Source organism: Campylobacter ureolyticus ACS-301-V-Sch3b (genome assembly GCF_000413435.1).
In the GTDB taxonomy this organism is placed as follows: domain Bacteria; phylum Campylobacterota; class Campylobacteria; order Campylobacterales; family Campylobacteraceae; genus Campylobacter_B; species Campylobacter_B ureolyticus_A.
In genome coordinates this window covers 173,015-288,357 of record NZ_KE340326.1, presented here as the reverse complement: position 1 = coordinate 288,357, position 115,343 = coordinate 173,015, and the positions used below count along the sequence as shown (strand labels likewise).

Sequence of the window (115,343 nt, the reverse complement as noted above, 5' to 3'; positions counted from 1 at the left end):
AAGGTATTTATCATTGATGAGGTTCATATGCTTACAAAAGAGGCGTTTAATGCGTTTTTAAAGACTTTAGAAGAGCCACTTGAACATATTAAATTTATTCTTGCTACAACTGATCCATTAAAACTTCCAGCTACGATTTTATCAAGGACTCAGCATTTTAGGTTTAAGCCAATTTCTCAAAATTTAGTGATAAACCATCTAGCAAATATTTTAAATAAAGAAAATACCCCTTTTGAGGATGAGGCTTTGAAAATAATTGCAAGAAGTGGGGAAGGCTCACTAAGAGATAGTATAACCTTGCTTGATCAAAGTATAAGCTTTACAAATGGTAGTGTTAATGCAAAAGAAGTTGCTTCCATGCTTGGACTTGTAGATCCTGTAAAAATAGATGAAATTCTAAACATTGTTTTAAAAAGAGATAGAAAAGGCGTTATAAGCATACTTGATGAATTAAGTAGTTATGAGGCAGATTCGATAATTGATCAGCTTACCTTGAACTTAAAAGATAAATTTTTAAGCAAAAATCCAAAATTTAATGTTTTTATGTACGAGAGGTTTTTTAGAGTTTTAAGTGAAGCTAAAACTATGCTAAATATGGGAAGCGATAATGGATTTACCATGGCCATGACTTTGTTTTTAATGATAGAATCAATGAACTTAAAAAGCATAGATGATGTTATGAGTGAAGTTTCAAACAAAGAACAAGACAATATTTTAAAAGACTCAAAAAATTTAGAAAAAGATAAAAAAGACTTAATATCAGAAATAAAAACAACAAAAACCTCATATGATGAGTATTTGGCAAATATCTATGATAGAAACTATGAGCTTGGTGAATGCTTTAAAAGAAGCGTTAAATTTAATGATTTTAAAGATAATACTTTATTTATAACATCATTTGGTGATGAGTCTGATAGTGAGTTTTTAAGAAAATCATCAAAAGTTATAATGGAAATTTTAAGAAAAACTTTTAATAAAGATAGTAAAATAAAAATTTCTAAGTTAGAAAATGAGCAAAACTTACAAAATAAAAAATCTGAAACTATAAATAAAAATTCTAATACAGCCACGGAAGGTTTTAATAAAGATTTGTCTATAAAAAAAGAGGATAATTTAAATAAGGACCTGCAAGAAAATGATGATAGTTTAAATAACTCAGATTTTGATGATGAATTTAACAAAGATCTTGCAAATTTAAAAAAATTTAATAAATTAAAAAATAGTTTGAACTCGCAAAATTTAGAAGAAAAAAATAAATTTTTATTGAATGAACTAAAAAATTCAAACAATTTTAAAGAAAGTGAAGAGACTAAGAATCTAAAAGAGTTAACTAGACTTTTTGGAGATCCTAAGGTTGAGGAAAATTAAAATATTTTCCATAAATAGCTAAATAATTAAATAGAAGCTACCATTAAACAATTCGAAAATTAATAAATTTTCAGATAGCAAAAAATAATAATGTAAGTAAAATAAAATATAAAAGCTTAAATTTAAGCTTTTATAATAAACTTATTTAAGATAGGTACCTTGATTTGTTGGATTTCTTGAGATATTTGTGTTTTCCATAGCTTTATCTTTAAATATATAATCATCTTCACCTTTTAGATAAGCTATTATATAGCCTAACTCCTCGCTTGATGTTGAGGCTGCGATTGGCTGCATTATGATTCTTCCAGCTTTTCCATAAGTTGAATCATTATAATATGCTTGAAATGAGTAATAAATCTCTTTTCCGCTCATTTTAGATAGTTTTCTAACTCCAGCGTAAGATCTTCTATCGCCTTTTTCGCCATGGCATTCAAGACATTTTTTATCATAGATTTTTTTACCTTGCTCAGTGGAATAATCAATGTTTTTATTAATACCAATACCTAAAAATCTACTATCTCCAACATTTGGAGTGGCACTATAGACATTAACTTCAACGCCTTCATCTTTAGAATGTTTTTCAACTAAAGCTTTTAGTTCTTTTGCAAATTCGCCTTTTGCTTCAAATATATAAGTTTCATCGTTTGCATCGCAAAAAGAGATAAAAAGACATGCTAAAAATGAAAATTTAAGTAGTTTTTTCATAGGTTTTCCTAGATGTAAGTTAATAATTAATAAAGTGAGAGCCTAAAGCTCTCACTTGAGTAAGAAAGATTAGAATGAATATTTAGCTTCAAATCTAACTCTATCGTTTTTCTCATCACCCTCTTTTACATGTGAATACCATGTTTTGAATTTAAGTTTATCTGAGTGAGCATACTCTAATCTACCAACTATTTCTTTCATTTTTGTTTTTTCGTCAACAACTTTATTTTTACCATCAAGATAGTCAGCACCGATTCTTACACTAGTATCTGGGATAGTATATCCAGCTGTTATAAACCAGTAGTTGTTTTCACCATTAAATAGAGTATAGTCAACTAACTCTTCACCTGGTTTTATAAAGCTACCGCTATCTTCGAAAGATACTAAAGATACTTTATCTTTTTTAGTTGAGAAATCAACATATCCAGCTGTTAAATCTACACCATATAGTTCTGTTCCAAGCTCAATACCATAAAAATCTGCATCATCTACAATATTGTTCAAATCTTTTTTGAAAGAGCCATCAATATCAGAAAAAGCATATTGGAATTTTGCATTAAGATTTACATCCTCATTAACATCAAATGATGTAGCAAGTTCAACTGCGAAAAGATCAGTTACATCCTGAAGTATAGCATACCATACTTGGAAACTTACTGGGTCATAACTACCAAGAGCTGCTACACCATAAAGGTTGTGATCTGTAACTTCTTTCTTTTTACCATCTCTTATTCCTAATGTTCCGATATCACTATCTCTCTCTAAGGCATCCATCCATAAAGCAGCAAGAGTTAAGCCCTCAATATCGCTATTTAGAACTTTTATACCATCGCCAAACATATCATCTGTAAAGAATGCTCCAACATCTTGACGACCAACTTGAACAACAGTATTTCCTACTGCATAGCCAAAGTACGCTCTATTTAAATCAAATCCATCACCTCTTGTATTTTTTCCACTTAATGATGTTGATCTATCAGTATCTAGATATCTTATACCTGCAACTGCAAAGAAGTTATCGTCAATTTTTGTTTTTAGGTTAAGCTCGCCTTTGAAATTCCAGTTGCTATCTCCTGTTCTGTTTTCATTAACATTTTTGCTACTGTCGTTAGTATATCTTACTCTTAGCATTCCACCTACATCTACATCTTTGATAGCTTCTTCTAGTGGGGTAGCTGAAGCAGTAGTAGCCATAATACCTGTTGCCATTGCGGCGATTAAACTTAGTTTAACTAATTTCATTTAGAACTCCTTTTTTCAATTAAAATAAATTGTTAGATGTAATAGTAGCATAAAAATTTGAAATATTTGCTTAAAGTTATCTTAAATTTGCCATTTTGCGGCTATTTTGTTGCTAAGTGTTAACCAAAGAGCCTAAAAAACAAGGTTTTTGTAAACAAAAACTTCTAAGAAAAATTTTCTTAGAAGTCAAAGGAAGTTCAAATATGATCTTATTACTTAAGCAAAATTATATTTAAAATAGGTAAACACTTGGCAATAATAAATTTTATTAACTTTAAATTTTTAAAATAATAAAACATGTAGTAAAATTTATAAGCTTAAAACAAACACTAAGTATTTAAAATAATTTTGAATGTTTTGTTATATCGATAGCTTCTAAAATTAAAATATCATCATCTTTTTTATATATTAAAACTAAATCTGGCATTATATGGCAACCTCTAAAACTTTTTAGTTTTCCTTTTATTGGTGGTCTTTATATTTTTTATCTAAAGTTTCATCTTTTGCCAGTTTTTCTAATAAATTTATTGTTAAATCTTTTTGTTGTGTAGTTAATTTTTTAAAAGATGTTTTAAAATTTTTAGAGTATATGATTTTATATTTCATCAAGTGAGGCTCTTAATTCTTTCATATTATCGTAAGCTTTTATATTTCCAGCTTTATAGTCTTTAATGGTTTTTTGTGGATAGAGAGAATTTTATCTTCATAAGAGATTTGTTTTATTTCAACTTTTAGGTAAAGTTTTGCAACAGCTTTTAAAGCATATAAAAAAATTTTTTACTTTCCAGCCAGTTTAAAAAGCTCATTTTTAATCTTTTCTTTTGCCGCGTCAAGCTCTAAATTTTCTACGCTAAAAGGCTTGCTTAGGCTATAATACATAGTTGAAAACGGTTTTGGAAGTATCATCTCATCCCAGCTTTTAAACTGCCAAAATTTACTAGCCTCATAATTAAGTGCATAAATTTCAAGGTGCTGTTTTTGAGCTATGATGACCGCGCCATCGGCAACACTGTGTTTTGGACCTCTTGGACCATCTGGAGTTATGATAACATCAACTCCATTTCTTATCTCTTTAAAAGCATTTATTAAAGCTCTTGCCCCACCTTTTGAACTACTTCCTCTAATAGCACCAATTCCAAATTTTGATATGATTTGAGTGATGATCTCACCATCTTTATGATCTGAAATGATAACTTTGCCTTGCTTTTGTTTATTAAAGGCTTTACTCCACCAATGTCTGTAAGCAAAGCTCATCATAGCAAGTCTTCCATGCCAAAAAACAACCACACAAGGTTTTGAGGGCAAATTTGTAGGAGTAAATTTCTTTTTGCAAGTTAGATAAATCAACCAAATAACAAGATAAGCTATCCATTTAATAAAAAAAAGCTTAAGAGATGATTTCGCCATCCAAAACCATTCTTTTAGCAGATTTGATCAAAACTTTTTTTGTCCTACCTAAAAGCTCTTCCGTGCCATTAGCTAAAACATTAAAATTTGAAAAACTTCTACCACTTACTTGCATATTTGGGCGAAGCTCTTCAAAATATACATCAAATATTTTTCCAACTTGATTTTGCATGATTTTATCTAAAATTTCATTTTGTCTATTTTGTAAAAAAGTTAGTCTTTTGCTAGCTATTTCATCATCAATTAGAGGTAAATTAGCGGCTGGAGTTAAGGGGCGAGGACTAAATTTAAATGAAAAAATTTGCTCAAATTCTACTTCATTTACAACTTTTATTGTATCTTTAAAGTCCGCATCACTTTCACCAGGATATGCTACGATTATATCGGTGCTAATATTAACTTCAGGGCATATTTTTCTTAATTTTAAAGCCCTATTTAAAAACCACTCTTTTGTATATCCTCTTTTCATCGCCTTTAAAATCGCACTTGATCCACTTTGTAAAGGCATGTGCATTGATTTGCATATTTTATCATTATTTGTAAAAACATCTAAAAATTTATCATCCATGTGAAGCGGATGTGGGCTTGTAAAGCGAATTCTTTCAATTCCTTTAACTTCGCTAATTTTTACTAACAAATCACTAAAATCAATCTTTTCATGAAAACTTGAAAATCTTTTTCCATAGTTATTTACATTTTGTCCAAGTAAAAATACCTCTTTTGCGCCATTATCTGCAACTTTTTGGACTTCTTTTAAAATTAAATTTAAAGGTATTGATATCTCATCGCCTCTAGTTTGTGGGACGATGCAATAGGTGCATTTTTTATCACATCCTATCATTATATTAATGTAAGCTTTATAAGGACTACTTCTAAACTCGCCAAAGGCATACTCACTATCATCATAATTAATATCTGTGCTTATAAATTTTGGAGAATTTATAGCTTTTGTAATCTTAGATGTGTTTCTAGCTCCTAAAACAAAATCAACATACGGAGCCCTTTTAAAAATTTCTTTTCCCAAGTGACTTGCAGTGCAACCTAAAACTCCAATTTTAGCTCCATCTTTTTTTACTTTTTCATATCCTCCAACTTCGCTAAAAAGCTTATGAACAGGCTTTTCTCTAACTGAGCAAGTATTTATAAGTATTAAGTCCGCTTTTGAAATATCATCTGTTAAAATATAATCATCTTCTTTTTTAAGTTCTGCGATGATATGTTCAGAGTCTCTGACATTCATCGCACAACCTAGAGTTTGAATAAAGAGTAATTTACTCAAAGTATATGAACCTCATACATAAATTCATTCTCATCAAGACCATACTTTACAGTTCTTAGATATGCGCTCATATTTTTTTTCTTAAAATGCTCTATTAAAGCGATTAAGTCTTTGTGTTGATTTTCTCTATCAAAATAAAATATCCTTTGACCTGTTTTGGCGACTTCTTTTTCAATATCACTTAAAGATATATTATTAGGAGCTTTGCTTAGCTCGCTTCTTGCTATTTTTAACTCCATTTTAACTCCTTTTACTTTTTGCCTTTACTATTTTGAATTTGTGAGTATATCAAATTTTATGTAAAATTTCGTTTAAACAAAACAAAAGAGTAAAAATAGTATAATTACAATCCTTTCAAATTTAAATCAAAAAAATATCAGTGTTAAAAAAGGAAAAATATGGAAAAAATAGGCGATATAATCGAATCAATCGCAAATGAAAAAAATTTAGAGATAAAAGATGTAAAAGAAACAGTTCAAACTGCATTTATAAATACAGCTAAAAGAATGTTTGGAGAAAATTATGAATATGACGCTGTTTTTAACGAAACTTCTAAAAAAATAGATCTTTTTCAAAAAATTTTAATAGTAGCAGATAGTGAGTATAAAGGCGACTCGCACACTGTTTCATTAAGTGAAGCTAAAAAGATAGATAATAGTGCTGAAGTAGGCGATGAGCTAAGCTCACAAATAGATATAGAAAATTATGGCCGCACCGCATCTGCAAATTTAGCAAAAGAGCTAAATTATCATATAGAAAAGCTTTTAGAAGAAAAAGCTTATGAAAAATATAGTCAAAAAGTAGATAGTTTAATTTTTGGGAATGTTGTTTTTATAGATGATGAGGAAACTACTTATATAGAATTTGATGATTTAAGAGCTTTTATGCCTAGAAAAAACAGAATAAAAGATGAAAAATTTAAAGTAGGTGATGTTGTAAGAGCAGTTATAAGAAAAGTTTTTATAGATAAAAAAAGAGGCGTTAGAATTGAAATTTCAAGAACAAGTCCGAAATTTTTAGAAGCACTTCTAAAATCACAAGTTCCAGAAATTCAAGATGGAAGCGTTATAGTAAAAGCAAGTGCAAGAATTCCAGGACGAAGAGCAAAAGTAGCGCTATCTTCTATATCTCCAAATATTGATCCAATAGGCGCAACAGTTGGCGTAAAAGGTGTAAGAATAGATGCAGTAAGCAAAGAGATAAAAAATGAAAATATCGATGTTATAGAGTATTCATCTCAGCCTGAAATAATGCTCTCTCGCGCCATGGCACCTGCGATAATTAGCTCAGTTAGAATAGATGGCAATAAAGCAATGGTTCATTTAAACAGCGATCAAAAAAGTAAAGCTATAGGAAAAGATGGTATTAATATCCGCTTAGCTTCAATGATAACAGGACTTGAAATACAACTTGTTGAAAATGGCAAACAAACAGCTGATGATAATAAAGACTTGGTAAAAGATCTAAAATCACTTTTTGGATAAATAATAAATTTATAAAATTTAAAAGCTGAAATTTAAAAATTTTGGCTTTTATTGTGTGGATTTTAGCTTATTTGCAAATTTATTGGTATATATTATTACCACCAAACATATTCGCACTATTTTTGATAAAAAAGAGATTTTAGTGCTTGAAAAATTTATGAATTTTTAGAAATTTTTGCAAATTTAAAATAAATGAAAAATTTTAAACCGCCATATTTAGGGACTTTTGTATTAAAATTTGCATTTAAGATAAAAACTTGTTATAATTCTCTCAACATTTTACATAAGGGTATGTAAAGTGAAATACAATTTAAGGAGAAAGCCATGAAAAAAGGTTTTACAATGATTGAGTTGATCTTCGTGATCGTAATTTTAGGTATTTTAGCAGCAGTTGCTATCCCAAGACTAGCAGCTACAAGAGATGATGCAGAAGTTGCAAAAGCAGCTACAAATCTTACAACATTTATAAGTGACTTGGGTTCATACTATACTTCACAAGCTAAATTTGCTAAGAATTTTGCTGATATGAGTAATGTTCAGTTTCTAGCAGCAAAAGCAGGAACTGCGGATGCAACAACTGGTAGATTAACAGCTAGTCCAGAAGGACAAATAGCTGCAGCAGGTAAAAAGTGCTTAAAGCTTACTCTTACAGACTATGCTGCTACTACAAACAAACCAGCATTTTTAAAAGTTGAAGAGGGCGATGATAAGGGTGCAGCAGTTTGCCAAAAAGTTTTAAACAACGGTTCAGTTCAAAAACTAATAAAAGGAAAATTTGGTTATAGCAAGCTTGTGTCAGCTGCAACAGCAACAAAAGATGCTGTGTATCAAGATGACGATTCAGACGAGGGTGAAGTAGCTATAAGCGGTGTTGGAGTTAAATGGTAATATTTTATTAATTACCAATCTAACAAAAGCCCTAAGTTTTTAGGGCTTTTTTTATTTATATGTATTCTATACTATTTTTTACACTGTTTTTATTTCTTTTATTTTTTACAAAATCTAGAATTTTTATAATTTTTGGTATATTTTTTTCATTTATATTTTTATTAATAACCTTATTTAATTATCTTTTATATCACTATACTGGAAATTTTTTAAATATTTCTATTGTGAACATAATATTAATTAGTCTAGCTGGTACTCCAATAGCAACTTTTTGGAAGAGTATAGCGTTAGTTTTATTGTTTATATTGGCTATTGTTTTATTTTGTATTATTTTATATAAAAAAATATCTTTTTATGGCAAACATTTGAGATTTGCAGAAGTGTATTGCCTTTTTTTCATCTGTTTAGCTATATATTTTAATCCTCTTACAAAGTCCATTATAGAAATTTATCAATTTTTAAATCCACAATTTCATCCAAAAGTTAGTGAAAATTTAGAAAAATCACTCTCAAAACCAAAAATATTTAATGCTAATTTTAATAAAAATATAGTTTATATTTACTTAGAAAGTTTTAGTAGAAGCTTTACCACAAATTACAAAGAACTTACTCCAAATTTAAACTCTTTTGATAATAGGCTAGATTTTATAAATATAAATCAAATTCCTCAAGGTGCTGGCATAACAATTGAGGGATTATTTGCTAGCCAATGTGGATTGCCTTATTTTTTAACAAAATATGGAAAGAAAAAAGATGACGGTAATTTTAATCTAGAAAACGCTAAACCAAAATTCCCAAAATCAAATATAATTTGCGCTCCTGATTTTTTGCAAAAGTTAGGATATCATACATATTTTATAAAAGGAGCGGATTTAGGCTTTCAAAATACAGATATGTTTTTAAAAAGTAGAAACTATGATGAAATGTATGGTAAAAATGAGCTTATAAAAAGAGGCGCTAAAAATATTAACTCTTGGGGTGTTGATGATGATGAGCTTTTTAATTTTGCATTTAAAGACTTTATCAAAATGTCTGAAAGAAAAGATAAATTTTTGCAAGTTATTTTAAATGTAAGTATGCATGTACCAGATGGATTTGTATCAAAGAAGTGCAATGAGCTATTAGGTTTATCTTCAAATGAAATGTTAAATGCAGTTAAATGCACAGATTTTTTACTAGGTGAGTTTATAAATAAAATAAGATCGTCAAAATACTCTAAAAATACTATTATCGTAATACAAAATGATCATTTAATGCCTTATATGGTTGCCAATGGAGTTGATAGCAAGAAAATAGAAAATTCAAAAATGCTTTTTATGATATTAGATGATAGTATAAATGGAGTTAAAGTTATTGATAAATATGGTTCGTCTTTAGATACATTCACAACATTTTTAGGATATATTGGAGTGACTGATGAGATGAATTTAGGAAGAAATATTTTAATTAAAGACTCTCTTGATAATACAAAAGAAAATATTGATATGCTGTATAAAGCTGCAATGGGCGGACTTCTAAGTATAAAATATAAAAAATAATTTTAAAACCTCCTTGTTTTATTTTTTATAATTTAACTAAAATTTCATCTAAAAAGTTTAAATTTACTTAAATATAATCAATTTTTAATTTAAAGTTAAGATGATTTTGGCTAAACTAACTTAAATAAATTTTAAGTTTAAAAAGGAATTTAAGATGAAAATTAGTGCTAGAAATATACTTAAATGCAAAGTTGAAAGTTTAACTCCTGGAGCTGTTAATGAAGAAGTTGTTTTAAAGCTATCAAATGGCACAAAGATAACATCTATCATCACAAAAAATTCAGTTTCAAATCTAAATCTAAAATTAGGCGATGAAGTTTTTGCCATCATTAAATCAAGTTCGATAATGTTTGGTTTGGGTGAGCTTAAAATCAGTGCTAGAAATGTATTAAAAGGAAAAATTGTTTCAATTAAAAAAGGTGAAGTTAATGCAGAGGTTTGCCTTGATTTGGGCGATGGTGAGATAATAACAGGAATTATTACTTTAAACTCAGTTAAAAAACTTGATTTAAAAGTAGGTGATGAGGCAAGTGCTATCATAAAATCAAGCGAAGTTATGGTTGGCGTGGAGTAAAATATAACTAGTTTGTTTGTAAATTTTACAAAAATTTTAATATCTAATAAAAAAGGATAGAGGTGAAAAAATTTTTAGCGTTAGCTTTTAGTGTTTGTATTTTAAGTGCAGCTGAGATTAAAATAGCTGCTGCGGCAAATATCGGCTATGTTTTTGAGGAACTAAAAATAGAGTTTTTAAAAGATAGAAAAAGCGATAATGTTGTAGCAGATCTTGGAAGTAGCGGCCAGCTTAGTGCAAAAATTCAAGCAGGTGCAGACTATGCTATTTTTATGGCGGCAAATATGAAATTTGCAAATGACTTAAACGAAAAAGGTTTTAGTGCAAGTGGCCAAGTGGTTCCTTACACAAGAGGTGTTTTAGTTGCATTTAGTGATAAAAAAAGAGATTTAAGCGACGTTATGAATCTTTTAAAAGATAAAAGTATAGAAAAAATCTCAGTTGGCAATACAAAAACCGCACCTTATGGAATTGCAGCAAAAGAAGCATTTGAAAATGCTGGAATTTACAATGATATAGAGAAAAAACTTGTCTATGCACAAAGCATATCAGGTGTTATGCCACATGTTATTTCAGGTGCAGCTGATATAGGTTTTATCCCAAAATCAGGCTTGGTTGGAAAAGATAAGTATAAAAAAGATGAAAATTTTGTAGAAGTTGATAGAGCACTTTATGCACCACTTGATCAAGGTATGATTTTATTAAAAGGACATGAAAACGATAAGTTGGCAAAAGAGTTTTTTGAGTTTATTCAAAGCGATAGAGCAAAAGCTATATTTGCCGAGTTTGGCTATGAATAAAAATGAATAAAATAAAAGCAAAAGTTACTAATATAAAAGAGTGTGGGGACTTATCCCATCTCTTTTTAGATTCTTGTATAGGAAATCTTAGTCTTGTAATGTTAAGCGCTGATTTTGATATAGGTGATGAGATTGAGATAGGCTTTAAAGAAAGCGTTGTTGCAGTTTTGGTTGGCAAATGTGATACTTTAAGCTATTCAAATCAAATAAAAGTAATTATAAATTTGGTTGAAATGGGTGAAATTTTAACTAAAATTTGTGGCATTTATAAAAGTAGCAATGTTGAGATAATAAGTTTAATAACTACAAACTCAGCCAAAAGACTGAATTTAAAAAGTGGCGATGAGGCTACTTTTTTAATAAAAGCAACAGATATGTTTGTGGTGTGAGCTAATGAAATTTAAAAGTTTAAATTTAAGGATAAAATTATGCAAGGGTTAGATTTTACTCCTTTTATAGTTTCTTTAAAATTAGCTTTCATCACAACCATAGTGCTTTTTTTCGTGGTTCTTCCTTTTGCTTGGAATTTAAGTCAAAGTAAAAGTAAATTTAAACCACTTATTCAAAGTATTTGTGCGTTGCCACTAGTTTTGCCACCTACGGTTATGGGTTTTTACATCCTCTTTGCATTTTCAAAAAATTCCTTCATAGGTGGCTTTTTATATGAACATTTTGGAATTCAGTTAGTTTTTACTTTTTGGGGACTTGTTTTTGCAAGTTGTATTTATTCACTTCCTTTTATGTTTCAACCACTTCTAAGTGGCTTTGAAAGTTTAAATAAGAATGTTATTGAAGCTTCATATTTGAGTGGAAAAAGTAAATTTACAACACTTTTTAAAGTAGCTTTGCCAAACATAAAACCATCTCTTTTAACAGCGTTAGTTGTTACTTTTGCTCACACAATTGGAGAGTTTGGTATAGTTTTGATGGTTGGGGGCGGAGTAAGTGGAGAGACTAAAGTAGCTAGTATAGCCATATATGAGTTTAGTGAAATTTTAGATTTTAAATCGGCTCATATTTATAGTTTTATAATGTTAGTTATGAGTTTTGTGGTGCTTTTAAGTGTATATTTGTTTAATCAAAAGGCTAAAAAATGATAGAGTTTAGTTTAAAAAAAGAGCTTTTTGGTGTTAATGAAAATATGGAGCTTAATGTAAAAATTAGCTTTAAAAGTGGAAGTTTTATATCTTTAAGCGGAGAAAGTGGGAGTGGCAAAACAACTATTTTAAGATGTCTTGCTGGACTTGAAAAAGCAAATGGTTTTATAAAAGTTGATGATGAAATTTGGCAAGATGAAAAGATATTTTTAAGTCCACAAAAAAGAAGAATCGGTTTTGTTTTTCAAGATTATGCCTTATTTGAAAATTTAAGTGTAAAAGATAATTTTTTGTTTGTAGAAAAAGATATAAATCATTGCAATAAGCTTTTAGATATGCTAGGTCTTATGAGTTTAAAAGATAGATATCCTACAAATTTAAGTGGGGGACAAAAGCAACGCGTTGCGCTTGGTAGGGCAATGATGAGAAAGCCTAAGCTTTTGCTTCTTGATGAGCCACTTTCAGCACTTGATCCACATCTTAGAGCTAGACTTCAAGATGAAATTTCAAAAATTCAAGATTTGTTTAAAACAACTACGATTTTAGTAAGCCATGATCCAAATGAAATTTATAAACTTGCAAATTATATGTTTGTTTTAAAAAATGGAAAAATTGTTAAAAAGGGCACTCCAAAAGAAATTTTACTAAAAACAAGTGGAAGTCAAAAATTTGCATTTTCAGGCACTTTGTTAAATCTAGAAAAAATTGATACGATTTTTATAGCCACTGTTTCAGTTGGTCAGCAAATTACAGAAGTTGCATTGGCAAGTGATCTTGGGCTTAAAATAGGCGATGAAGTAACGATAAGCTCAAAAGCATTTAATTTAAATATAAGTAAGACTTTTGAAAAACAAGATGTTTTGTAAGAAGTGTTTATAAAATTTTGGTAAATTTATATAAATTTTTGAAAAAAGGAATAAAAATGAAAAGACTTTTGGTTGTTGTTGATTTTCAAAATGATTTTGTTTGTGGAAGTTTGGGTTTTGAAAAAGCTAAAGAACTAGAAAAAGTTATATTGGAAAAAATAAATGAGTATAAAAATGATGATATTATTTTTACTTTAGATACTCATGAGGATGATTATTTAAATACAATTGAAGGCGAGCATCTTCCTATAAAACACTGTGTAAAAGGCACTTCTGGGCATGAAATTTATGGAGAAATAAAAGAAATTTCTAAAAACTACCCCTGTATTGAGAAAGAAACTTTTGCCTCAAAAGAACTTTTGCATTTTATAGAAAATAAACCTTTTATTTATGAGAGTATTGAAATTTGTGGTCTTGTAAGTGATATTTGCGTGATATCAAATGCAATTATTGCAAAAGCTGCAAGTCCAAAAAGTAAAATTTTAGTTGATAAAAAAGCTACCTCATCGCCAAATTTAAAAATGCAAGAGATGGTTTTTAAGGTTATGCAAAATTTACATATAGAAGTAATATAAATTTATTAAATTTAGTAGTAAGACTTTAAAATTTTAAGACATAAATCCATTTAGATTATGTCTTATTGGACCTTTTCCATTTCCTAATTTTGGAGCAAATTTTATAGCATTATAAATGTAGTTTTTAGCCAATAAAATTGCCTCTTCTATATTTTTTCCAAGAGCTAAATTTGCAGCAATTGCAGTTGAGAACGAACACCCTGTTCCATGTAAGTTTGTACTATCTATAAATTTAGTTTTAAACTCTTTAATTAAACCATTTTTATAATAAAGCTTATCAATGCTTAAATTACCATTTTTTATATTTGTGATAACGGTGTCGCAAGGTGCGATAACTTCAAAATCACCATTTGGTTTTGTTTTAAAAAGCTTTTTTGCTTCATATAAATTTGGTGTTATTATCGTAGCAAATTCAAAAATATTTTTTAAATAGCTTATATTTTCATCACTCATTAACGTTGAACCGGCTTTTGAGATAAAAACAGGATCTAAAATAATAGGAATTTTAAGATCTTTTATAAACTCATAGGTTAGATCAATTACATCTTTATTTGAGAGCATTCCTATTTTAACGGCATTTATTTTAAAATCTTTTGTAATAGCATCAAGTTGTTTTTGTATAAAATCAGTAGGTAGATCAAAAACAGCTTCTACGCCAAGGCTATTTTGAGCAGTAACTGCTGTGATGGCTGTTGTGCTAAAAACTTTAAAATATTCAGCCGTTTTAATGTCTGCTTGAATGCCCGCTCCACCACCACTATCACTTCCTGCTATTATTAAAATAGTTTTCATAAAACCCCTATAAATTATAATCAGGGCTTAAAGAAGCCCTTTCTAAATAGATTTTTTGAAGTTTTGCGTTTTCTTCTTCAAGTCTTATAATGTCTTTATAAAGAAAAGCTTTTTGGCTTTGGAGATTTTTTAAAACTATATAAGAACGGTTACCAAATAGTCCATCTCCTATAAAAATACCAAGCCCTATCACTAAAATAACGGCTACAAATATCTTGCCAATAAGTTTAATTTTATAAAATTTCATAAAATTTTAAATTTTATCTCCTAGATATTCATCTGTTATCTCTTCGATATCAAGCAAGCGGTTATATTTAGCATTTCTTTCGCTTCTTGCTGTTGCACCTGTTTTTATCTGACCTGCATTTACAGCTACTGCAAGATCGGCTATAAAGCTATCCTCGCTTTCACCACTTCTATGGCTTATAATGGTCTTATAACCATTTCTATGGGCTAATCTTATAGCTTTTAGGGTTTGGGTTAAAGTGCCAATTTGATTTGGTTTTATTAATATTGCATTTGCAACACCATCTTCTATACCTTTTCTTAAGATTTCTTCATTTGTTACAAATAGATCATCTCCAACAAGTTGAACTTTATCTCCAAGTTTTTTAGTAAGTTTTTTCCAACCTTCCCAGTCATCTTCATCAAGAGCATCTTCTATAGAGTAAATCGGATATTTTTGGCATAAATCTTCATATTTGCTTATTAGTTCATCTGAGGTAAATTTTTTATTTTCTAAGTGGTAAAAACCATCTTTAAAAAGTTCGCTTGAAGCAACATCAAGAGCTATTTTTATCTCTTTTCCAGGCTCATAACCTGATTTTTTGATAGCTTTTAGTATTAATTTAATAGGCTCTTCATTGTCTTTTAAATTTGGAGCAAATCCTCCCTCATCACCAACTGCTGTACTATGACCAAGCTCGTTAAGTAAGTTTTTTAAATTTTGATAAATTTCAGCAGCAGCTCTTAGAGCATCATTAAAAGTTTCAAATCCAAAAGGCATTATCATAAACTCTTGAAAATCAACGCTATTATTTGCATGAGCTCCACCATTTATGATATTAAACATTGGAGTTGGCAAAACACTAGCATTTACACCGCCTAAGTATCTATAAAGTGGTAAATCCAGGCTTTTTGCCGCTGCTTTTGCTACAGCCATAGATACACCTAAAGTTGCATTTGCTCCTAGTTTTGAGTAATTTTTTGTAGCATCTAGTTCAAGTAAAACTGAGTCTAAAAACCCTTGATCAAAAGGATCAAGTCCTATAATGCCATCAGCAATTGTAGTTATAACATTTTCACACGCTTTTAAAACACCTTTGCCGCCAAATCTTTTTTTATCGCCATCTCTTAGTTCAAGTGCTTCTTTTTTTCCAGTACTTGCACCACTTGGCACGATTGCATCGGCTTTTGTTCCATCACTTAGGTAAACAGTTACTTTAACAGTTGGATTTCCCCTGCTATCTAAAACTTCGTTTGCGTAAACATCACTTATACTAATCATCATTTTGCTCCTGTATTTCGTCATCATCGCCACTTGATAGAATTCCTTGTTCTCCCAAATGTTCTAAAATTTGATTTTCTATCTCTTTTGAAATTTCTGGATTTTGTAGTAAGAAATTTCTTGCGTTTTCTCTTCCTTGACCGAGTTTATCGGCTTTATAGCTAAACCAAGCACCACTTTTATCAATGATATCAAGCTTTACACCATAATCAATTATTTCACCAGTTTTGCTAATTCCCTCGCCAAACATTATGTCAAACTCAGCTTGTTTAAATGGTGGAGCTACTTTATTTTTTGCAACTTTTACTTTTACTCTGTTTCCTATGCTTTGATCATTTTGTTTTAAAGTTGCTATTCTTCTTACATCAAGTCTTACAGATGAGTAGAATTTAAGTGCGTTTCCACCGGTTGTAGTTTCTGGTGAGCCATAGCCTATCATTCCTATTTTCATTCTGATTTGATTTATAAATACAACAGTTGTGCCCATTTTATGCACAATTCCGGCAAGTTTTCTAAGAGCTTGAGACATAAGTCTTGCTTGAAGTCCAACATGAGTATCACCCATATCTCCTTCAATTTCAGTCTTTGGAGTAAGTGCTGCAACACTATCGACAATTATCAAATCAACAGCACCACTTCTTGCTAGTGTTTCAACTATATCTAGGGCTTGCTCGCCAAAATCAGGCTGTGAAACATATAAATTTTCAGTATCTACGCCTAAATTTGCAGCATATTTTACATCAAGAGCGTGTTCTGCATCGACAAATGCACAAACTCCACCTTGTTTTTGGCACTCAGCTACAATGTGGAGCGTAAGGGTTGTTTTACCGCTACTTTCTGGTCCATAAATTTCGATAATTCTACCTTTTGGAACACCACCAATTCCAAGAGCTATATCAAGCCCAAGAGATCCTGTTGAGATACTATCAATTGGCTCAACTTCTTTATCTCCAAGCCTTAGAAGTGTGCCTTTGCCAAATGATTTATCGATTTGCTTCAGGGCTAAATCAAGTGCTTTTTTCTTTTTTTCATCCATTTATTTGCCTTTTTATTAAATTTACGTATTATAATGAAATTTTACTTTAAGGTAAGTAAAAATATATTATACTAGTTTAAAACTAATAAAGGATTTTTTATGTTAAAAAACATATCTGTGGCACACTCTCCAGATGCAGATGATATTTTTATGTATATGGCTATTAAATTTGGTTGGGTTGATAGTGAAATTTTAAGTTTTAAAAACAAGGCCGATGATATAGAAACTTTAAATAAAGCCTCATTAAATGGCGAATATGATGTTTGTGCGATAAGTTTTAGTGTTTATCCATTGATTGCAAATGACTATGCACTTTTAAAAACAGCAGTTAGTTTTGGTGAGGGATATGGTCCAAAACTCATAAAGAAAAAAGGGTCAAAACTTAAAAAGAATTTTAAAGTTGCACTAAGTGGTGAGCATACTACAAATGCTTTGCTTTTTAGGATAGCTTATCCAGATGCCAGACCTGTTTATAAAAACTTTTTAGAGATTGAAAATGCGGTTTTAAATGGTGAAGTTGATGCTGGAGTTTTGATACATGAAAGTATTTTAGAATTTAATGAAAATTTAGAAGTTGAAAGAGAGGTTTGGGATATTTGGCAAGAGCTAAGAGGTGATGAAAATTTACCTTTGCCACTTGGTGGAATGGCACTTAGAAGAAGTTTGCCTTTAACAGATGCCATAGAGTGTCAAAGAGTTTTAACAAAAGCAGTTGAAATTGCCACAAAGCATAAAACTCTTTTAAGCAAAATGCTAATTGAGAGAAATTTAGTTAGAGTTGATGATAAAAAACTAGATAAATACTTAAATTTATATGCAAACGATACTTCAGTTTCAATGAGTGAAATTCAGTTAAAAGCTGTAAATAAACTATTTGAGATAGGCTATAAGTACGGATTTTATAAAGAAAAAATTGATGCATTTGCTTCGCTAATACCAACTGAATATAAAGATTTTAGATTTTGTTAGTTAAAGAAATTAACTTTAGTAAATTTAGTTCTATTAAAATAGGTGGAGTTTTTAAAGTAGAAGTTTTAAGTGGGGATTTTGGTGAGTTTAACGGAGTTATAATTGGTGGTGCAAATAACATTTTAATCTCGCCAAATCCACCAAAACTAGGTATTTTAAGTAGCGAATTTGATTATATAAAATTTGATGGTGAAATTTTAGAAATTGGCGGCTTGACAAAAAGTGCTAAAATTTATAATTTTGCAAAAAAAAATAATTTAGCAAATTTTGAGTTTTTAAAAGGAATTCCTGGAACATTAGGTGGATTAATAACCATGAATGCGGGGCTTTTAGGGTATGAAATTTCTAATAATTTAATAAGTGTCTTAACAAATTTTGGCGAGTTTAAAAAAGATGAATTAGAATTTTCTTACCGAAAAAGCAAGATAAAAGGCGTGATAAAAAGTGCTAAATTTAGAATTTTAAAAGGCTTTGATGAGAGCTTAAGCATTAAAATTTCAAAAAAAAGAGCAAATCAACCGCGTGGAAATAGTTTTGGAAGTTGTTTTAAAAACCCCGTTGGATTAAGCGCTGGTAAATTAATTGATGAATGTGGTTTAAAAGGTTATAAAATCAGAAACTGCGGGTTTAGCCAAGAGCATGCAAATTTTCTCATTAATTATGGTGGCGGGACTTTTGATGAGGCTTTGTCTTTGATAAATTTAGCTAAAAAACGAGTTTTTGAAAAATTTGGCATAAATTTAGAAACTGAGGTTGTGATACTTTGAAAAAGATAGTGTTTTTAATTTTTTTGGCTCTAAATTTAAACGCTTTTACTTACGATGAAATTAAAAGTTTGTATTTTAAAGATGTTAATTGTTCCAAATTTGAGTTTAAACAAAGTCAGCAAAAATTTAGCGTAGATGATTTAAATAACGCCATTGAAAATGTTGATGAAAACAAAGTTTTAGAGATTTTAGGAAGTGATAAAACACTAAGTTTTCAAAACGATAGCAAAGGCATTAGCCCTTTTATAAAAAACCACAAAACCACAAATAGTATCTTGATGGAAGATATGCTTTTTTGCGCTGATGAAAGGGCTTTTAAATTTAATGTTTATGTGCCGGCTGTTTTGACAGATAAAAATATAGGCGAAGATGAAACTATCGCTATTTTAAATGAGTTTTTTGATGAGGGGTTGGATAAAAATACAGTTTTTTTATATGAGGATACTGGGCTTTTAAATTTGGCTTTAGGAGAGGAGAAATTTAAAGTTTTTGACTATTTGCTTGATAAAAATTGTCTTATAAATGATCGCCTTGGAATGGATATTTGGTTTTGTTTTACGAAGATTTTTCGAGATAAAAATATAGCCTTAAATATCAAAACTACACACCAAAAGGAGCTTTTAAATTTATTAAACTTACAAAAATATAAAACGCACCGCACTTTTTGGTTAAATTTAACTAAAAAAGTAGTCAAAAAAGGGCTTAATCCCAAAAACTTAAACTACCTATATATGACATTTGAGTATCTGGGCGATGAAAACTCTATGAAAAAACTTACAGATTTAGGATATAAAAACGATGTCAAATAAAAGTAAGAAGTTTTGTAGTCGCAATAGTTTTTAAATTTCACTAGCTGTTAAAAGCTCGCATTAAATTTTTAAAATCTCATCAATTTTATTTAAAGTTTGCTCTTTTAAATGAATGCTATTTTTATCAATGGCAACAAATGGCGAGTTTAGAAGCTTTTTGCCATTGTAAAGGGGTCTTTTTTTAGTTTTTAGGTCAATTATCTCTCCACCACTTTGCACAACCAAAAAATCCCCCGCCGCAACATCCCAAAGATAGCTATCGCCAAAGCGTGGATAAAGCATGGCCTGGCTTTTTGCAATTTGGCAAAACTTAATTGCTGAGCCAACTCTTTTAAAGCTAAGATTAAAGCTTTTTGCCAAAGCTATGCGTCTTTTTCCCATTCCGCTTCTTCCAAGTAGGAGTAAATTTGGAGTTTTGCAGTCTAAATTTGGTTTTATAAGTTCATCATTTATAAAGACTTTATTTTCTCCAGCGCTATAAAATAGCTCATTTTTGGTTGGTATAAAAATTACAGACAAAATTGGACGAGAGTTTTTAATAAGTGCGATACAGACACAAAACTCACCATTTTTTGCGATAAAATCGCGTGTTCCATCTAGTGGATCAACTAGCCAAAAAGTGTCATTTTCGCCCATTTTATCAGCCTCTAAAATGTTCTCTTCAGAACAAATTTCAATACCAGTTTTTCCTAAAATTTTAAAAATAGCTTCATTTGCAGCAAGATCAGCCGAAGTTAGCGGAGAGTTGTCGGGTTTTTTAACAACTTTGTAGTCGTTATAGTGCTTTAATATCTCTTCTCCAGCATTTAATGCAGCAATTTTAGCTAGGTTTAAAAGCTCATTCATACTTTTTCCTAGCTTTTAATTGCGTTAAATTTATAAATTTATTCAAAATTATTGCTTTCCAGAATACTCAATCTTTGTTTTTTGTAAATTTTCATGATGAGTTTTTAAGGCATCTGTTTCACCTAAATATAGCTGTCTTGGACGAACAATTTTACTTGTTTGTTCTTTTAATTCCATCCATTGAGCCATCCAGCCAGGTGCTCTACCGATGACAAACATAACTGCAAACATATCGGTTGGAATTTTTAATGCTCTTAAGATAAGGCCTGAGTTAAAATCAACATTTGGATATAAATTTCTACTTACAAAATACTCATCTTCAAGTGCAATTTTTTCTATTCTATTGGCAATTTTAATTAAATTTGAGTCGATGTCAAGCTCATCCATGAGTTTATCTCTTAAACCTTTTAAAACCTTGGCCCTTGGATCATAGCTTTTATAAACTCTATGACCAAAGCCCATCAATCTAAATGGATCATTTTTATCTTTAGCTCTTTTTATATATTTATCTGCATTATCAACACTTCCAATGGCTTCAAGCTGTCTTATAACACTTTCATTTGCTCCTCCATGAGCATGTCCCCACAAAGCCCCAATGCCCGCACTTATACAAGAATATGGATGAGAGTGAGTTGAAGCAACTGTTCTAACTGTCGTAGTTGAGGCATTTTGCTCATGATCTGCATGAAGCATTAAAACTGTATCTAAAGCTTTTACTTCGATTGGTTTTATATCAACGTGAGAGTGCGGAAAAGCTCTCATCATATAAAGGAAATTTTCTGTAAAACCACGATCTAGATCTGGATAGATAAGTGGATATCCCATTGCGTGACGGTGATAAAATGCTGCTAATGTTGGCATTTTAGCTACAAGTCTTTCAGCTAATTCCATATATTCATCTGGATCATCATAGTTCATATCTCTTTTATAATATGTGCTAAGTGTTGCTATACAGGCTTGTAAAACTGCCATAGGATGGGCTTTGTCAGGAAATGCATCAAATAAAGCTATCATTCTTTCATTTATAAAAGATTTTGTTTTTAGTTTTTTTCTAAAAGCATTAAGTTCATCTTCATTAGGAAGTTTTTTATGCAAAAGAAGATGAATTACATCTAAAAAAAGTTTGTTTTCAGCAAGCCATGCAATATCGTATCCACGGTGTTTTAAAATGCCTTTTTCTCCATCTATAAATGTTATTTCTGAGCTGCACATTGCAGTTGAAGTATAGCCTTTATCAAATGTAAAAAACCCTGTTTTTTTATACAAATCTGAAATGTCTATAACAGATGGACCAAGTGTGCCATCAAGGACATTAAATTCATAGCTTTTGCCATTTCTATTGTCAGTTAGTGTTACGGTATTTGACATCCTTACTCCTTAAATTTAATCTTCGTAAATGATACCTAAATTCTCATTAAAAAATCATTTTTTATTTAAATAAATATTTTTTATAATTTTTATTACAGTTATTCCAACTATTGCTTCAAATATGCTTGTTAAAACTAAAGCGTAGTAAATTTCATCGCTTATATAGTTTGTTTCATGTCCGATTGTTGCAGTTGCAATGAGTAAGGTTAGAGGAATTGATAAAGAAATTCCAAATAAAATGCTTTGTTTTAGTCCTAGATTTTTTACCATTACAACAGAGCTTAAAAGCCTAACTACAATCATTAAAATAGTTAAAAATACTACATTTTTTACAACTCCTGGAATTAAAAGTGCGTTTAAATTTACAGTTGAGCCAATATAGGCAAAAAATATTGGGACTAAAAAGCCATATCCAAAAGATGAGAGTTTTTCAGGAAGATCTTTTTTGTGGCTAAAAAATGTCGGTATAAAAGTTCCTGCTATAAAAGCTCCAATTATGATTTTTATATCCAAAATAACTACAACTGCGATAACTAAACAAAGCATAGCAATAGAAAATCTTATATCTTTTTCATTCTTATCAAATTGTGGCATTATAATTTTTTTAAGATTTGGATACCACCAAAAAAGAACATCTAGCCATCTAAAAATAAGTGTGGTTACTATTAAAAATCCAGCCAAAGCACCTAAATTTACAAATAATTTTATATCAAGGCCATATTTTGTATAAGCGTTTAAAAGTGTTAAAAGTGCTATACTTAAAACCTCTCCTATAACTCCAACAAGCATTGCTAAATTTAGCCAATTTTCATTTTTACCATACTCTTTATATAGTGTTGAGAGAATTCCCACACTCATTACTGGAATTATTACTATAAATAGCTCACTTAATCCAAAAGTATAAACTGCAATTATAGAAAAAATATACAAAAGTCCTAAAAATAGGCTGGAATTTTTAAGAACACCTTTTTTTGCATTTATAAAAATTTTAAGATCAACTTCTGTTCCAGCTAAAAACATAAGGTAGTAAAATCCTATATCAGCCACATCTTTAAATAATTCATTTTGTGGTAAAAATCCCAAAGTTCCAAGCAAAATCCCTAAAATTATCTCAGTTGCTGAAATTGGAACTTTGATTAAAGCCGATATATAAGGTGAGGCAAATATCACAAAAGAAAGTGCTAAAAGTATTAAAACTACTTGCATATTTATCCTAAAATTTAAAAATTTTTTAGTTTAAGCATCAATTTTTCTTTTATATTTGCACTCAGTACATTCTAAAAATGTTCCACTTTTAAGCTCTTTTTTAATTAAATGTTTATTGTCACAATTTGGGCATGCTTCATTTGTAAGCTCGTAGTTGCTTATAAATCTGCATTTTGGGTAGTTAAGACATCCATAAAATTTACCTCTTTTTGAAAATCTTTCTACGATTTCTCCACCACATTTTGGACATTTTACACCTATTTTAACGGGCTCTTTTTTCTCTTTTTTATCAGTGCTTAAATTTCTACTATATTTACATTTTGGAAAATTTGAACACGCTATAAACTCACCAAATCTTCCACTTCTTTTTACAAGCTCACCACCACAATCAGGGCATTTTTCATCTATTGGAATAGCTATTTTTTGACTTTTTATATTTTTTTTACCATCTTCTATTTTTTGCATAAATGGGTAGTAAAAATCTGCTAAAATTTCTTGCCAATCACTTTTTTCATCTGCTACATTGTCAAGTTTTTCCTCCATTTGTGAGGTAAATTTGCTATCAACAATACTTTCAAAATTCTCTTCTAAAACTTCTATTACTTTAAATGCTATTTCAGTTGGAATTAGTTGCCTTTTTTGAACTTCTACATACTTTCTAGATGTTAAAAGTGAAATAGTTGGGGCGTAAGTTGAAGGTCTGCCAATACCTAGGCTTTCAAGTTTTTTAATTAAACTTGCTTCACTATATCTTGCAGGAGGTTCGGTAAAGTTTTGTTTTGATGAAATTTTTTGTAAAAACATCTCATCACCAACTTTTAAATTTGGTAAAATTTTATCTTTATCGCTTGCTCCATAAACTTTATAAAATCCATCAAATAACACTTTTCTACCACTTATTTTAAACTCAGTTTTTTTACCAGCTACAAAAACATTTTGTATCTCGCTAAGACTTGGTGTCATTTGAGAGGCTAAAAAACGGTTATAAATAAGTTCATAAAGCTTTGCTTCATCTTTTGGAAGAGTTTGATTTGCCATTTGTGGTGTAAAACTTAAATCAGTTGGGCGAATAGCCTCATGAGCTTCTTGAGCTCCTTTTGTTTTAGTGGTGTAAATGTTTGCCTTTTTTGGTAAGTATTTATCCCCAAAATCTTTTTTTATTAAATCTCTTGCTTTTAAAACAGCTTCTTTTGATAAATTTAAACTATCAGTTCTCATATATGTTATTGCTCCGCCATTTGGAGTATTAACTCCTTCATAAAGACTTTGAGCTATCATCATAGTTTTTCTTGGACTAAAGCTTAAATTTGAACTTGCGGTTTGTTGCAAAGTTGAGGTCATAAATGGAGGCTGTGGATTTGTTTTTCGCTGACGACTTTCAATTTTTCTTATTTTATACGTTTCGTTTTTACAAATTTCAACTATATTTTTAGCCTCTTTTTCATTTTTAACGCTTAATTTATCCATTTTTTTGCCGTTAAACTCAACAAACTCACTTTCTAAATCATCTTTAAAAATAGCATCGATACTGTGATATTCAACTGGTTTAAAGGCTTTTATCTCCCTTTCTTTATCAACAACTAATTTTAAAGAAGCACTTTGAACTCTACCAGCACTTAGTCCTTTTTGAATTTTTTGATTTAAAAGTGGGCTTAGTCTATATCCTACGATTCTATCTAAAAGCCTTCTAGCTTGTTGAGCATTTACACTATCCATATCAACAGTTCTTGGATTTTTAACAGCGTTTAAAATAGCATCTTTTGTAATTTCATGAAAAACAATTCTTGGAAGTGATAATGGATCTTTTCCAATTGCCATTGCTATATGATATGCAATAGCTTCACCTTCTCTATCCTCATCAGTTGCAAGGTAAATTTTTTCTGCTTTTTTTGCTTTTTCTTTTATCTCTTTAACGACTTTTGAGTGATCACTACTTATTCTATACTCGGGTTCAAATTTATTTCCATCTATTTTTATCCCAAAAGTTGTTTTTGGAAGATCTCGTATATGCCCAACTGATGCGATAACATCATAGTCTTTTCCTAAAAATTTTTTTATAGTCTTTGCTTTTGCAGGAGACTCAACGATAACTAAATTTTTCATATTCAAACCCTAAATTTTTAATTTTTCCATTAGTATATGCAAAAAAGATTAATTTTATTTTAAAAAAGTCAGATTTTACAAACCATCTCACTAGTTTTTAAATTTAAAATATTTTCAAAATTTTTTAATCTATTTTAAAATTCTTGGAAGAGTTATTCCTTTTTGGTTTTGATATTTTCCTTTTTTATCAGCATAACTTACAGCGCATGGCTCATCGCCTTCTAAAAATAATACCTGAGCAATTCCCTCATTTGCATAAATTTTAGCAGGAAGTGGAGTTGTGTTTGATATTTCAATTGTTATATATCCTTCAAATCCAGGCTCAAATGGAGTAACATTTACTATTATTCCACACCTTGCGTAAGTGCTTTTTCCAAGACATATTGCTAAAACATTTTCAGGCATTTTAAAATACTCAACTGTTCTAGCTAACGCAAATGAATTTGGCGGAACTATGCAGATATCGCCTACGAAATCAACCACATTTTTTTCATCAAAATTTTTTGGATCAACAACTGTTCCACCGATATTTGTAAAAATCTTAAACTCATTTGCAACTCTTATGTCATATCCATAGCTAGAAAGTCCATAGCTTATTACACCAAGTCCAACATTTTCTTCACAAAATGGATTTATCATCTCATCTTTTAAGCTTTTTTCTTTTATCCATTTATCGCTTTTAAGTCCCATTTCTACCCTTAAATATCAAATTTAAAAACTAATTATAGCAAAATTTAATTTTTATAAAAATACTAAATTTAAATCTTAAAAATATTGTTTATCTAAATTTAATATTAAATTTCACTAAAATTAGATAAAATAGAAATTACCATTAAATTTAAATTTGGAGTAAAATTATGAAAACAGAAGAAATTAAAGAACTTATGAAGTACTTTGAAAGTACAGGAATTGGTCGTATGAGATTAAAAGAGGGCGATTTTGAAATAGAGCTTAGAAAAACTTGTGAGTCAAATGATGCTACACCTGAAGTATGCCCAACACCAGCACCGCAACCACCAATAAATGTTGTTGTAAATAGTGAACAAAATAAACAACAATCCTCAAAAGATACTATAAACTCGCCAATGGTAGGAACTTTTTATATTGCGCCAAGTCCTGGTGAAGCACCTTTTGTAAAAGTTGGACAAACTGTTAGAAAAGGTGATGTTGTTGGCATAATCGAAGCCATGAAAATAATGAATGAAATAGAGGCTGAGTTTGACTGTAGAATTTCAAACATATTAGTTGCCGATGGCCAGCCAGTTGAGTTTGGTATGGCAATTATTGAGGTGGAGAAATTATAATGGAGATTAAAAGAATTCTTATTGCAAATCGCGGTGAGATAGCATTAAGAGCTTTAAGAACCATACAAGAAATGGGAAAAGAAGCTGTTGTTGTTTATTCAACCGCGGATAAAGATGCGCTTTATGTAAAATATGCTGATGCAAGTATTTGTATTGGGCCTGCTAGAAGTAGTGATAGCTATTTAAATATACCTGCGATTATGACAGCAGCTCAAATTAGCGAATCAGATGCTATTTTCCCAGGGTATGGTTTTTTGAGTGAAAATCAAACCTTTGTTGAAATTTGCGAGAAAGAAGGCATTAAATTTATAGGACCAAATTTATCAGCCATGGCACTCATGAGTGATAAATCAAAGGCAAAAAGCTTTATGAAAAGAGCAGGAGTTCCTGTAATTCCTGGAAGTGATGGCGTTTTAAAAGACGTTGAAGAGGCTAGAAAATTAGCAAATGAAATGGGTTATCCAGTTATCTTAAAAGCAGCAGCTGGTGGTGGCGGAAGAGGAATGAGACTTGTTACAAAAGGTGAAGATTTAGAAAAAAACTTTTGGGCAGCTGAAAGTGAGGCATTAAGTGCTTTTGGAAATGGTTCAATGTATATTGAAAAGTATATTACAAATCCTCGCCATGTTGAAGTTCAAATTTTAGGTGATGAGCACGGAAATGTAATTCATGTCGGCGAAAGAGATTGTTCTATGCAACGCCGCCATCAAAAATTAATCGAAGAAACTCCTGCTACAATTTTAGATGAAAAAACAAGAGAAAAACTCCATGAAACTGCAATCGCAGCAACTAAAGCCATAGGTTATTATGGTGCTGGAACTTTTGAGTTTTTATACGATCAAGATTCAAAAGAGTTTTATTTTATAGAGATGAATACAAGACTTCAGGTTGAACACTGCGTAAGTGAAATGGTAAGTGGTCTTGATATGGTTGAGTGGATGATAAGAATAGCTCAAGGTGAAAAACTTCCTAGTCAAGATGAGATAGAATTTAGAGGACATTCAATAGAGTGCAGAATAGCAGCTGAAGATCCAAAAAGTTTTGCGCCAAATCCTGGAAAAATAACTAAATTTATAGCTCCAAATGGTAGAAATGTTAGGTTTGATAGTCATATTTATGAAGGATATAGTGTTCCCCCATTTTATGATAGTATGATAGGAAAACTTATAGTTCATGCAGACACTAGGCAAAAAGCAATTGCTAAGATGAGAGTTGCTTTGGATGAACTTATTATTCAAGGTATTAAAACAACTAGAAATTTCCATTTGAATATGATGGAAAGTGCTGATTTTGCAAATAATAAATTTGATACAAATTATCTAACAAAGTACTATTAAGATTAAGCCGATGTTAATATCGGCTTAATCTAGCTTAAAATCTATAGTTAAGACCTAGTCCAATAATTTGATTGTTGTAGTCATCGCCAAATTTTCCATTATATTTAAATTCTAACTTTAAAGAATCTGTAGGCATATAATCAAAACCAACCCCAACTACGCCGAGCAAATCATTTTTTGCATCAGATTTGATTTGAGCTTTTTTACTAGGATTTGATATGAGTGAGAAGTCTATTTTTGTTTCATCATCCATAGTTTCTACGATTAGTCCAGCTTTTCCAAATAAAGAAAACTTATCGTTTATGAGGTATTTTGACTCAAGTCCAGCTTGAAGTTCTAAACTATCAAAGTCTTGTTTGTCTACGCTTAAAGCTAAGAATTCGTCACCATTTTCTGTGTATGCATCATTTTTTACATGTATATAGTCAGCTCTGAAGTATGGTGTTAAAGAAAAAGAATTACTTAAACTTACATCTTTATAGATTCCAAATCCAGCTTGATAGAATTTGCTATCGTATTTTGATTTTATGGTTTTATCTATAATAGAGACTGTTTTATCGCCTTCATTTTCTGAAAAACCAACACCTGCTAAAAGATTAATTCTTAAATCATTTATTGCATAAATATCACTATAAATTAAAGCTTGATATGTATCACTTTTTATATTTTGATTTATATCACCATCAATATCGCTTTTTGTATAAGAAACAGCAAAACCTAATCGAGCATTATCTGCTATTTCACCATCAAAACCTATAATGGTTCCATAGTGATCCGCATCATATCCTAAAGTTCCATCATTAGTTGAGCTTTTGTGACTAAAACTTCCTATTGTTTTAGCCCAGAAATTTTTATCACTTTTATATGTACTGCTAGATAAAATTGCATCTCTTGAAATTTTTCCTGCATCAGAAATTACTTGTATGCCAGCACCTGATATAAGCGGTTGAATAGTTTTTAAGTCATTTGCAGTAATATTATCTTTAAGCATAATATCACCAAGTGTATTATCTATCAATCCAGCATCAATAATATCACCAAGTCCCCCAAGTCTATGCATTCCTGCATTTAAAAGCATGTCTTTTGCTCTTGGAACCACGCCTATTAAAATATCTTTCTCTTTAGTAAAGCTCAAATCATAAAAAGCAAGATCTTCTAAAATAGTAGGATTAAACCAACCAATTAATTTTTGATATTCTAAAAATTTATTTTGTTTTATAATATCGCCATTTTTTAAATTTTTTACTGCTTCATCTTTTACACTAAGAGTTGCACCATCTATTTTTAATGTATTGGCGATTAATTTTCCAGTTTGGATATTTTTTATACCATCGCCTTTTGCTCCTATTTCCAGTGTTGATGATTTGTCAAAAGTTACGTCTTTATCGCCTTTAACTATTGCACCATTTGAAATAGCCAATTTTTCATCTTTAAAAACTACACTATCAGTGAAGTTTAGCACTCCTTCTTTTACTTTTGTATTTTTCCAGTTTTTAAAAGGAGTTTTTATAGTGCCTTTACCAATTTTTGTGAAATTTTCACCACTTATAGAGTGGTTTATTGTTTTTTCACCATCTGTTTTAAAAATAGCATTTTTAATTTTAAAATTTAAATCATTGTCCTTAAAGTCACTAAACAATTTTCCACCATCAAGAAGTTCAACTGTGGAATTTGTTACATTTATATTGTGAGACCCACTTGTATCTTTTGCTATTTTTGATACTTTTAAAACGGCATCATTGTTTAAGTTTAAAGTTGCATCATTAGGTCCAAAAGTTAGAGTATTTTTAACAGTTAAAGTTGTTTTGTTATCTATAGCGGCTGTTGTTTTTTTATCTTTGCCTAATGTCATATTAATGTGGCTAGTTTGTGAGTTATCTATATTTGTATCGCCTGATACTATAAAAGAACTATCTCCTGTTGTATTAAACACCGAGTTTTTTATAAGAAGGCTGTCACCTTTAAACTCAAAATGTTTAGTTGTGTATTTTACATTATCAAATGTGCTATTTCCTGCAAGACTTAATTTTTCAGTTTTCATAGCTGAATTTTTAACATCTACTTTGCTATTTATAGTTGCGTCTTTTAAGTCAATATTTGCATCATTAATGTTGAGGTTTCCATTTTTAGCTTTAAAAATATTAGCTTTTAAATTTGTATTTTTATCTATTGTTATCTCTCTATTAAATTCTGCATTTTCTATATTAAGATTACCACCGCTCATAGTTGCTTTTTTATCTATTTTTAAATTTGAAGCTTCGATGTTTGAACCAGTCAATTTTAAGCTTTTAGTTTCAAGTGTACCTTTACTGTCTATTTTGGAATTTTGGCCGAGATTTAAATTTTCGGCTTTAAAAGTTGAATCTTTGCCTATATTTGCTATACCATCTAGCTTCGCATTTTTTACTATTATATTAACTTTGTCAGCTTCATCTGCGGAGTCTCTTTTTTCCATACTCATTTTTGAGGTTTTATCTACATATAAATTTGTAGCTGTGATATCGCTTTTTTCTTGAAGTTTTAAAGTGGAGTTTTCTAAGATATTAAGCCCATCAACTTCACTTTTAGAATTATTTATAAGAAGATATGAGTCTTTTGTTATATCAAAAGATTCATTATCTTTATTTTCACCTTCACCTTTTGATTTTACATTTACATCTGCTATTACAAGTTTTGCACCTTCTGTTTTTACCTTAACTATTTGACCTTTTTCGTTTTTGTCATTTCGACTATTCTTATGTGCATCATCTATATAATCAGGATCACTACTATCAACATATACTTTTGAATCCTTTTTTATGACATGGTCAAGCTTGCTTAATATTAGCCTACCATCAAGATCTTTTTTTGTTAGGATAAGATTATTGTCTTTTTGAGTTAGGGAGTAAGCACTATTTAGGCTATTATCCTCTAATTTCGCCTTGCTTTTGTCAAAAGATAAACCATCTTTGGTTTTTGCTATTGTGGTTTCAACGCCACTTGCGTCTTTTTGTAAATTCACAAAAAGATTTCCATTTTTTAAGTCCATTTTATTAGCTTTTAAAATACCACCATTTTGACCTTGATATTTCATTGATAAAGTTTTATCCTTTGCTAATGTAAAATCACCATCTAAAGTCAAACTACCATCTTCTATATTTAAATTTCCTTTAAAATTATCCTTGTAGTCTTTAAATATAAGATTACTTTTACCTTTTTTAATGATATCGGTTGCATTTTCTACATTTGCATAAATGTCTATAGAATGATCTGCCCCGTTAGATCTATATGTGTATTTATCTTTTTCTATATCGAGAGTAACTTTATTTTTTAAATCTATATGTCCGCCTAAGGAACTAGCTTTTAAGCTGGAGTTATCAAGAATGGCTTTTCCTTTGTCATCTCTTATTACAAAGTGATTTTTTAAATTTATAACAGAATCTATAGCATTAAATTTTCCGTCATGTACGAAGATTCCGCTAATATTATTTATTTTTGCATTAACTAAATTTATAGCTCCGTCATTTTCTGCACCTAGGCTACTGATGTTGTTTATATTTGAATTTATAAAACTAATATCCCCACCATCGGCACTCCAAAAATAATTCCCTTTTTTGTGTTTTTCTATGGTGCTGTTTAAAAACTCAGCTTTACCTCCTTTTTGGGCGGTTACTTGCTTTATCTTAGCAGTTGAATCTTTAACTATAAACTCTCCACCATCTTTTATAAAAATAGTATCTGAATTAATAGTAGAATCATCAAATATTGCCTTTCCATTTATATGGCTAGACTGATTTGTAAAATTTATATTTGATTTATTCTTTGCTTTAAATTCACCACCTTTTTCTACATTAATTCCTTCTTGTCCCGTATATTTTGTATTATCTAGGGTAGCTTTTCCGCCTTCTTTTACATAGAAATTTTGAGATGTTGATATTTTTGAATCTTTTATATCAAGTTCTCCATTTTTTATTATTATGCTGCCTTTGTTGTATAAAGGTAGGTTTTTTGCTATAAATTTACCGCTATCTACATTTATACCACCTCCATATTCTATAAATACTGCTTCATCTTTTGCTTTGTCCTCATTTAAGAGTTTTTCATCAGCAGGTTTTTCACTAGTTAAGTTTACAATACCATTGTTTGTTATTATAAAATTTTTAGCTTGTATTTTAGGGTCTGTTACATTTAGTTTTCCGCCATCTATAGTTATGGTATTATTTACTCCTGTATTTGTACCTTTTATTCGGACATTGTTTATATTAACCTCTCCGTCTTTGCCTACATTAAATTTTTGTGTTTGTAAAAGCCCTCCATTTTCAGCATTTAGCTTTCCGTTTTTTACTAAAATTTCAGGCGAATAGACATAAGTATCAGCAAAATTTGCTTTTCCACCTTCATCTATCAAAAAAGACATAGCTGGTCTAACACTAGTTTTGCTAGCATTTAATATAGAATTTTTACCTATTACATTTATTTTTTCAGCTGTTGTATTATCTTTACTACGGGATTTATTGCCAATATTGAGATTTAAAGTTCCATTTAATATATCTATATTAAAAACACCTGCTTTTTGATTTTTATAATAATCAGTCCATGAAGGACTAGCTGGATTATGTTTAGCTTCTAAAAATGAAACATTTACTACGGCGTTTTTATCTGAAGCCATAAAATCAAGAAATTTATCACCTTTATCATCTTTTTTGATAATACCTTTTCCGCCTATAAGAAAATGTTGTCCCTTTAAACCATATAAATTTACTTCTGTATTTTCATTAGCACCTATCGTTGTAGAATATAAATAAACTGGAGATTTTTCTGTTTCTTCTTTGCCTTTTATGGTTAATGTTTTACTTTTATCTTCAAGTTTTCCATCTATAGTGCTTGTGACTTTATCATTTTTAATTAGTCCTTGCACTCTATTAGATTTATCATTAAAAATTTTAACTTTGTCATAATCGTCAATTTTATAGACTACAGTTGGTTCTGGGTCTTTTAATAACTCATTTGTAATAGGTGAAGCATTTAAACTAGAACAAATAAATACTGCACAAACTAAAGAGAAAATTTTATTCTCTTGCCAAGAAAAACGAATATGATTTCGCATGTTCATTTACACTCCTTTTTAAATTGAAAATAATAATGATAAATTGTATCATTTCTTTATTAAAACAAAATTAACTGTTTTTTGATGTGTTTCGTTAGCAAGATATTGTGAAAAATAAAAGCCAAGAACAACTCGGCTTTTTAGAATTTATATTATTTGAAATTTTAATATTTAGTAAATTTTTAGATTTATTTTCTAGGAGGTAAAACTTCTATGATGGCATTTGCTCTTAGTTTTTCAAAATAATCATCAACTGTTTTTCGTCTTTCATTTTTAGCAAACATTTCAAAAACTTGATCTTTTGCAGTTTCAAAATCCACTTTTTTAACTCCATTTTTAGAATCGATTCTTAAAACCTCATAAAATCCTTGTGGATGGTCCATAATAGGAGTAAATTCCCCATCTTTCATATTTAAAAAAGCAAATGCAGTTTGTTCATTAAGAGATGATTTTGGGATTGTAATTTTATGAGAATAAACAGATGCTCCTACTTTTCCACGTATAACATTTTCAATCTCTTTTTTTGTTTTAGCGGCAAATCTAGTTGCGTTTACTGATTCAAAACTCATAAAAAGCATAGGATTGCTCTCATAGAACTGTTTTACACTTTCAGGAGTTATTTTTTTATCAGCTTTTGCAAAAATTCCACCTAAAAGTTTTTGAGTTTGTATGTCTTTTGCCAAATTTGATCTAAACTCATCGAAATTTACTCCTTGTTTTATAAGAGTATTTTTAAACTCTTCAGGTGTTTTTCCCTCTTTTTTAGCAATTTCTTCAATTGCATTTGTAACCTCATAAGGTGCAACTCTTATACCTCTTTTTTTAATTTCTGAGGCTTGTAGTTTTTCATTTATTAGAAATTGTAGTGCTGTGTCTTGATTGGAAGTTTTTATTTTTTTCATTGTATCAAAAACTTCAAAATTCGTAATTGGTTCATTATTTACCTTCGCAACAACCCAATTTACCATACCTGCATTGGCCACACTAAAGCCAAGCATAAGTAAAAAAATTAACTTTTTTTTCATAAAAAAACCTTTATTTTAAGCTTATAAGACTATAATTGACAAATTATAGCGAAATATTTTACAAATTTGGAAATAAAAGGAAAAATTATGATTGTAACTCGTTTTGCTCCTTCTCCGACTGGATATCTTCATATCGGCGGGCTTAGGACGGCACTTTATAACTACTTATATGCAAGAGCAAATAATGGAAAATTTCTACTTCGAATTGAGGATACTGATTTAAAAAGAAATAAGATAGAAGCTACAAATGCGATTATAGAAGCATTTAAATGGTGCAAACTTGACTATGATGGCGAGCTTGTTTATCAAAGTGATAGATTTGACATATATAAAAAATATATACAAAAACTTTTAGATGAAGGTAAAGCTTATAAATGTTATATGACTAAAGACGAGCTTGATGAACTTAGAAAAAGTCAAGAAGCGATGAAAATTCGTCCAAAATATGACGGGAGATATAGGGATTTTAAAGGAACACCTCCAGCAGGAATTGATCCAGTAATTCGTATAAAAGCTCCAATTAGTGGAACTATAGAATTTAAAGATGGTGTAAAAGGTGAAGTTAAATTTAATGTTGATGATATGTTGGATGATTTTATAATCGCAAGAAGCGATGGAAGTCCTACATATAATTTTACAGTTGTAATTGATGATGCATTAATGGGCGTAACTGATGTAATTAGAGGTGATGACCACCTTTCAAATACGCCAAAACAAATTATTTTATATGAGGCACTTGGTTTTAAAACTCCAAATTTTTATCATGTTGCCATGATTAACGGACCTGATGGACAAAAGCTTTCCAAAAGACACGGTGCAACCGATGTTATGGAATATAAAAAAATGGGTTATTTAAGTGAGGCTTTATTAAATTTCTTAGTAAGGCTTGGCTGGAGTCATGGTGATGATGAAATTTTTTCAATGAAAGAGTTAAAAGAGCTTTTTGATCCACATAATCTTTCAAAATCTTCAAGTAGCTTTAACCAAAGTAAACTAGAATGGTTAAATCAACACTACATAAAAAATGCAAGCTTTGAAAGACTATCTCATGAGCTAAAAGAATTTGACCTTAACCTAGATGAGGTAAAACATGCAAAACTTTTAATAGATAGTATAAAAGAACGCTCAGTCACACTTTTACAAATGAAAGAGATGGCAAATTCTATCCTTAACAAACCACAAAGTTATAATGAAAAAGCTTATAAAAAATTTATTAATGAAAATAGTTTAAAATTACTTGCAAGTTTTGCTGAAATTTTAGATAAAGATATGAGTGCTTTAGAATATGAGGAACTAACAAATAAATTTTTAGAAAAAAATGAAGCAAAACTAAAAGACTTAGCTCAACCTTTAAGGATAGCAATAACTGGCAATAGCGTAAGTCCGTCTATTTTTGAAGTGCTTGAAATTTTAGGAAGCGATGAAGTAAAACAAAGAATTAAAAATTTAATAAACAAATCTAAGGAGATATAATAATGGCAAAATATACAAAAAAAGATGCCTTAAACTATCACATTGGTGGAAAAATTGAAATAAATGTAAAAACCCCTTTTGAAAGTGCAGGCGATTTAACTTTAGCCTATAGTCCAGGAGTTGCAGAGCCTTGCAAAGAAATAGAGGCTGATGAAAGTCTAGCTTACAAATATACAAACAAAAAGAATTTAGTAGCAGTAATTAGCAATGGAACTGCAGTTTTGGGTCTTGGAAATATTGGAGCAAGTGCCAGTAAGCCAGTAATGGAAGGAAAAGCTGTTTTATTTAAGAAATTTGCTGGAATTGATGCTTTTGATATTGAGATTAATGAAACAGATCCTAAAAAATTAGTTGAAATTTGTAGGGCGATTTCTCCAACATTTGGTGGAATAAATTTAGAAGATATTAAAGCGCCTGAGTGTTTTTATGTAGAAAAAGAGTTAAAAGCAAGCACAAATATCCCTGTAATGCACGATGATCAGCACGGAACTGCCATTATTACAACAGCTGGGCTAATAAATGCTTTAAAAATTAATGGTAAAAAACCAGAAGATATAAAAATAGTAGTAAGTGGAAGTGGAGCAGCTGGAATTGCGTGCGCTAAGATGTATAAAAATGTAGGCGTAAAGCATATTTTAATGCTTGATTCAAAAGGTGTTATTCATAGCAAAAGAGATAATTTATCACCTGAGAAAAAAGAATTTGCCATTGAAACAGAAGCTAGAACTTTAGATGATGCTATAAATGGCGCAGATATGTTTTTAGGACTTAGTAAAGGTGGAATTTTAACAAAAGATATGGTTAAATCAATGGCAAAAGATCCAATAATCTTTGCTCTTGCAAATCCTGTGCCTGAAATTTATCCAGAAGAGGTAAAAGAAGTAAGAGATGATGCGATGGTTGGAACTGGAAGAAGTGACTATCCAAATCAAGTAAATAATGTTTTAGGTTTTCCATATATTTTTAGAGGCGCATTGGATGTTGAGGCAAGATATATAACTGAAGATATGAAAATGGCAGCTGCAAAAGCATTAGCAAAACTTGCAAGAGAAGAGGTTACAAGCGAAGTTTGCAAGATGATGGGCGTAGATAAAATTTCTTTTGGAAGAGATTATATAATTCCAAATCCTTTTGATAAAAGAGTTTTATTTGCTGTTGCTCCAGCAGTTGCAAAAGCTGCATTTGATGGTGGTGTAGCAGGCATTAAAGAATTTGATGAAAAAGCCTATAAAGAAGAGCTTAAAAAAATAAAACTATGAAAAATTTAGCTCTTTTTACCGATTTTTACCAACTTAGTATGATGCAAGGGTATTTTGAAGAAAAAAAAGATACCGTAGCCATTTTTGATGTTTACTTTAGAAAACATCCTAGCAATGGTGGATATGCCATACTTTGTGGTATAAATGAAGTGGTTGATTATATTAAAAATTTGAAATTTAGCGATGATGATATAAGGTATTTGAAGGGCTTAAATTCTTTTAGCAAAGATTTTTTAAACTATTTAAAAGAGTTTAAATTTAGCAGTGAAATTTATGCTATGGAAGAGGGAAGTGTTGTATTTACACATGAGCCACTCATTAGAGTAAAAGCAAATATTTTAGAAGCTCAGCTAATTGAAACTGCTATTTTAAATATTGTAAATTTTCAAACATTGATTGCTACAAAAAGCTCACGAATTGTAAGAAGTGCAGCAGGTGATGGTGTTATGGAATTTGGACTAAGAAGAGCTCAAAGCAGAAGCGCTGGATTTTATGGTGCAAAAGCTTCAATAGTAGGTGGTTGCGTGGCAACTTCAAATGTTGAAGCTGCAAAAGAATTTGATATAAAAGTAGCTGGAACACACTCTCATTCTTGGGTTCAAAGTTTTGATAATGAACTTGAAAGTTTTAGAGCTTATGCAAAAATTTATCCAAACAATGCCCTTTTGCTTGTTGATACTTATGATGCTTTAAGTAGCGGTGTTCCAAATGCAATTACAGTTTTTAAAGAGTTAAAAGAAAAAGGTTTTAAGCCTCTTGGCATTAGGATAGATTCTGGAGATTTAGAGTATTTGAGCAAAGAAGCTAGAATTATGCTTGATAATGCCGGCTTTAAAGAAGCTATTATTGTTGGTTCAAACGACCTTGATGAGTATAGCATACAGCATTTAAAAGATGGTGGAGCAAAGATTGATAGTTGGGGTGTTGGAACAAGGATGATAACTTCAAGCGATGATGCATCACTTGGTGGGGTTTATAAATTAAGCGGGGTTGTAAAAAATGGTGAAATTATACCTAAAATGAAAATTTCAAATGACCCAAGAAAGATAAATAACCCAGGATATAAACAAGTATATAGATTTTATGATAAAGACACAAACAAAGCTTTAGCAGATCTTATAACCTTAGATGATGAAAAATTAGAAGATATTAATGAAGTAGAAATTTTTCACCCACTTTATACATATAAGAGAAAAAAACTTTCAAATTTTTATGCTAAAAAACTTTTAAAACCACTTTTTATAGATGGCAAATTTGTAGGCAAGAAAAAAAGTGTAAATGAGATAGCTAAATTTACACAATCTGAGCTTAAAACTATGTGGGAAGAGTATTTAAGAAACATAAAACCACAAAGTTACAAAGTAGATTTATCTCAAAAGCTATGGGATATAAGAGAAAAAATTATAAACAATCATAAAGCTTAAGGAAAAATATGAAAAATATAAAGCACATAACTCATCCTTTAATAGAACATAAACTTACCTTTTTAAGAGATGTTAAAACTGATCCTTTTCAGTTTAGAATGCTTATTGATGAGATAACATATCTTTTAATTTTTGAAGCTTGCAGGGATTTAGAATTAAAAGATGTAAAAGTTCAAACACCAGTTTCAACTGCAAATTGCAAAAAACTAAAAACAAAAGTTATGATTTGCCCGATTTTACGAGCTGCTCTTGGTATGCTTGATGCAGTGTTTAAGATTATTCCTGATGCAAGTGTTGGATTTTTGGGATTTCAAAGAGATGAAAAAAGCCTAGAAGCAAATTTCTTTTATGCAAAACTTCCAGATGATTATAAAAACAGAACCGCAATTGTAATTGATCCAATGTTTGCAACCGGTGGGACAGCTATTGAAGCAGTTAAGTTTTTAAAACAAAAAGGCGTTAAGAATATTAAATTTATCTCTATTATAGCAGCACCAGAAGGACTTAAGAAATTTAGTGAGAAATTTCCAGATGTTAATGTATATGTCTCAGCCATAGATGAGGGCTTAAATGAAAAAGGCTATATCGTTCCAGGGCTTGGAGATGCTGGAGATAGGGTTTTTAATACCTTAAGTTAGTATGAGATTTTTTATAGCTTTTTTTATTTTTGTATTTATTGGTTGTGCTTCTAAAGACTCATTAAATTTACAAAATCAAAAGGCTATTTATTTTATAGGTTTAAATGGCGTTGTGGTAGAGCTTAGAAGTAGTGATGGATTTCAAAGTGCGGTTTTAAAAGATGCAAATTTTAATGAATTTAAACTTTTAAGAAAAAACCCAAAAAGCCAAATTTTATCAAGCGATGAAGTTTCTATCTCAATAAATGGTGATAGAGCTATTTTATATTACGGAAATTTTGCCATAAACCTTGTTTTAGCGTATAAGGAGTAAGATGTTATTTGGAAAGATTGATTATTTAAATTTACTTCCTTTTCATGTGTTTTTAAAAAAATATCCGCTTCCAAGTTATGTAAAAAAGGGTATTGAGTTTAAAAAAGATGTACCAAGTGTGCTTTGTAAAAAACTTTACAATAGGCGTGTTGATGCTGCTGTTATATCAAGTGTTGAAAGTAGGCGAAAAAAATATAAAAAATTAAATATGGGAATTGTTGCAAAAAAAGATGTTAAAAGTGTTTTAGTTAGAAAAAACTCAGCTAAAAGTTTAGATCCAGCTTCTATGACATCAAATATGTTAAGCAAAGTTTTAGGCTTAAATGGAAGTGTTGTGATAGGCGATAAGGCATTAAAATGTTATCTTGATGAGGGTTTTGATAAATTTTATGATATGGGAAAAATTTGGCATGAAAGAACAAATTTACCATTTGTTTTTGCTGTTTTTTGTCTTATAGACTCAAAAAAAGCCTATGAGAATTTAACAAATTCATTTTTAAGAAGTAAAGTGAAAATTCCTCAATATATTTTAAGCCAATACGCCAAATCAAGAAGTGTTAAGAAATCTGAAATTTTATGGTATTTAAACTATATAAGTTATAAAATTTGCATAAAAGAAAAGAAAGCTTTAAATATGTTTTTAAAAAAAGCAAGACTTTTAAATTTTAACCCAAATTAGGAAAAAAACATGAAAAAAATTATCTTATTTTCATTATTTTTTAATTTTATTTTCGCAGCAAGTGATTTAAATACGAGCAATAAAAATAAAATTGAAAGCAATAAAACAAAATTTAGTGAGTTTTTAAAAGATCAAAACAGCACTCAAGCAGTTAAAATTCCAACTCATTAGTTGTTTTAAAGTCCTAAAATTTAGGACTTTAATATTTTATTATTTTACAAGTTCTTTTTTATTTACAATATATGGAACGCCTTGAACGCCAGCTTTGAAGTATTTCTCAGCTAAAGAGTTAAGTCTATCGATTTCTTTTTGATCTACTCCCTCAACTGCTGGGATATTATCAGCATAGTATTTTTTAAGAACTTTTATTTTCTCAGCATCATTTTTTGCTTTAGCTACTTCTTCGTAAATTTTAGCACTTTTTGCATGAGAAGCTGGTCCGTGGATAGAAGTCATAATTATTTCATAATTATTTTCTTTTAAATTATCCTCTATGCTTGCTATTTCTCTTTTACAGAATGGGCAATCTGCATCACTTAGCATAATTAAAGTTTCTTTTTTAGGATCATTTCCAAGTTTGATTATATTTTTTGTCTCTTCTTTTTTATAGATTTCAGCAATACTTTCATTTATCATACCGTTTATAAACTCTTCTTTATAGCTTTTTTTTGTTTTAATGTTAAAAAGATCTTGAGCTATAAAATCACCTTTTGTATAAATTGCATCTTTTTGGCTAAAATCACCTTGGCTTACTTTATAAATAACCTCTTCAAATCCATCTAATCCTGGGATTGGGGTTCTTTTTTCTACTTCTACGCTCATAGCATGACCTGGTACCATTTGCTCAAAGAAATTTTTGATTTCCGCATCAGTTGCTGCAAACATTGAGCTTGCTGCGATAATTGAAGTTAAAACTATTTTTTTCATTTTTCACCTTTTTTTAAAAATTTTGTTAGATTATATAATTAAATATTAAACAATTTAATTAAAATTTATAAACATTCTATCATTATCTAGATTTTTGATATCATCAAATTTATCTAAATATTCTAGATATGCTATTGCAAATTTACGACTAAGACCAAGTTTTTCTTTTAAAATTTGAACATTTGCTAAGCCGTTTTTTTTGATAATTTCTCTAATTTCTTTCATAGCAAGATTTAAATTTGATGAAGTTACAAAAAGATTATGAGCTAGGCGAACTATTTTTTTGGATTTTGTTAAGCTTTTAAAAATATTATCACCTACAATTTTATCAATATCTAAGTCATCATATATATTATAAGGAGCTTTTGGAGTGAGTTTTGAGCTTTCTAAAATATTAAAAATTTTATCGGTTAAATTTTCTTCAATGCTGTTTAATTCAACACCTTTTTTAACATATAAAAGATTGTTTTTTTCTAAAATTTTTTCTTTTACTAACTCATCAAGAGCAAAATTTGCAAACTCATTTGTTGTCCAGGTTATTTTAATGGCAATACTTTGAGCCGAAATAACAGCAAATTTATTTTTTTCTATTATAAACTTAATTATTTTTTTTAAATCGCTTAAAGCTTCAAGGCCGTAAATACAAAGCCCCTCTTTATCAACAAATACTTGATTTAGCGAGCTTGCGACTTCTAAAGCTTCTTCATGGGTTAGATCAAATCTTTGAAATGATGAGATAAGTCCAAAGCCGTGTTTGTGAGTGGCGGTTAAAATCTCAAAAACTTTTTTAAAATCTTTTTCTAAAAGGCGCATTAAAAACTCTATTTTTTGAGCTTTTTTAAGTGGTTCGCTAATTGGGTTTAAAACTCTTCCACCACCAATCACACGTGAGTTTTCAAGCACTACAAAAGCTTCGTTAAATTTCAAAAATAGCTCTTTTTCAAACTTAAAAGTTACAAAACTTTGCTCTTCTTTTGTACTTAAAACCAAAGCTTTTGCCTCGATTTGCCTACTTCCAACACAAAAAATAACCTCACTTGTATGAGAAATCTCTCCATAAAATACAGTATCAATCTCTTTAAAGCCTCTAAAAAAGCCCTTTTTACTTAAAATATAGCCTTTTTTAAGCTCACTTGTTTTTGCATTTGCCAAATTTAACGCAACTCTGTTTGGATGAGTGGCAAATTTGGTAAACTCATCATGGACTTGAATGCTTTTTACTAAAAACTCTTTATTTATATCTAGGCAAAAAAGCCTTTCGTTTTCTTTTATAGTGCCCTCTATCAAGCTTCCAGTGACAATTGTGCCAACTCCTTTAAAGCTAAAAACTCTATCGATATAGTATCTTGTTAAGGCACTTTCTTCACGTTTTTTAGGTTTTAATGTAAATAAAAAGTTTTTAAGCTCAGCTATGGAAAGTTCATCTTTTATGCTTACAAAAAAGGTTTTTAAAACTTCTAAGTTTTTAAAATTTTCTATATATTTAAGGGTTTGGTTTTGGGCGCTAAGTTGCTCATCTTTGCTTGTTAGATCGCACTTTGTGATACATAAAATCAAACTTTTTACATTAAGGAGCGATAAAATTTGAATATGCTCTTTGGTTTGAGGCATGAGCGAGTCATTGCTAGCTACAACTAGCATCGCCGCATCAAATGCATAGGCTCCTGAAATCATAGTTTTAACTAAGTTTTCATGTCCAGGAACATCTACAAAAGCGATATTTTCATCACCTTTTTTCAAATTTGAAAAGCTTAAATCAATTGTTATGCCTTTTTCGATCTCACTTTTCATCTCATCACCCTCAAAGCCATTTAGCGCTTTTATGAGTGAAGTCTTGCCGTGATCTATGTGTCCTGCGGTGCCAATTATCATACTTTGCATTAAATATCCTTAAGGCTGTTCTCTAAAAATTTCGTTGCAAATTTTGATTAGATTTTGCAAGTCTTTATCCATTATGCTTCTAAAATCAAGCATAAATTTATCATTTTCAATTCTTCCAATAACTCTTTTTTCTCTAAATTTTTGCTCTAACTCTATCGGGTTTCCCAAAAAAGCCAATGCAATGCTAGGATATTCTTTGCAAGGAAGCGTTCCACCACCTATAAAAGTTTTTGTTTTTACTACTTTTGATGGCGTGGCTACATTTGCTTTTACTAAATTTGCCATATCAGTTAGCTCATCAATGTCTTTGTAAATTTGATGAGTTGTTTGGATGAGGTTAAATTCTTTGTTGATGTAGGCTTTTAGGGTTTCATTTAAGATACTTAGAGTTATCTTATCAACTCGTAGCATTCTTAAAAGTTGGTTTTTTTTAAGCTCATCTATCAGCTCTTTTTTACCTAAAATCAGCCCACATTGTACACTTCCAAAAAGCTTATCGCCGCTAAAGCTAACTAAATTTACAGCGCTTTGAAGAACCTTTTTAAGTGGTGGTTCATGAGTACTTAAAGAGTATGGAAGCTCATTTACATAAGCACTTCCTAGGTCATAATAGCTTATTAAACCGCACTTTTTAGCCAAATTTGAAATTTCACTTGCACTTACATTTTGGCTAAAACCTTGAATGTTGAAGTTTGATTGATGAACCTTCATAAGCATTTTTGTGTTTTCATTGATAGCTTTTTCATAGTCGTTTAAATTTGTCTTGTTTGTTGTGCCAACTTCATGCAAAATCGCGCCTGAGCTTGCCATAACTTCTGGAATTCTAAAGCTTCCACCAATCTCAACTAACTCGCCTCTACTAACGATAACTTCACTATTTTTGGCAAATGTATTTAAGACTAAAAAAACAGCACTTGCATTGTTATTTACGATCAAAGCATCCTCACAGTCAAAAAGCATGGAGCAAAGCTTTGCTGTGTAGTTGTATCTTAGCCCTCTTTTTCCAGTTTTTAAGTCATATTCTAAATTTGAGTAAGAAGTTATTGTTTTTTGGGCTCTTTGAAGCAACTCTTCATTTATAACACTTCTTCCTAAATTTGTATGAATCACAACGCCAGTTGCATTTATCAAGGGCTTTAACTCTAAATTTTTATAAATTTCATACTCACTTTTTATCGCCTCAATAATACCTTGTTCATCTTTATACTCTAAATTTAAAAGAGCTTTTTTTCTCTCTTTTTCGATAATTTGTTTGGCTAAATTTAAAACAAGTGGATAAAAATAGTCTTTAAATTCAGCCAAATTTGCGATTTTATCCACTTTTGGTAAGTCTATTTTCATTAAATCTCCACATTGTTTAATTTTGATGGGTTAAACTGATATTTTGCATTTTGTAATTTTACTAAAACTTCTAAATCGCCAAGCTGTTTAAAAAGTTTTATAATGGTTGGTTTGCTAACATCTATATTGTCCATAATGTCGTTGTATGTGTGGTTAAATACTAAGTTTTCATCTAGATTATTAATAATAAACTTTATTACTTCAACTGCTTTTGTATCAGTTACCAAAGCCACCATTCTTATAATATTTTTATTTTTATCAATTTCTTTATCTTTTATTTTTGGCAAAAGTACATCATAAAGTGAATTTAAGAGTTCTTTTATATTTATTGGCTTTACAAGGTAGTTATTTGCACCAAATTTTATAGCCTCAAGAAGATATTTTGTATCTGTATAAGCTGTGGTGAAAATCATAGGAGTGTCATTATCTTCTTTTCTTAAATTTCTTAAAAGCTCGATTCCTGTTGCCTCTTCAAGTAAAATATCACTAATTATTGCATCAATATTTTTATTTTCAAGTACTTCATAAGCTTTTTTTAGGCTTGGGCAAGGATATAAATTTCTTACAAAATCTTCTAAAACAGTTGTTGTTTGATGAAGCAGATGTGTTTCATCCTCAATGTATAAAATATCAAAATTTGACAATATATCTAAATTTCTTTTTTTCATGACTCATCCTTTAGTGGCAAATCTATTATAAAATTTGCACATTTATACTCTTTTTTGCTTCTTCCAAGTATAACATTTTTTACATATAAGTTTCCTTTTAGGTGCTTTTCAACGATGTTTTTACTCATATAAAGCCCAATACCAGTTCCTAAGCTTTTATGTTTTGTAGTAAAATATGGTTCAAAAATTTTATCTATTATGATGGCATCAATTCCACCACCATTATCTATAATTTCAACTCTAGCAAAACCATCAAGCTTTGTAAGTTTTATCCAAATAAATTTAATATCTTCTTTTTCATCTATTGCATCTTTTGCATTGTTTATGATGTTTATCAAAACTTGCAAAAGCTCATTCTTAAAAGAGTATATTGTTATTTCTTGGCTCTTATCAAAAATCAATTCAATCTCTTTTTTTTGAAGCAAATACTTAGTAAGTCTTATTGCATCGTTTATAACTTCATTTAATGTAAATGTTTTTTTAGCTTTTGTTGGGCTATAAAAACTTCTAAAATCTTCTAAAGTTTGTGACATTCCATTTGCCAAAATCATAGCCTCATTTACTTGGCTTTTTACAAACTCAGGAGTTAGTTTATTTTTTTCAAGTTTAGTTTCAAAGCTTTGTATTATCATAGAAATTGCTCCTAAAGGTTGGCGCCATTGATGAGATACATTTTCAAGCATTTCACCTAAGCTTGCATTTTTGGATTGTAAAAAAATGGTTTGATCTTTTTTTCTAGAAATTATTAGCTCTTTTTCAAGTCTTTTTTCCAAATTTTCATTTAGCTCTTTTAGGGCTTTTGTTTTTCTTTTAACGCTTCTTTCAAGTTTTTCATTTATTTTTTTAGAATTTATTGTGAGTGCAAAAACTAACATAAAAAAGAAAATTATTGTAATAATTAGTGAAAAAGACAGAAATTTAAGACTTTGGATATAGCGGTAATCAGTTCTTGTTTTTTTATTGTTTATCTCTTTTAGGTGATGGATTAAAAGTAAATGCGCGTTTGTGTTTATGCTAATTAACTCTTTTTTTAGATGCATCATTTCAGCTACTGGTATATCGACTTCACAAGCTATTAAAATAGTTTTTTCAACCTCTTTTAAGGTTTTTGTGATTTTATTCTCAAGGTCGGCTTTATAGTAGTTATATGGAAAATTTTCACTTGTTTTAAAAAAAATTCTTTTTAGTTTTTCTTTGAAAGTTAGTGTGTTTTCATTAAATTCTGGTATTTTTTTATATTCGTTCCATTCAAAAATTATTTGGTTTATGCTTTCCTTGGTAAGTTCGATATATGTTTTATTGTAAGTTGTATCAAATTTAGTTATAAGAAAATCAATATTTGAACTATAGATATCTCTTATATTTTCAAGTCTTGTGATTGGTGAAATATTGTAATGGTATATATCATTGATTACATTTTTCAAATTTGATATAAATAATATAAATACTAAAAGCATAGAAAAAATTGCAACAAATATTGTAATAACAAGCAAATTTATATTTCTTCTAAAATCTAATTTTTTTATAAGTTCTACTAAAAAATTCATTATTTAATTCTCATATAAAATTTCTATTTTGCCACCATTAAATTTAATTATTCTTTGCTTTTCATAAAATTTATATCTATTTATAATTAGATTTGCTCTATTTATTACTAAATTTTTAGGGCTATCTTTGAAATTTAGGCTTTCAAATATTTTTGAGACTAAAAATGCATTTAAAAACGCATTATAAGAGCAATTTTTTTCATCTAAATTATTTTTAACAAGTAAGTTTTTATATAGTTTTAAAAGCTCATCATCTTCTTTTAAGACTGGAGAAAATGAAGAAACATAAGCATTTTTGAGCTCTTTAAAATAAATTGGATTAACAGAACTTAGAAATAAAAATTTTATATTTTCATTTTTTTTACTTAATTTTTTTGCAATTTCTAATGAAATCCTATCTAAAAGTGCAAAAACTACAAGCTCACTATTTAAATCAATATTTTCTAAAATCGGTTCAATTATATTTGAGTTTCTTTTATAGCTTGAGCTTGAAAATATGCTTAAATTTCTATTTATTAGGGCTTTTGCAAGGCTATTATAAGCCTCTTCCCCATGCTCTCCGCTTTGATAGATTATAGAAATTTTACTTAGATTTTTTGTATCTATAAAAAATTTCATCGCATTTTCTATCTCATAATCAAACGAAGGAAATGTTTTTATAACGCCCTTAAATACGCTAAAATTTAAAAAATTTGGTGCATAAACAGGTGAAAAAACAATTATATTTTTATTTATAATTTTAGGAGCAATACTTCTTAAATTTGCCGTGTCAAAAGGCATAAAAACAAAGGTATTTTTACCTAAATTTGATAAAATATTTTCTCTAAAAATATCTGAGTTAAACCCATCATCAAAAACACTAAATTTAATTTTATTTTTGTTTTTTGAATTATAATCATCAAAATACATCTTTGCGCAATTTCTAATGCTTTCGCCCATTTGGGCATTTGCTCCACTTAGGCAAAAAGAGGATAATACTCCTTGCTCTTTTGAAAAAGATAAAGAAAAAATAAATAAAATTAAGACTATTTTTTTCATAAGTATGATTATATCATTTTATTTTTATTTTAAAAAAGATAAAAAAATTAGCTATAATTACTAATCGCAAAAAATGTATCGGCGAAAATTTTAAAAAGGATAATAAATGATATTTCAAACACTTCAAACAAATCTTACAAATTTAGATGAGCGCTTAAATTTAGCTAAAAAATTAGGTTATTATAATTTAGATAAACTCAATCAAGCTCTTTTAAAAATCACACAAGCAAAAAGCCTAGATGAGTTTTTGCAAAATGGGTATTATGACTATTTTTACACTTCTGAAAATTTGGTTCTAAAACTAGCCAAAATTTATGGCTTAGATATTTTAGATGAGCTAAATCAGGCAAAAAAGCTAAACGATGAGTTAAGCAGATATAGAAATAGTTATATTTATATAGATACAAATTTCAAAAGAAATACCGAGCCTATTTTTATGCTAGCGATGATTCAAGGCGTTCGATATCTTTATTTTGATAAAAAAGAGTTGGTTTTTAAAAGCTTAGATAAACAGCTTCAATTTATCTTAAAAGTTGTAAAAAATCACCATAAAAAGATAAAAAAACTGCCTTTGTTTGGCGAGATAACTGGGTATAAATTTAACCATTTAGGTAAAAGCTACAGTTTTGATGTAGATGGAACGCTGCAAGATAGGGAAATTTATGAAAGTGTTGTGTGGATAGAGATTTAAATTATTAGTAGTTACTAAGTAGTGGTTTAATTCAAATTAAAACAATCATTATAAAATAGTATAATTTGCAATTAAGGAAGATAGATGAAAGAATTTGCATATTTAAATAGCGGGCTAGAAGTTGTAATTCCTGATGAGATAGAGGAGCTAAAAGCGCCAAATGATGAGCACTATCTAGTTAGTAACTCGCCAAATTTAAAGGCTGAAATTTACGCACCTGAGATTGATTTTTATCTAAAAAATAGTAAAGATAACGTTTTACAAAAAGCTAAAAATTTAAACATTTTATACGAAGCAAGAGCCAGTGTTTTTGACTTGGCAAAAGATATGGATTATGAAAAAAATGTTGGCAAAAATGTTATTTTGATAAGCGATAAAGAGCGCACAAATTTGAGTGAAATTTTAAAGCAAAATGGCTATAAGGTTATAAATTTAACTCACGCTGAAGTTAAGTTTTTATATGGAGAAATTGGCGATTTATACACAACAGTTTTGAGCGCAAATGACGAATTTGAGGTAAAAAGCGACTTTGTTTTGGTTGATGGGATAAAAGAGTATATGCTAAGACAAAGTGGGACTTTGGATATTGGCATTTTAACAGATGAAGAAATTTTAAAATATTTAGATGAAAAAACGCCAATTTATCACTATAAAAGCGCCATAACTTATGATGATAAAATTTGTCAATATCATAAAAGAAGAAGTGAACATTGTGCAAAATGTGTTGATATCTGCCCAACGGTTGCGATTTTAAAAGATGATGAAAAAAAAGAGCTAGTTTTTTCACATATTGATTGCATTGGATGTGGCGGATGCGTGAGTGTTTGTCCAAGTGGGGCGATTGATTATGCAAAGATGCCAAGCGAGGCGTTTTATGATGTGGCTTTGAAATTTAAAGATAAAAAAATAGTTATAACACCAAGGATTATGGATCTAGAAACCTGTGATGTTGCCCTTGATGAGGGAGTTTTGCCCTTTGCTATAGAGGGAGAGAAGTTTTTAAGCCAGACACATTTTATGACGCTTTTACAAGAAAGTGGAGCAAATTTGATCTTTTTTAGCGATGTTATCGCACCAGGAGTTAAAGAGTCTATAGATTTAGTAAATCAAATAATAAAAGCAAAATTTAACGAAGTTGGGATTTTGGTTGCAAAAGATGAAATTGAGCTTAGAAAAGAGCTAAAAGAGCTTAAATTTATAGATGGGCTTAAATTTCACATGAATGAGCGAACTCTATCAAAAAGAGAGATTTTCTCAAAAAGAGTTTTACATATTGTAGGCGATGATGACCTTGGCGTTGCAAAAAGTGGCGAGTGGGTAAGATATGGAAAAGTAAGCATTGATGAGAATACCTGTACGCTTTGTTTGAGCTGTGTTGGGGCCTGTAATGTTGCAGCGCTAATTGCCGATGAGAGTGATAACTCTATCAAATTTAACGCCTCACTTTGCACAACTTGTGGATATTGCGTGCAAAGTTGCGCGGAAAAAGAGACGATCTTTTTAGAGCGTGGTGAAATAGAGCTTAAAAAAGAGTATTTTAGTTATCAAACTTTGGCAAAAGATGAGCTTTTTAAATGCATCGAGTGCGGAAAAGAGTTTGCTACTACAAAAGCTGTTTTAAAAATAGCAAATACGATGATACCACTTTTTGGTAATGATACAGATAGAATAAAAACACTTTATTGCTGTGCTGATTGTAAGGCAAAGATAATGATTCAAAAGCAGATTAAAGAAGCTAAAGAAATGCAAGATAAAATTTTAAAGGAGTCAAAATGAAAGATAAAAATATGACTTTAGGCAGAAGCTATTATTATGAATTTTTTGCAATACCATTTTTTTTCAGTGAAAAAGATGAAAAATTTAACCTTTGGAAAAAACAGCTTGATTATTTAAAAAATTCCCCAATTGCTAATGAAAATTTAGATGATTTTAAAGCTCTTAGCAAGTTTAGTTTTGATGAGTTTAGAGCTGAACAAAATAGGCTTTTATATGATTATTCTTACTCAAATATCCCACTAACTGCGTCATTTTACAAAGAAGGGCGAGACGAGGGGCTTGCTAAAAAGCTAGTTTTAGATACTTTGCGAAAGAGTAAATTTAGAAAAAATAGTGAGCTTTGCAAAGATAGTGAGGATTTTATCGGATTTATTTTTTATCTAATGTCATCACTTTTAAAAGATGAAATAAATTCAAACGCATTTTTAAGTACAGAGCTTTTTGTAAATGTGATAAATGAGTTTATAGATGAGTTTATAGATTTTATAAAAGGTAGTAAAGAGGCTGATTTTTACTTACATTTGGCGAATTTAATGCAGAGTTTTTTTGAGCTTGAAAGATCTATTTTAGCTGTTGAAAAGCCAAAAATAAAACCAAGTGTAGCAAAAGAAATGATAGAAAAACAGCCATATTTATCAAATTTAAAAACTACAAAAGAAAAATTTGACTGGGATGAATAATAAAATTAAACTTAATAAATTTATTTAATGCATAATTGAAATATATTTTTAATTATAAATCTGCTAAAATATCATATAGTTGATAGTGCTATATAGTGTAGTTATAAGGTATTTTGCCTAAAATTATGCAAATTTAGCATATATCTTTATTTGGTTAAATCAAAATTTCATGCAAGGAGGATGATTATGACTGAAAATCGTAGGGATTTTTTAAGAAAATCTCTAAAAATCGGTGCAGTTGCAGGCGCTACAGCAGCGATTGCAAATGAGGGATTAAAAAATTGTGCGACGACTTTATCAGATGATTGTGCCACAAATGCAAGTAGTGGCGTGGTTTGTGGTAAAGCTGTCAAAAAAGAGGTTCTTTATAAGAAAAATAACTTATGGGAACAATACTATAGAATTGCTCATTAAAGGATAAAACATGAGTCAGACAAATATAGGAAGAAGAAGTTTTTTAAAGCTCGCAGCTCTTGGTGCAGGAACCATGGGAACAACGAGTGCTTTTGGGAAAAATGAAACACTAAGAAAAGCAACTTCTGAAGAGATTAAAAATCCATTTCCAAACTCTGTTATGAAAAAGACAATTTGTTCTATTTGTTCAGCTGGATGTGGAGTTGTTGCTGAGGTGGATGAGGCATCAAATACTTGGATAAGACAAGATATGGCGATTGATCATCCAATAAGTCAAGGAAGTCATTGCTCAAAAGGAATTGATCAAATTGATTTAACAAAGTCTAAAATGAGACTAAAATATCCACTTAAAAAAGTAAATGGCAAGTGGGAGAGGATTAGCTGGGAAACCGCTGTAAATGAAATCGGCGATAAAATGATGAAGATTCGTGAGGAAGATGGACCTGACTCAGTTGAGTTTTTAGGTTCGGCTAAGTTTTCAAACGAACAGGCATTTTATTTTAGAAAATTTGCAGCATTTTGGGGAACAAACAACATAGATCACGTTGCTAGAATTTGACATAGTGCAACAGTCGCCGGTGTGGCGAATACTTGGGGTTATGGCGCTATGACAAATCATGTTGGAGATGTTGCTAAAAATGCTAAAATGATGTTAGTAATTGGAGCAAATCCAGCAGTTGCAAACCCAGTTGGTGCGATGAAACACATTATTCAAGCCAAAGATAGAAATAACGCAACTTTAGTTGTGGTAGATCCTGTTTATACAAGAACAGCTGCAAAAGCTGATATGTTTATTAGAATAAGACCTGGAACCGATATAGCATTTATTTATGGAATGCTTCATCTTATCTTTAAAAATGGTTGGGAAGATAAAGAGGTCATTAGAACTAGAACTTATGGCGTTGAAGAGATAAAAGAAGAAGCAAAACATTGGACTCCTGAAGAGGTCGCAAATGTAACAGGCTGTAAAACTGAAGAGTTAATCCAATTTACAAGAATGTTTGCTGCTACAAAACCTGCAACTTTGTTTTGGGCGCTTGGTATCACTCAACATTCAGTTGGTCACTCAAATACAAGAATTTTATCAATACTTCAACTAGTATTGGGAAATATGGGAAAAGAAGGTGGCGGAACAAACATCCTTAGAGGTCACGATAACGTTCAAGGCGCTACTGATATGAACTGTTTGGCTGATAGCACATCAGGATATTATGGCTTAGGCGATGGTGCATGGAAACATCACTGTAAAGGCTGGGGAGTTGATTTTGATGAGTTTGTAAAAAGATTTGCTGTCTCAACCAAAGAGCCACGAGAGAAGTTGGGTGAGCCAGTTAAAGGAACAAATTTTAAAGAGTATTTTTACCACGATTCTGCAAATCCTGAAGATAGAAATTGGCGAAATGAAAAGGGATATTCACTTGCAAAATGGTGGCAAGGTGTCTTAAAAGAGGAAAAAACATACTCAAGTGGAAATTTAAGAGTTCTTTGGGTGCAAGGAACGGGCATTACCTCTATGGCACACACTACCAAAATCCAACAAGCACTTGATAAGCTAGATATGTTAGTTGTCGCAGAGCCATTTTTAAATGAGGTTGCAATCCTTAGCGATAGACCTGATGGAATTTATGTCTTGCCTGTTGCAACTCAGTTTGAAAGCGAGGGCTATGTAACAGCTACAAATAGAGCCGCTCAGTGGAGAACTCAGATTATAAAACCTATTTATGAAAGCAAAGAAGATCAAGAAGTTATGTTTTTATTTGCTAAAAAATTTGGTTTTTATGATGAGTATGTGCGTGGAATGAAGATGGGTATTGTTGATGGTGAAATAAAACAAGTTAAAGATGACTTCAAATGGCCTGATGATGCAACTGATGAGATAGCAAGAAATACTCAAAGCATAGGAAATAATGGAAGAACTGCCGCAAGACTTAGAAAACACCAAGAAAATTGGCACAACTTTGATCCCGATACACAAATGGGAAGAGGTCCAGTTGAGGGTGAATACTACGGACTTCCATGGCCATGTTGGGATGAAAAGCATCCAGGAACTCCGATACTTTATGATGTTTCTAAACCTTATGCAGAGGGCGGTATGGGCTTTAGAAATAGATTTGGACTAGAGCACAATGGGGTAAATCAACTAGCTGATGAGAGCATAACTTTACCTGGTTCAAAAGTAAAAGGCGGATATCCACAAATTACAAAAGAAAACATTGAAAAAGTTTTAGGTATTACGCTAACAGAAGATGAAAAAAGAAAGATGGGGCCTAGCTGGAGTGATGATTATAGTGGAATTATTGCTCAAAAATGTAGAGAAGCTGGAGTTTGTCCATGTGGAAATGCAAGAGCAAGAGCTGTTGTTTGGGAGTTTTTAGATCCGATTCCAAAACATAGAGAGCCGATCCACTCGCCAAGATGGGATTTAGTTCAAAAATACCCAACTTTTGAAGATCAAGCCAAAAATTTCCGTGTTGCAAGTAAGTTTATAAGCGAGCAACAAGAAAAAGATTGGAGTAAAGAGTTTCCAACTGTTATGAGTTCACTTAGGTTTGTAAATTTAAGTGGAGCTGGAATGATAGAAAGAACTTCTAAATACCTTGCATCCATAACACCTGAAATGTTTGCTCATGTTCATCCAAGTCTAGCTGCAAAATACGGCATAAAAGATAGAGATATGATGTGGATACACGCTCCGCAAGGAACTAAGATAAAAGTTAAATGTTACTATTCTTATTCAGTAACACCAAATAATATCTGCTTACCATATCACTTTGCTGGAATTATGCAAGGAGTTGATTTAAGTCACAGATATCCTGAGGGAACTAAACCTTATACAATAGGTGAGAGTTCAAATACAATAACAAACTACGGTTTTGACCCTGTTACTCAAATTTCAGAGTTTAATGCAGGTTTGTGTAGATTGGAAAAGGCATAAGGAGAGCGTTATGGCAAGATTAAAATTTTATGTGGATAATGATAGATGTATAGGTTGCTATGGTTGTCAAGTAGCTTGCTCTTCAGCTCATGAAGTGCCAATTGGTATAAATAGACGAAAAGTTGTGCTTTTAAACGAGGGCGTTCCTGGAAAAGAAATAGCTACAACTATAGCTTGTCAGCATTGCACGGATGCACCTTGTGCGCAAGTTTGTCCAGTTCAATGTTTTTATGTTAGAGAAGATGGCGTTGTTTTACACGATAAAAAGACCTGTATAGGTTGCGGATATTGTCTTTATGCATGTCCATTTGGTGCGCCACAATTCCCAAGAGATGGAGCTTTTGGCATAAAAGGTGAAATGGATAAATGTACAATGTGTGCAGGTGGACCTGAAGAGACTAACTCACACGAAGAAAGAGAGCTTTATGGACAAAACCGCATAGCCGAGGGTAAGATACCTATGTGTGCGGCTATCTGTTCAACAAATGCTTTGTTGGTTGGTGATGCGACTGAGGTTTCTAATATTTATAGAACTAGAATTACTTTAAGAAACGCAGCTACAAAATACTAATTAAAAAGTTTTGGAGACGAAAGTTTCCAAAACTTTAATTTATCTAATAATATATCTTTAAATTTCATAACTTATGCTAAAATTCATCTAAAATAACAAAAGGATAAAAAGATGAAAAAATATATTATATTGTTTTTAATGTCATTTTTATTTATTGGTTGTGCTGCTAATAAAGCTCAAAATGCTGGTATTTTGAGTCAGAGTGAGCCTGTTTTTATAGATGAAAAGCCAAAAAGCCAAAAAGTTTGTATTAAATTTACAAACACAAGCCAAACTAGTAGTAATTTAGATAAAAAACTAGCTTTAAGTTTATCGCAAAATGGTTATAGCGTAATAGATAATGAAAATCTTGCAGATACTATTATAAAGATTAATTTAGACTACTTTAAAAAAATAAATGTATCAAGTGGCTCATCTCCAAGAGTTGGTGTTGGTTTAGGTAGTGGTTTTTCAAATTTTGGTATTGGTTTTGGAACAAGTGCTAATATTTTTGATAGTGCTGCTTATGAGGCTCAAGTTTCTTTTTTTGCAAAAGTAAAAAGCTTAAAAGATATAAAAACTTATCAAACACTTTTTAATTATCAAAGCAAAGAGGGTAGTTCTTTTGAAATTGCTTTAAATGAGCTTGAAGAAAAAGTCTCAAATCAAATTTTAAGGTATTTAAACTTATGAAAAAATATATAATTTTATTTTTTAGCATTATTTTATTTTTTGGTTGTGCTGGTAAAACCTATACCGATAGAAGTGTTGTAAAAAGTTCAAAACCAATTTTTATAAAAAATGCTCCTAATAACAACTCGGCTTATGTTAATTTTACAAATACAAGTAGTGTAGATAGCAATCTAACACAGGCCGTTTCACTAAATTTAGCTAAAAATGGCTATGAGATAGTCAGCGATAAAAGTGAGGCTTCCACCAAAATCAGAGGAAATTTAAACTTTTTCAGACGAAATTATATAAAAGATATTGATCCATTTGTTGTAAGTGGTATAAATTTTAGATATTTTGGATACAATAGATTGGATGCCTTAGATGACTATTACTCATCAGTTACTAATAGCTATGTTTATGATGCAGAAATTTCACTTCAAATAAATATTGATGGTGAGATTTATGAGACAAATTTATACTTTCAAAGCGATAAAAACACAAATAGTACTAACACAATGATGGAAATTTTAAATACTAAAATTTCTAATCAAATTTTAAATTATTTGAAATTTTTGAATTAAAATATTTGGGATTTTATCTAATCATTAAAATCCCATCACAATCTTCATAGTAATTTGGTAAAATTTTTACCTTTTTAAAGCCAAATTTTTCATATAAATGTATAGCTTTATTATCACTTCTTACTTCAAGTCTTAGAGTTTTAAACTTTAGAGTTAAAAACTCAAGCATAGCTGAACCAACACCCAAATTTCTAGCTTTTTTACTAACTGCGATTGAGTAAATTCTAGGAATTTTAAGATATGAAAATACTAAACAATATCCTAGAATTTCCCTTTTTTTTAAAATAGATTTATCGCTTTCTAGCTCATAAACATATAAAAAATTTCTTTTTATATGATAATAAAATGAAGATTTGCTTAGCTTAAACTCATTAAAGCTTTCATTTTCTATCTCTAAAAGTGCTTTTATATCGCTATTAGTTGCTTTTCTTATCATTTTATTTTTGATAAATTGAGTATTTTATTTCGAGTTTGTGAGGGCGATAACTCATCTTTACTTTTTTAAGATTTTCAAAGCCCATATCATCCCCAACATTTATAAGATCGCATTCAAAATGCTCTTTTAAAACCTTAGAAAACTCTCTAAATATAAATTGCGCGCAACCTAAAACTTCAAAATCTGTTTTTTCTATTATCACGCTTGCAACACCTTCATTTATTTTTTCACCAACTGTAAAGCCTTTTAAAACGCCATCAATATACAAAACTATACCTATTAATTCAAGCTCTTTATAGTGATTTAGCATTCTTTTTATTGCTGCTTGCTCTTGATAAATTCCTTCCATAAACTCGCCATTTGAAACGCTTGGCATATATTTTATACGCTCTTGTGCCCATAAATTTGTAAGATTTAAAATATCGTTTGTATGTTTTTCAACGCTTAATGGAAAAACTTCAAAATTTGGATATGTTTTTTTAAATTTGTTAATTTCAGTTCGTTTTGTATGGTAGGCGTTTCCTTTTAGCTCTATCAAATCATCGCTTTTATAGATATAATCTGCAAGTTTTTTTTCAAAAATAAAATCTTCAAAAACATCAAAAATATCAGCTGTTTTATCTAGGGATTTTGCAAATTTATCAAGCACGCATTCAGCAACATAGTCAATATGAGAAAAAAACTTAGAAGAGTTGTTTTGATTCATAATTTCAAAACATTTTAAAATAGCACTTTTAAGCTTTTTAAGTTTTCCAATTGGTGGTAAAAGCATACTAAGCTCAGTTCCAGTCATTACAAAAAGACAAAAACTATCTTCGATAATTGCGTAAAATCCACTTACATTTGACAACCAAATGTAATTTGCAGCAAAGGTATAATCGCTTATATCAACTTCTAAATCCTCACCTAGAGTAAGAAGATACTTTTCCATAATAGGTTTTGTGTCGATAGTAAATTTATGAAAATCAACACCATTTACTTTAAATTCCAAAACTTTTCCTTTTAATGAAATAATCTTGAGATTATACACCAAATTTTTAGTTTTGTGCCTAAAAAAGGTTATTTTTTAAAATAAAATCGATCTATATAAAAAAACCATAAAAATAAAATTATACTGAAAATAAAACTCATTAAAAATGCTAAATTTGAAGAGTTGGATGAAAATAAAATAAGTATAAATTTAATCAAATAAGGATTTACAAATTGTCCCAAATATAAAAATATACTCATTAAGCTCATTGCAATTGCCATATTTTCTTTTTTTACATAAATGCTTACTCTTGACATTATAAATGGCATCAAAAAACCATGTCCAAGACCAACAAGAAAAAGCCCCAAAAAGACAAAATTTAAATTTGATGCTAGAAATTGCATTAAAAATCCAGCTCCAAAAAGTGCACCAAAAATAAACTTACAATAATGCTTAAATGTTTTTAATATTTTAGCAAAAAATACTCCTACTAAAATAACAAAAAAATGTTGAAGACCCATAAGAAGTCCAATATATTTTGGCTCTACAAAACCTTTTTCAAGTATGTTTATTGAAAAATTTGTAGGAAAAGAATAAAAAGTAAGCATAGCTAAAAAAACAGCTACACAAAATGGATAGATTTGTTTTAAGACCTCTAAATTTGTAGTTTTACTTTTATTTTGTCTAAGCATAATGGTTGGCAAAAACAAAACTGCAAAAACCATAACAAAAACACCTAAAAAATAGATATAAAAGCTATAATTCCAAGAAATTGCAGCAAGATAAGCTGAAAGTGGTGCTGCTACTAAGCCCATAAGGCTTGACATCGCTGATGATAAACCTAGGAGTTTTACTTTGTCTTTATCATCATATAAAAAACCAATAAGTCCGTTTGTAAGTGGTTGAATGAAACCAACCCCAATTCCTAAAATTGCTCTTAAAAATAAAATTATCCAAATATTATCAAAAAATGATGCTCCAACTCCACCTATTATATAAAGACAAAGTCCCAAAATAGCGATATTTTTAGCATTTAAATATTTTGTTAAAAAGCCAAATAAAAATGCACTAAAAATAATAAAAATACTATGAATTGAAACTATTTGTGATACTAAAATTTTACTAGTTTGATTAAAATGCTCACTTATCATCCCAAGTGCCGGAGCTATCGCAGCACCAGCCATAACTGTAGTAAGAGATAGTGTTAGGATTGTAAAACTTATAAATTTTGAAATTTTTTTATCCATTTTATTTATCTATTAAAGAGTTATAACTACAAAAACCTTTAAATTTAAAGGTATTTTATCATCAAAAAATGAGATTTCATAAAGCATATCTTTATAGCATGAACTAAAAATTAACTCACCTTCATAAATTTCATCTTTTTTTATAAAATTTGCTTTTATGGTTCCCATATTCATATTTACGCCTTTTATTTTGGCGTTTAAATTTGTAAAATTTCCTTCTAAATTTGAAATTTTTAAAGTATTTGGAATCATTGCACGAACTGGTTTATTGGAAAATGAAAATAAAACTTGCTTATCTTTATATGAAATTTCACAATTTTCTATATTTAAATAGCAGTCTAGGTTAGATTCAGTCTTTATATCTTTTTCTTTTTTATTAAAAGTTAATAAAAACAAAGCTACAACTGTAAATAAAATAGTAAAAATAACTAGCTTTTTTTTCATTTTTTTCCTTAAAAGCTAGATTATATCAAAATATTTTTCAAGTTTATTAAAACTCTTTTTCTATAACACTTTTTGGAGTAAGACCTAAAAACCTTTTTTTATTGTCTTTGTTGTATATAAAAGTTGCAGGAACGCCGCTTATCCCACCAACTGCATTTGATAAAAACAAAACGCTATCTTTATCAAAAATAAGTGGAAAATCGATATCTTTATCTTTTGCAAAATTTAAAGCATCATCCATATCTTTTGCATCTCCAAGCACAACTATGAAGTTAAATTTACTGTTTTTTAAATATTTAAGTTGCTCTTTGCAAGCACCACACTCTTTTGTTATAAAAATAAGACCGAAGCTATCATGATTTGTAAGAGTGAGTTCGCTGTTTTTAAATTTGAAATAAAATGGTTCTTTTGAATTTAGTGCTAAAATTCCATCATTACAGCCACAAATAAACAAGATTATAAAAAATAAGATAATTTTGCTTTTAAATTTTTCCAACCAATATCTCCATAAACTTTATCTTTTATAGTGCCATTTTTATCTATTATAAAAATACTTGGAAGTGTTTTTACACCGTATCTATCAAAACTTATTTTAAGATCATCTTTTAAAACCACAATAGAAGAAAAACTCACTTCATCAATATAGTTTTTTATAATCTTTTCATCATTTACTGAATTTATTGCATAAGCTTTAAAAACATCTGGATTTTGTTTTAAAAACTCATCTAAATTTGGAAGTATTTGTGTGCAGCTCAAACAGCCATATTGCCAAAATACAATTATTTTATTAACATTATTTTGTTGATGAATTTTTACTTTTTTGCCATTTAGGGTTGTAGCTGAAATTTCAGGTGCCATGCTTCCAATGTCTGCGCTTAAATCTTTTTGACAACCTGAAAAAATCAAGCTAAAAAAAAATAAATTTAAAAAAATACTAATTAATTTTTTCATCATTTATAAGTTTTCCGTGCGATAAGGTTATCACTCTATCGCCTTGTTTTCCTAAATTTGGGTTATGTGTTATTAAGATAATGGTTTTTCCATCTTTTTTTATTTTTTGAAAAAGCTCAAGCACTACACCTTCATTTTTCTCATCCAAGTTTCCAGTTGGCTCATCTGCTATTAAAATTTCAGGATTGTTTATTAAAGCCCTTGCAATACAAACTCTTTGTTGCTCACCACCACTTAATTGACTTGGCAAATGAGTAAATCTATGGCTTAATCCAACCAAATCAAGCGTAGCCTTTGCATCCTCAGCTTCAACACTTGAATGATAATATTGAGCAAGCATAACATTTTCTAAAACGTTTAAATAAGGTATTAAATGAAATTGTTGAAAAATAAGTCCTATTGTTTCACGTCTTATTTTTAAATGCTCATTTTGAGATAAATTTGCAACATCTTTTCCTAAAAGCTCGTAAATACCGCTTGTTGGATTATCCATTAGTGATAAAATATTTATTAAAGTTGTTTTACCGCTTCCGCTTGGTCCCATTATGCTTAGCCATTGATTTTTAGGCACTTCAAAGCTTATATCCTCTAATGCATGAACATCTTTAAAGCTTTTAAATATATTTTTTAAACTTATTACATTTTCCATTTATTCTCCTCTAAGTGTATCTGCAAGATTGATTTTAATAGCTTTTTTTATTGGATAAAATGCTGCTATAAATGAACAAATTAGTGAAATTAAAACTGCAATTATAACTGATAAAATTCTAAAATCAATGCTTGCTTTAAATATCATCATTCCTAAAATTTGAGCTAAAACATAACCACTAAATGCACCCAAAACTGCACTAAAAATAGTAATTATTGCTATCTCGGTTCCAAAAAGTTTTACAATATCTTTTTTTGTTGCACCAAGAGCCAAATTTAGAGCAATTTCTTTTTTTCTTGAGAAAATAATTGAACTAAGTGTTGTATTTACACTAGTTGAGCTGATTATTAAAATAACTAATCCAATCAATGCCATAAGTCCTTTTATCTTATCAAGCATTGACCCTTCTGAGAGTGAAATCTGAGCTATTGGTTTTGCATTTATCAAATCATTGCTTAATTTTTTACTCAAATTTGAAATTTTATCAAAATTTAAATTTATAACTGCGTTTGCATAGTTTATGACCTTCTCCTCATCAAGAGCTTGAGCTACTGAAATATCTACAAACATAAGCTCATCACTTTCATCGCCACCGTAAAATATCCCTTTTACGATAACATTTTTAGAAACTAAGTTTTTAGGATTTGTTATAGTGATGGTTTGGTTAATTTTAGCTTCCAAACTTTTTGCTAAATTTATACCTAAAAAAGCTGAGTCTTGCGAAAAATCACTTAAATTCATACTTCCAGATCTTACTTCTAAAAATGGCTTTGTCTTTTTAAGTCCTTGAAAATCAACTCCCGCGACGATTCCATTGCCAATGCCAAAACTATAATATCCATATAAATATGGTGTTATTCCTAAAAGTACATTTTTGTCTATTTTATCAATAGTTTTTTCATAATCATCAAATTTTATATAATTTCCATTTTGTGGAGTTATGATAAAATTTGCTCCATAAGCTTTTAATTCTTTACTCATTTTTGTATCAATATCAAAATAAATACCTAAAAACCCAGAACTTACAGAAGTTCCGATAAAAATAGCTATAAAAATAACAAAAACTCTTTTGCTTCCAACTTTTAAACTTTTAAAAATAGAACTTAGAAAAAATTTATTATTTTCTTTCATACAAAACCTCCGCTGGAAGTAGATTTATAACATTTCTCATAGGCAAAAGTGAGCCAATAAGTGCTATTAAAACAGCAAAAAACAAAGTTATTGGTATTACTATAAAAGATATGCTTATAAAATGTGAAAAAATAAAATATGAAATAATCTCTGAAACCAAATATCCAAAAGCAACGCCAACTAATGAGGAGATTATAGCAACAAAAACGCTTCCAAGTGCAAAATTTAAATAAATTTGAAAATTGTTCGCACCAAGAGCTTTTAAAAGTCCTATTTCTTTAGTTCTTCTATAAATTTCAGATGTCATAAGTGATGAAATTGCTATGCTTGAAACAATTAGTGAAATAAGACTTACCACAAGCATTAGAGCTTGAATTTTTGTCACAACGCTGCTTTCAGCATCGCTTATTTGAGTTTGTGCTTTTGCATCTGCACCTTTTAAATCTTCGCTTATTTGGTATGCAATTGAGCTTACATAGGCTGTGCAATACCATAAATCATACTCTACTTGATCTAGGCTATCAAGGTTTTTTCTAGCTTTTAGAGCAAGGTCATTTTCAGGTATTGTAAGAGCTGATACTTCAACTTTTTCAACTTTATCTTGCAAATTTAAAAGTTCTTGAGTAAATTTTAAAGAGGTAATGAGTTTATTGGAAAATTCTCCACCAAATTCTAAAATTCCAACTACTTTTAATTTGTAATTTTTTATATTTATTTCATCGTTTAGTTTAATGTTTTCCTTTGTAGCTAAATCACTTCCAACCAAAACTTCATCTAAACTATCATCTTTTGGAAGCCTACCATCAATCTTAAAAAATGGATAAATTGTTTTTATGCCAGTTGTAAAGTCCTCTTCATCAGTAACTTTTACATTTTTATCAAAATAGGTTCCAACTATGTTTTTTCCATCAATTGTAGCTGTTAAAAATGGCGCAAAGCCGATTATATTGTTTCTCCAAAAAATTTCTTTAATAGCATGGAGGTTGCTTTCATTTATGTAATTTTCATTTTTTAAAGGTTGAAATTTTTTATCACCAACATCTATGCTTAAAGAATTGCCTTTTGGTAAAACTAATATGTTTGATCCATAACTTCTTAATTCTTTTGATACAACATTTCCAATACTTAAAGTGATATTTAGCATTGAAGAGATAAGCAAAGTGGTTAAAAATATAGTTAAAAATGAAAGGAATTTCATATCACCTCTAATAGATGATAAAATTATTTTTAAAATCATTTTTCAACCTCCTTGTATCCTTCTACTCTAAAATTTGCTTTTGTGAGTTTTTTAACATATTTTTCAGGATTTTTTAAAAATTCTTTTTTGTTTTCTTCGCTTTCAAAAAAATAAGTTTTATCCCCATAAACATAGTTAAATTTTGCTTTTAGGTTTATAATTTTATTTTTGCTTACTGGATCAGTTACTAGCTTTTGTCTTACTTCGCTAAAATAGTTTGCTCCAAGCATAATTTCACTAAATGGAATTATTAATTTATTGTTTTCTATTTTAAAATTAAAAGGTATTGGGTTACATCCTCCCATTTTTCCAACTGATGGAAGGAAAATCCTAACATTGCAAGCAACACATATTAGCTCATCACCTCTTTTTACATATCCTTTATCGCCACATATCATGCAACTATCAAAAACTGCAGTTGGCACTAGCTTATCAGGATATTTATTTATCAAAAAAAATCTTATTGTTTTTCCATCATCACTTATATAAGCATAACGGTGGAGTTTGTTATCTTTTAGCTCATTTATGTCAAAAGAAAATTCATCATTTTCATTAGGCTCAATTACAGTAGGCTCATCTATCATAAGTGGTCTTGAAGCGTGTAAATCATAATAAAGCAATGTTGTTAAAGCTATAATTGATGATAAAATTATGGAAAAAAAGTTTGTTTTTATAGAATTATTATAAGCTTTTTCTTTTCTAAATTTTATATCTAAAATCTCAGTTTTTTTACTATTTTTTATAAATTTAAACAAAGTTAAAATTCCAAATAAAATAAAAACTGCTATGTAAAAATAACAAAATGATTTTTCATAATGAAGTGATTTAGCAACAAAAGAAAGAATATTGGTATCGGTTTCTATAACATTTTTTCTCATTAATATGAGCAAAACTTCAGATATAAAATATGATAAATTTATTATTATAAAAATAATTCCAACTGGTATTAAAAAAGCTTTTTTGTTGATATTTTTTCTGCTAAATTTAAAACAAAAATAAAACACAAAGAAAAATGCTATCCCAAGAAGAATAAATCCTAAGTTTTTAATCCCAAGGCTATCAAGTAAAGCATTATCAAATACTGCATATCCGTTGCTTATATAAAAATATTTAACACCAAAACCAAAAGTAATTAAAAATAAAACTATAAATTTAATAAATTTAGGAATTCTAAAAAGTAAAATAGGGCTTATTATAAATAAAAAAGCTAACATTGAATTTGTGAATAAATACAAATTTCTTAATCCGTATGCATATTTTAATGCAATAAAATATGCAAAATATCCAAAAACAAAAGCACTAAAAACTAAGCTTACTAAATTTATAAGTTTTTCTTTTAAGTAAAAAAGTGTTATAAAAAAAACTAATGGTAAAAAAGCATCTAATATGTGAACAAAAAATATACTCATAAAACCTCTTTTCTAAGGGGTTTTTACCCCCTTAGTTTATTTATCAGGTGTACCTGTGTATTTAAAGTTATATTTAACTGTAAAAGGTTCAAACCATTTACCAACGCCAGTTTCTTCATCAACATGGCGACCAAAACCTTGTTTTTCAGGGTTTTGAATTGCATAAACTAACTCATAATTTCCAATTCCGCCATCCATTTTTATATTTGCACCATAGTGAGGGCCATCATCAGCAACCATTGGCATAAGGGTTCCTTTTTTAACTTTACCATTATCCAAATTTGTTAATTGATAAGCAATTGTTAAATAAGGCATCCAAAAACCTTCAGGAAAGCCATTAGGATTGCCTTTAAGAGCGTGAATATCAGCCTCAAGGTGGATATCTGCTAGACTTGCTGCAAGATCGATTCCACGTGGTTCCATCTCAATTGGTTGTAAATAAACAGCAGCTATCTCCATACCGTGCATCTCAATAGGATCGCCGATTGGAACTTCACCACCAAATGCTAAACTTGTTAAAACCGCACTACTTAGTGCAACACTTAATAAACTTTTTCTCATTTTGTCTTCTCCTTTTTTTGAAGTTTATTTGTTATTAAAATACCTATTATTAATATTATTAGAACTAAAAATTGTGGAATTAATGTTTCGTAATAAGGATAAACACCAAGCCAAGTTATTGGTTTAAACTCTTGAGTAATTAGTGTAGGGGTTATAATCTTTCCCTCAACTAGTTCTGCTATACCTTTTCCAGTAAATACAAAACACATATAAAATATAACATATGAAGTTACTTTGAAAAATAGCTTTATAGGAATTCTTACTGCTCCTGCTTTTAATAAGAAATATAGTGCAATTAAAACTATCATAGCAACACCAAGCCCTGCAAAAATAGCACTAAAATCAGCACTTGTTGAAGCATCAAATAAAAGTGCTTGATAAAATAATACCGTTTCAGCACCTTCTCTAAATACAGCCAAAAATACTGTTATCCATAATGTTTTTGCTGAATTTTTGCTTATTGCATCCATTGCCCCTGTTTTTAAGGCATTTGCCCATTTTTTATCTCTTGCCTTGTGAAGCATCCAAAACCCTACATAAATTAGCAATACAACTGCTATTAAAAATGTAATTCCTTCTAATAGTTCTCTAAATTGTCCAGCATAAGCTCTAAAAAAGTAATATATTAAAAACGCAGTTACAAAGCTTAAAAAGACACCTGTAAATAAGGCAGAGTACGCTATATTAAGCCTATTTTTATTTCCGCTTTGAATTAGATATGAAACAATTGCAACTACAATAATTAGTGCTTCAAGTCCTTCTCTTAATAAAATTCCAAATGCTGCTAAAAATAAGAATAAAGGTGATGTATTGCTGACCTTATCAAGAGAGCCAACTAATAATGTATTTAATTTATCAAAATTTTCTTTTAGTTCTTTTTTATCTGCTCCACTTTTTATAAGCGCAACACCATGAGTAAATAAACTTTCTATATTTAATTTTAGTGTGCTATCAACCGCTCCTATTTTATTTTCCATGCCAGATGCTTCAAAAATATCTAAATAAGTACTTTGAAGCTCATCAATTAAAGCCTCTTTTGGCATTTTATCATAATTTTTTAGGATATTGTCAGTTGCAAGTTTTATATCATCTGCAACTTTTGAATAATCTTTATTTTTAAGCTCATCCTCGTTAAATCCACTAACTTTAATATCTGCTATTTTTTCTTCAGGTATTAAAAGCATAGCATCAAAAAGAGTATCTTTAATATTTTCAAATTTTTCTCTAATGTCGTGTTCTGTTAGATTTTCATCATCTAAAGATCTAATTACGTTTCTTAAAGCTTGTTGAATTTGTTGATCTGTTTTTGGTTTAGTGAAATTTGAGATAGCAATTTCAAGCTTTGTGTTTCTGTAATCATCAAATAATGCTTTGTTTATAAGGCTTTTTGTTTCAAGTAAATTTTTATTTCTAAATGCAATAGCTGCCTCATCAAGCTTTAATGAAAATTCATCATGCAAAGATTGTAGTTTAGGATTTAGGGCCGAAGCTGCTTGCAGATTAGCTACAACTTCATCATTAGAAGCTGGCGTGGTTATACTATCTTCATTTAAATTTGATGTTTTTTCACTTGTATTTTGTGTGGCTATTTGAATGTTTTCATTTTTTATTTCATCTTTATCTAGTTCGTTATTTGAATTATTGCTCTCTCCTAAAAGCATTGCAAATATATCATCTGCCTGGGCTTCTCTTTTAGCATTTGCTTCTATTGATGATTTTATAGCTGCTTCTTTATCATAGCTTAAATCACTTGCTTCAGCTTTTAGTCTAAAGCCATTTTGAATAATTGGAGTAACTTCATCAAGATCAAAATAAAGCCCATCAATCAAAGCTTTTATTTTATTTATATCAGCACTATCTTTATAATATCTTCTTAAATTTGTAAATTTTCTTTCCATTGAAATGGCTTTACGACCAATATTTCTACCTATTGTGCCTTCCATATTTTCAAAATGTTGAAAATATGCATCTTCAACAAGTTTTTTCGCTTTTAGATTATCACCATTTTCATAAACTTCAACACTTTGATTTATTAGTCCTTTGATGATTTCTGTTTCTTTAAAATAATCATCAACCCTTGCAAAGCAAAGTGAGATAATAAGTGTAAAAATAGTTAAAATTATTCTCATAAAATCCTCATTTTGATTGATAGTAAAAATCATTTAAAAAATAATTTTGCAAGAATGATACTGTTTTTTATATTAAAGTTTTATTAAAAAATGATTGTCGTTTTTAATTAAATTGCAGTAAGTCCATATAAAAATACAATTAAAATTATAAGTGGAAGTATGAATTTAACATAATAAAACCATATTTTTATAAATGGGTTTTTAAGTTTTCCTTGATTGCTTATTTCATAAACTGCTTCATCTTTCATAACCCAGCCTACATAAATACAGCATAAAAAAGCAGTTATTACAAAAAAGAAATTTGCACTTATCATATCAAAAGCATCAAAGATATTTCGCCCTAAAATTTTTATATCTTCAAGTGGTCCATAAGCTAAAATTGATGGTATGTTTCCAAAAATAAATATGAAAAAAAGTGTTAAAGTGGTAGCTTTTTTGGTTGAAAATTTAAATTTTTCTTCTAAGACTTGAATTATTACTTGATAAATCGTAAGTGAGGTTGTAAGTGCAGCTACTAAAAGTATTAAAAAAAATACAATAGCAAGCAAATTTCCAAATGGAATATGTGAAAAAGCAACTGGCAATGTTACAAAAACAAGACTTGGACCGCTATCTGGTGAAAGCCCTGCTGTAAAAATAGCAGGAAATATCATAAATCCAGCCATTACTGCAATTACAGTATTTAAAACTCCTGTAATGGTTGCTGTTTGTATCAAATTTTCATCTTTTGAAAGATAGCTTGATAGGGTTATCATAACACCAAATCCAAGCGAAAGAGCAAAGAAAACTTGTCCTAAAACATTGATTAATAACTTTGCATCAACTTTAGAAAAATCAACACTTAAATAAAAATTAATTCCCTCTTCAAAACCACTTAAAAAAATATTTCCTACAATTACAGTTATAAAGCATAAAAATAAAAATGGCATTAAAAATTTTACATATTTCTCAATTCCATCAATTATGCCTTTTTTTAAAATATACCAGTTTATTAAAACAAATATAAAAGTATAAACCGCTATCATAAATGGGCTTTTTTCTATATGGTTTATATAAAAATTTTCTGTGTATTCTTTCGAAGTTATCGCAGTTCCTAGGTCAAAATTTCCACATAATATATTTGCTATATATGCGCTTACCCAGCCACCTAAAACCATATAATATGCAAGTATTCCAAAAGCACCTAATAGTGCTAAATATCCTGTAATTTTCCAAAATTTGCTTTTTGAAAATGCATCTACGCTATTTTTCATAGCATTTCTGCCAATTACATTTTCAACTAAAATCATAGGAATTCCAAGAAGAATCATCGCTAAACAAAAAAGCAGCACATAAGCCCCGCCACCATTTTCTCCAACTAAATATGGAAATCTCCAAGTACAGCCAAATCCTATAGTTGCGCCAGCAGCAGTTAAAATATAAGTGAGCTTATTGCTCCAAAGTTTTTTATCTTGCATGAAAATCCTAAATTCTGTTTTAAAAGATTACGATTATATCTTAAATTTTATTTTAAAAAAATAAAATTTATAAAATTTGCATTAAATTTCTATTTCAATGCCAACAGGACAGTGATCACTTCCATAAATTTCATCCATTATAAAGGCATTTTTTAATTTATCTTTTAGGCTATCGCTTATAAAAAAGTAATCAATTCTCCACCCAGCGTTATTTGCTCTCGCATTAAATCTATAAGTCCGCCAAGAGTATTTTATATCTTTGGGGTTTAAAAATCTATAAGTATCTATAAAGCCACTTTTTATAAGCTTATCAATCCAAGCTCTTTCAATATCTAAAAATCCGCTCCTTTGAGAGTTTGCTTTTGGGTTTTTAAGATCGATTTCTTTGTGGGCTGTATTTACATCACCACAAATTATTATATCTTTTCCCTCATTTTTTAAATTTACAATATAGTTTAAAAAATCATCATAAAATTTCATCTTATAGTTAAGTCTTTCATCATCTTTTTGTCCATTTGGAAAGTAAATGTTAAACAGTACTACATTTTTAAATCGGTGCTCTAAAACTCTTCCCTCATCATCATTGTTAAAAAGAGATTTAAAACACTCTGTATCAAAATTTGAAAGACTCATAACACCTGAATATCCACTTCTTTTTGCAGGGTTTAAATTTATCTCTTTGAATGGTAAGTTGTAAATTTCAGCTGGGATTTGTTCTTGATCTGCTTTTACTTCTTGAAGAGCTAAAAAATCAGGCTTTATATCCTCTATCCAGGCAAAAGCGTCTTTATTTACAGCTGCCCTTATGCCGTTTATATTCCAAGAAATTAGTTTCAAAATTTTTCCTTTTTAAAGCATTATAGTTAAAAATTTATAAAACAAAACTTTTAAATTTAAAAAGAGTCAAATTTTAGCTAAATTTAGATAAAATAGCTTCCATACTTTTAGAAGCAAGGAAAAATATGAAGTTTTCAAGGCTTAACCTTTTTTTTGGTGGAATTTTTGCCTTATCGTGCTGGTTTTTTATAGTTTGGGGACATGAATTTGTAGGCTCTACAAATACAATGATTTTTTTATGTGCTTCGGTATTTGGTCTTTTTATGGCTTTTAATATCGGCGGAAATGATGTTGCAAATTCTTTTGGAACAAGCGTTGGAGCAGGGACTTTAACTCTAACACAAGCTCTTTTAATAGCTGCTGTTTTTGAAGTAAGCGGGGCTGTTTTAGCAGGGGCGAATGTAACTGATACGATTAGAAGTGGCATAGTTGATTTAGATAGTTTATCAGCCTCACCAATGGATTTTGTTTATATAATGATAAGTGCTTTATTTTCAGCTTCTATTTGGATATTTTTAGCTACAAAAAAAGGCTGGCCAGTTTCTACAACTCACGCAATTGTTGGAGCGATAGTTGGAGCTAGTTTAACACTTGGCTTTATGCTTGATGTAAAAGAAATTTCTGTTTTATCACTTGTGAAATGGTCAAAAATAGGTTCAATTGTAATATCTTGGTTTTTATCTCCTGTGCTTGGAGGAGTTTGTTCTTTTGTGCTTTATAAATCCGTTAAAAAATATATTTTAAACTATAACGCCATCGCCGAGCTTAAAATAGAAAAAATTAAAAAAAAGAAAAAAGCACTAAAAAAAATACATAAAAAAATTTTTGATGAACTTAGTGAGGCTGAAAAAGTTAAATTTACAGAAGCTATGAACATGGATATTTTCACGATGAAAGATCCAAATTTTGATCCAAATGATTTAGATACTGAGTATTTTAAAAAAATTCACGAACTTGATGCACAAAAAGAGTCTTTAAAATCTCACCAAGCACTTGAAATGGGAATTCCTGCAATTGCTGCTTTTGGTGTTGGGATAATTTCAAGTATGTTTATATTTAAAGGACTTAAAAATTTAGAACTAGGTCTTTCAAATTTGCAAAATTACTTAATAATAGCGATGATTAGTGCGGCAACTTGGATGGCGATGTTTATCTTCGCAAAAACTTTAAGAAGATCTGATTTGTCAAAATCAACTTTTTTAATGTTTTCTTGGCTTCAGGTTTTTACTGCTGCTGGGTTTGCTTTTTCGCATGGGTCAAACGATATTGCAAACGCCGTTGGTCCATTTGCTGCGATAATTGATACTTTGGCAAATAACACCATAAATCCAACTGCTGAGGTTCCGCCAATCATAATGGCAACTTTTGGAATTGCTTTAGTAACTGGACTTTGGTTTATGGGAAAAGAGGTTATAAAAACAGTTGGAACAAGTTTAACGACAATTCACCCAGCATCTGGTTTTTGTGCTGAACTAGCCGCAGCAAGTGTGGTAATGAGTGCATCAATTTTAGGACTTCCTGTCTCATCAACTCACATTTTAGTTGGAGCAGTTTTAGGAATTGGTGTGGTAAATGCACAGGCAAATTGGGCATTAATGAAACCAATTGCATTAACTTGGGTTATAACCCTACCAGCAGCAGCTTTTATAAGCTCAGTTGGATTTTTGATATTAAAGATTGTATTTTAAAATTTTAAATATATTTATAAAACATTTTTTAAAGCTCTATATAATGATAGATATTTTAAAAGAAAGGATTTTTAATGAAAAAAATTTTACTAGCATTTATTAGTGTATTTTTAGTTTTTGCGACTTTTAGTTTTGCTTCTGAGACAGAAAACAAAACCTTAAAAATTCACCCATTTACAGGAGCTTTGGGAAGTGTTTCAAATATTTTGGAATTTAATGATTTTTTAATTTTGATCGACCCACAAGAAACATATAAATCAACAAAAGCTTTAAATTCCTATATAAAAACTTTAAATAAGCCTTTAAAAGCTGTGATTTTAGCAACCCATCCAATAGCTGATAATAGCTACAATGGTTTAAAAATTTATGGTTTTGAAGCTTTAGATGAGTTTGTAAAAAGTGGAAAAATTTCATTTTTTATAGATTTATTCGAACAAAGTGCTGGTGAGGATATGATAAAATCAGCAATTACTTCAACCAATCTTTTAAAAGATGGAGAAAACGAAATTGAAGGAATTAAAGTAGATGTTAAAGCAAATAAAGAGAGTTTTCCACCTGAGATAGATATTGATTTTAAAGATTATGGAATTTATTTTACACATTTATCTGCAAACAACTCTCATCTTTTAATTAACAGCAAAGATGAAGTAAAATCACTTCTTAAAAAATGGAAAAAACTAAGAAAATATAGCCTAGTTTTATCATCACATTTATTGCCAATTGATCAAAATGGAGTTGAGTTCACCATCTCATATCTTGAAAAAGCAAAAGAAGTTTTAACTATTGCCAAAGATAAAGATGAGTTTATAAACTTAATGAAAGAAGCTTATCCAAATGCTAGCATGGAAGCTTTTTTATATATGAGCGCAGACTCAATTTTTAAATAAAAATTATAAATTTAGGGCGTAATTTGCCCTAAATTCTTACATAATCTTAAAAACTTCACTTAAATTTATTTAATTTTAAAAGCATATTAAATTTTACCAAATTTAATTGTAACTGATGCAATTAGAAGCGGTATGACTAACCTAAATAGCTTATTGACTTGGATAGCGATGTTTATATTTACAAAAACTCTGATTTGTCAAAATCAACCTTTTTAATGTTTTCTTGGCTTCAAGTTTTTACTGCTGCTGGATTTGCATTTTCACATGGCTCAAACGATATTGCAAACGCCGTTGGTCCATTTGCTGTAATAATTGATACTTTGGCAAACAACACCATAAATCCAACTGCTGAGATTTCACCAATCATAATGGAAACTTTTGGAATTGCTTTGGTAACTGAGCTTTGGTTTATGGGAAAAGAGATTATTAAATAAGATTGAAAATTTTTTAGTATCGCAACTTTAAATTTTTAAAATATAAGAACCTTTAAATCATTTTTAAAGGTTCTTTAGTTTTAATAAAGATATACTACCATCCATACACAAATCTAAGATTTGCACTAAGTTCATCTATCTTACCACCCATTGCTCCAACACCAAAGCTTATATTTGATAGAGGTTTTATGCTATATATAACACCAAGTTCACCTCCACCACTAAAGCCTTTATTTGTACTTTCTATAGTTTTATTTATGTTAGGTGCATAGGTACTGCTTTTGCCATCAAGCTCATATATAAGTCTTGCTCTTGCATATAGGTTTGTATCTGTATTTGTATTATAGTAAGCTATACTATCAAATTTAATTCTTTTTGATGAGATATCTTTGATATTTAAAGTTTCACCATTTATATCTAAATCATAACCATCAACATTTGAATAAGCATAGCCAAGTCTATTTGTTAGCATAAATCTATCAAAGTAAGAATCATGTCCTAAAAATGCTCCAAGAGAGTAAAATGTAGAGTCTTTATTAATATTTAGATTATCGTAGCCTTTTAAGGTGTATTTGTTATTTAACTTACCTATTTTTGCATAAGAGTCTATAAAGAAGTTATTTCTTAAATCAAATCTTGCTAACGCTCCTACTGCATAAGCATTTATCTTTCCATCACTTGAATAAGAGTTCGCACTTCCATCATAATCTGCATAAGAGTATTCAAAAAATCCACCCATTAGTGCATTATCAGCTCTACTTGCAACACCAACATCAACAACTACTCCATTTATATCAGTATCGCTTTTATCGATATTGCTTTTATATCCTTTTATATATCCAAAACTTATAATATTATCAGTATTTACAGATATATTATCATCAAGCATTGCTATGTTTGATATATTATCACCCATTAAATCACTCATTTGATTTACAACATGAGAACTTGCCAAATTTGGTATTAATGTATGATTTAACTTAGGATTTACTTTAGGAGTGATAGGTTTATTAGGCTTTGGAGTTGGAGTTGGAGTTGTTGATTCAATTTCTCCAACTTCTAAATATAAATTACTTTCATCTTTATTTAACTTTACATTATAAATTGTACTAGCTCCTACTTCAGATACAATTGATTTAGTAGCTTTAGTCAACTCTTTACTTTTTATTTCAAGGTCTTTGTCTATAGCTTGTTCTTCCTCTAAAGTATTTTCATCAATAGATGCTTTTTTAATAATGTAAATTTTTTCTTTTGGTTTAAGATTTTTAACAATAGCTTTACTTTCTCCTTGCTCAACATAAGGATTTACTTTTACACTTTTTAAAGTTGTCGGTTCATTTTTTGTTAATTGAAGCACTACATCATTTGTTTTTATATCTTTTGGAAGATTAAAATTTACCTCATCAAAGTTGTTAATATTTCCTGCTATTAGATTTTTACCGGTAACATTTAATTTATTGCCTAAAATTGCATCTTTATTGTTACCATCTGAAAATCCACCATGAATTACACCTTTAACTAAAAAGTGTTTACCTAAAGCTAAATCTCTTGCTGAGTTATGAAATAAATTTACAGTGTTATTTATAGCATCACCTTCATTTGAGTAGCCACCATAAACATCACCACCTATATTTGATGAAGTTATATCTAAAATGTTATTGTTTACTTCATCTTTGGCAGAACCACCTGCTACAGAAGAGCCAACCTTTGAAATTTTTAATGAGACTTTGTTGTTGCTAGCAGCTCCTTCTTCTGATTTACCACTATAAATCTTGCCATTTATATTTGATGAAGTTATGTTGATTGAGTTGTTATTAGCGTTGCCTGAAATTTCGCCTCCGCCAAAACCTAGCGCAGTTGTTGAAAGACCACCATAACTATCTCCATCTATGCTTGATGAAACTATTGAAACGGTATTGTTAGTTGCATTATTTGTTGATGCTCCGCCGACAACTACAAAATCCATAAAGAAATTATCTTGTTTGGATATTTTTGATGAGATTATTTCTACTTCATTTTTATTGGCATCATTGTCAAAGCCTAAAAAAGCTGAATCTCCACCAAAAATCGCACCTTTTACTTTTGATGAAGTAATTTTTACTCTATTTTTTTCAGTGCCTAATTGTATTTTATCAGGGTCTCCGTATGATGCTCCGCCGGAGATAAGCATAGTGTTGATTATTTCTGATTTATCTATTATTACTTCATTGTTTTGGGCTTTTCCTTGTGCTATTCCACCTGTTATTTGAAAATCAAAATTTGTGTTATCAGATATTAATTTTGATGAAGATATATTTATGGTATTATTTGAGCTATCTCCTTTGTTTTCATCGGTTGATCTTCCACCTACTATATATAATTTATTTATATTTGTTTGTATAGAATCAATATTTACTTTATTAAAATTTGTATTTCCTTTCCAACTATCTGCTCCAAATATACGAATGTCCCTTGTTATTTTATCTGGCATTTTTGTAATATTTATCTTATTATTTAAAACATCATTATTTTCAGACATTCCACCGATTAGATTTACTACATAGTTATCAGAGCTTGTGGCAATACCTGATAATTCTACATTTAGAGTATAGCCGTTTATTTCATCATTTTTATTTGCACCTGCAGCATAGACAACATTTTCTTTTCTGCTTACTTTATCAAGAGTTATTTCTTTGGTTGGCAATTTTCCTGCATTTAGCTTATGATTAAATGTTGTAAACATAAATGGTGGATCAATCACTGTAAAATCACTCTCTGATCCAAAAGCAGCACAGTTAAAAAGTGCCATAGCTAAAACAAAACTAATAGGTACAAAGCTTTTTTTAGAACTTAAATTAAAATTTTTCATATTTTTTTCCTCATATTAAGTTGGCTGATTATATATTTTATCCTTAAAAATGCATAATATTATGGATAATAAATACAGTATTACTTAATTTTATTTAAAAATATTTAAAATTTATTTTAATGTCTACTGCTTATTTTTATAGGTGATTTAAAAAATTAATTTCAAATTAATATAATCATTTGAATTTTTAAAAGCCTAGGTAAAACCCAAGCTTTTAAACTGATAATTTAAAATCTTGCCCCAATCGTAAATTCAAAGCTATTTGTACTATCATAATCTTCTTTATTAAGTGGTTTTACCCAGAAAAGTTGTAATGGTCCAACAGGTGTTCTCCACTCTATTCCAGCTCCAGCACTATATCTTTTTGACTCACTCCAGCTATCATCACCTATCATTCCATAGTCAAAAAATGTTACAAAACGCATATTTATACGATCAATTAAAGGCATACTTAACTCAAATGAGTTATTAAAACTTTGCTTTCCACCTGTTTCTATATAGTTACAATGCGAACTATCAAGACAAATTTTCCTTTTTGGAATACTTCTTCCATCATATCCTCTAACAGATCTCATTCCACCTAAAAATAGCTTTTTATTAACTGGTAGGTTTTTATCATTAAAGAAATATCCAGCACCTGCTTTATATCTAAATATTAAATCCCAATCGATATAATCTTTCATTCCAAAGTACCAATTAAAATTCGCATTTCCTTTTAAATACTCTATATCTCCACCAAGTCCTGAGTAATCAAGTGAAGCACTAGCTATAATACCACTTCTTGGTAAGTAGTAATCATCTGTATTGTTAAATACAATTGATGGAATAAGTGAGCTTTTTAGATTATTTCCATTTTGATAACCAGCTTTTTCATAATAAGCATTTAAGCCATTTATTTTTGATTTTTCAATCTCATAAGTTAAATACGCACTTGTATATCTTCCAAGCTTTCTACCAATTGTTGCACTTGCTCCATAAGCTTTTTCTTTATAATCATCCCAGTCCCAATCTCTTGCATAAATTTGACCACTTAGGCTATATTCTGAGTTATAAATTCTAGGATTTGTAAAGCCAATTGCTCCACTTAGTTGGTCATCGCTTTTTTCAGCACTTACATAACCACTTATTCCACTACCAAATATATTTTTTTCAGAAACTGATGCACTTAGTAAAATTCCATCACTACTTCCATATCCAATGCCACCAGTTATACTTCCAGTAGGAGCTTCTTTAACATCTATATTTAGATCTATTTCGTTATCATTTACAACATTTTCAGTTATTTCGACATCATCAAAATATCCAGTTCTTCTAAGTGAATTTTTAGAATCAACCAAATCAGTCCTATTATAAAGCTCACCCTCTGTTAGATACATCTCTCTTCTTACAACTGAATCAGCAGTTTTTTCATTACCTGAAATTGTTACATTTCTTACATAAATTTGAGAGTGAGGTTTAATGATATAATTTATTTTAACGGTATTATTTTCATTATCAGGTTTTAAATCAGGATTAACCTCAACATAGGCATATCCCTTATCTGCAACTAAATTTTCAAGTTTTGCGATATCTCTTCTTATCCAATCAGCATTAAATCTCTTACCACTTCTTAATTTTAAATCTTTAATAATTTTTTTTGTATCAAGCTCTAAATACTGTGGTGCTTCGATTGAAATTTCACTAACTTTAAATCTTTCTCCCTCTGTTATATAGTAAGTAAGATCAGCAGTATAGTTGCTCATATATGTATTTACAAAAGGAGCTGAAACAGTGGCGTTTAAATAACCTCTTTTCATATACTCATTTTGTATTCTAGCTGGATCATTTGGAAGATCTGCAGTTTTTAGCTTACCATCATCAAAGCCCCACATCCAGCCAAAGGTTTCTCTTTGTTTATTTGCAATTGCAGGTCTTATATCTGAGTATTTAAGCTTTTTAGCGCCAACTAAATTTACATTTTTTATTGTGATTTTTTCGCCTCTATTTACGATAACTGTTAAATGAAGTGAGCTTTTATCTTCATCTAAAAACTCCTCTTCAGTCTCAACAACAGTATCAAAATAGCCCTTTACTTCATAAAATTGCCTTACTCTTTCTTTTACTTGACTTAGAGCAACTTTATCGTATGCTTGACCAAGCTTTAAGCCAATTATTTGCTCCATTGCAGTTCTATCGTTTGTAACAACGCCTTCAATATCAAGTTTTGAAATAATAGGCTTTTCTTTTACATGAACAATCAAATTTCCATTATTTTCAGTAATGTAAATATCATCAAAATAGCCTTGATTAAAAAGATTTGTAATGGCTTTATTTGTGTTATAGCCAGTGATGGCATCTCCTATTTTAAGGCCTGATATATTTTGTGCAACTAATGGTGAAATTTGTTTTAAACCCTCGAAATTTACAGACTTTATAGCTGTTGCGCCAAAAGCCAAATTTGCTAAAAATAGTGCTAGATATGTAGTTTTTTTCATTTGCTAACCTAAAAATAAATATTTTGGCGCTATAATAGCATAATTAAAATAAAATTTTAGTGAAAATAAGGAAATTTATGAAAATTGGTATTATTGGTTTAGGATTAATAGGAGGCTCGGTTGGGCTTTGCCTAAGAGATATGAAATTAATAGATAGAGTTTATGGAAGTGATATAAGTAAAGAAAATGAGAGTCTTGCTCTAAATTTAGGACTTGTTGATGAGATAATAACTTTTGATAAAATGAAAGAAATTTGTGATGTTATATTTTTAGCAATTCCAGTTGAGGCAATAGTTGAAACTTTACAAAATTTAAAAGATATTAAAAATACCACAACGATAATTGAACTAGGAAGTACAAAAGAAAAGATAATTTCTTCTTGCCCAAAAGAAATAAGAGCAAATTTAGTAGCTGCTCATCCTATGGCTGGAACCGAAAACTCAGGTCCAAAAGCTGCATTCAAAACACTTTTGCAAAAAGCTGTTGTGGTTATTTGTAATGATGATGATACGGCAAATTTACATGCAAAAAGAGCTATCGAAATTTTTTCTTATGCTGGTATGAAGATAGTTTTTATGGATGCTAAAAAGCACGATCACCATGTTGCTTTGATTTCGCATTTACCGCATGTTATAAGTTATTCATTAGTAAATAGTGTTTTAAAAGAAGAAAATAAAAGAAATATCATAAATTTAGCTGGAGGAAGCTTTTCAGATGTTAGTCGTATTGCAAAATCTTCACCTGAAATGTGGAGTGATATTTTTAAACAAAATAAAGAAAATGTTTTAAATTCTATAAATTCTTTTAAAAAAGAACTTGATTTTTGTCAAAATTTAATAGAAGATGAAAAATGGCAAGAGCTTACAAAATGGTTATATGAGGCAAGAGTTATAAGAGATTTTTTATAAATTAAAATTGAAATTTACCGTAAGTTTATCAGTTAAAAGTAAAATTAGGTAAGAGCTATAAAAATAATATAATTTAAGGTGAGAGTTTGAGAAGAAGAAATTCAAGAGAAAGTGGTGGCTTTTTTGGAGCATTTTTTTTAGTAATTTTATTAGTTGTATTAGGAGTATCGTATTTTGTTTATTCATCTGAGATGTTTGAAAGAAATGCGCCAAAGGTTAGTTTAGGAGATAAAATTGATTGGAATTTAAAAACTCCAATTAATGTAAAAATAACAGATGACACCGGCATAAAATCGCTTAAAATTTCATTAAGTGATGGTAAACAAGTTGTAAATTTGATGGATGAGACATTTGAACTAATTCAAAAAGAGCTAAATTTGGCCATAAATTTGCCAAAAGGAACATTGCTTGATAGAAATGGAAATTTAAAATTAAATATCGAAGTAAAAGATATAAGCAAATGGAAATTTGGAAATAAATTAAACAAAGAAATAGATGTTTTAGTAGATACAAAGAGGCCTGATGTTTATGTTTTAAACCAATCTTATAAAATTACAAAAGGCGGATCTGGCGCAGTTGTTTTTAAAGCTAGCGATGATAATTTAAATGAAGTTTATATTCAAACTAGTTTTGGTAAGAAATTTGAAGTAGTGCCATTTTATAAAGACGGATATTTTGTCTCAATTATCGCTTGGCCTGTTAATGAAAAAAATTTCACTGCTTACGTGGTTGCAACGGATAAAGCAGGAAATGAAAGCAAGATAAGAATTAGATATTATTTACAAGATAAAGTTTATAAAACTTCTAAAATTTCACTAACTGATGAGTTTATAAATGGCAAAATAAGCGAGCTAGTTGAAATTTATGCAAAAGATCCAAGTATTTATGAAGGAATTGAGAAATTTAAATTTGTGAACGAGACTTTAAGAAATGCAAATGAAGAGCTGATTTATTCAAAAACTAATAAAATTTTAGAAGAAAAAGTGGATGATTTTTTTATAAAACCATTTTATCCTCTTAAAAATGGAGCCGCAGTTGCAAGCTTTGGCGATCATAGATTTTATGTAAAAGATGATAAAGATGTAAGCCAGTCATGGCATTTAGGACTTGATTTAGCAAGTGTTGCAAATGCTCAAATTATAACAAGTAACCCAGCTTTTGTAGTTTTAAAAGCAGATAATGGAATTTATGGATTAAATTTAGTTTTATATCATGGGCTTGGACTTTATAGTATTTATGGGCATTGTAGTGCATCATCAGTAGAAGTTGGGCAAAATATAAGTGAAGAAGAGGTTATAGCAAATACTGGAAGTTCTGGACTTGCATTTGGTGATCACTTGCACTTTGGTATGAGTGTTCAAGGAGTTGAGGTAAGACCAGAAGAATGGATGGATAAAAAGTGGATGAAAGAAAACATTTTTCAAATTTTAGATAATGCAAAAAAACTTATTGATAATAAAAAATAAGTTTTATCATTTACTAATTTTAAGATATAATTAAACATTAAAAAATTATAAGGGGTATGTTTTGAAACAAACAACTATAAAAAAAAGAATTGAAGGCGTTGGTATTGGGCTTCACAAAGGCGAACCTATAAAAATTGCCTTAGAGCCTTTGGGCGAGGACTCAGGGATTATTTTTTATAGACAAGATGTAGGCGTAAGCATAAAAGCTGAACCAAAAAATGTTATAAACACCCAAATGGCAACTGTTATTGGAAATAGTAACGGTGTATATATTTCTACAATAGAGCATTTATTAAGCGCTATAAATAGCTATGGGATTGACAATATAAGAGTTGTTTTAGATGCAAATGAGCCACCTGTTATGGATGGAAGTTCTATTGGATTTTGTATGATGCTTGATGAAGCAGGTACAAAATCTTTGGATAAAAATAAAAATATAATGGTTATAAAAAAAGAAGTCGCTGTTAAAAAAGGTGATAAATTTGTTTCTATAAAGCCATCAAATAGCCCTAAATTTAACTATACTATTAAATTTAATCATCCAGTTATAGGTGAGCAAATTTATGAGTTTGAGTTTTCTAAACAAAACTATATTAAAGAAATAGCAAGAGCTAGGACTTTTGGATTTTTAAAGGATGTTCAAGCTTTAAGAGCTCAAAATTTAGCACTTGGTGGAAGCCTAGAAAATGCCGTTGTTTTAGATGATAGTGGTATTTTAAATCCTGGTGGATTAAGATTTGAAAATGAATTTGTAAGACATAAAATTCTTGATGCAATTGGTGATTTGGCATTAATGGGAATGCCTATTTTGGGTGATTATACAGCGTATGCTGGAAGCCATGAGTTAAATCATCTTTTAACTTTAGAAATCTTAAGTGATGCAAAAAATTATGAGATAGTAAATTTAAAAGATAAAGCTTTTGCGAAAGAATACTCAAAAGTTTTTGCATAATTAAGGATAAATTCATTAAGCAAGTTGATATTTTAGTTCTTACATTGTGCAAACCAGCTATTGTTGGTATCTATGAGAATGATGCTTTAATACAAAAGCTTAGTGGCGAAAATCCAGCGAGTGATTTTTTAATAGAGGCAATTGATTATATTTTAAAAAATTACAATTTAAAAAGCATAGTTTATGCAAATGGACCAGGAAGTTTTATGGGCATAAAAGTTGCTTATGTTATTCTTAAAACTCTTAGTATAGCTAGAAATTTGCCACTTTATGCAGTAAGCGGATTTGAGTTAAATGGCAATTCACCCATTAAAGCAAATAAAAATTTAAGTTTTGTTTTAAAAGATAACGGTGAAATAATTTTGAAAAAAGTAGAAGCAAAAGAGTTTAAAATTCCTTCAAATTTATCCAAATTAAATAAAACAAATGATATACTTCCAAATTATATAATAGATGCAGTTTAGGGGAAAAATGAAGATAAAAGTTCCAGCAACTAGTGCAAATTTAGGTCCAGGCTTTGATGCGTTGGGACTTAGCTTAAACCTATATAACGAGGTTGAGATAACAAAGCAAAATTTACCTTGCATTTCTATAAAGGGCGAGGGAAGTGGAAATTTAAAAATTAAAAAAAATAACACTTTTGTAAATATTTTCTTAGAAATTTATGAGTCTTTAACTACTAGGCAGGATAATTTTAAATTTTCATTTATAAACAATATCCCATTTTCAAGGGGGCTTGGAAGTAGTTCTTCTGTAATTATTGGAGCAATAGCAGCAGCTTATGAAATGGCTGAGTTTAAAATCACAAAAGAGGCTATTTTAAATAAAGCTTTATTTTATGAAAATCACCCTGATAATATCGCTCCTGCTACATTTGGCGGTTTTGTAACAAGTGTGGTTGAAAATGGTAAAGTCTATACTCAAAAAATTCACTTAGACTCTTCTATAAAAGCTGTCGTTGTTATTCCAAATAAGCCAATGTCTACGGATAAATCAAGATCAAAATTGTCAAAAAATTACTCTATGAAAGAGTGTGTTTTTAACCTCTCTCACAGTGCTTTTTTAACAGCATCATTTATAAAAAAAGATTACGAAAGCCTAAAAATAGCAGCTAAAGATATGATGCATGAAGATTTAAGAATGAAGGCTTTACCAGAGCTTTTTGAGGTTAGAAAAATTTCTTATGAAAATGGAGCTTTAATGAGCACACTCTCAGGAAGTGGATCAAGTTTTTTAAATATAACATATAAAGATGATAGTAAAAATTTAGCTAAAATTTTAAAAGATAAATTTCCAGAATTTAAAGTAAAAGAGCTTGATTTTGATAATGAAGGCTTTAAAATATCATAAAAAAGCAAAATAAAAGAAAAAAAAGATATAATGATGGGGAAATTTATGCAAATTAGGTCATGTGTGGTTTGCAAAAATAAATTTGAACAAAAAAAACTTTTAAGATTTAGAATAAAAAATTATAAAATTAATAAAGAAGATTTAACCGGAAGAAGTTTTTATATATGTTCTGATTGTATAAAAAAAGAAGAAAAAATTTTAAAAAAAGCAGTTTCTAGATTTGTAAGAATTTCAAGTTTAGATGAATTAAAAGGAGATTAGTTTATATGGCGGAAGTTCGCATAAGTGAGATAGCATTAGAGCTTGGGTACTCGAGCAAAGAAATCATTGAAAAAGCCAATGAAATGGGGCTTAAAAAAATAAAAGCACAAAATAGTGCAGTTAGCATGGAAGAAGCAGAGGCTATATATAACTATGTTCAAACAGGTGAGTTGCCACAAAAGCTTAAGACAAAATCAAAAATACATTCAAAACCTAAAAAAGAAATTGAAATTTTAGACGATGAAGAGCCTATTAAAAAGTCAAAAAAAGAAAAAGCTGATAAACCAAAAGCCCAAAAAACAGTAAAGCCTAAAAAAGAGTCAGTTTCAAAAAAAACACAAGAGCAAAAAGAAGAAGATCTTAACTCTGTAAAAGAGCCAGAAGAAATTAAAAATGAAGAAGTTAAAAAAGAGACAAAAGAAACAACTTCAAAAAAAGATATAAAAACAGAAATCAAAGAAGAGTTAAAGCCACAAGATAAAGATGAGATAAAAACTACAAAATCTAAAAACTCAGAAACTCCTAAAAAAGAAATTTCAAAAGAAAAAGAATCTGAGTCAAGAATTAAAAAAGTTGAAAGTCTGGCTTCTTTATCTTTGAAAAAAAGAAGAGGCTTAGTAATAGTTAAGAAAAAAGATGAGCCTAAAGAAGAAGAAAAAACAGAAGTTAAAGCCAAAAAAGAGCCAACTCAAAGATTAAATATCGGACTTGATGAGATATTTTCAAACACAAGTTCAAATTTGAAAAAGAAAAAATCACCTAAAAAACAGCCTTTAAATACAAGAAAAGAAAGTGCTACAAAAATAGAAATTTTAGATGATAGAGATATAAAAGATGTTGAAATTGATGATGAAAGTGAGGTTGTTTTACCTGATTTAACTCTTAGTGCTATTAATGTTGAAAACCAACAAAAAGAGATTAAGCAGCAAAAAGTGTATCGCTCAGCTCAAAACAAATTTACAAATCAAGAAACTAGAAGCATAAGCAGAGGTGTGAGAAAAAAACATAAAAAACCAGTTAAAAAAGATGAGGAAATTTCTGTTAGTTCTATTGATATTCCAAAAGAAATTAGAGTTTATGAGTTTGCAGATAAGCTTGGAAAACAACCTAGTGAAATTATCTCAAAGCTTTTTATGTTAGGACTTATGGTAACTAAAAACGACTTTTTAGACGAAGATGCGTTAGAAATTTTAGCTGATGAGTTTAATGTAACTATAAATATCATTGATGAAGCTTTGAAATTTGACTACACCAAAGATTATGATGAAACAAAAGATGATGAAAAAGATCTTGTTTTAAGAGCACCTGTAGTTACTATAATGGGACATGTTGATCATGGAAAGACAAGCTTATTAGACTATATAAGAAATTCACGCGTTGCAACTGGCGAAGCTGGTGGTATAACTCAGCATGTTGGCGCTTATATGGTGGAAAAAAATGGTAGAAAAATAACATTTATTGATACCCCAGGACACGAGGCTTTTACAGCAATGAGAGAAAGAGGTGCTGAGGTAACTGATGTTGTTATTATTATAGTTGCAGCAGATGATGGAGTAAAGCCACAAACAAAAGAAGCTATTGCTCATGCAAAAGCAGCAAATGTTCCAATAATCATAGCTATTAATAAAATGGATAAACCAACAGCTAATCCTGATTTAGTAAAATCAGGCTTAAGCGAGCTTGGAATTTTGCCAATTGATTGGGGTGGGGAGTATGAGTTTGTTCCAATTTCAGCAAAAACTGGAACGGGCATAGATGAGCTTTTAGAAATAGTTTTACTTCAAGCTGATATTTTAGAGCTTAAAGCAAACCCAAAAAGAATGGCAAAAGCAACAGTTATAGAAAGTTCACTTAAAAAAGGTCTTGGAACAGTTGCAACTATCATCGTTCAAAATGGAACTTTAAATATAGGAGATAATGTTGTAGCTGGAGTATCTTATGGAAGAGTAAGAGCTATAATGGATGATAAAGGAAATCATATCAAAAAATTAAGCCCAGGAGAGTGTGGCGTTATAATAGGTCTTAGCGAAGTTCCAGAATCAGGTGAAACACTAATTGGTGTGGAAGATGAAAAAACAGCAAAAGATTATGCTAGTAAAAAACATGATTATCTTAGACAAAAAGAGCTTTCAAAATCAACAAAAGTAAGCCTAGAAGAGCTTGGTGCAAAGATAGCAGAAGGTGAGCTTAAAACTTTACCTGTTATTGTAAAAGCAGACGTTGGTGGAAGCTTAGAGGCTATAAAAGCAAGTCTTGAAAAACTTAGAAATGATGAGATTAAAGTAGACATTATCCATAGTGGAGTAGGTGGCATTACACAAAATGATATCGGTCTTGCAAGTGCGAGTGAAAATTGCATAATCCTTGGCTTTAATGTTAGGCCAACTGGAGATGTAAAAGAAAGAGCTAAAGAAAGAGGCGTAGAGATAAAAACTTATAATGTAATCTATACTCTTTTAGATGATGTTAAGGCTATTTTAGGTGGGCTTATGAGTCCTATTATAAGCGAAGAAGAAATAGGTCAAGCTGAAATAAGACAAGTTATAAATGTTCCAAAAATCGGTCAAATCGCAGGTTGTATGGTAACTGATGGAAACATTACAAGAGGAGCTGATATAAGAGTCATAAGAGATGGCGTAGTTAAATTTGAAGGAAAAGTAAGCTCGCTTAGACGTTTTAAAGATGATGTAAAAGAAGTCTCAAAAGGCTTTGAATGTGGTGTTGGCATAGAGGGATATAACGATATGCAAGTGGGTGATTACATAGAAAGCTTTGTAAAAAGAGAAGAACAAGCAACTATCTAAAAAGAGTAAAAATGAGCGGTGAGATAAGAAGACTAAGAACAGCAAGTGTTTTAAAACAGCTTATTCCAGAAGCCTTATCTGGGCTTTCTGACCCAGATCTACAAGGGCTTTGTGTTGTTGATGTGGAGTGCAAAAAAGGAAGATATGATGCTTTTGTCTATCTTGATAAAATGGCATTTGATGAAGATGAGCAAATTCTAGTTTTAAAAAAGCTTGATAAGGTAAATGGCTATTTGCAAAATTACTGTAAAGAGGCTGAGGGTTGGTTTAGAAGTCCTAAATTTCATTTTAAATTTGACGATAAACTAGAGTATCAAAACCACATGGATGAGTTGTTTAAAAAGGCCGCTAATAGTTTAAAAAAGGATATAAATGACTGATATAAAAGCTCTAGTGATGGAGTGTGGATTAAACCTATATGATACTGAAGTTGCAAATGAAAATGGCAAAACTATTTTTAGAGTCTATATCACAAAAAGCGGCGGTGTAAATTTGGATGATTGTGAAAAAGTAAGCAAGCTTTTATCACCTATTTTTGATGTCGAACCACCGGTAAATGGTAAATACACACTTGAAGTAAGTAGCCCAGGACTTGAGAGAAAGCTTACAAAACAAGATCATTTTATAAACAGTATTGGCGAAAAAGCTAAAATCACAACAATAAATAAAGAAAAATTTGAGGGTGAAATTATAGGCTTTGATAATGAAATTTTAACTCTTAAAACTGATAAAGAAAATTTAGATATAAAATTTGATGAAATTTTAAAAGCTAAAACTTTTATTGAGTGGTAGATAAACTTTCAAATTTAAAAGATAAATTTTTAGAAGTTTAAAATTGTTTTTATCGATTTTCGAGCGTAAGAATCTAACAGGAGCTTCAAGACTTTTACTTCACGCACAAAATTTAGAATTTGAATTTTTAGAAGAAAATTTTAAGTTTGAAAGTAAAGCTGATTTTGAAAAAGAAATTTTAAATGCAGTGAAAAATTAAAATTTCTAACACAAATTCAAGAGATTTTAAGCGGGGGGGGGGGTAAAATGTCTAAAATATTTTTAAAAGGAAAATTTTATGGAAAAAAATGAAAAAGAATTTTTAGTTTGCCCATTTTGCGGACAAGAAGATATAAAATACGGTGCTTCTGTGTGTAGAGGTTGTCAAGCCGAAATACATTATGGTAGAAAATGGGGTGCAATATTTCTAGTTGGTATTTTGTCTTTTTTCTGGGCTTACTTGTTAGATTCTTGGGGTGAGAGGTTAGTGCCTATTGCGATCGGATTAGTGTGTATAGCGATTGGTATTATGCTTGCAAAAGATAAAAAGCCGTATTTTAAAAGAATTAATAAAACCGACAGATCATAATTTTTTTTTAAAGTTGCAAATTTAAGTATTTGCAACTTTCTGAATTTTTATTCAATATAATATAATTTATCCTAATGATACTTATCAAATCAAACCGCTTTAAAGATTATTGAAAATATTTGTAGTGTGATTAGTTCAAAAAAGCGTAGAGTGAAAATCGCCTAAAAATAAAAATTCTAACTAATACGACAAATGTAAGATATTTGTAATATGTTTTAATTTAGTTTTTATATAATTTTTCTTTAATTATTTCTTGCAAGAATTTAATTTATTTTAAAAATATTTTTATCATTAAATAGAATAATCTTATTTAAATGCTTAAATATCTCTAATATCTTTTATTAATTCATCAAATTTTATAAACTTGATATAAATCAATTGTTTCTCATTTTATTTTTAGTATAATTACTTTTTGTTTAAAATTTATAAAGGAGGCTTTTTGAAAAAACTAATTGATAAAATTAAGCGCTCTCCATCTGCTTTTGCCACCTTGGTTCTTGTGATAAGCTTTGGTTTGGTTATCGGACATGGGCTTTTTACATTTGTCTATGCAAAAGGTTTTTCATATTTTGGGCATGATTCTGAGGCCTGTAAAAACTGCCATGTTATGAATCAAGTCTATGAAAGCTGGATGAAAGGCGGACACCAACATGTTGCAACCTGTAGTGATTGCCACGTGCCTGAAGGCTTTGTATCTAAGTGGCTATTTAAGGCTGAAAATGGCCTTCATCACGGATATGCCGTTACTTTTAAAGACAACCCTGTCTCATTTGAAGCAACAAAAAAAGGTAAAGGTATCATACAAAATAACTGCATCGCCTGTCACAGCGAATATGCTGCACACTCGGTAGATGCAACTATGAAAAAAGGTGCTCCAGGAAGCGAGCCACTATCTTGCGTATCGTGTCATAGACAAGCCGGACACGCACATAACTTTTAAAATCAACAAGGAGAAATGATGAAAAAATGGACTTTATATACGGTTGCTTTTTTTGTTGCCGTTGTTTTGGGTGCAGCCATGTTTGCACTATTTGTAGATATCGGTTCTAAATTTGAGGAGGAAAAAAGCTATCCTATGATGCTTCATAAGGTTAGTGATTTGGACCCTGATGTAAAAGAGTGGGGTAAAAATTTCCCATCACAATATGAAAGTTTTGCCGCTATGGAAAATATTGCTTACGAGACACCATATGCTGGTTCAGTTCCTTATAGCAAACTTTTAAGATGGCCAGCGGCTACTAAATTTTGGAATGGATATGCTTTTGCAGTTGATTATAACCGCCCAAGACTTCATTTTTATACACAAATTGACCAGATTGAAACAAAAAGGAATGATAAAGAGTATCTAAACTCTCACGGACTTCCTAAATTTAAAGGTCAACCAGGAGCCTGTGTCAACTGCCACACCGGACATTTAACTGCCATTATGAAAGATGGGGATTATAACTTAAGCAAAAATCCAGTTGAGGCTGCAAGTAGAAATATGCCATTTTTTGATGTAAAGGGCGAAGAGGGCAAAAAAGAAAAAGCTGCATGGACAAAGATGAACTCAATTCCTTATTTTGATGTTATGAAGCTAGTCGCTGATAAACATGGCGAGGATCCATATAAAGGTTCACACTTAGGAAGTAGCTGTGCTGATTGTCATAGTCCTGATGATATGAGTTTAAGAGTAACAAGACCTGCATTTGTCAATGCTATGGTTGATAGAGGTTATGAGGCAGATCCAAAAACTGGCCTAAAAGCTAGTCGCCAAGAGATGAGAAGTTATGTTTGTATGCAGTGTCATGTGGAGTATTATTTCCAAGGCAAAGACTCAACTCTAACTTATCCATGGGCTAAATGGGAAAAAGATAAACCATTTAAAATAGAGATGTTTGATGAGTATTATGATGAGATGTTTGAAAACGGTAAGTTTAAATTTGACTATAAGCATAAAACTACAGATGCACCAATCATTAAAATGCAACATTCAGAAGCTGAACTAAGTTCTGCTGGAATTCACGCAAGAAGCGGTGTAAGTTGTGCTGATTGTCATATGCCATATAAAAGAGAGGGCGCTCAAAAGGTTTCAAGTCACACTGTACAAAGTCCATTTGCTGACATTACAGGAAGTTGTAGGACATGCCACATGCAAAGCGAAGATAAGCTAGTAGAGCGTATAAATTTCATACAAAATCGCCACTCTTATGAGCTTAGAAAATGTGAAAATGCACTACTTTCTCTAATCCAAGATATTGAAGTAGCAAGAGGCGAGCTTGCAAAACTTCCTGAGTTTGCAAATTTGGACGCTGATACACAAAAAGCTGAAATTTCAAAAGCTTTGGAGAAAACTTTATGGAACCAAAGACGCGCTCATATGAGATGGGACTTTGCATTTAGCGAAAATAGCTATGGTTTCCACGCACCACAAGAAGCTGCAAGGATCATCGGACAATGCCAAGAATTTGCTAGAAAGGGTCAAATAGAACTATCAAATGAACTAGCCAAATTTGGAGTAAATATAGAGCTAACTCAAACAGCAGATGAGGTACCAGAGCCAGAGCAGATCACAAGTCATAAAGGTTTAGTTGCAACTCCACCATCACAAAAACTTAAAGAGCTCGATGAAAGAGTTAAAAATTTAGATTTTAATTAAAATTAAACTCTTAAATCTCAAATCCACATTGTCACGGGCATAAAGCCTTGCTTTGTGGATTTATGAGTAAATTTAAAACTACAAAAAATTTTATAAATTTAGTGTTTTTGGATCGCTTCCGTAAGCATTCTCTCCCTTATCACCTTTTTTAAATATAGGTAAAAAAATAAAATAAAAAAACAAAGCAAGTGCTATTACTAAAAATAACATACCTAATTCTTTTGATGTTTGAATAAAAAGAAGACTAACTATAAGTGCTATTGTTGGGGCAAATATTATAACTAGCACAAACCACCCACTTTTGCCAAAATCATGAACTTTTCTTACAAGTAGCGCAAGCGATGGTATAAACACAACCAAACCATAAATTGAACTAAACATCCCATCTGCATCGCCAAAAACTAAAACATCAATTATGCCTAGTATCAAGCCAACGATAAAGCTAAAAACACAAAACCAACCATACTCTTTTCTTCTAGCTCTGCCACTAAAGGTGGCAAATTTCCTAAAAGCACCCAGATAATACTCATCAAAGTAATTCATCAAAAACTCCTAAATAAAAAAGTTTTTGAATTGTATCAAATTTATAAAAAATTTATTAACAAAATATAAAAATACTGGTTCTATTCTAAGCCGAATTTGCTATAATCTTAAATAAAAAAGATATAAAAATGAATGATGAATTTTATATGAGTTTAGCCATAAAAAAAGCTTGGCAATATCAAATTTTAACCTATCCAAATCCAGCAGTTGGGGCATTAATACTTGATAAAAATAATCAAATTTTAAGCATAGAGGCTCATCAAAAAGCTGGTTGTAATCACGCCGAAGTAAATGCCATAAAATCAGCCTTAAAAAAGCTTAATCCAAATTTAATTTTTCCAAAAGATGAAAAGCAAACTTATGATTTTATTCTAAAAAATCACAATAATTTATTAAAAGAAGCAAAAATTTATGTCACACTTGAGCCTTGTTCGCATTATGGCAAAACTCCACCTTGTGCAAATTTGATAAAAGAACTTTGTTTTAGTGAAGTCATAATTTCACAAAAAGATATAAATCCAACAGCAAAAGGTGGTGCCCAAATTTTAAAAAACGCAGGAATAAAAGTAAAATTTGGAGTTTTGCAAGATGAGGGATTTTTACTTTTAGAGCCATTTTTAAGATGTCTTAATGGAAATTTCAGCTTTTTTAAACTAGGGATGAGCTTAAATGGCGTTATAAAAGGTGGAGTTATTACAAATAATGCTTCTAGGCTTTTAGTTCATAAACTAAGAAATGTTAGTGAAATTTTAGCAATTGGTGGGAATACTGTTAGAGTTGATAGGCCTATTTTAGATACTAGACTTTTAGGAGAAAATTTTAAAAATCCTGATATTTTTATCTATTCTAAAAAAAATGAATTTGATAAAACAATTCCACTATTTAGTGTTCAAAATCGCGAAGTTATAATAAGTAATGATATAGAAAAACTAAAAAACTATAAGCTTTGTATGATTGAAGGCGGCGAGCAAATGGCCAGAAATTTGCCTAATTTTGTAACACATGTATTAATATTTTTTTCAAACAAATTTATAAATTTGGATAGTATTTCTCTAAATTTAGAGCTTGAGCTACTTTTTTTAGACAAACTTGATGATAATTATTATGGTTGGTTTAAGATTAAAAGGTAGTTTTTTTATTTTTTACTTTTTGTAACAAATTTGTTTTTTATAACTTATAAAAATAACTTTAATGACACTTTTATGTTGCTTTTTGATATACTGAACGAAAACCAAAACTAAGGAGGTTTCTTTGGAAAATGAAGCGATAAATGAGGGCAATATATCACACATAACTAAAAGAGGACTTATAGTTATGCTGATAGCTGCAATACTCTCTTATGCCGTATATAAAATTTTGCCATATGGAGACAATGCAAATAAAGGCTTAGGCCTACTTGTCTTTATAGCGATTTTATGGCTTACTGAAGCTGTCCATATAACAGTTACTGCTTTGATGGTTCCACTGCTTGGAATTTTTATAGGCGTTGGTTCTGTTAATGCGGACGGCGTGTTTAAAGCTTTGACTATCAAACAAGCTTTATCAAATTTTGCAAATCCAACTATATTTTTATTTTTTGGTGGTTTTGCATTAGCTACTGCTCTTCACATCCAAAAGCTCGATACAAAAATAGCTATGAAGCTTATATCATTATCTGGCTCAAAGCTTGGATATGCAGCAATTGCAGTATGTTTAGTAACCGCAGGACTTTCTATGTGGATATCAAACACAGCAACTGCAGCTATGATGCTTCCACTTGCTATTGGTATGCTTTCAGGGCTTGATAGAGTTAAGGATAAAGGAACGATTGTTTTTGTTCTTTTGGGAATTGCATACTCTGCAAGTATTGGCGGACTTGGAACAATGGTAGGTTCACCACCAAATGCAATTGTTTCAGCAGAGCTTGGTTTAACATTTTTTGATTGGATGAAGATAGGACTTCCACTTACCATTATACTGTTGCCAGTTATGCTTTTGACACTTTATTTTTTATTTAAACCTGATTTTAATAAAAAAATAGAAGTTGATGCGAGTGTGGATATTCCTTGGACAACAAATAGAGTTTTAACTATTATTGTCTTTTGTACAACTGCACTTTGCTGGATATTTGCTAAGCCTTTAACACATTTAACAGGCATAGCTTTTAGCGATGGTTTGATAGCTCTTGGAGCAGCAGTTGCTGTTGTTGTTTTAGGCCTTTGTACTTGGAATGATGTAGCAAAGAACACTGAATGGGGTGTTTTAATGCTATTTGGTGGTGGATTGGCTTTAAGTTCTATTTTAAAAGACTCTGGTGCTTCACTTGTTTTAGGTCAAGCAGTTGCTAATATATTTGGTGGGGCTTCACCTTTGGTTATTATATTTGTTGTTGCAATATTTATAATAATTTTAACTGAATTTACAAGTAACACCGCTTCAGCAGCACTTTTAGTTCCTGTTTTTGCAGGAGTTGCTACTCAAATGGGTATGCCAAAAGAGATCTTAGTTACAGTTATTGGAGTTGGTGCAAGTTGTGCGTTTATGCTTCCTGTTGCAACTCCACCAAATGCTCTTGTTTTTGGAACAGGAATGTTTGGTCAAAAAGATATGATAAAAGCAGGTATTGTTTTAAATGTCTTTTCGGTTGTAATAATTGCACTTTATGCATATTTCGTATTTTAAAAAATTTGGGCTTCTTAGCCCAAATTTACTCACTATTTATAAAAAATAATTTTAAAATTTAATATTAAGCAAATTTAAAGTTTGAAAAAGTGATAATTTTCTTTTAAAGAAATAAGGAGTTTTTTTGCAAGATAAAATATCACATATAACAAATAAAAGCTTAATTATTGTTTTAATCGCTGCGATTTTATCATTTTTACTTTATGAATTTTTACCTTACGATTCAAATGCAAACAAAGGTTTAGCAATTTTACTTTTTATCGCTATATTGTGGCTTACAGAAGCTATTCATATTACAATTACTGCTTTGTTGGTTCCAGTTTTAGGAGTGCTTTTAGGTATAGGTATAAGTTCTGAGAGTGGCTTTAGTCCGCTTGGTATAAAAGATATGCTAATAAATTTTGCAAACCCTACTATATTTTTATTTTTTGGTGGATTTGCTTTAGCTACGGCACTTCATGTACAAAAACTTGATGTAAAAATTGCTATGAAATTGGTCTCTTTATCAGGAGCTAAGCTTGGTTGGGCGGTTGTAATGATATGTGCAGTAACAGCGGTTTTATCTATGTGGATATCAAATACCGCAACTGCAGCTATGATGATACCTTTGGCAATTGGTATGATAAGCCATTTAGATAAAGAAAAAGATAGAGGAACAATAATTTTTGTAATGCTAGGAATTGCGTATTCTGCAAGTATTGGCGGTCTTGGAACACTCGTTGGATCACCTCCAAATGCCATCGCATCGGCTGAACTTGGATATAGCTTTTTTGATTGGATGAAAGTTGGGCTTCCGCTTACTTTTATATTTTGGCCTTTAATGCTTTTTGTTTTATATATTTTATTTAAACCTGATTTTCATAGAAAAGTTGATATTGGAGCAAGTGATGATACGCCTTGGACAAGAAGTAGAATTATTACGATTGTAGTTTTTATCCTAGTAGCAACTTGTTGGATATTTTCATCATTTTTAAGTGAGCTTTTTAGTGAAATTTTAGGTAGAAAACTTGTTATAAGCGATGCACTTATTGCTTTAATTGCTGCTATTTTAGTGGTTGTTTTAGGGCTTTGTAGTTGGGATGATATAGTTAAAAATACCGAATGGGGTGTTTTAATGCTATTTGGTGGAGGACTAACATTAAGTGCTATTTTAAAAGATTCTGGTGCATCATTGGTTTTAGGAAATGAAGTGGCAAATGCTCTTGGAAACGCACCTGATATTGTTATTATTTTCATTGTTGCACTTTTTATTAAAATTCTAACTGAATTTACCAGTAACACCGCTTCAGCTGCACTTTTAGTGCCTGTTTTTGCAGATATTTCTATGCAAATTGGCATGCCAAAAGAAGTTTTAGTTGTAGTTATTGGAGTTGGTGCAAGTTGTGCGTTTATGCTTCCTGTTGCAACTCCGCCAAATGCCCTTGTTTTTGGAACGGGTATGATAAGACAAAAAGATATGGTAAAAGCTGGATTTTTACTTGATGTTTTAGTAACAATTGCTATAACTTTGTTTGCTTATTTTGTTTTGCTTTAAAATTGAAATTTATAAAACTTTAAAAGCCTTTTTTGGCTTTTAAATTTATTTTAATTTTTAAAAATTTATCTTACTTTTAAACTAAACTCACTCATTATCAAATTTGCTACTTTTGATGAAAAAGCATCCATAAACTCATCATATTTACTTTTTTCTTTCCAAACAGGATCTTGAACACCTGAGATTTTAACAACTTCATCTTTTACTTTTTTATAGTTGCTAATTTCATCGATTAAGCCTAAATTTAGTGCTTCATCAGGTAAAAAAACTCTTGCATTTGCCCATAGATTTTCATCATTTTTGTTTAATTTTCTAGCAGTTGCAACTTCACTTACAAACAAATCATAGCTTTTATCTACTAAATCTTGAAGACTTTGTCTTTCAGACTGGCTCCAAGCTCTCATTATAGTTCCTGCTTCTTTAAACTCACCAGCTTTTACAACTTGATCTTTTATGCCGATTTTAGAGGCAAGTTCTTCTATATTGTATCCTTGCATTATAACACCAATTGAGCCGATAAAACTTCCTTTATTTGCATAAATTTTATTTGCCCAAACACCACTTAAGTAGCTTCCACTTGCCATTGTTCCGCTTGCATAAGCAATTACTGGCTTTTCTTTATTTAGCTCTTTTATAGCATTTGAAATTTCAAAACTTGGCGCAAATGCACCACCTGGACTATTTATATTTAATAAAACAGCCTTTATGTTTTTATCATCTTGAATACTATAAATTTCTTTTAAAATAGCACTTTCATCAATAATTGCACCACTTAGTTTTATCTCAGCCAAATTTACTCCACTTTTTTCTATTTTTGTTCCTGAAAAGCCAACTAAAACCAATGTTATTAAAAATAAAACTATAAAGACTTTTATGCCAAATTTCAAAATATCACTAAAAAATTTACCGATTTCTTTCATCATTTTATTTTTTCTCCTTTTATAAATATATTTTTTGCCTCTTTTGTATTTAAGATAAGCTGAAGTGGAATTTGCTTTTCATCACTTACTTCAAAACCTTTAAACACCGCGATATCAGCTATTTTACCAACTTCTAAACTTCCTAAATTTAAATTTAAAGCTTTTGCTGGATTTAGTGTTGAGGCTAGAAGTAGAAATTTAGCTAAATTTTGTAAATCAAAATCTTTATGGATTAATAAATTTGCTCTTAATTCATCAAATAAATTTAGGCTTATATTTGAGCTAAGTCCATCTGTTGCTATACACAAATTTATATCATTTTTTAAAACTTCTTTTAAATTTAGAGATTTTTTACTCAAAAGGCGGTTTGAATAGGCACAATGGATTATTGAGTGAAGTTTTTTATCTAAAATTTCAAACTCTTTTAAATAAACACAGTGGATAAAAAGCGTTTTTATGCCTTCAAAATTTTCTATAAACTCTTTTATGCTATAAAAAGGCTTTGGGTTTTGACTAAAGTTTTTAAGCCATTTTTTAAATTCACCACTTCCTTTTCTAAGCCATAAATTTTCATGATTGCTTTCTAAAAAATGTGTTGAAATTAAAATTTTATTTTTTCTAGCAAATTCACAAAGTCTTTTTGTTAAAATTGGATGAGTGGAATAAGGAGCGTGGATAGAAGCTGCTGGGATAAAAAGATCGTTTTTAAATTTATTAGAGTTTTCAAATCTTTTTAAAAAATTATCCCAGTTTTTTTCTACAACACTTTCATTTGCACCTAAAAGCTCATTAAAATAAACAACTCTTAAAGGAGAATTTACGCACTCTTTTAAAGATGCCCCAAAACTTGAAATTTCCCCAATTGTCGTTACACCTGAATTGGCTAGTGAGTTGATAGCATTTTTTATGATTGTACCTTTTGCTTTTTTTGACAGATCATCTCTATTTTTAACTATGCTTTCAACCCACTTTATAAAATCCCCATAAATTAAATTTGTTTTATTAGCGCTAAATTCTAAATGTGTATGTGAGTTTATAAGTCCTGGCATTACAATGTCATCACCAAAATCATAAATTTCGGCATCTGGATAGAGCGTTAAAAGCTCCTTAAAATCACCAGTTTTTTTGATTTTATCATCAAATGCGATTGATTTATTTTTTAAAACAGTGAAATTCTCATCACAAATTAAAATATATTTGGCTTTTAAAATTTTCATTTTAACTCCTAAAAGCCAAATTGTAGCGAATTTTTAGTTATATTTTGATATAATTTTATCTTTAATTTTATAAACAAGGAGAAAAAAATGAAAGTTGTTATTATTCAAGGACCAAATATAAATATGCTTGGAAAAAGAGAGCCAAATGTTTATGGCGTTATGACCATGGAAGAAATTCATAAACAAATGAAAGTTGTAGCTGATCAAAACAATGTTGATATTGAGTTTTTTCAAAGCAATTTAGAGGGCGAAATTATAGATAAAATTCAAGAATGCCTTGGTGATGCAGATGGAATTATAATAAATCCAGCAGGATACTCTCACACTTCAGTGGCTATTAGAGATGCAATTGCAGCTGTTAACTTGCCAACTATTGAAGTTCATATTAGCAATATCGCAAGAAGAGAAGAATTTCGTCAAAAAAGTTTAATATCAGCCGTAACAGCTGGACAAGTCATTGGTTTTGGACCGATTGGATATCATCTTGCAATGATTGCAATGCTTCAAATTTTCAGTCAAATTGAAGCAGTAAAAAAAGCTAAAGAAGATACTCAAAAAACAGATGAATAATTACATTTTAAAAGATGAAAATGCCGTATTTTATGAGTGTGGTTATAGCTGTGATAATGAAATGTTTTTAAGCATAAATGGTAATAATTTTTTTATAACCGATTCAAGATATGCTATTGAAGCTAGAAATTTAGTAAAAAATGCAGAAGTTATCGATGCTAAAAACACACTTATAAAAGAAGCAAGACTTTTAATAAGAAAATTTGGGATAAAAAGCTTAGTCTTTGACCCAAATGATTTTACTTACGCGGATTTTAAAAAAATAAGCTCAAATTTATCACTAAATTTTATTTCAAAGCCATTTTTTTCAAAAAAAAAGAGAATTATAAAAACTGATTTTGAAATTGAAATTTTAAAAAAAGCAGCAAATTTAGGAGAAAAATGTTTTGATGAGTTTGCTTTGTTTTTAAATAAAAATGGTGAAAATTTGAGTGAATTTGAGCTATTTTATGAGGCTGAAAAAATTTTTAAACAAAAGGGTGTTTTGGGTTTATCATTTAGCCCAATAATTGCTTTAAACAAAAATGCCGCAAAAGCACATGCTTTGCCAAGTAGTGATATTTTAAATCTTAATGATTTGCTTCTTTTAGATGCTGGGGTTAAATATAAAAGATATTGTTCTGATAGAACTAGAACTGCTATTTTTAATAAAAATTTAAACTTTTCAAAAGAACAAATTTTTAACTCCAATAAACAAAATGAAATTTTTGAGATAGTAAAAGAGGCTCAAAGTCTTGCTATAAAAGCTGTAAAACCAGGAGTTATGGCTTGCGATGTTGATAAAATAGCAAGGGAATTTATAAAAAAACAGGGTTTTGAAAAAGAGTTTTTTCACTCAACTGGGCACGGTGTTGGTGTTGATATACATGAGTTTCCAAATATTAATAAAACAGATAAAACTATCTTAAAAGAGGGAATGGTTTTTAGTGTTGAGCCAGGAATTTATTTAGAAAATGAGTTTGGCATAAGAATTGAAGATGTTGTGGTTGTTACAGAAAATGGATGCGAAATACTGTAAAAAATGCAAATTTTAAATAATGGCTTTTATAAAATTAACGATGCAAAATGTTTTATAAAAAGCAAATTTTATCCTTTTAAAAGAGCAAAAAAAGAGTATTTTAAATATGAGTTTTATCTAGGAATTGGTGGAAATATTGGTGAAGTTAAAAAAAATTTTCAAAAACTTTTTCAAAAAATAAATAAAGACAAAAGATTTTTTATAAACTCAACTTCCCCGATTTTGCTAAATAAGGCTTTTGGATATACAAAACAAAATGATTTTTTAAACGCTATTATAAGAATTCAAACATCAAAAAGTCCAAATGAAGTTTTAAAATTAATGCAGCATTTTGAAATTTGTTTTAAAAGAAAACGAAGCTTTAAAAATGCTCCAAGAACTCTTGATTTAGACATTTTGTATTTTAATACAAAAGTTAGAAAAAATAAAAATTTAATTATCCCACACCCTGGTGCAGAAAAAAGAATAAGCGTTATAATCCCTCTTGGAATTATGTTAAAGGAATAGTTATGAAAAGTTTATTAGATGATGTTAAAAATTTAGATTTTACTTTACCTAGTGAGTGTGTTACAATTTTTGGTTCAGCTAGATTTGATGATAATAATGAATTTTGTAAAAAAGCATACGAGTTATCAAAAATGCTTTCAAATAGTGGTTTTACTATCGTTACAGGTGGCGGAGGCGGGATAATGAAAGCCTCTAATAAAGCCGCTTTTGAAAATAATACTCAAAGTGTTGGTATAAATGTAGTGCTTCCAAACGAACAAAAGCTTAATGAATTTGTTACAGATGGAACTGTTTTTTCAAATTTGGCTTTAAGAAAAGTAGCATTGATAGAAAAATCAAGTTATTTTATTATTTTTCCAGGTGGTTTTGGAACTTTAGATGAGCTTTTCGAAGTGCTTGTTTTGGTGCAAAATGGTATAAAAGAAGCTAAAATTTTTCTTTATGGTGTTGAGTTTTATAAACCATTAATTGAGTTTTTAAAAACATCACTTCTTTTTGAAAAAACAATTTGCTCTGCCGATTTAGATCTTTTTACATTAACCGATGATATAAATTTAATTTATGAAAAAATTATAAAATCCAAGATTTAAAAAATAAATACAAGGATAAAATTTGAAAATTTTAGTCGCATTAAGCGGTGGTGTTGATAGTTCGTATGTTGCAAAAACTCTAAAAGATGAAGGTCATGAGATAATAGGTTGTTATATGAAGCTTCACAACAAGCCTAATTATCACGAGCAAAACATAAAAAAAGTAAAAAAAGTAGGTGAGTTTTTAGGCATAGAAACTAAAATTTTAGATCTTCAAAGTGAGTTTGAAAAAGAAGTTTATAGGCCTTTTATTGAAATTTATAAAAGTGGTAAAACACCAAATCCATGCGCATTGTGTAATAGAACTATAAAACTTGGAAAATTACTTGATTTTGCTATAAAATTAGGTTGTGAAAAATTAGCAACTGGGCATTATGTAAGAGTTGAAAATGGGCTTTTAAAAGTAGCGCTTGATGAGAGTAAAGATCAAAGTTATTTTTTAGCAAATGTTAAAAAAGATGCGTTAAAAAATATGATTTTTCCACTTGGAAATAGTTATAAAAAAGATATAAAAGCTTATATTGCAAACTTTCCTGAGCTCATAGAAATAGCTGGACAAAAAGAAAGTAGTGAAATTTGCTTTGTTGAAAATAGCTATATTGATATTTTAAACAAACATTTTAATACAAATACCCCAGGAGTTGTGAAAAATAGTAATGGAGAAGTGGTTGGAAAACATGATGGATATATGCATTATACGATTGGAAAAAGGCGTGGTTTTAGTGTTTTTGGAGCACATGAGCCACACTATGTCACTAAAATAGATGCTAAAAATAATGAAATTATCGTTGGGCTTAAAAATGAGCTTTTAGAAAACGAGTTTGAAACTATAAATTTAAATGAATTTTTAAATTTAGATGATGAGTTTAGAGCAAATATAAAAATAAGATATCGCTCATCAAAAATTAAAGGAACTATAAAAAAGCTTGAAAATGGCGGAACTAAGGTTATTTTAGATGAGAAGACAAGCGGTATTGCAAGTGGGCAACTAGCTGTATTTTATGATGATTTAGATAGAGTTTTGGCAAGTGGATTTATAAAATAATTTTATTTTAAGAAAACATTTGCTAAACTAACGACTTTATTTTAAGGAGAAAATTATGACATGCCCCATGCTACAAGGCTTTAAAGGATTTTAATAGTTTCAAAGAAACAGGAAGTTTGTTTATAACAAAGTTTAGTTTTTTTGCGCCATTAAATTTTATATTCTTTTGCATTGTCAGTGCTGTTCATTGTAACTGTATCTTTAAAAATAGAACAAATTCTTTTTTAAAACTTTTTAAATTACCAAAAGTAAATGGATTAAGTTTTAAAAATGCTTCAAAAATACCACCTTTTTTATTTTATGAAATGCGTTAGTTAACTTAAAAACTAATTATTTCAAAAAAACAAAACAAAATAAATAAAAATAAAAAAGGATAAAAATTATGAAAAATTATATAACAGGTTTTCCAAGGATAGGCGAACAAAGAGAGTTAAAAAGAGCATTAGAAGGCTTTTGGGCTGGAAAAATAGATGAAGCAAGTCTTCAAGCAGTCGCAAAAGAGTTGCGAATAAAACATATAAAATATCAAGATGAAAGAGGCATTGATCTAATAAGTGTAAATGACTTTTCATTTTATGATTTAATGCTTGATAATATCATAACTTTTGGTGCGATACCTAGTAGATTTCAAAATTTAAATGGCTTAGAGCAGTATTTTGCACTTGCAAGAGGAAGTAAAGATTCAGTTGCTATGGAGATGACAAAGTGGTTTAATACAAACTATCATTACATAGTTCCTGAAATTACAAAAGATACGAAATTTAGTCTAAATTTAGATAAAATTTTAAGCGAATATAAAGAGGCAAAAAGCATAACCTCAAGAAAACTTAAAATAAATTTAATAGGTCCCATTACATTTTTAGCTTTATCAAAAACAACTGATAAAACTTGCCCATTTTCTAAATTTGATGAGCTAGTTTCTAAATATTGTGAGCTTTTAAAAGAAATTTCAAAACTAGATGATGAGGTTATAGTTCAGATAGATGAACCTATTTTTGTAACTGATTTGGATGAAAAATTAGTAAAATTTATAAAGCCAACTTACAATAAATTTAGTGAAATTTCAAATTTAAAAATCATTTTTATGACATATTTTGAAAACGCTATTAAGGCTGTAAATGAGCTTGTTGATACAAAAGTTTGGGCGATTGGGCTTGATTTTACAAATGATAAAAACTTTAAAGCACTTGATGTTTTAGCTAAAAGCGATAAGGTTTTATTTGCAGGGATTATAAACGGCAGAAATGTTTGGAGAGCAAATTTAGACGATAAACTAAAAATTATTAAAAAAATTAAAGAAAATTTAAGTGACGATAGAATTTTTATAGGTACGAGTTGCTCACTTTTACATGTGCCATTTACACTAAAATACGAAGATAAGCTAAATAGCGAGATAAAAAGTTGGTTAAGTTTTGCTGTTGAAAAGCTTGATGAGGTTAGAATTATTTCAAAACTTGCATCAAATTTAGAACTAAATCAAAATGATCAAAAAATTTATAATGAGAGTTTAGAAGCGGCTAAAAATAGAAAAATTTCAAAACTTATAAATGATGATGAGGTAAATTTAAGAGTTAAGAGCTTAACTAAATTTAGACGTGATGGGGATTTTAAAGATAGGATATCTTTGCAAGATAAAAGGCTAAATTTAAAAAGTTTGCCTACTACAACAATTGGAAGTTTCCCACAAACTGCTGAGCTTCGTCAAATAAGAAGAGCTTATAAAAATGAAGTTGTTGATGAAAATTTCTATGAAAATGAAATAAAAAAATATATAGATGAGTGCATTAAATTTCAAGAAGAAATTGATCTTGATGTTTTAGTTCATGGTGAGCCTGAAAGAAATGATATGGTTGAGTATTTTGGTGAGCAATTAAGTGGATATGCATTTACGCAAAATGGCTGGGTTCAAAGCTATGGTAGTAGATGTGTAAAGCCTCCACTTTTATTTGGAGATGTAAAAAGACCAAATCCAATGACTGTCAAATGGATAACTTATGCACAAAGTAAAACAAACAAGCCTGTAAAAGGCATGCTAACAGGGCCAGTAACTATTATGAATTGGTCTTTTGTAAGAGATGATAAAGATAAAAGTGAAATTGTAAAAGAGCTTGCTCTTGCAATTGCTGATGAGATAAATGATTTGCAAAATGCAGGAATTAAAATTATACAAGTTGATGAAGCTGCTTTTAAAGAGGGGTATCCATTAAGAAAAGAAGATGTTTGTGCGTATGAAAAATTTGCAGTTGATGCATTTAGATTAGCAGTTAGTCCAGCAAGAAAGGATACGCAAATTCACACTCATATGTGCTATAGTGAATTTAATGATATCATTAAAACCATTGAAGCTATGGATGCTGATGTTATAAGCATAGAAACTGCAAGAAGTGGAAATGAACTTTTAAAAGTTTTTAAAGAGGTTGGCTATAAACAAGAAATTGGTCCAGGGGTTTATGATATTCATAGTCCAAGAGTGCCAAGCGTAGAGGAGTTGGTAGAACAAATAGAAAATATTTTAAAAGTGCTTCCAAAAGAAAAGCTTTGGATAAACCCTGATTGTGGTCTAAAAACCAGAAAATGGGAAGAGGTAAAACCAAGTCTTAAAAATATGGTTGAGGCCGTTAAAATAATAAGATCTTATTAAAAATTTAAAAAACAGAGAATAACTTCTCTGTTTTAAAGTTTAATTTCGCTAAAATAAGGCAATTTTATTTAAAGGTTTTTTTATGCGAGGTTATAAAATATTTTCTGGAACTGCAAATGTTGAGTTTTCTAAAAAAATTTCTAAATATCTTTCTTTACCACTTGGCGAGTGTTCTATTAAAACTTTCAGCGATGGTGAGATAAGCGTTCAAATAGGTGAAAGCGTAAGAGGAAAAGATGTTTTTATCATCCAACCAACTTGTGCTCCGGCTAATTCAAATTTAATGGAGCTTTTAATTTTAAGTGATGCATTAAAAAGAAGCAGTGCTAGCAGTATAACTGCGATATTACCATATTTTGGATATGCAAGACAAGATAGAAAGGCTGCTCCAAGAGTGCCTATTACTGCAAAATTAGTGGCAGATATGATGCAGGTTGCTGGAATAGATAGAGTTGTTACTATGGATTTGCACGCTGGACAAATTCAAGGATTTTTTGACCAGCCAGTTGATAATTTATATGGTTCAATTGTTTTTACAGATTATGTAAAAAGTAAAAATCTTAAAAATCCAATTGTGGCAAGCCCAGATGTTGGTGGTGTAGCAAGAGCTAGAAGTTTAGCAAAAAAACTTGGTCTTGATATGGTGATTGTTGATAAAAGAAGAGAAGAAGCAAATAAAAGTGAAGTTATGAATGTCATTGGCGATGTAAATGGCAAAGATGTGATTTTAGTAGATGATATTATAGATACTGCTGGAACTATAGTAAAAGCTGCAGCTGCTTTTAAAGAAAGAGGTGCAACTAGCGTAATGGCTTTTTGTACTCATCCAGTTTTAAGCGGAAAAGCCTATGAAAATTTACAAAATGATGCTTTAGATGAACTTGTTGTAACTGATACAATCCCACTTTGCGAAAAGGGACAAAATTTTAAAAAAATAAAAGTTATAAGCGTTGCTCCACTTTTTGGCGAAGTTATAAGAAGAGTTTATCACGATGAGAGCGTAAATAGCCTATTTGCATAATTTATAAGTAGCTTTTTGCTACTTATAAAATATTATTAAATCTTATCAAAACATTTGTATATTATTTAAATTATATTTTGACATTTATAATCTAGTTATGTAGATTTAGTATCAAATATAAGATTATCACATTAAAAAAATAACAAAGAAATTGTGTTTTTATTTTATAAAATTTTCGCTAAAATAATATAAAAATCAAATTTACAGGACAAAGATGGAAAGCAATATTAGAAATTTTAGCATTATAGCTCATATTGATCACGGAAAAAGCACTTTGGCTGATCGCATTATACAAGAATGTGGTGCGGTGAGCGATAGACAGATGAATTCGCAGGTTATGGACAATATGGATATTGAAAAAGAGCGCGGAATTACGATAAAGGCTCAATCTGTTAGATTAAACTATGAGCTTAACAAAAAAAAATATATTATAAATTTAATTGATACTCCAGGGCATGTTGATTTTAGTTATGAGGTTAGTAGAAGCCTTGCAAGTTGCGAGGGCGCTATTCTTGTGGTTGATGCAAGCCAAGGTGTGCAGGCTCAAACTATCGCAAATGTTTATATTGCACTTGAGCACAACCTTGAGATAATTCCTGTTTTAAATAAAATAGATCTTCCAGCGGCAAACCCCGAGCGTGTAAAAGAAGAAATTGAGCATGTTATTGGGCTTGATTGTAGTGATGCTATAGAAGTAAGTGCAAAAACTGGATTTGGCATAGATGAACTTTTAAAAGCAATTATTGAGAGGATTCCAGCGCCAAAAGTTGCAAATGATAAGCCTTTAAAAGCTTTGATTTATGATAGTTGGTTTGATAATTATTTAGGAGCTTTAGCTTTAGTAAGAATTTATGATGGAAATATAAAAATAAATGATGAAGTTTTAGTTATGGGAACTGGCAAAAAACATCTTGTTATAGATCTTTTATACCCAAATCCAATTGCGCCAATTAAGACAAAAGAGCTTAAAAGTGGTGAAGTTGGGATCGTTGTTTTAGGTCTTAAAACAGTTAGTGATGTAGCAGTTGGAGATACTATAACATTATTTAAAAATAAAGCAAGTGAGCCAATTGGAGGTTTTGAAAAGGCAAAACCTTTTGTTTTTGCTGGAATTTATCCTATAGAAACTGATAAATTTGAAGATTTAAGAGATGCGCTTGATAAGCTTAGTTTAAATGATAGTTCTATAAGTTATGAGCCTGAAACTTCTGCAGCACTTGGTTTTGGGTTTAGAGTTGGGTTTTTGGGACTACTTCACATGGAAGTTGTAAAAGAAAGACTTGAAAGAGAGTTTGATCTTGATTTAATCGCTACAGCGCCAACTGTAACTTATGAAGTTTATAAAACAGATGGAAATATGTTTGAAATTCAAAACCCAAGCGAACTTCCACCAATTAATGAGATAGAGGCTATCAAAGAGCCCTATGTAAAAGCTACTATTATAACTCCAAGTGAGTTTTTAGGTAACATTATGACTTTAGTAAACAATCGGCGCGGAATTCAAACAAAGATGGATTATATAACACCTGAAAGAGTGCTTTTAGAATATGATATCCCTATGAATGAAATAGTTATGGATTTTTATGATAGGCTAAAATCTTGCACAAAAGGATATGCTAGTTTTGATTATGAAGTAAGTGATTATAGAGCAGGTGATTTGGTAAAACTAGATATTAAAGTTGCGGGCGAAAATGTAGATGCTCTTTCAATAATAGTCCCAAGAGATAAGGCTTTAAGCAAAGGAAGAGATCTTGTAAAAGCTATGAAAGATATCGTTCCAAGACAGCTTTTTGAAGTAGCTATCCAAGCAAGTATTGGAAATAAAATAATAGCACGTGAAAATGTCCGTTCAATGGGCAAAAATGTAACAGCAAAATGTTATGGTGGAGATATCTCACGAAAAAGAAAACTACTTGAAAAGCAAAAAGAAGGTAAAAAAAGAATGAAACAAGTTGGAAAAGTAAGCTTGCCAAGCGAGGCATTTTTAAGTGTTTTAAAGATTGATTAAAAGAAATTATTATGCCATTTGTTAAAATTTGTGTTACTAAAGAAAATAATGAGCCGACAAAAGAGCAAAAAGAACTTTTAATAAATGAGGTTTTAGGTAAAAATAAAAGCTCAATCGTTGTCATAATAGAAGAAATTGATACTGATAATTATGGACTTGGTGGCAAGAGCATAACAAATTTAAGAAAAAAGTGAGTTTTAAGCCTAAATGAGATGTTTAAATTGTAGATGCCTTAGTATAAAAACTTTTTGTAAAAGTTGTAAAAAAATACTTAGCGAACACACTTTATCTAAAAGAGAATTTAACGGCTTTAAGGTTTATTCGTTTTACAAATATAGTGATATTAAAAACTTAATTCACTCAAAGCATCATTTACACGGAGTTTTTATCTATAAAAATTTAGCAAAATTAAGTTTTACAAAATTTGCTAAAACTTTTAAATTTAATGAAAAAATTTTAGCAATTCCTTTGGATGATAATATTAAAAGTGATTATTCTCATACTGCTATTTTGGCAAAAGCCCTAAATTCAAGCGAAATAAAGCCAGTTTATAATGCTTTAAGAGCAAATTCTGATGTCAAATATAGTGGAAAAAGTTTAAAATTTAGACTTCAAAACAAGCGAGATTTTAAAATTTTAAAAAAAATTAATAAGCCAGTTATCTTGGTAGATGATTTGATAACAACTGGCTCAACTATGAAAGAGGCTTTTAAAGTTTGCCAAAAAGCAGGTATAAATGTGCTTTTTGGACTAACTTTGGCTGATGCAAAAGAGTAATGATGTTAATTTTATTTTTCTTTAACATAATGAAAATTGATTACAAATTATTTTCTGTATATAATTAATATTTAATGGAGTAGGAATGAATAATTTACCATATGATGATACTAATCCAACCAAGATATTAGAATATGCTCAAAAATTAATAGGATTAAAATTTTTGGATATTCTAGAACAAAACATAAAAAACTCAAAACAATATGACTTTAATGAAGAAGTAGAGGCTTATAATAATCCTAAAAAAAAGGGATCCCTTGGAAATTTACTTGAAGAACATTATTTTTTTTATAAGCCAAATAGTAGTCCTGAACCTGACTTTGAAAAAGCTGGAGTGGAACTAAAAACAACACCTTATGAAAAAACAAAAAAGGGTCTAAGGGCAGGAGAGAGGTTAGTTATATCAATGATTCCTAATAATGAACCCATTGATACTGAATTTAAAGGTTCTCACTTAGAAAAAAAAATATGTAAGATTTTGATAATTTGGTATTGTCGCCTTAAAGAGGTAGATAGAATAACATATAAAATTGATTTTGTTAATCTTTATGAGCTATATAGCGACTTATGTAAAAAAGATTTGGAAATCATATTAGAAGATTATGAAACCATAGTTAATAAAATAACTTCTGGGAAAGCTCATGAATTATCAGAAAGCGATACTAGATATTTAGGAGCTTGCACAAAAGGCTCTACAGCAAAACAAAGTTTACAATCGCAATTTTATGAAGATAAAGATAAAAATTGTAAAGTGCCTGCTAAAAGAAGAGCTTTTTCTTTTAAACAATCATATATGACATATATTTTAAACTCTTATGTAAAATCTGGTCTTATGAACTATGATTCTATTTTTAAAAAAAATGAATTAAAAAATGGATGTTTTGATAAAAAAGTATTAGAAAAAATTAATAAATACAAGGGATGGAGCGTAGATGAATTATGCAAAGAATTTAACTTGTCAGCTGATTCAAAACCCAAACAAAAAAATAGAATTTTGGTTAATTTAATATTAGGTGTACATACTAACAATTCTGAAGAATTTGAGAAAGCAAATATAGTAATAAAAACGATTAGATTAGAAAAAAATAAAGAAAAACCTAAAGAAAGCATGTCGTTTCCAAAGATTAATATAAAGGAATTTATTAGTAAGGATTTTGAAGATTCTTATGAGTATAAATTTTTTGAAGAAACGAGATTTTTGCTTGTAGTCTTTAAATTAAATGAATATGGCAAATATATACTTTCAGGTTCAAAGTTTTGGAATATGCCAATTGAGGAGCTTGAAACAACAGGAAAACGTGAATGGAATTTATATAAAAATAAATTTACAGAAGGTGTAAATTTTAAATTAAAAACTCAAAAAGATGGAAAACTAATAATAGAAAATGACTTACCAAAGAAAAATGACACAGAGATATTTCATTTAAGACCTCATGCTAATAAAAGCTCATATTTAATAGGTGGTAAAAGATATGGAAGCGGAAAAGAAAGTGATATGGATGAGTTACCTAATGGGGATAAAATGACAAATCAATGTTTTTTTATTAACAATGATTATATAGCTAAGATTGTAAAAGATATTTAAATGAGAGATATAAAGTAGATGAAGCTAACAGTAGTAGAATTATTTGCTGGAGTTGGAGGATTTAGAGTAGGTTTAAATCATATTAAATCTTTTGATAAAAACGGAAGAGCAATAGAAAATGGAGAGTGGGATTTTGTGTGGGCAAATCAATATGAGCCATCTACAAAAATTCAACCTGCTTTTGAATGTTATGTTACTAGATTTGGAAAAGAAGATAATTCAAATCTGGATATCAATAAAGTTAAAAAAAGTACAATACCCAATCATTCTCTTTTAGTTGGTGGATTTCCTTGTCAAGATTATTCTGTTGCGAGGTCTTTATCAAATGAAATGGGAATTGAAGGTAAAAAAGGTGTTTTATTTTGGGATATAAAAGATGTAATTTTGGAAAAAAAACCACCATTTATATTATTGGAAAATGTCGACAGACTTTTAAAATCTCCAGCCTCTAGAAGAGGAAGAGATTTTGCAATAATGCTAAAGACTTTTGATGAATTGGGTTATGATGTTCAATGGAGGGTTATTAATGCAGCAGATTACTCTATGCCTCAAAAAAGAAAAAGAGTATTTATTTTTGCATATAAAAATAGCACCAAATTTGCTATTTCCTTAAAAAACAAAGAGCCAATCTTAAATAAAATAAATATTTTTAATGAAATTTTTCCTATTAAACATACAATAGAAGCAAAAGAAATAGATTTAAATGCATATGAAAATATATTAGATATATCTAATAATTATATTAATGGAAAATTTATGGAAGCAGGAATTATGTTTGGCGGAAAAATTATTCACACAAGCATTGAACCTATTGTTGAAAAAAAATATCCTCTATCAAAAGTTATAGAAAAAGCAAGCTCTTATAATATTGATTTAGAAGAATTTATAATAAAAGATGAAAATCTTAAAAAGTGGAAATATTTAAAAGGTGCAAAAAAATTAGAGCGCATATCATCAAATGGTCATAAATATATTTATACAGAAGGAAATATGTCTTTTCCAGAAAATCTTGAAGAGCCGGCAAGAACCATGCTAACTAGTGAGGGAACCATCAATAGGTCATCTCATATTATTTATGACAGTAGCAAATATAGGATATTAACACCAGTAGAATGTGAACTAATTCAAATGTTTCCACCAAATTGGACAAACACAATGTCTAAAAGAAATAGATATTTTATGATGGGAAATGCTCTAGTTACTGGAATAATTTCAAGATTAGAACCAAAATTAAAAGAAATAATAGAAAAAGAATAAGTAAAAGTAGTAAAAAATTAAAGCTCAATGTGTAATTGTAATGACAACTCAAAAGCATTTTGCTTTTGGCATATAGTTTTAGTTTTAAAAATATATTTTATTTTTTTACAATATGATAACTTCGATGAAAATTTTTAAAAATAAGTATCCTGCTTGTGGCTCAACTATGAAAGAGGCTTTTAAAGTTTGCCAAAAAGCAGGTATAAATGTGCTTTTTGGACTAACTTTGGCTGATGCAAAAGAGTAAAGCTAGTTTATTTTATAAAATTTACTAAATTTGCTTTTTTCATTAAAATAATATATTCTAATTGTTTTAATATTTTTATGATTTTGTTTTATTATTTCAATACTTTTTTTAGCGATTTCTTCAAATTCATTTTGAGTTAGTTTTTCATTTCCTTCTAAATTTAGTTCGGTGTTGTCGTTTTCGTTTATCAAACTAGCTGAAGTTATTAAATTTGGATTTATATTTATGATTTGTTTCATCTCATCTAGTGAAATGCTTTTTTGAGTATTTTTTATAAATACAGTGCTTTTAGTATTGTCACTATTTAAAAAGCTATTTTTTAAATTTTCAAAATCACTATCACTAAAGTTTTTATAAAACTCTTTTTGCATTTTTAAAAGTTCATTTCCAAGTTCATTTCCAAAACTATTTATGCTATTATTTATATCAAAAAAAGATTTTATCATCTCGTTTTTAAAAGCCTCAACTTTTGGCTGATTTTGAATTAAAAAATTGTTTATTAGCTCCCCCATAATTTTACTTTTATAGGCAAGATTATCAATACTTTCGTTTGCATCTTTTGTATTAAAACCAAAGCCAAAATTTAAACATATTAAAATCATTAAAATTTTTTTCATATTATCTCCTTTAGTTTAAAAATATTTCGCTTCCAACTTCCAAAAGAAGGCTAAAAGCTATATTTACACTCTCATTTCTTATATAGTTTCTATCGCCTTTTATAAAAAATTTTTCAACTATTTGTTTTTCTGTGCTACTTGCTCCAATTATCACAGTTCCAACAGGCTTATCCTCACTTCCGCCATTAGGTCCTGCAATACCACTTATTGCCATAGAAAAATCAGCCCCCGTAGCTTTTAAAACACCTTTTAGCATCTCATTAACGCACTCTTTACTAACAGCTCCAAATTCGTTTAAAGTTTCATTACTAACATCAAGCCAAAGATGCTTTATCTCGTTTGAGTAAGTTACAAGTGAACCATCAAACACCTGGCTAGCGCCACTTATTTCACCTATTTTTGATGCTATTAAACCACATGAGCAGCTCTCAGCAAAACTTAGTTTTAATTTAGCATTTTTTAACCTACTAACAATAAACATTGCTAAATTTTCTTCAAAAATTACTCTATTTATAAAAGTATTTAAAAGCTCATCTCTAAGCCCGTTTAAATCACTAAATTTTTTACTTATAGCTTTTGCAAAAATTATAAAATTGCTATATCTAGTAATTGAAATTTCTGTGTTAAATTTAGTTTCAAACTCTTTAAAAACAGCTTCCACATCCTCAAATTTAAATCCGTAAATGTAAAATTTAAGATCTAAGTTATTTTTTCTAATTAAAAACTCAGGAAGTTTATTTAGCGGATTTGCTTTTACTAAATTTATATCGCAATCATTCAAACTAACCAAAAAACTGCCCTCTTTGGAATTTATAGCAAGAGATGGAGTGAGTGTATCTTCAAATTTAATCTCTAATAAATCATCATTTAAACTAGCTAAAATTTTAGCAATTAAATGGTAATTTTCATCGCTTGAAAAAATAGTTATATATTTATAAATTTTGCTTAAATTTATAATATTTTCAATAATGTTTTTATCATTTTTATCTATAAATTTTATATCGCCAAGTTCGCCAAATTTTAAAATATAGCTTTTAAAAATATAATTTAAAAACGGAGTATTTATTTTTATATCATCACCTAAAATTAAAAGTAAATCATTCATTTTTTACTCCTTTTTTCACAAGTTTTAGTGATTATATCAAATTTAGTTTAACTATTTTATTATTATTTCAGCGCTTCTTAGGTAAAATTTGAAAATTTTTAATGGAAGGTTTTACTAAATGGATTATAAAGACACACTTTTTTTGCCTAAAACAGATTTTGCGATGAGAGGAAACTTACCAGCAAACGAGCCAAAAAGACTAAAAGCATGGTATGAAGAAAGAAAAGTTTATGATAAAATGAAAGCTAAAAGACAAAATGCTTTAAAGTCTTTTGCACTTCATGATGGACCGCCTTATGCAAACGGTCATCTTCATATAGGTCATGCGTTAAATAAAATTTTAAAAGATATTATTTTAAAAACACACTATTTTTTTGGCGATGAAATTAGATATGTTCCTGGCTGGGACTGTCACGGGCTTCCGATAGAGCAGCAAGTTGAGGTAAGTTTAGGTGATAAAAAAAATAGTATTTCAAAAAAAGAGTTAAGACAACTTTGTAGAGATCATGCAGCTAAATTTGTTGATATTCAAAGAGATGAGTTTAAGGATTTAGGAGTTATTGGCGATTGGTGTGATCCATACTTAACTATGAAATTTAAATTTGAAGCTGATATTTATAAAAACCTTTGTGATATTGCTAAAAAAGGACTTTTGATTGAAAGAAGCAAGCCTGTTTTTTGGAGCTGGGCTGCTAAAACAGCTTTAGCTGAGGCTGAAGTTGAATACAAAGATAAAGAGGATTATAGTCTTTATGCAAGCTTTAATTTAACAGATGAGGCAAATAAAAAACTTGGAGTTGAAAATGCAAAAGCCGTTATTTGGACTACTACTCCATGGACACTTCCAGCAAATCAAGCAATTGCTCTAAACCCACATGAAAAATATGTGGTTACAAAAGAGGGCTATATTTTTGCTAAGCCTTTACTTGAAGTTTTAATTTCTAAAAACCTTACAAAAGGTGAAATTTTAAAAGAATTTGACTCAAAAATATTAGAAAATTTATATGCGATAAATCCACTAAATGATAGATTATCAAGATTTATTTTAGGAGAGCATGTTTTAATGGACGGAGGAACAGGACTAGTTCATACTGCTCCAGGACATGGTGAAGATGACTATTTTGCAGCGTTAAAATATGGCATTGAAGTATTAATGCCAGTTGATGATGGCGGCTGTTTTGATGAAACTTTAAAATCAAAAAAACTTATAAAAGATGAGTTTGTTGATGAGCTTGTTGGAATGCACATTTTTAAGGCAAACGAAAAAATAGTTGAAATTTTAGGTAAAAATTTATTAAGTGTGAGTAAATTTACGCACTCTTATCCATTTTGCTGGAGAACTAAAAAGCCTGTAATTTATAGAGCAACAAAACAGTGGTTTATAGCTATGGATGAGCCAAAACTTGGTGGTAAAACCTTAAGACAAGTTGCGATAAATGAGATAAATAATAATATAAAATTTTATCCACAAGTTGGTAAAAATCGTCTTTTATCAATGATAGAAAATCGCCCTGATTGGTGTATTTCAAGACAAAGAGAGTGGGGAGTTCCAATCGCATTTTTTAGAGATAAATCCACAAAAGAGCCAATTTTTGATAGTGAAATTTTAGATAATGTTTATGAAATTTTTAAAACTCACGGAGCCGATGCGTGGTGGGAACTTGAAATAAGTGAGCTTTTACCAAAAAATTCAAAATACAAACCTGAAAATTTAGAAAAAGTTATGGATATTTTAGATGTTTGGTTTGATAGTGGCTCAACTTGGAATGCTGTTTTAAATAGCGGCGAATACGATGCTGGAAGTTATCCAACTGATATGTATCTAGAAGGAAGTGATCAACATCGTGGCTGGTTTCAAAGCTCTCTTTTAGTAAGTTGCGCAATCAATGAAAAAGCTCCTTATAAAGCCATTTTAACACATGGATTTACAGTTGATAAAGACGGTGCTAAGATGAGTAAATCAGTTGGAAATGTTATTTTGCCAAGTGAAATTATTAAAGAGTATGGTGTTGAAATTCTAAGGCTTTGGGTAAGTTTGAGTGATTATTCAAGTGATTTAAAAATTGGAAAAGAGATACTAAAACAAGTTAGCGAACAGTATAGAAAAATAAGAAATACAATAAGATTTTTACTTGCAAATGTTAGTGATTTAAAAGAGCTTGAAACTTCAAATTTTACAAATTTAGATAAGTGGATTTTAACAAAAGCTTCAAAAACATTTAAAGATGTTGAAAATTCGTTTAAAAACTATGACTTTTCAAAAGGATTTAACCAGCTTTTAAATTTCTTAAATGCTGATTTGAGTGGAATTTATCTAGATATTTGCAAAGATAGACTATATTGTGATGATATAAACTCAGCTAGAAGAAGAAGTGCTCAAAGCGTTATGGTAATAATTACAAGAAGTCTTTTACCACTAATTGCTCCAACTTTAACTTACACAGTAGATGAGGTTATGGAGTTTGCACCAGATATTATTAAAAATGGAAAATCAGATGCATTTGATCTTTTATATGAAGAGCTTGATTATGATTTTAAAACAGAAGATGAAATTTTTATATCCTCAAGAGAGAAATTTTTTGAGATGGTTGATAGTCTAAAAAAAGATAAAATTATTAAATCTACACTTGAAATTGCACTTGAAACAAGCTCAAATGAAGTTTTATCTCACGATATGCAAGATATAGTTGATTGGTATTTAGTAAGTGAGGTAAGAAGTCTTGAAAGTGGTGAGTGCTTAGCTGAGTTTAAAGTTGATGATGAGATTTTTAGAATTGTAAAATCAAATTTACACAAATGTCCAAGATGCTGGAAATTTAACGCACAAAAAGAAGATGAGCTTTGCCCAAGGTGTAATAAGGTGATGGAAAATGTTTAGTGAGCCTTTGCCAAATAGTGTTTTAATTATAACTTTTTTATTATTTATAGTTTTAACCGTAATTGGTGTGGTATTTGTAAATAAATTTAAGGAGAATAAGTGATAAGTTTAGAAGCTGCTTTAAAACTATCAAGCGAAGAGTTAAAAAATTTAAAACAAGATTTATCAAAAAAAATAAAAGAAAAAAAAGAGTTAGGTGCTTATATTGAACAGTTTTTAGATTCAGAAATTAATACAAGTGGAGATGGTGTTCCAGTTGCGATAAAAGATAATATCCAAGTAAAAGGTTGGAGCGTTACAAGTGCTTCAAAAATACTTCAAGGATATATCGCGCCATACGATGCAACAGCAATTGTAAAGCTAAAAAATGCAGGAATTTGTCCTTTTGGAAGAACAAATATGGACGAGTTTGCTATGGGAAGCACAACTGCAACTTCTTTTTATGGAAAAACTCTAAATCCACTTGATAACTCAAGAGTTCCAGGTGGAAGTAGCGGTGGAAGTGCAGCAGCTGTTGCAGGTGGTATAGCAATAGCAGCACTTGGAAGTGATACTGGTGGAAGTATCCGCCAACCTGCTGCGTTTTGTGGTTGTGTTGGTTTTAAACCAACTTATGGAAGAGTTAGTAGGTATGGTCTTGGGGCTTACTCAAGTAGCTTAGATCAAATTGGGCCTATTACTCAAAATGTAAAAGATGCTGCTATTTTATACGATATCATAAAAGGACATGATGAAAAAGATAGCACAAGCTACAACGGCGAGTATAAGCCTACAAATTTAGATCCAAACAAAAAGTTAAAAATTGCTGTTATTAAAAATTATATTGAAAATACTGATGAAGTAATAAAAAATGCTCTTTTAAAAACAATTGAAAAACTAAAATCAGCCGGACATGAGATAGTTTATAAAGAGTTTTCAAATGCCAATATAGATATTGCAGCTTATTATATTATTGCAAATGCTGAAGCAAGCGCAAATTTAAGTAGATTTGACGGTGTAAGATATGGAAGACGTGCAGAGGCTAAAAATTTACATGAGCTTTATGCAAATACAAGAGCTGAAGGTTTTGGAGCTGAAGTTCAAAGAAGACTTCTCTTAGGAACTTTCGTTTTAAGTAGTGGATATTATGATGCATATTATGTAAAAGCTCAAAAGGCAAGAGAGTTTATAAGAAGAGAGTATGAAGAGGTTTTTAATGAAGCCGATCTTATTTTTAGTCCAGTAACTCCTACATTGCCATATAAATTTGGAAGCATTACAGAACCACTTAAAGTTTATTTAGGAGATTTATACACAGTTGGTGCAAATTTAGCAGGACTTCCAGCTATTTCAGTTCCAGTTTGCAAAACAAATGAGGGACTTAGTATAAGTGCCCAGCTTTTAGGAAAAGCCTTTGATGATGAAAATGTTTTAAATGGTGGGTTAGTTTTAGAGAATTTAAGTAAGGAGTAAATATGAGGATAGTAAAAAAAGCTTTGACTTTTGAAGATGTGCTTTTAATGCCACAATATTCAGAAATTTTACCAAAAGATATAGTTTTAAAATCAAGATTAACAAAAAAGATAAACTTAAATGTTCCACTAATTAGTGCTGCTATGGATACAGTAAC

109 protein-coding genes and 1 pseudogene (2 of these 110 running past the window's edge) are annotated in these 115,343 nt (G+C 29.8%); 66 read left to right on the top strand and 44 right to left on the bottom strand.

The window, feature by feature from the left end; all coding sequences use genetic code 11:
* On the top strand, window positions 1–1,368 hold the 3' portion of the coding sequence (locus HMPREF9309_RS01405) for a DNA polymerase III subunit gamma/tau (RefSeq protein WP_016646137.1). 357 nt of this gene lie to the left of the window's left edge; only the last 1,368 of its 1,725 coding nucleotides appear in the window; the start codon falls outside the window, past its left edge; the stop codon is at window positions 1,366–1,368.
* Between the two features lie 141 nt (window positions 1,369–1,509).
* Here HMPREF9309_RS01405 and HMPREF9309_RS01400 read toward each other — a convergent pair whose 3' ends face one another.
* The 6 genes from HMPREF9309_RS01400 to HMPREF9309_RS01375 all read right to left on the bottom strand — a co-directional run bounded on the left by HMPREF9309_RS01400 (window position 1,510) and on the right by HMPREF9309_RS01375 (window position 6,240).
* Window positions 1,510–2,073 carry a c-type cytochrome gene (locus HMPREF9309_RS01400; protein WP_016646136.1) on the bottom strand — a complete coding sequence of 188 codons (564 nt, stop codon included), beginning with the start codon at window positions 2,071–2,073 and terminating at the stop codon, window positions 1,510–1,512.
* Between the two features lie 69 nt (window positions 2,074–2,142).
* Window positions 2,143–3,315, bottom strand: a complete 1,173-nt coding sequence (locus HMPREF9309_RS01395) for a major outer membrane protein (RefSeq protein ID WP_016646135.1) — start codon at window positions 3,313–3,315, stop codon at window positions 2,143–2,145.
* Window positions 3,316–3,652: 337 nt separating this feature from the next.
* On the bottom strand, window positions 3,653–3,742 hold the full coding sequence (locus tag HMPREF9309_RS09250) for a type II toxin-antitoxin system RelE/ParE family toxin (protein ID WP_016646134.1): 90 nt from the start codon (window positions 3,740–3,742) through the stop codon (window positions 3,653–3,655).
* Between the two features lie 350 nt (window positions 3,743–4,092).
* Complete coding sequence (locus tag HMPREF9309_RS01385) at window positions 4,093–4,722, bottom strand: lysophospholipid acyltransferase family protein (protein ID WP_034907633.1); 630 nt, start codon at window positions 4,720–4,722, stop codon at window positions 4,093–4,095.
* Window positions 4,703–6,001 (bottom strand): tRNA (N6-isopentenyl adenosine(37)-C2)-methylthiotransferase MiaB, encoded by a 1,299-nt coding sequence (miaB, locus tag HMPREF9309_RS01380; protein ID WP_016646131.1) that lies wholly within the window; start codon window positions 5,999–6,001, stop codon window positions 4,703–4,705. The genes HMPREF9309_RS01385 and miaB overlap by 20 nt, the downstream gene beginning before the upstream one ends.
* Complete coding sequence (locus tag HMPREF9309_RS01375; RefSeq protein WP_016646130.1) at window positions 5,998–6,240, bottom strand: HP0268 family nuclease; 243 nt, start codon at window positions 6,238–6,240, stop codon at window positions 5,998–6,000. Before HMPREF9309_RS01375 ends, miaB begins: the two co-directional genes overlap by 4 nt.
* Window positions 6,241–6,399: 159 nt before the next feature.
* On the opposite strand from HMPREF9309_RS01375, the gene nusA reads away from it, so the two are divergent.
* The 9 genes from nusA to HMPREF9309_RS01330 all read left to right on the top strand — a co-directional run bounded on the left by nusA (window position 6,400) and on the right by HMPREF9309_RS01330 (window position 13,823).
* Complete coding sequence (gene nusA, locus HMPREF9309_RS01370) at window positions 6,400–7,485, top strand: transcription termination factor NusA (RefSeq protein WP_016646129.1); 1,086 nt, start codon at window positions 6,400–6,402, stop codon at window positions 7,483–7,485.
* A gap of 324 nt (window positions 7,486–7,809) precedes the next feature.
* Window positions 7,810–8,373: a type II secretion system protein gene (locus HMPREF9309_RS01365; RefSeq protein ID WP_016646128.1), complete on the top strand. Its 564-nt coding sequence runs from the start codon at window positions 7,810–7,812 to the stop codon at window positions 8,371–8,373.
* A gap of 365 nt (window positions 8,374–8,738) precedes the next feature.
* Entirely contained in the window at window positions 8,739–9,911 is a 1,173-nt protein-coding gene (locus HMPREF9309_RS01360) for a sulfatase-like hydrolase/transferase (RefSeq protein ID WP_034907631.1), read from the top strand.
* Between the two features lie 154 nt (window positions 9,912–10,065).
* Window positions 10,066–10,485 carry a TOBE domain-containing protein gene (locus HMPREF9309_RS01355; RefSeq protein ID WP_016646126.1) on the top strand — a complete coding sequence of 140 codons (420 nt, stop codon included), beginning with the start codon at window positions 10,066–10,068 and terminating at the stop codon, window positions 10,483–10,485.
* A 62-nt stretch (window positions 10,486–10,547) separates the two neighbouring features.
* Window positions 10,548–11,285, top strand: a complete 738-nt coding sequence (gene modA, locus HMPREF9309_RS01350; RefSeq protein ID WP_016646125.1) for a molybdate ABC transporter substrate-binding protein — start codon at window positions 10,548–10,550, stop codon at window positions 11,283–11,285.
* Between the two features lie 2 nt (window positions 11,286–11,287).
* Window positions 11,288–11,674: a TOBE domain-containing protein gene (locus HMPREF9309_RS01345; protein WP_016646124.1), complete on the top strand. Its 387-nt coding sequence runs from the start codon at window positions 11,288–11,290 to the stop codon at window positions 11,672–11,674.
* Window positions 11,675–11,713: 39 nt separating this feature from the next.
* Entirely contained in the window at window positions 11,714–12,382 is a 669-nt protein-coding gene (gene modB, locus HMPREF9309_RS01340) for a molybdate ABC transporter permease subunit (RefSeq protein WP_016646123.1), read from the top strand.
* A complete protein-coding gene (locus HMPREF9309_RS01335; RefSeq protein ID WP_016646122.1) occupies window positions 12,379–13,248 on the top strand; it encodes a sulfate/molybdate ABC transporter ATP-binding protein in 870 nt (289 codons plus the stop codon). The genes modB and HMPREF9309_RS01335 overlap by 4 nt, the downstream gene beginning before the upstream one ends.
* Before the next feature lie 56 nt (window positions 13,249–13,304).
* Window positions 13,305–13,823 carry a cysteine hydrolase family protein gene (locus tag HMPREF9309_RS01330; RefSeq protein WP_016646121.1) on the top strand — a complete coding sequence of 173 codons (519 nt, stop codon included), beginning with the start codon at window positions 13,305–13,307 and terminating at the stop codon, window positions 13,821–13,823.
* 33 nt (window positions 13,824–13,856) lie between these two features.
* On the opposite strand, the gene thiD is transcribed toward HMPREF9309_RS01330, so the two are convergent.
* The 4 genes from thiD to recA are packed head-to-tail and all read right to left on the bottom strand — an operon-like array spanning window position 13,857 to window position 17,158.
* On the bottom strand, window positions 13,857–14,615 hold the full coding sequence (gene thiD / locus HMPREF9309_RS01325) for a bifunctional hydroxymethylpyrimidine kinase/phosphomethylpyrimidine kinase (RefSeq protein WP_016646120.1): 759 nt from the start codon (window positions 14,613–14,615) through the stop codon (window positions 13,857–13,859).
* A gap of 7 nt (window positions 14,616–14,622) precedes the next feature.
* Window positions 14,623–14,862: a hypothetical protein gene (locus HMPREF9309_RS01320; protein ID WP_016646119.1), complete on the bottom strand. Its 240-nt coding sequence runs from the start codon at window positions 14,860–14,862 to the stop codon at window positions 14,623–14,625.
* Window positions 14,863–14,868: 6 nt separating this feature from the next.
* Complete coding sequence (gene eno, locus HMPREF9309_RS01315) at window positions 14,869–16,122, bottom strand: phosphopyruvate hydratase (RefSeq protein ID WP_016646118.1); 1,254 nt, start codon at window positions 16,120–16,122, stop codon at window positions 14,869–14,871.
* Window positions 16,115–17,158, bottom strand: a complete 1,044-nt coding sequence (gene recA, locus HMPREF9309_RS01310) for a recombinase RecA (RefSeq protein ID WP_016646117.1) — start codon at window positions 17,156–17,158, stop codon at window positions 16,115–16,117. Before recA ends, eno begins: the two co-directional genes overlap by 8 nt.
* Before the next feature lie 99 nt (window positions 17,159–17,257).
* On the opposite strand from recA, the gene HMPREF9309_RS01305 reads away from it, so the two are divergent.
* The 3 genes from HMPREF9309_RS01305 to HMPREF9309_RS01295 are packed head-to-tail and all read left to right on the top strand — an operon-like array spanning window position 17,258 to window position 19,703.
* On the top strand, window positions 17,258–18,127 hold the full coding sequence (locus tag HMPREF9309_RS01305; protein ID WP_016646116.1) for a menaquinone biosynthesis family protein: 870 nt from the start codon (window positions 17,258–17,260) through the stop codon (window positions 18,125–18,127).
* Window positions 18,121–18,894 carry a UDP-N-acetylmuramate dehydrogenase gene (locus tag HMPREF9309_RS01300; RefSeq protein ID WP_016646115.1) on the top strand — a complete coding sequence of 258 codons (774 nt, stop codon included), beginning with the start codon at window positions 18,121–18,123 and terminating at the stop codon, window positions 18,892–18,894. The genes HMPREF9309_RS01305 and HMPREF9309_RS01300 overlap by 7 nt, the downstream gene beginning before the upstream one ends.
* Window positions 18,891–19,703, top strand: coding sequence for a hypothetical protein (locus tag HMPREF9309_RS01295; RefSeq protein WP_016646114.1), 813 nt, complete (start codon window positions 18,891–18,893; stop codon window positions 19,701–19,703). The genes HMPREF9309_RS01300 and HMPREF9309_RS01295 overlap by 4 nt, the downstream gene beginning before the upstream one ends.
* Before the next feature lie 60 nt (window positions 19,704–19,763).
* On the opposite strand, the gene HMPREF9309_RS01290 is transcribed toward HMPREF9309_RS01295, so the two are convergent.
* From HMPREF9309_RS01290 to dcd, 5 genes are all read right to left on the bottom strand, one after another.
* Window positions 19,764–20,549, bottom strand: a complete 786-nt coding sequence (locus tag HMPREF9309_RS01290) for a 3'(2'),5'-bisphosphate nucleotidase CysQ family protein (RefSeq protein WP_016646113.1) — start codon at window positions 20,547–20,549, stop codon at window positions 19,764–19,766.
* Window positions 20,550–20,597: 48 nt separating this feature from the next.
* On the bottom strand, window positions 20,598–21,917 hold the full coding sequence (locus tag HMPREF9309_RS01285) for a citrate synthase (RefSeq protein WP_016646112.1): 1,320 nt from the start codon (window positions 21,915–21,917) through the stop codon (window positions 20,598–20,600).
* Window positions 21,918–21,971: 54 nt separating this feature from the next.
* A complete protein-coding gene (locus HMPREF9309_RS01280; RefSeq protein ID WP_016646111.1) occupies window positions 21,972–23,123 on the bottom strand; it encodes a cation:proton antiporter in 1,152 nt (383 codons plus the stop codon).
* A gap of 30 nt (window positions 23,124–23,153) precedes the next feature.
* Entirely contained in the window at window positions 23,154–25,226 is a 2,073-nt protein-coding gene (gene topA, locus HMPREF9309_RS01275; RefSeq protein ID WP_016646110.1) for a type I DNA topoisomerase, read from the bottom strand.
* A 129-nt stretch (window positions 25,227–25,355) separates the two neighbouring features.
* Entirely contained in the window at window positions 25,356–25,916 is a 561-nt protein-coding gene (gene dcd, locus HMPREF9309_RS01270; RefSeq protein WP_016646109.1) for a dCTP deaminase, read from the bottom strand.
* 167 nt (window positions 25,917–26,083) lie between these two features.
* Between dcd and accB the strand changes: the two genes are divergently transcribed.
* Window positions 26,084–26,530, top strand: coding sequence for an acetyl-CoA carboxylase biotin carboxyl carrier protein (gene accB / locus HMPREF9309_RS01265; RefSeq protein WP_016646108.1), 447 nt, complete (start codon window positions 26,084–26,086; stop codon window positions 26,528–26,530).
* Entirely contained in the window at window positions 26,530–27,867 is a 1,338-nt protein-coding gene (locus HMPREF9309_RS01260; protein WP_016646107.1) for an acetyl-CoA carboxylase biotin carboxylase subunit, read from the top strand. The genes accB and HMPREF9309_RS01260 overlap by 1 nt, the downstream gene beginning before the upstream one ends.
* Before the next feature lie 34 nt (window positions 27,868–27,901).
* Here the strand turns inward: HMPREF9309_RS01260 and HMPREF9309_RS01255 are convergent, their stop codons facing one another.
* Window positions 27,902–32,959, bottom strand: coding sequence for an autotransporter outer membrane beta-barrel domain-containing protein (locus HMPREF9309_RS01255; protein WP_016646106.1), 5,058 nt, complete (start codon window positions 32,957–32,959; stop codon window positions 27,902–27,904).
* A 182-nt stretch (window positions 32,960–33,141) separates the two neighbouring features.
* Window positions 33,142–33,978, bottom strand: a complete 837-nt coding sequence (locus HMPREF9309_RS01250) for a SurA N-terminal domain-containing protein (RefSeq protein WP_016646105.1) — start codon at window positions 33,976–33,978, stop codon at window positions 33,142–33,144.
* Between the two features lie 72 nt (window positions 33,979–34,050).
* Between HMPREF9309_RS01250 and gltX the strand changes: the two genes are divergently transcribed.
* The 7 genes from gltX to HMPREF9309_RS09005 are packed head-to-tail and all read left to right on the top strand — an operon-like array spanning window position 34,051 to window position 39,935.
* Window positions 34,051–35,451 (top strand): glutamate--tRNA ligase, encoded by a 1,401-nt coding sequence (gene gltX / locus HMPREF9309_RS01245; RefSeq protein ID WP_196799670.1) that lies wholly within the window; start codon window positions 34,051–34,053, stop codon window positions 35,449–35,451.
* Between the two features lie 2 nt (window positions 35,452–35,453).
* Window positions 35,454–36,710, top strand: coding sequence for a malic enzyme-like NAD(P)-binding protein (locus tag HMPREF9309_RS01240; protein WP_016646103.1), 1,257 nt, complete (start codon window positions 35,454–35,456; stop codon window positions 36,708–36,710).
* The gene (locus tag HMPREF9309_RS01235) at window positions 36,707–38,134 is read left to right on the top strand and encodes a nicotinate phosphoribosyltransferase (RefSeq protein WP_016646102.1); all 1,428 of its coding nucleotides are present in this window, start codon (window positions 36,707–36,709) and stop codon (window positions 38,132–38,134) included. The genes HMPREF9309_RS01240 and HMPREF9309_RS01235 overlap by 4 nt, the downstream gene beginning before the upstream one ends.
* Window positions 38,135–38,142: 8 nt before the next feature.
* Window positions 38,143–38,772, top strand: a complete 630-nt coding sequence (gene upp / locus HMPREF9309_RS01230; protein ID WP_016646101.1) for a uracil phosphoribosyltransferase — start codon at window positions 38,143–38,145, stop codon at window positions 38,770–38,772.
* Window position 38,773: 1 nt separating this feature from the next.
* Window positions 38,774–39,085: a hypothetical protein gene (locus tag HMPREF9309_RS01225; RefSeq protein ID WP_016646100.1), complete on the top strand. Its 312-nt coding sequence runs from the start codon at window positions 38,774–38,776 to the stop codon at window positions 39,083–39,085.
* A 1-nt stretch (window position 39,086) separates the two neighbouring features.
* On the top strand, window positions 39,087–39,764 hold the full coding sequence (locus HMPREF9309_RS01220; protein ID WP_016646099.1) for an MqnA/MqnD/SBP family protein: 678 nt from the start codon (window positions 39,087–39,089) through the stop codon (window positions 39,762–39,764).
* Window positions 39,765–39,773: 9 nt separating this feature from the next.
* Complete coding sequence (locus HMPREF9309_RS09005) at window positions 39,774–39,935, top strand: hypothetical protein (RefSeq protein ID WP_016646098.1); 162 nt, start codon at window positions 39,774–39,776, stop codon at window positions 39,933–39,935.
* A gap of 39 nt (window positions 39,936–39,974) precedes the next feature.
* Here HMPREF9309_RS09005 and HMPREF9309_RS01215 read toward each other — a convergent pair whose 3' ends face one another.
* The 6 genes from HMPREF9309_RS01215 to HMPREF9309_RS01190 are packed head-to-tail and all read right to left on the bottom strand — an operon-like array spanning window position 39,975 to window position 47,166.
* Complete coding sequence (locus HMPREF9309_RS01215; protein WP_016646097.1) at window positions 39,975–40,691, bottom strand: thioredoxin fold domain-containing protein; 717 nt, start codon at window positions 40,689–40,691, stop codon at window positions 39,975–39,977.
* Between the two features lie 54 nt (window positions 40,692–40,745).
* On the bottom strand, window positions 40,746–42,572 hold the full coding sequence (selB, locus tag HMPREF9309_RS01210) for a selenocysteine-specific translation elongation factor (RefSeq protein WP_016646096.1): 1,827 nt from the start codon (window positions 42,570–42,572) through the stop codon (window positions 40,746–40,748).
* A gap of 9 nt (window positions 42,573–42,581) precedes the next feature.
* Window positions 42,582–43,913 (bottom strand): L-seryl-tRNA(Sec) selenium transferase, encoded by a 1,332-nt coding sequence (selA, locus tag HMPREF9309_RS01205; protein ID WP_016646095.1) that lies wholly within the window; start codon window positions 43,911–43,913, stop codon window positions 42,582–42,584.
* On the bottom strand, window positions 43,913–44,581 hold the full coding sequence (locus HMPREF9309_RS01200) for a response regulator (RefSeq protein WP_016646094.1): 669 nt from the start codon (window positions 44,579–44,581) through the stop codon (window positions 43,913–43,915). Before HMPREF9309_RS01200 ends, selA begins: the two co-directional genes overlap by 1 nt.
* Window positions 44,578–46,128 carry a sensor histidine kinase gene (locus HMPREF9309_RS01195; protein WP_016646093.1) on the bottom strand — a complete coding sequence of 517 codons (1,551 nt, stop codon included), beginning with the start codon at window positions 46,126–46,128 and terminating at the stop codon, window positions 44,578–44,580. The genes HMPREF9309_RS01200 and HMPREF9309_RS01195 overlap by 4 nt, the downstream gene beginning before the upstream one ends.
* Before the next feature lie 3 nt (window positions 46,129–46,131).
* A complete protein-coding gene (locus HMPREF9309_RS01190) occupies window positions 46,132–47,166 on the bottom strand; it encodes an ABC transporter substrate-binding protein (RefSeq protein ID WP_016646092.1) in 1,035 nt (344 codons plus the stop codon).
* Between the two features lie 106 nt (window positions 47,167–47,272).
* On the opposite strand from HMPREF9309_RS01190, the gene HMPREF9309_RS01185 reads away from it, so the two are divergent.
* The 9 genes and pseudogenes from HMPREF9309_RS01185 (at window position 47,273) to HMPREF9309_RS01145 (ending at window position 55,465) form a co-directional block, all read left to right on the top strand.
* Window positions 47,273–47,857, top strand: a complete 585-nt coding sequence (locus HMPREF9309_RS01185) for a hypothetical protein (protein WP_016646091.1) — start codon at window positions 47,273–47,275, stop codon at window positions 47,855–47,857.
* Window positions 47,858–47,941: 84 nt separating this feature from the next.
* Window positions 47,942–49,633, top strand: a complete 1,692-nt coding sequence (locus HMPREF9309_RS01180; protein WP_016646090.1) for a 4Fe-4S dicluster domain-containing protein — start codon at window positions 47,942–47,944, stop codon at window positions 49,631–49,633.
* Complete coding sequence (locus tag HMPREF9309_RS01175; RefSeq protein ID WP_016646089.1) at window positions 49,630–50,313, top strand: molecular chaperone TorD family protein; 684 nt, start codon at window positions 49,630–49,632, stop codon at window positions 50,311–50,313. The genes HMPREF9309_RS01180 and HMPREF9309_RS01175 overlap by 4 nt, the downstream gene beginning before the upstream one ends.
* A 186-nt stretch (window positions 50,314–50,499) precedes the next feature.
* Entirely contained in the window at window positions 50,500–50,727 is a 228-nt protein-coding gene (locus HMPREF9309_RS01170) for a twin-arginine translocation signal domain-containing protein (RefSeq protein ID WP_016646088.1), read from the top strand.
* A 10-nt stretch (window positions 50,728–50,737) separates the two neighbouring features.
* Window positions 50,738–50,965: pseudogene (locus HMPREF9309_RS09275) on the top strand (twin-arginine translocation signal domain-containing protein); the annotation flags it as partial.
* Window positions 50,966–50,977: 12 nt separating this feature from the next.
* Window positions 50,978–53,662, top strand: a complete 2,685-nt coding sequence (locus tag HMPREF9309_RS01160; RefSeq protein WP_414526223.1) for a formate dehydrogenase subunit alpha — start codon at window positions 50,978–50,980, stop codon at window positions 53,660–53,662.
* A gap of 10 nt (window positions 53,663–53,672) precedes the next feature.
* Complete coding sequence (gene fdh3B / locus HMPREF9309_RS01155; RefSeq protein ID WP_016646085.1) at window positions 53,673–54,233, top strand: formate dehydrogenase FDH3 subunit beta; 561 nt, start codon at window positions 53,673–53,675, stop codon at window positions 54,231–54,233.
* 111 nt (window positions 54,234–54,344) lie between these two features.
* Window positions 54,345–54,905 carry a complement resistance protein TraT gene (traT, locus tag HMPREF9309_RS01150; protein ID WP_016646084.1) on the top strand — a complete coding sequence of 187 codons (561 nt, stop codon included), beginning with the start codon at window positions 54,345–54,347 and terminating at the stop codon, window positions 54,903–54,905.
* Complete coding sequence (locus tag HMPREF9309_RS01145) at window positions 54,902–55,465, top strand: complement resistance protein TraT (protein WP_016646083.1); 564 nt, start codon at window positions 54,902–54,904, stop codon at window positions 55,463–55,465. Before traT ends, HMPREF9309_RS01145 begins: the two co-directional genes overlap by 4 nt.
* Window positions 55,466–55,478: 13 nt before the next feature.
* On the opposite strand, the gene HMPREF9309_RS01140 is transcribed toward HMPREF9309_RS01145, so the two are convergent.
* The 14 genes from HMPREF9309_RS01140 to HMPREF9309_RS01075 all read right to left on the bottom strand — a co-directional run bounded on the left by HMPREF9309_RS01140 (window position 55,479) and on the right by HMPREF9309_RS01075 (window position 68,923).
* A complete protein-coding gene (locus HMPREF9309_RS01140; RefSeq protein ID WP_016646082.1) occupies window positions 55,479–55,901 on the bottom strand; it encodes a GNAT family N-acetyltransferase in 423 nt (140 codons plus the stop codon).
* A gap of 1 nt (window position 55,902) precedes the next feature.
* On the bottom strand, window positions 55,903–56,892 hold the full coding sequence (locus HMPREF9309_RS01135) for a DUF2156 domain-containing protein (protein WP_016646081.1): 990 nt from the start codon (window positions 56,890–56,892) through the stop codon (window positions 55,903–55,905).
* A 68-nt stretch (window positions 56,893–56,960) separates the two neighbouring features.
* On the bottom strand, window positions 56,961–58,118 hold the full coding sequence (locus HMPREF9309_RS01130; RefSeq protein WP_016646080.1) for an MFS transporter: 1,158 nt from the start codon (window positions 58,116–58,118) through the stop codon (window positions 56,961–56,963).
* A 12-nt stretch (window positions 58,119–58,130) separates the two neighbouring features.
* Window positions 58,131–58,562 (bottom strand): hypothetical protein, encoded by a 432-nt coding sequence (locus HMPREF9309_RS01125; protein WP_016646079.1) that lies wholly within the window; start codon window positions 58,560–58,562, stop codon window positions 58,131–58,133.
* Window positions 58,563–58,608: 46 nt separating this feature from the next.
* Window positions 58,609–59,058: a TlpA family protein disulfide reductase gene (locus tag HMPREF9309_RS01120; protein ID WP_016646078.1), complete on the bottom strand. Its 450-nt coding sequence runs from the start codon at window positions 59,056–59,058 to the stop codon at window positions 58,609–58,611.
* Entirely contained in the window at window positions 59,019–59,513 is a 495-nt protein-coding gene (locus tag HMPREF9309_RS01115) for a TlpA family protein disulfide reductase (protein ID WP_196799661.1), read from the bottom strand. The genes HMPREF9309_RS01120 and HMPREF9309_RS01115 overlap by 40 nt, the downstream gene beginning before the upstream one ends.
* Window positions 59,497–60,162, bottom strand: a complete 666-nt coding sequence (locus tag HMPREF9309_RS01110) for an ABC transporter ATP-binding protein (protein ID WP_016646076.1) — start codon at window positions 60,160–60,162, stop codon at window positions 59,497–59,499. The genes HMPREF9309_RS01115 and HMPREF9309_RS01110 overlap by 17 nt, the downstream gene beginning before the upstream one ends.
* Window positions 60,163–61,293, bottom strand: a complete 1,131-nt coding sequence (locus tag HMPREF9309_RS01105) for an ABC transporter permease (protein WP_016646075.1) — start codon at window positions 61,291–61,293, stop codon at window positions 60,163–60,165. It abuts the gene before it with no gap.
* On the bottom strand, window positions 61,280–62,530 hold the full coding sequence (locus tag HMPREF9309_RS01100; RefSeq protein ID WP_016646074.1) for an ABC transporter permease: 1,251 nt from the start codon (window positions 62,528–62,530) through the stop codon (window positions 61,280–61,282). The genes HMPREF9309_RS01105 and HMPREF9309_RS01100 overlap by 14 nt, the downstream gene beginning before the upstream one ends.
* Window positions 62,527–63,939: a Fe-S-containing protein gene (locus HMPREF9309_RS01095; RefSeq protein ID WP_016646073.1), complete on the bottom strand. Its 1,413-nt coding sequence runs from the start codon at window positions 63,937–63,939 to the stop codon at window positions 62,527–62,529. The genes HMPREF9309_RS01100 and HMPREF9309_RS01095 overlap by 4 nt, the downstream gene beginning before the upstream one ends.
* A 36-nt stretch (window positions 63,940–63,975) precedes the next feature.
* A complete protein-coding gene (locus HMPREF9309_RS01090) occupies window positions 63,976–64,500 on the bottom strand; it encodes an iron transporter (protein ID WP_016646072.1) in 525 nt (174 codons plus the stop codon).
* Complete coding sequence (locus HMPREF9309_RS01085) at window positions 64,497–66,629, bottom strand: FTR1 family iron permease (protein WP_016646071.1); 2,133 nt, start codon at window positions 66,627–66,629, stop codon at window positions 64,497–64,499. The genes HMPREF9309_RS01090 and HMPREF9309_RS01085 overlap by 4 nt, the downstream gene beginning before the upstream one ends.
* 107 nt (window positions 66,630–66,736) lie before the next feature.
* On the bottom strand, window positions 66,737–68,086 hold the full coding sequence (locus HMPREF9309_RS01080; RefSeq protein WP_016646070.1) for a sodium-dependent transporter: 1,350 nt from the start codon (window positions 68,084–68,086) through the stop codon (window positions 66,737–66,739).
* An 81-nt stretch (window positions 68,087–68,167) separates the two neighbouring features.
* Window positions 68,168–68,923, bottom strand: a complete 756-nt coding sequence (locus HMPREF9309_RS01075) for an exodeoxyribonuclease III (protein WP_016646069.1) — start codon at window positions 68,921–68,923, stop codon at window positions 68,168–68,170.
* A gap of 125 nt (window positions 68,924–69,048) precedes the next feature.
* Between HMPREF9309_RS01075 and HMPREF9309_RS01070 the strand changes: the two genes are divergently transcribed.
* From HMPREF9309_RS01070 to HMPREF9309_RS01060, 3 genes are all read left to right on the top strand, one after another.
* The gene (locus HMPREF9309_RS01070; RefSeq protein WP_016646068.1) at window positions 69,049–70,611 is read left to right on the top strand and encodes an inorganic phosphate transporter; all 1,563 of its coding nucleotides are present in this window, start codon (window positions 69,049–69,051) and stop codon (window positions 70,609–70,611) included.
* A gap of 74 nt (window positions 70,612–70,685) precedes the next feature.
* Window positions 70,686–71,498 (top strand): hypothetical protein, encoded by an 813-nt coding sequence (locus HMPREF9309_RS01065; protein WP_016646067.1) that lies wholly within the window; start codon window positions 70,686–70,688, stop codon window positions 71,496–71,498.
* A 158-nt stretch (window positions 71,499–71,656) separates the two neighbouring features.
* Complete coding sequence (locus tag HMPREF9309_RS01060) at window positions 71,657–71,932, top strand: inorganic phosphate transporter (RefSeq protein WP_016646066.1); 276 nt, start codon at window positions 71,657–71,659, stop codon at window positions 71,930–71,932.
* Between the two features lie 94 nt (window positions 71,933–72,026).
* Here HMPREF9309_RS01060 and HMPREF9309_RS01055 read toward each other — a convergent pair whose 3' ends face one another.
* Window positions 72,027–74,780 carry an autotransporter outer membrane beta-barrel domain-containing protein gene (locus HMPREF9309_RS01055; RefSeq protein WP_016646065.1) on the bottom strand — a complete coding sequence of 918 codons (2,754 nt, stop codon included), beginning with the start codon at window positions 74,778–74,780 and terminating at the stop codon, window positions 72,027–72,029.
* Between the two features lie 227 nt (window positions 74,781–75,007).
* Window positions 75,008–77,254 carry an outer membrane protein assembly factor BamA gene (bamA, locus tag HMPREF9309_RS01050; RefSeq protein WP_016646064.1) on the bottom strand — a complete coding sequence of 749 codons (2,247 nt, stop codon included), beginning with the start codon at window positions 77,252–77,254 and terminating at the stop codon, window positions 75,008–75,010.
* A 77-nt stretch (window positions 77,255–77,331) separates the two neighbouring features.
* Here bamA and HMPREF9309_RS01045 point away from each other — a divergent pair, with 77 nt between their 5' ends.
* The 13 genes from HMPREF9309_RS01045 to HMPREF9309_RS00990 all read left to right on the top strand — a co-directional run bounded on the left by HMPREF9309_RS01045 (window position 77,332) and on the right by HMPREF9309_RS00990 (window position 88,993).
* Window positions 77,332–78,162: a prephenate dehydrogenase gene (locus HMPREF9309_RS01045; protein WP_016646063.1), complete on the top strand. Its 831-nt coding sequence runs from the start codon at window positions 77,332–77,334 to the stop codon at window positions 78,160–78,162.
* A gap of 86 nt (window positions 78,163–78,248) precedes the next feature.
* Entirely contained in the window at window positions 78,249–79,628 is a 1,380-nt protein-coding gene (gene pgp6, locus HMPREF9309_RS01040; RefSeq protein WP_016646062.1) for a peptidoglycan metallopeptidase Pgp6, read from the top strand.
* Between the two features lie 61 nt (window positions 79,629–79,689).
* On the top strand, window positions 79,690–80,580 hold the full coding sequence (lpxC, locus tag HMPREF9309_RS01035; RefSeq protein ID WP_016646061.1) for a UDP-3-O-acyl-N-acetylglucosamine deacetylase: 891 nt from the start codon (window positions 79,690–79,692) through the stop codon (window positions 80,578–80,580).
* A 59-nt stretch (window positions 80,581–80,639) separates the two neighbouring features.
* Entirely contained in the window at window positions 80,640–81,044 is a 405-nt protein-coding gene (locus HMPREF9309_RS01030; RefSeq protein WP_024962723.1) for a glycoprotease, read from the top strand.
* 7 nt (window positions 81,045–81,051) lie between these two features.
* Window positions 81,052–81,930: a homoserine kinase gene (thrB, locus tag HMPREF9309_RS01025; RefSeq protein WP_016646059.1), complete on the top strand. Its 879-nt coding sequence runs from the start codon at window positions 81,052–81,054 to the stop codon at window positions 81,928–81,930.
* Window positions 81,931–81,975: 45 nt separating this feature from the next.
* Complete coding sequence (locus tag HMPREF9309_RS01020) at window positions 81,976–82,191, top strand: DUF448 domain-containing protein (protein WP_016646058.1); 216 nt, start codon at window positions 81,976–81,978, stop codon at window positions 82,189–82,191.
* 5 nt (window positions 82,192–82,196) lie between these two features.
* On the top strand, window positions 82,197–84,995 hold the full coding sequence (gene infB, locus HMPREF9309_RS01015; protein WP_016646057.1) for a translation initiation factor IF-2: 2,799 nt from the start codon (window positions 82,197–82,199) through the stop codon (window positions 84,993–84,995).
* 11 nt (window positions 84,996–85,006) lie between these two features.
* Window positions 85,007–85,375 (top strand): 30S ribosome-binding factor RbfA, encoded by a 369-nt coding sequence (rbfA, locus tag HMPREF9309_RS01010; RefSeq protein ID WP_016646056.1) that lies wholly within the window; start codon window positions 85,007–85,009, stop codon window positions 85,373–85,375.
* Complete coding sequence (rimP, locus tag HMPREF9309_RS01005) at window positions 85,368–85,787, top strand: ribosome maturation factor RimP (RefSeq protein WP_016646055.1); 420 nt, start codon at window positions 85,368–85,370, stop codon at window positions 85,785–85,787. The genes rbfA and rimP overlap by 8 nt, the downstream gene beginning before the upstream one ends.
* A gap of 43 nt (window positions 85,788–85,830) precedes the next feature.
* A complete protein-coding gene (locus tag HMPREF9309_RS08885) occupies window positions 85,831–85,986 on the top strand; it encodes a hypothetical protein (RefSeq protein WP_016646054.1) in 156 nt (51 codons plus the stop codon).
* A gap of 78 nt (window positions 85,987–86,064) precedes the next feature.
* Window positions 86,065–86,355 carry a hypothetical protein gene (locus tag HMPREF9309_RS01000; RefSeq protein WP_016646053.1) on the top strand — a complete coding sequence of 97 codons (291 nt, stop codon included), beginning with the start codon at window positions 86,065–86,067 and terminating at the stop codon, window positions 86,353–86,355.
* A 439-nt stretch (window positions 86,356–86,794) separates the two neighbouring features.
* Window positions 86,795–87,295, top strand: a complete 501-nt coding sequence (gene nrfH, locus HMPREF9309_RS00995) for a cytochrome c nitrite reductase small subunit (RefSeq protein WP_016646052.1) — start codon at window positions 86,795–86,797, stop codon at window positions 87,293–87,295.
* Window positions 87,296–87,313: 18 nt separating this feature from the next.
* Window positions 87,314–88,993 carry an ammonia-forming cytochrome c nitrite reductase subunit c552 gene (locus HMPREF9309_RS00990; protein WP_016646051.1) on the top strand — a complete coding sequence of 560 codons (1,680 nt, stop codon included), beginning with the start codon at window positions 87,314–87,316 and terminating at the stop codon, window positions 88,991–88,993.
* Window positions 88,994–89,083: 90 nt separating this feature from the next.
* Here HMPREF9309_RS00990 and HMPREF9309_RS00985 read toward each other — a convergent pair whose 3' ends face one another.
* Window positions 89,084–89,536, bottom strand: coding sequence for a DUF805 domain-containing protein (locus HMPREF9309_RS00985; RefSeq protein WP_016646050.1), 453 nt, complete (start codon window positions 89,534–89,536; stop codon window positions 89,084–89,086).
* A gap of 128 nt (window positions 89,537–89,664) precedes the next feature.
* Between HMPREF9309_RS00985 and ribD the strand changes: the two genes are divergently transcribed.
* From ribD to HMPREF9309_RS00970, 3 genes are all read left to right on the top strand, one after another.
* Complete coding sequence (ribD, locus tag HMPREF9309_RS00980; RefSeq protein ID WP_016646049.1) at window positions 89,665–90,666, top strand: bifunctional diaminohydroxyphosphoribosylaminopyrimidine deaminase/5-amino-6-(5-phosphoribosylamino)uracil reductase RibD; 1,002 nt, start codon at window positions 89,665–89,667, stop codon at window positions 90,664–90,666.
* 121 nt (window positions 90,667–90,787) lie between these two features.
* Window positions 90,788–92,197 (top strand): SLC13 family permease, encoded by a 1,410-nt coding sequence (locus HMPREF9309_RS00975; protein WP_016646048.1) that lies wholly within the window; start codon window positions 90,788–90,790, stop codon window positions 92,195–92,197.
* 124 nt (window positions 92,198–92,321) lie between these two features.
* Window positions 92,322–93,731, top strand: a complete 1,410-nt coding sequence (locus tag HMPREF9309_RS00970) for an SLC13 family permease (RefSeq protein WP_016646047.1) — start codon at window positions 92,322–92,324, stop codon at window positions 93,729–93,731.
* Window positions 93,732–93,796: 65 nt separating this feature from the next.
* Here HMPREF9309_RS00970 and sppA read toward each other — a convergent pair whose 3' ends face one another.
* The gene (sppA, locus tag HMPREF9309_RS00965; RefSeq protein ID WP_016646046.1) at window positions 93,797–94,654 is read right to left on the bottom strand and encodes a signal peptide peptidase SppA; all 858 of its coding nucleotides are present in this window, start codon (window positions 94,652–94,654) and stop codon (window positions 93,797–93,799) included.
* The gene (mqnF, locus tag HMPREF9309_RS00960; RefSeq protein ID WP_016646045.1) at window positions 94,651–95,868 is read right to left on the bottom strand and encodes an aminofutalosine deaminase family hydrolase; all 1,218 of its coding nucleotides are present in this window, start codon (window positions 95,866–95,868) and stop codon (window positions 94,651–94,653) included. The genes sppA and mqnF overlap by 4 nt, the downstream gene beginning before the upstream one ends.
* Window positions 95,869–95,955: 87 nt before the next feature.
* Between mqnF and aroQ the strand changes: the two genes are divergently transcribed.
* From aroQ to HMPREF9309_RS09195, 13 genes are all read left to right on the top strand, one after another.
* Complete coding sequence (gene aroQ / locus HMPREF9309_RS00955; protein WP_016646044.1) at window positions 95,956–96,438, top strand: type II 3-dehydroquinate dehydratase; 483 nt, start codon at window positions 95,956–95,958, stop codon at window positions 96,436–96,438.
* Window positions 96,431–97,456 carry a M24 family metallopeptidase gene (locus tag HMPREF9309_RS00950; protein ID WP_016646043.1) on the top strand — a complete coding sequence of 342 codons (1,026 nt, stop codon included), beginning with the start codon at window positions 96,431–96,433 and terminating at the stop codon, window positions 97,454–97,456. The genes aroQ and HMPREF9309_RS00950 overlap by 8 nt, the downstream gene beginning before the upstream one ends.
* Window positions 97,457–97,459: 3 nt before the next feature.
* Window positions 97,460–97,963 (top strand): 2-amino-4-hydroxy-6-hydroxymethyldihydropteridine diphosphokinase, encoded by a 504-nt coding sequence (gene folK / locus HMPREF9309_RS00945; protein WP_016646042.1) that lies wholly within the window; start codon window positions 97,460–97,462, stop codon window positions 97,961–97,963.
* Window positions 97,964–97,965: 2 nt separating this feature from the next.
* Complete coding sequence (locus HMPREF9309_RS00940; protein ID WP_016646041.1) at window positions 97,966–98,553, top strand: LOG family protein; 588 nt, start codon at window positions 97,966–97,968, stop codon at window positions 98,551–98,553.
* A 22-nt stretch (window positions 98,554–98,575) separates the two neighbouring features.
* Window positions 98,576–99,598 (top strand): tRNA 2-thiouridine(34) synthase MnmA, encoded by a 1,023-nt coding sequence (gene mnmA, locus HMPREF9309_RS00935; RefSeq protein WP_016646040.1) that lies wholly within the window; start codon window positions 98,576–98,578, stop codon window positions 99,596–99,598.
* A gap of 379 nt (window positions 99,599–99,977) precedes the next feature.
* The gene (metE, locus tag HMPREF9309_RS00925; RefSeq protein ID WP_034907615.1) at window positions 99,978–102,239 is read left to right on the top strand and encodes a 5-methyltetrahydropteroyltriglutamate--homocysteine S-methyltransferase; all 2,262 of its coding nucleotides are present in this window, start codon (window positions 99,978–99,980) and stop codon (window positions 102,237–102,239) included.
* Window positions 102,240–102,321: 82 nt separating this feature from the next.
* Window positions 102,322–103,260 (top strand): ribose-phosphate pyrophosphokinase, encoded by a 939-nt coding sequence (locus tag HMPREF9309_RS00920; protein ID WP_016646038.1) that lies wholly within the window; start codon window positions 102,322–102,324, stop codon window positions 103,258–103,260.
* Window positions 103,261–103,474: 214 nt separating this feature from the next.
* The gene (gene lepA, locus HMPREF9309_RS00915; protein ID WP_016646037.1) at window positions 103,475–105,268 is read left to right on the top strand and encodes a translation elongation factor 4; all 1,794 of its coding nucleotides are present in this window, start codon (window positions 103,475–103,477) and stop codon (window positions 105,266–105,268) included.
* Between the two features lie 11 nt (window positions 105,269–105,279).
* Window positions 105,280–105,462, top strand: a complete 183-nt coding sequence (locus tag HMPREF9309_RS00910; RefSeq protein ID WP_016646036.1) for a 2-hydroxymuconate tautomerase family protein — start codon at window positions 105,280–105,282, stop codon at window positions 105,460–105,462.
* Window positions 105,463–105,475: 13 nt separating this feature from the next.
* On the top strand, window positions 105,476–106,045 hold the full coding sequence (locus HMPREF9309_RS00905; RefSeq protein ID WP_016646035.1) for a ComF family protein: 570 nt from the start codon (window positions 105,476–105,478) through the stop codon (window positions 106,043–106,045).
* A gap of 85 nt (window positions 106,046–106,130) precedes the next feature.
* Complete coding sequence (locus HMPREF9309_RS00900; protein ID WP_016646034.1) at window positions 106,131–107,630, top strand: Sau3AI family type II restriction endonuclease; 1,500 nt, start codon at window positions 106,131–106,133, stop codon at window positions 107,628–107,630.
* Between the two features lie 18 nt (window positions 107,631–107,648).
* A complete protein-coding gene (dcm, locus tag HMPREF9309_RS00895) occupies window positions 107,649–108,887 on the top strand; it encodes a DNA (cytosine-5-)-methyltransferase (RefSeq protein WP_016646033.1) in 1,239 nt (412 codons plus the stop codon).
* 124 nt (window positions 108,888–109,011) lie between these two features.
* Window positions 109,012–109,134: a hypothetical protein gene (locus tag HMPREF9309_RS09195; protein WP_269208082.1), complete on the top strand. Its 123-nt coding sequence runs from the start codon at window positions 109,012–109,014 to the stop codon at window positions 109,132–109,134.
* 2 nt (window positions 109,135–109,136) lie between these two features.
* Here HMPREF9309_RS09195 and HMPREF9309_RS00890 read toward each other — a convergent pair whose 3' ends face one another.
* Together HMPREF9309_RS00890 and HMPREF9309_RS00885 are read right to left on the bottom strand one after the other, a co-directional pair.
* Entirely contained in the window at window positions 109,137–109,751 is a 615-nt protein-coding gene (locus tag HMPREF9309_RS00890; protein ID WP_016646032.1) for a hypothetical protein, read from the bottom strand.
* 10 nt (window positions 109,752–109,761) lie between these two features.
* Window positions 109,762–110,856: a CinA family protein gene (locus HMPREF9309_RS00885; protein ID WP_016646031.1), complete on the bottom strand. Its 1,095-nt coding sequence runs from the start codon at window positions 110,854–110,856 to the stop codon at window positions 109,762–109,764.
* 118 nt (window positions 110,857–110,974) lie between these two features.
* Between HMPREF9309_RS00885 and ileS the strand changes: the two genes are divergently transcribed.
* The 3 genes from ileS to guaB all read left to right on the top strand — a co-directional run.
* Window positions 110,975–113,734, top strand: coding sequence for an isoleucine--tRNA ligase (ileS, locus tag HMPREF9309_RS00880; protein ID WP_016646030.1), 2,760 nt, complete (start codon window positions 110,975–110,977; stop codon window positions 113,732–113,734).
* A gap of 99 nt (window positions 113,735–113,833) precedes the next feature.
* Window positions 113,834–115,186: an Asp-tRNA(Asn)/Glu-tRNA(Gln) amidotransferase subunit GatA gene (gene gatA / locus HMPREF9309_RS00875; protein ID WP_016646028.1), complete on the top strand. Its 1,353-nt coding sequence runs from the start codon at window positions 113,834–113,836 to the stop codon at window positions 115,184–115,186.
* 2 nt (window positions 115,187–115,188) lie between these two features.
* Window positions 115,189–115,343, top strand: the 5' end (the start) of a protein-coding gene (gene guaB, locus HMPREF9309_RS00870) for an IMP dehydrogenase (RefSeq protein ID WP_016646027.1). The gene runs 1,294 nt beyond the window's last position; the window shows 155 of its 1,449 coding nt (coding positions 1–155); it begins with the start codon at window positions 115,189–115,191; its stop codon lies off the right edge, out of view.

What these genes read in the sequence shown, in the direction of transcription:
- HMPREF9309_RS01400 (WP_016646136.1), bottom strand. Translation starts at nt 2,073, where the DNA reads ATGAAAAAACTACTTAAATTTTCATTTTTAGCATGTCTTTTTATCTCT.
- HMPREF9309_RS01395 (WP_016646135.1), bottom strand. Translation starts at nt 3,315, where the DNA reads ATGAAATTAGTTAAACTAAGTTTAATCGCCGCAATGGCAACAGGTATT.
- HMPREF9309_RS09250 (WP_016646134.1), bottom strand. Translation starts at nt 3,742, where the DNA reads ATGCCAGATTTAGTTTTAATATATAAAAAAGATGATGATATTTTAATT.
- HMPREF9309_RS01385 (WP_034907633.1), bottom strand. Translation starts at nt 4,722, where the DNA reads ATGGCGAAATCATCTCTTAAGCTTTTTTTTATTAAATGGATAGCTTAT.
- HMPREF9309_RS01375 (WP_016646130.1), bottom strand. Translation starts at nt 6,240, where the DNA reads ATGGAGTTAAAAATAGCAAGAAGCGAGCTAAGCAAAGCTCCTAATAAT.
- nusA (WP_016646129.1), top strand. Translation starts at nt 6,400, where the DNA reads ATGGAAAAAATAGGCGATATAATCGAATCAATCGCAAATGAAAAAAAT.
- HMPREF9309_RS01365 (WP_016646128.1), top strand. Translation starts at nt 7,810, where the DNA reads ATGAAAAAAGGTTTTACAATGATTGAGTTGATCTTCGTGATCGTAATT.
- HMPREF9309_RS01355 (WP_016646126.1), top strand. Translation starts at nt 10,066, where the DNA reads ATGAAAATTAGTGCTAGAAATATACTTAAATGCAAAGTTGAAAGTTTA.
- HMPREF9309_RS01345 (WP_016646124.1), top strand. Translation starts at nt 11,288, where the DNA reads ATGAATAAAATAAAAGCAAAAGTTACTAATATAAAAGAGTGTGGGGAC.
- modB (WP_016646123.1), top strand. Translation starts at nt 11,714, where the DNA reads ATGCAAGGGTTAGATTTTACTCCTTTTATAGTTTCTTTAAAATTAGCT.
- HMPREF9309_RS01335 (WP_016646122.1), top strand. Translation starts at nt 12,379, where the DNA reads ATGATAGAGTTTAGTTTAAAAAAAGAGCTTTTTGGTGTTAATGAAAAT.
- HMPREF9309_RS01330 (WP_016646121.1), top strand. Translation starts at nt 13,305, where the DNA reads ATGAAAAGACTTTTGGTTGTTGTTGATTTTCAAAATGATTTTGTTTGT.
- thiD (WP_016646120.1), bottom strand. Translation starts at nt 14,615, where the DNA reads ATGAAAACTATTTTAATAATAGCAGGAAGTGATAGTGGTGGTGGAGCG.
- HMPREF9309_RS01320 (WP_016646119.1), bottom strand. Translation starts at nt 14,862, where the DNA reads ATGAAATTTTATAAAATTAAACTTATTGGCAAGATATTTGTAGCCGTT.
- eno (WP_016646118.1), bottom strand. Translation starts at nt 16,122, where the DNA reads ATGATTAGTATAAGTGATGTTTACGCAAACGAAGTTTTAGATAGCAGG.
- recA (WP_016646117.1), bottom strand. Translation starts at nt 17,158, where the DNA reads ATGGATGAAAAAAAGAAAAAAGCACTTGATTTAGCCCTGAAGCAAATC.
- HMPREF9309_RS01305 (WP_016646116.1), top strand. Translation starts at nt 17,258, where the DNA reads ATGTTAAAAAACATATCTGTGGCACACTCTCCAGATGCAGATGATATT.
- HMPREF9309_RS01290 (WP_016646113.1), bottom strand. Translation starts at nt 20,549, where the DNA reads ATGAATGAGCTTTTAAACCTAGCTAAAATTGCTGCATTAAATGCTGGA.
- HMPREF9309_RS01285 (WP_016646112.1), bottom strand. Translation starts at nt 21,917, where the DNA reads ATGTCAAATACCGTAACACTAACTGACAATAGAAATGGCAAAAGCTAT.
- HMPREF9309_RS01280 (WP_016646111.1), bottom strand. Translation starts at nt 23,123, where the DNA reads ATGCAAGTAGTTTTAATACTTTTAGCACTTTCTTTTGTGATATTTGCC.
- topA (WP_016646110.1), bottom strand. Translation starts at nt 25,226, where the DNA reads ATGAAAAATTTAGTTATCGTTGAGTCTCCTGCAAAAGCAAAGACTATA.
- dcd (WP_016646109.1), bottom strand. Translation starts at nt 25,916, where the DNA reads ATGGGACTTAAAAGCGATAAATGGATAAAAGAAAAAAGCTTAAAAGAT.
- accB (WP_016646108.1), top strand. Translation starts at nt 26,084, where the DNA reads ATGAAAACAGAAGAAATTAAAGAACTTATGAAGTACTTTGAAAGTACA.
- HMPREF9309_RS01260 (WP_016646107.1), top strand. Translation starts at nt 26,530, where the DNA reads ATGGAGATTAAAAGAATTCTTATTGCAAATCGCGGTGAGATAGCATTA.
- HMPREF9309_RS01255 (WP_016646106.1), bottom strand. Translation starts at nt 32,959, where the DNA reads ATGAACATGCGAAATCATATTCGTTTTTCTTGGCAAGAGAATAAAATT.
- HMPREF9309_RS01250 (WP_016646105.1), bottom strand. Translation starts at nt 33,978, where the DNA reads ATGAAAAAAAAGTTAATTTTTTTACTTATGCTTGGCTTTAGTGTGGCC.
- HMPREF9309_RS01240 (WP_016646103.1), top strand. Translation starts at nt 35,454, where the DNA reads ATGGCAAAATATACAAAAAAAGATGCCTTAAACTATCACATTGGTGGA.
- HMPREF9309_RS01235 (WP_016646102.1), top strand. Translation starts at nt 36,707, where the DNA reads ATGAAAAATTTAGCTCTTTTTACCGATTTTTACCAACTTAGTATGATG.
- upp (WP_016646101.1), top strand. Translation starts at nt 38,143, where the DNA reads ATGAAAAATATAAAGCACATAACTCATCCTTTAATAGAACATAAACTT.
- HMPREF9309_RS01225 (WP_016646100.1), top strand. Translation starts at nt 38,774, where the DNA reads ATGAGATTTTTTATAGCTTTTTTTATTTTTGTATTTATTGGTTGTGCT.
- HMPREF9309_RS01220 (WP_016646099.1), top strand. Translation starts at nt 39,087, where the DNA reads ATGTTATTTGGAAAGATTGATTATTTAAATTTACTTCCTTTTCATGTG.
- HMPREF9309_RS09005 (WP_016646098.1), top strand. Translation starts at nt 39,774, where the DNA reads ATGAAAAAAATTATCTTATTTTCATTATTTTTTAATTTTATTTTCGCA.
- HMPREF9309_RS01215 (WP_016646097.1), bottom strand. Translation starts at nt 40,691, where the DNA reads ATGAAAAAAATAGTTTTAACTTCAATTATCGCAGCAAGCTCAATGTTT.
- selB (WP_016646096.1), bottom strand. Translation starts at nt 42,572, where the DNA reads ATGCAAAGTATGATAATTGGCACCGCAGGACACATAGATCACGGCAAG.
- selA (WP_016646095.1), bottom strand. Translation starts at nt 43,913, where the DNA reads ATGAAAATAGACTTACCAAAAGTGGATAAAATCGCAAATTTGGCTGAA.
- HMPREF9309_RS01200 (WP_016646094.1), bottom strand. Translation starts at nt 44,581, where the DNA reads ATGAAAAAAAGAAATTTAGATATATTGTCAAATTTTGATATTTTATAC.
- HMPREF9309_RS01195 (WP_016646093.1), bottom strand. Translation starts at nt 46,128, where the DNA reads ATGAATTTTTTAGTAGAACTTATAAAAAAATTAGATTTTAGAAGAAAT.
- HMPREF9309_RS01190 (WP_016646092.1), bottom strand. Translation starts at nt 47,166, where the DNA reads ATGAAAAAAATAGTCTTAATTTTATTTATTTTTTCTTTATCTTTTTCA.
- HMPREF9309_RS01185 (WP_016646091.1), top strand. Translation starts at nt 47,273, where the DNA reads ATGATATTTCAAACACTTCAAACAAATCTTACAAATTTAGATGAGCGC.
- HMPREF9309_RS01180 (WP_016646090.1), top strand. Translation starts at nt 47,942, where the DNA reads ATGAAAGAATTTGCATATTTAAATAGCGGGCTAGAAGTTGTAATTCCT.
- HMPREF9309_RS01175 (WP_016646089.1), top strand. Translation starts at nt 49,630, where the DNA reads ATGAAAGATAAAAATATGACTTTAGGCAGAAGCTATTATTATGAATTT.
- HMPREF9309_RS01170 (WP_016646088.1), top strand. Translation starts at nt 50,500, where the DNA reads ATGACTGAAAATCGTAGGGATTTTTTAAGAAAATCTCTAAAAATCGGT.
- fdh3B (WP_016646085.1), top strand. Translation starts at nt 53,673, where the DNA reads ATGGCAAGATTAAAATTTTATGTGGATAATGATAGATGTATAGGTTGC.
- traT (WP_016646084.1), top strand. Translation starts at nt 54,345, where the DNA reads ATGAAAAAATATATTATATTGTTTTTAATGTCATTTTTATTTATTGGT.
- HMPREF9309_RS01145 (WP_016646083.1), top strand. Translation starts at nt 54,902, where the DNA reads ATGAAAAAATATATAATTTTATTTTTTAGCATTATTTTATTTTTTGGT.
- HMPREF9309_RS01140 (WP_016646082.1), bottom strand. Translation starts at nt 55,901, where the DNA reads ATGATAAGAAAAGCAACTAATAGCGATATAAAAGCACTTTTAGAGATA.
- HMPREF9309_RS01130 (WP_016646080.1), bottom strand. Translation starts at nt 58,118, where the DNA reads ATGGATAAAAAAATTTCAAAATTTATAAGTTTTACAATCCTAACACTA.
- HMPREF9309_RS01125 (WP_016646079.1), bottom strand. Translation starts at nt 58,562, where the DNA reads ATGAAAAAAAAGCTAGTTATTTTTACTATTTTATTTACAGTTGTAGCT.
- HMPREF9309_RS01115 (WP_196799661.1), bottom strand. Translation starts at nt 59,513, where the DNA reads ATGAAAAAATTAATTAGTATTTTTTTAAATTTATTTTTTTTTAGCTTG.
- HMPREF9309_RS01110 (WP_016646076.1), bottom strand. Translation starts at nt 60,162, where the DNA reads ATGGAAAATGTAATAAGTTTAAAAAATATATTTAAAAGCTTTAAAGAT.
- HMPREF9309_RS01105 (WP_016646075.1), bottom strand. Translation starts at nt 61,293, where the DNA reads ATGAAAGAAAATAATAAATTTTTTCTAAGTTCTATTTTTAAAAGTTTA.
- HMPREF9309_RS01100 (WP_016646074.1), bottom strand. Translation starts at nt 62,530, where the DNA reads ATGATTTTAAAAATAATTTTATCATCTATTAGAGGTGATATGAAATTC.
- HMPREF9309_RS01095 (WP_016646073.1), bottom strand. Translation starts at nt 63,939, where the DNA reads ATGAGTATATTTTTTGTTCACATATTAGATGCTTTTTTACCATTAGTT.
- HMPREF9309_RS01090 (WP_016646072.1), bottom strand. Translation starts at nt 64,500, where the DNA reads ATGAGAAAAAGTTTATTAAGTGTTGCACTAAGTAGTGCGGTTTTAACA.
- HMPREF9309_RS01085 (WP_016646071.1), bottom strand. Translation starts at nt 66,629, where the DNA reads ATGAGAATAATTTTAACTATTTTTACACTTATTATCTCACTTTGCTTT.
- HMPREF9309_RS01080 (WP_016646070.1), bottom strand. Translation starts at nt 68,086, where the DNA reads ATGCAAGATAAAAAACTTTGGAGCAATAAGCTCACTTATATTTTAACT.
- HMPREF9309_RS01070 (WP_016646068.1), top strand. Translation starts at nt 69,049, where the DNA reads ATGAAGTTTTCAAGGCTTAACCTTTTTTTTGGTGGAATTTTTGCCTTA.
- HMPREF9309_RS01065 (WP_016646067.1), top strand. Translation starts at nt 70,686, where the DNA reads ATGAAAAAAATTTTACTAGCATTTATTAGTGTATTTTTAGTTTTTGCG.
- HMPREF9309_RS01055 (WP_016646065.1), bottom strand. Translation starts at nt 74,780, where the DNA reads ATGAAAAATTTTAATTTAAGTTCTAAAAAAAGCTTTGTACCTATTAGT.
- bamA (WP_016646064.1), bottom strand. Translation starts at nt 77,254, where the DNA reads ATGAAAAAAACTACATATCTAGCACTATTTTTAGCAAATTTGGCTTTT.
- HMPREF9309_RS01045 (WP_016646063.1), top strand. Translation starts at nt 77,332, where the DNA reads ATGAAAATTGGTATTATTGGTTTAGGATTAATAGGAGGCTCGGTTGGG.
- thrB (WP_016646059.1), top strand. Translation starts at nt 81,052, where the DNA reads ATGAAGATAAAAGTTCCAGCAACTAGTGCAAATTTAGGTCCAGGCTTT.
- HMPREF9309_RS01020 (WP_016646058.1), top strand. Translation starts at nt 81,976, where the DNA reads ATGCAAATTAGGTCATGTGTGGTTTGCAAAAATAAATTTGAACAAAAA.
- infB (WP_016646057.1), top strand. Translation starts at nt 82,197, where the DNA reads ATGGCGGAAGTTCGCATAAGTGAGATAGCATTAGAGCTTGGGTACTCG.
- rbfA (WP_016646056.1), top strand. Translation starts at nt 85,007, where the DNA reads ATGAGCGGTGAGATAAGAAGACTAAGAACAGCAAGTGTTTTAAAACAG.
- rimP (WP_016646055.1), top strand. Translation starts at nt 85,368, where the DNA reads ATGACTGATATAAAAGCTCTAGTGATGGAGTGTGGATTAAACCTATAT.
- HMPREF9309_RS01000 (WP_016646053.1), top strand. Translation starts at nt 86,065, where the DNA reads ATGGAAAAAAATGAAAAAGAATTTTTAGTTTGCCCATTTTGCGGACAA.
- HMPREF9309_RS00990 (WP_016646051.1), top strand. Translation starts at nt 87,314, where the DNA reads ATGAAAAAATGGACTTTATATACGGTTGCTTTTTTTGTTGCCGTTGTT.
- HMPREF9309_RS00985 (WP_016646050.1), bottom strand. Translation starts at nt 89,536, where the DNA reads ATGAATTACTTTGATGAGTATTATCTGGGTGCTTTTAGGAAATTTGCC.
- ribD (WP_016646049.1), top strand. Translation starts at nt 89,665, where the DNA reads ATGAATGATGAATTTTATATGAGTTTAGCCATAAAAAAAGCTTGGCAA.
- sppA (WP_016646046.1), bottom strand. Translation starts at nt 94,654, where the DNA reads ATGATGAAAGAAATCGGTAAATTTTTTAGTGATATTTTGAAATTTGGC.
- mqnF (WP_016646045.1), bottom strand. Translation starts at nt 95,868, where the DNA reads ATGAAAATTTTAAAAGCCAAATATATTTTAATTTGTGATGAGAATTTC.
- aroQ (WP_016646044.1), top strand. Translation starts at nt 95,956, where the DNA reads ATGAAAGTTGTTATTATTCAAGGACCAAATATAAATATGCTTGGAAAA.
- HMPREF9309_RS00950 (WP_016646043.1), top strand. Translation starts at nt 96,431, where the DNA reads ATGAATAATTACATTTTAAAAGATGAAAATGCCGTATTTTATGAGTGT.
- folK (WP_016646042.1), top strand. Translation starts at nt 97,460, where the DNA reads ATGCAAATTTTAAATAATGGCTTTTATAAAATTAACGATGCAAAATGT.
- HMPREF9309_RS00940 (WP_016646041.1), top strand. Translation starts at nt 97,966, where the DNA reads ATGAAAAGTTTATTAGATGATGTTAAAAATTTAGATTTTACTTTACCT.
- HMPREF9309_RS00920 (WP_016646038.1), top strand. Translation starts at nt 102,322, where the DNA reads ATGCGAGGTTATAAAATATTTTCTGGAACTGCAAATGTTGAGTTTTCT.
- lepA (WP_016646037.1), top strand. Translation starts at nt 103,475, where the DNA reads ATGGAAAGCAATATTAGAAATTTTAGCATTATAGCTCATATTGATCAC.
- HMPREF9309_RS00910 (WP_016646036.1), top strand. Translation starts at nt 105,280, where the DNA reads ATGCCATTTGTTAAAATTTGTGTTACTAAAGAAAATAATGAGCCGACA.
- HMPREF9309_RS00905 (WP_016646035.1), top strand. Translation starts at nt 105,476, where the DNA reads ATGAGATGTTTAAATTGTAGATGCCTTAGTATAAAAACTTTTTGTAAA.
- HMPREF9309_RS00900 (WP_016646034.1), top strand. Translation starts at nt 106,131, where the DNA reads ATGAATAATTTACCATATGATGATACTAATCCAACCAAGATATTAGAA.
- dcm (WP_016646033.1), top strand. Translation starts at nt 107,649, where the DNA reads ATGAAGCTAACAGTAGTAGAATTATTTGCTGGAGTTGGAGGATTTAGA.
- HMPREF9309_RS09195 (WP_269208082.1), top strand. Translation starts at nt 109,012, where the DNA reads ATGAAAATTTTTAAAAATAAGTATCCTGCTTGTGGCTCAACTATGAAA.
- HMPREF9309_RS00890 (WP_016646032.1), bottom strand. Translation starts at nt 109,751, where the DNA reads ATGAAAAAAATTTTAATGATTTTAATATGTTTAAATTTTGGCTTTGGT.
- HMPREF9309_RS00885 (WP_016646031.1), bottom strand. Translation starts at nt 110,856, where the DNA reads ATGAATGATTTACTTTTAATTTTAGGTGATGATATAAAAATAAATACT.
- ileS (WP_016646030.1), top strand. Translation starts at nt 110,975, where the DNA reads ATGGATTATAAAGACACACTTTTTTTGCCTAAAACAGATTTTGCGATG.